Origin of the sequence: Rhizobium sp. RSm-3 (assembly GCF_001854685.1) — a bacterium.
Lineage (GTDB): Bacteria > Pseudomonadota > Alphaproteobacteria > Rhizobiales > Rhizobiaceae > Rhizobium > Rhizobium ecuadorense.
In genome coordinates this window covers 1-115343 of sequence record NZ_MAWZ01000001.1, presented here as the reverse complement: position 1 = coordinate 115343, position 115343 = coordinate 1, and the positions used below count along the sequence as shown (strand labels likewise).

The 115343-nt window shown below is 61.4% G+C and carries 98 protein-coding genes and 2 tRNA genes (1 of these 100 running past the window's edge); 54 read left to right on the top strand and 46 right to left on the bottom strand.

Annotation, left to right across the window (positions count from 1 at the left end; all coding sequences use genetic code 11):
* Positions 1-256 carry the start of an MOSC domain-containing protein gene (locus BBJ66_RS00500; RefSeq protein ID WP_190238044.1) on the bottom strand. Its footprint begins 362 nt before the window's first position, so the window shows 256 of its 618 coding nt (coding positions 1-256); the start codon lies at positions 254-256; its stop codon lies off the left edge, out of view.
* Between the two features lie 57 nt (positions 257-313).
* On the opposite strand from BBJ66_RS00500, the gene recR reads away from it, so the two are divergent.
* Both recR and BBJ66_RS00490 read left to right on the top strand, forming a co-directional pair.
* Positions 314-919 (top strand): recombination mediator RecR, encoded by a 606-nt coding sequence (recR, locus tag BBJ66_RS00495; RefSeq protein ID WP_012559493.1) that lies wholly within the window; start codon positions 314-316, stop codon positions 917-919.
* An 11-nt stretch (positions 920-930) separates the two neighbouring features.
* A complete protein-coding gene (locus tag BBJ66_RS00490) occupies positions 931-2169 on the top strand; it encodes a lytic murein transglycosylase (protein ID WP_071084139.1) in 1239 nt (412 codons plus the stop codon).
* Positions 2170-2173: 4 nt separating this feature from the next.
* Here BBJ66_RS00490 and BBJ66_RS00485 read toward each other — a convergent pair whose 3' ends face one another.
* The gene (locus BBJ66_RS00485; protein ID WP_071084137.1) at positions 2174-2629 is read right to left on the bottom strand and encodes a GNAT family N-acetyltransferase; all 456 of its coding nucleotides are present in this window, start codon (positions 2627-2629) and stop codon (positions 2174-2176) included.
* A gap of 8 nt (positions 2630-2637) precedes the next feature.
* Complete coding sequence (locus BBJ66_RS00480) at positions 2638-4269, bottom strand: MFS transporter (protein WP_049731267.1); 1632 nt, start codon at positions 4267-4269, stop codon at positions 2638-2640.
* A 243-nt stretch (positions 4270-4512) separates the two neighbouring features.
* Here BBJ66_RS00480 and rimP point away from each other — a divergent pair, with 243 nt between their 5' ends.
* The 10 genes from rimP (at position 4513) to BBJ66_RS00430 (ending at position 16890) form a co-directional block, all read left to right on the top strand.
* Positions 4513-5118 (top strand): ribosome maturation factor RimP, encoded by a 606-nt coding sequence (gene rimP, locus BBJ66_RS00475; protein WP_049731268.1) that lies wholly within the window; start codon positions 4513-4515, stop codon positions 5116-5118.
* A gap of 58 nt (positions 5119-5176) precedes the next feature.
* Entirely contained in the window at positions 5177-6784 is a 1608-nt protein-coding gene (nusA, locus tag BBJ66_RS00470) for a transcription termination factor NusA (RefSeq protein ID WP_049731269.1), read from the top strand.
* Positions 6781-7476, top strand: a complete 696-nt coding sequence (locus BBJ66_RS00465; protein ID WP_184342664.1) for an RNA-binding protein — start codon at positions 6781-6783, stop codon at positions 7474-7476. The genes nusA and BBJ66_RS00465 overlap by 4 nt, the downstream gene beginning before the upstream one ends.
* A 102-nt stretch (positions 7477-7578) precedes the next feature.
* The gene (gene infB / locus BBJ66_RS00460) at positions 7579-10341 is read left to right on the top strand and encodes a translation initiation factor IF-2 (RefSeq protein WP_071084135.1); all 2763 of its coding nucleotides are present in this window, start codon (positions 7579-7581) and stop codon (positions 10339-10341) included.
* Between the two features lie 164 nt (positions 10342-10505).
* Positions 10506-10910, top strand: a complete 405-nt coding sequence (rbfA, locus tag BBJ66_RS00455) for a 30S ribosome-binding factor RbfA (RefSeq protein WP_071084133.1) — start codon at positions 10506-10508, stop codon at positions 10908-10910.
* 13 nt (positions 10911-10923) lie between these two features.
* Positions 10924-11856, top strand: a complete 933-nt coding sequence (truB, locus tag BBJ66_RS00450) for a tRNA pseudouridine(55) synthase TruB (protein ID WP_049731272.1) — start codon at positions 10924-10926, stop codon at positions 11854-11856.
* A 118-nt stretch (positions 11857-11974) separates the two neighbouring features.
* Positions 11975-12823 (top strand): alpha/beta fold hydrolase, encoded by an 849-nt coding sequence (locus tag BBJ66_RS00445; RefSeq protein ID WP_071084131.1) that lies wholly within the window; start codon positions 11975-11977, stop codon positions 12821-12823.
* A gap of 153 nt (positions 12824-12976) precedes the next feature.
* The gene (gene rpsO, locus BBJ66_RS00440; protein WP_025417456.1) at positions 12977-13246 is read left to right on the top strand and encodes a 30S ribosomal protein S15; all 270 of its coding nucleotides are present in this window, start codon (positions 12977-12979) and stop codon (positions 13244-13246) included.
* A 358-nt stretch (positions 13247-13604) separates the two neighbouring features.
* On the top strand, positions 13605-15743 hold the full coding sequence (gene pnp / locus BBJ66_RS00435; protein WP_071084932.1) for a polyribonucleotide nucleotidyltransferase: 2139 nt from the start codon (positions 13605-13607) through the stop codon (positions 15741-15743).
* Positions 15744-15873: 130 nt separating this feature from the next.
* Positions 15874-16890, top strand: a complete 1017-nt coding sequence (locus tag BBJ66_RS00430) for a class I SAM-dependent methyltransferase (protein WP_071084129.1) — start codon at positions 15874-15876, stop codon at positions 16888-16890.
* A 91-nt stretch (positions 16891-16981) separates the two neighbouring features.
* Here BBJ66_RS00430 and fabI read toward each other — a convergent pair whose 3' ends face one another.
* From fabI to fabA, 3 genes are read right to left on the bottom strand one after another with little or no spacing between them, the layout of a single operon-like run.
* Positions 16982-17788, bottom strand: a complete 807-nt coding sequence (gene fabI / locus BBJ66_RS00425; protein ID WP_049731275.1) for an enoyl-ACP reductase FabI — start codon at positions 17786-17788, stop codon at positions 16982-16984.
* Between the two features lie 4 nt (positions 17789-17792).
* Positions 17793-19025 (bottom strand): beta-ketoacyl-ACP synthase I, encoded by a 1233-nt coding sequence (gene fabB / locus BBJ66_RS00420; RefSeq protein WP_071084127.1) that lies wholly within the window; start codon positions 19023-19025, stop codon positions 17793-17795.
* Positions 19026-19068: 43 nt separating this feature from the next.
* Positions 19069-19584: a 3-hydroxyacyl-[acyl-carrier-protein] dehydratase FabA gene (fabA, locus tag BBJ66_RS00415; RefSeq protein ID WP_003589358.1), complete on the bottom strand. Its 516-nt coding sequence runs from the start codon at positions 19582-19584 to the stop codon at positions 19069-19071.
* 300 nt (positions 19585-19884) lie between these two features.
* Here fabA and irrA point away from each other — a divergent pair, with 300 nt between their 5' ends.
* Positions 19885-20304, top strand: coding sequence for an iron response transcriptional regulator IrrA (gene irrA, locus BBJ66_RS00410; RefSeq protein WP_049731277.1), 420 nt, complete (start codon positions 19885-19887; stop codon positions 20302-20304).
* 10 nt (positions 20305-20314) lie between these two features.
* Here the strand turns inward: irrA and BBJ66_RS00405 are convergent, their stop codons facing one another.
* The gene (locus tag BBJ66_RS00405) at positions 20315-20950 is read right to left on the bottom strand and encodes a trimeric intracellular cation channel family protein (RefSeq protein WP_071084930.1); all 636 of its coding nucleotides are present in this window, start codon (positions 20948-20950) and stop codon (positions 20315-20317) included.
* Between the two features lie 111 nt (positions 20951-21061).
* Here BBJ66_RS00405 and BBJ66_RS00400 point away from each other — a divergent pair, with 111 nt between their 5' ends.
* Positions 21062-21535 carry a hypothetical protein gene (locus tag BBJ66_RS00400; protein WP_049731278.1) on the top strand — a complete coding sequence of 158 codons (474 nt, stop codon included), beginning with the start codon at positions 21062-21064 and terminating at the stop codon, positions 21533-21535.
* Position 21536: 1 nt separating this feature from the next.
* Here BBJ66_RS00400 and BBJ66_RS00395 read toward each other — a convergent pair whose 3' ends face one another.
* Both BBJ66_RS00395 and BBJ66_RS00390 read right to left on the bottom strand, forming a co-directional pair.
* Positions 21537-22325, bottom strand: a complete 789-nt coding sequence (locus BBJ66_RS00395) for a YdcF family protein (protein WP_049731279.1) — start codon at positions 22323-22325, stop codon at positions 21537-21539.
* A gap of 69 nt (positions 22326-22394) precedes the next feature.
* Complete coding sequence (locus tag BBJ66_RS00390; RefSeq protein ID WP_071084928.1) at positions 22395-23117, bottom strand: YoaK family protein; 723 nt, start codon at positions 23115-23117, stop codon at positions 22395-22397.
* A gap of 256 nt (positions 23118-23373) precedes the next feature.
* Here BBJ66_RS00390 and BBJ66_RS00385 point away from each other — a divergent pair, with 256 nt between their 5' ends.
* Together BBJ66_RS00385 and BBJ66_RS00380 are read left to right on the top strand one after the other, a co-directional pair.
* Positions 23374-24585, top strand: a complete 1212-nt coding sequence (locus BBJ66_RS00385; protein WP_049731280.1) for an alpha/beta hydrolase — start codon at positions 23374-23376, stop codon at positions 24583-24585.
* Between the two features lie 11 nt (positions 24586-24596).
* Positions 24597-26534 carry a mechanosensitive ion channel family protein gene (locus BBJ66_RS00380; RefSeq protein WP_071084125.1) on the top strand — a complete coding sequence of 646 codons (1938 nt, stop codon included), beginning with the start codon at positions 24597-24599 and terminating at the stop codon, positions 26532-26534.
* 27 nt (positions 26535-26561) lie between these two features.
* Here the strand turns inward: BBJ66_RS00380 and BBJ66_RS00375 are convergent, their stop codons facing one another.
* On the bottom strand, positions 26562-26921 hold the full coding sequence (locus BBJ66_RS00375; RefSeq protein ID WP_049731282.1) for a hypothetical protein: 360 nt from the start codon (positions 26919-26921) through the stop codon (positions 26562-26564).
* Between the two features lie 21 nt (positions 26922-26942).
* Positions 26943-27587 carry a helix-turn-helix domain-containing protein gene (locus BBJ66_RS00370; protein WP_071084123.1) on the bottom strand — a complete coding sequence of 215 codons (645 nt, stop codon included), beginning with the start codon at positions 27585-27587 and terminating at the stop codon, positions 26943-26945.
* Between the two features lie 159 nt (positions 27588-27746).
* Between BBJ66_RS00370 and BBJ66_RS00365 the strand changes: the two genes are divergently transcribed.
* The gene (locus BBJ66_RS00365; protein WP_071084121.1) at positions 27747-28730 is read left to right on the top strand and encodes a hypothetical protein; all 984 of its coding nucleotides are present in this window, start codon (positions 27747-27749) and stop codon (positions 28728-28730) included.
* Between the two features lie 57 nt (positions 28731-28787).
* Here the strand turns inward: BBJ66_RS00365 and BBJ66_RS00360 are convergent, their stop codons facing one another.
* The 3 genes from BBJ66_RS00360 to BBJ66_RS00350 form a co-directional block, all read right to left on the bottom strand.
* The gene (locus BBJ66_RS00360) at positions 28788-30563 is read right to left on the bottom strand and encodes a hypothetical protein (RefSeq protein WP_190238045.1); all 1776 of its coding nucleotides are present in this window, start codon (positions 30561-30563) and stop codon (positions 28788-28790) included.
* 93 nt (positions 30564-30656) lie between these two features.
* Positions 30657-31325 carry a response regulator transcription factor gene (locus BBJ66_RS00355; protein ID WP_071084116.1) on the bottom strand — a complete coding sequence of 223 codons (669 nt, stop codon included), beginning with the start codon at positions 31323-31325 and terminating at the stop codon, positions 30657-30659.
* Positions 31291-32532, bottom strand: coding sequence for a sensor histidine kinase (locus tag BBJ66_RS00350; protein ID WP_071084114.1), 1242 nt, complete (start codon positions 32530-32532; stop codon positions 31291-31293). Before BBJ66_RS00350 ends, BBJ66_RS00355 begins: the two co-directional genes overlap by 35 nt.
* Before the next feature lie 328 nt (positions 32533-32860).
* Between BBJ66_RS00350 and BBJ66_RS35730 the strand changes: the two genes are divergently transcribed.
* The 4 genes from BBJ66_RS35730 to arcC all read left to right on the top strand — a co-directional run bounded on the left by BBJ66_RS35730 (position 32861) and on the right by arcC (position 36581).
* Positions 32861-33223: a hypothetical protein gene (locus BBJ66_RS35730; protein WP_338012680.1), complete on the top strand. Its 363-nt coding sequence runs from the start codon at positions 32861-32863 to the stop codon at positions 33221-33223.
* Between the two features lie 145 nt (positions 33224-33368).
* Entirely contained in the window at positions 33369-34598 is a 1230-nt protein-coding gene (arcA, locus tag BBJ66_RS00340; protein ID WP_071084924.1) for an arginine deiminase, read from the top strand.
* A gap of 38 nt (positions 34599-34636) precedes the next feature.
* Positions 34637-35641, top strand: coding sequence for an ornithine carbamoyltransferase (locus BBJ66_RS00335; protein ID WP_049731288.1), 1005 nt, complete (start codon positions 34637-34639; stop codon positions 35639-35641).
* 1 nt (position 35642) lies between these two features.
* Positions 35643-36581: a carbamate kinase gene (arcC, locus tag BBJ66_RS00330; protein WP_071084112.1), complete on the top strand. Its 939-nt coding sequence runs from the start codon at positions 35643-35645 to the stop codon at positions 36579-36581.
* Positions 36582-36596: 15 nt separating this feature from the next.
* On the opposite strand, the gene BBJ66_RS00325 is transcribed toward arcC, so the two are convergent.
* Positions 36597-37958 carry an amino acid permease gene (locus BBJ66_RS00325; protein ID WP_071084922.1) on the bottom strand — a complete coding sequence of 454 codons (1362 nt, stop codon included), beginning with the start codon at positions 37956-37958 and terminating at the stop codon, positions 36597-36599.
* A gap of 272 nt (positions 37959-38230) precedes the next feature.
* Here BBJ66_RS00325 and BBJ66_RS00320 point away from each other — a divergent pair, with 272 nt between their 5' ends.
* The 9 genes from BBJ66_RS00320 to BBJ66_RS00280 all read left to right on the top strand — a co-directional run bounded on the left by BBJ66_RS00320 (position 38231) and on the right by BBJ66_RS00280 (position 48729).
* Positions 38231-38590 (top strand): hypothetical protein, encoded by a 360-nt coding sequence (locus BBJ66_RS00320; protein ID WP_184342753.1) that lies wholly within the window; start codon positions 38231-38233, stop codon positions 38588-38590.
* A gap of 177 nt (positions 38591-38767) precedes the next feature.
* Positions 38768-39694, top strand: a complete 927-nt coding sequence (locus tag BBJ66_RS00315; protein ID WP_071084920.1) for a cation diffusion facilitator family transporter — start codon at positions 38768-38770, stop codon at positions 39692-39694.
* Positions 39695-39849: 155 nt separating this feature from the next.
* Positions 39850-42111: an Orn/Lys/Arg decarboxylase N-terminal domain-containing protein gene (locus tag BBJ66_RS00310; RefSeq protein WP_071084110.1), complete on the top strand. Its 2262-nt coding sequence runs from the start codon at positions 39850-39852 to the stop codon at positions 42109-42111.
* Positions 42108-44471, top strand: coding sequence for an ornithine decarboxylase (gene speC / locus BBJ66_RS00305; RefSeq protein ID WP_071084108.1), 2364 nt, complete (start codon positions 42108-42110; stop codon positions 44469-44471). Before BBJ66_RS00310 ends, speC begins: the two co-directional genes overlap by 4 nt.
* Before the next feature lie 18 nt (positions 44472-44489).
* Entirely contained in the window at positions 44490-45848 is a 1359-nt protein-coding gene (gene potE / locus BBJ66_RS00300; RefSeq protein ID WP_049731292.1) for a putrescine-ornithine antiporter, read from the top strand.
* Between the two features lie 17 nt (positions 45849-45865).
* Entirely contained in the window at positions 45866-46789 is a 924-nt protein-coding gene (locus BBJ66_RS00295) for an amino acid ABC transporter substrate-binding protein (RefSeq protein WP_083335501.1), read from the top strand.
* A 112-nt stretch (positions 46790-46901) separates the two neighbouring features.
* Positions 46902-47996: a calcium/proton exchanger gene (cax, locus tag BBJ66_RS00290; protein ID WP_071084106.1), complete on the top strand. Its 1095-nt coding sequence runs from the start codon at positions 46902-46904 to the stop codon at positions 47994-47996.
* A gap of 53 nt (positions 47997-48049) precedes the next feature.
* Positions 48050-48361, top strand: a complete 312-nt coding sequence (locus tag BBJ66_RS00285) for a potassium channel family protein (protein WP_184342691.1) — start codon at positions 48050-48052, stop codon at positions 48359-48361.
* A gap of 131 nt (positions 48362-48492) precedes the next feature.
* Positions 48493-48729: a hypothetical protein gene (locus BBJ66_RS00280; RefSeq protein WP_049731295.1), complete on the top strand. Its 237-nt coding sequence runs from the start codon at positions 48493-48495 to the stop codon at positions 48727-48729.
* Between the two features lie 55 nt (positions 48730-48784).
* Here the strand turns inward: BBJ66_RS00280 and BBJ66_RS00275 are convergent, their stop codons facing one another.
* Genes BBJ66_RS00275 through BBJ66_RS00255 form a run of 5 tightly spaced genes read right to left on the bottom strand, consistent with a single transcriptional unit; the run spans position 48785 to position 54077 of the window.
* Positions 48785-49939: an AI-2E family transporter gene (locus BBJ66_RS00275; RefSeq protein WP_071084100.1), complete on the bottom strand. Its 1155-nt coding sequence runs from the start codon at positions 49937-49939 to the stop codon at positions 48785-48787.
* Positions 49940-49961: 22 nt separating this feature from the next.
* Positions 49962-50807: a polyphosphate kinase 2 gene (gene ppk2, locus BBJ66_RS00270; RefSeq protein WP_049731297.1), complete on the bottom strand. Its 846-nt coding sequence runs from the start codon at positions 50805-50807 to the stop codon at positions 49962-49964.
* A gap of 19 nt (positions 50808-50826) precedes the next feature.
* Positions 50827-52527 carry a SulP family inorganic anion transporter gene (locus BBJ66_RS00265; protein WP_244471186.1) on the bottom strand — a complete coding sequence of 567 codons (1701 nt, stop codon included), beginning with the start codon at positions 52525-52527 and terminating at the stop codon, positions 50827-50829.
* Positions 52528-52578: 51 nt separating this feature from the next.
* A complete protein-coding gene (locus tag BBJ66_RS00260; protein WP_049731299.1) occupies positions 52579-53736 on the bottom strand; it encodes an HlyD family secretion protein in 1158 nt (385 codons plus the stop codon).
* Entirely contained in the window at positions 53736-54077 is a 342-nt protein-coding gene (locus BBJ66_RS00255) for a DUF3302 domain-containing protein (protein ID WP_049731300.1), read from the bottom strand. The genes BBJ66_RS00260 and BBJ66_RS00255 overlap by 1 nt, the downstream gene beginning before the upstream one ends.
* Positions 54078-54348: 271 nt before the next feature.
* Between BBJ66_RS00255 and BBJ66_RS00250 the strand changes: the two genes are divergently transcribed.
* Genes BBJ66_RS00250 through BBJ66_RS00240 form a run of 3 tightly spaced genes read left to right on the top strand, consistent with a single transcriptional unit; the run spans position 54349 to position 57074 of the window.
* Positions 54349-54663, top strand: a complete 315-nt coding sequence (locus tag BBJ66_RS00250) for a hypothetical protein (RefSeq protein WP_049731301.1) — start codon at positions 54349-54351, stop codon at positions 54661-54663.
* A 54-nt stretch (positions 54664-54717) separates the two neighbouring features.
* Positions 54718-56106: a DUF3300 domain-containing protein gene (locus BBJ66_RS00245; RefSeq protein WP_049731302.1), complete on the top strand. Its 1389-nt coding sequence runs from the start codon at positions 54718-54720 to the stop codon at positions 56104-56106.
* Between the two features lie 29 nt (positions 56107-56135).
* Positions 56136-57074 (top strand): DUF2950 family protein, encoded by a 939-nt coding sequence (locus BBJ66_RS00240; RefSeq protein WP_071084098.1) that lies wholly within the window; start codon positions 56136-56138, stop codon positions 57072-57074.
* Between the two features lie 26 nt (positions 57075-57100).
* Here the strand turns inward: BBJ66_RS00240 and BBJ66_RS00235 are convergent, their stop codons facing one another.
* Together BBJ66_RS00235 and BBJ66_RS00230 are read right to left on the bottom strand one after the other, a co-directional pair.
* Positions 57101-57610 (bottom strand): CYTH domain-containing protein, encoded by a 510-nt coding sequence (locus tag BBJ66_RS00235; RefSeq protein ID WP_071084916.1) that lies wholly within the window; start codon positions 57608-57610, stop codon positions 57101-57103.
* Positions 57611-57739: 129 nt separating this feature from the next.
* Positions 57740-58207: a hypothetical protein gene (locus tag BBJ66_RS00230; protein WP_049731304.1), complete on the bottom strand. Its 468-nt coding sequence runs from the start codon at positions 58205-58207 to the stop codon at positions 57740-57742.
* Between the two features lie 245 nt (positions 58208-58452).
* On the opposite strand from BBJ66_RS00230, the gene BBJ66_RS00225 reads away from it, so the two are divergent.
* A complete protein-coding gene (locus tag BBJ66_RS00225) occupies positions 58453-60234 on the top strand; it encodes a hypothetical protein (protein WP_071084096.1) in 1782 nt (593 codons plus the stop codon).
* A gap of 99 nt (positions 60235-60333) precedes the next feature.
* Here BBJ66_RS00225 and BBJ66_RS00220 read toward each other — a convergent pair whose 3' ends face one another.
* The 3 genes from BBJ66_RS00220 to BBJ66_RS00210 all read right to left on the bottom strand — a co-directional run bounded on the left by BBJ66_RS00220 (position 60334) and on the right by BBJ66_RS00210 (position 61338).
* Complete coding sequence (locus BBJ66_RS00220) at positions 60334-60627, bottom strand: GIY-YIG nuclease family protein (RefSeq protein ID WP_049731306.1); 294 nt, start codon at positions 60625-60627, stop codon at positions 60334-60336.
* 101 nt (positions 60628-60728) lie between these two features.
* A tRNA-Ala gene (locus BBJ66_RS00215) sits at positions 60729-60804 on the bottom strand.
* A 150-nt stretch (positions 60805-60954) separates the two neighbouring features.
* Positions 60955-61338 (bottom strand): TIGR02300 family protein, encoded by a 384-nt coding sequence (locus BBJ66_RS00210; protein ID WP_003583384.1) that lies wholly within the window; start codon positions 61336-61338, stop codon positions 60955-60957.
* A gap of 326 nt (positions 61339-61664) precedes the next feature.
* On the opposite strand from BBJ66_RS00210, the gene cmk reads away from it, so the two are divergent.
* Both cmk and rpsA read left to right on the top strand, forming a co-directional pair.
* Positions 61665-62312, top strand: a complete 648-nt coding sequence (gene cmk, locus BBJ66_RS00205) for a (d)CMP kinase (protein ID WP_049731307.1) — start codon at positions 61665-61667, stop codon at positions 62310-62312.
* A gap of 177 nt (positions 62313-62489) precedes the next feature.
* Complete coding sequence (gene rpsA, locus BBJ66_RS00200; protein WP_003571265.1) at positions 62490-64193, top strand: 30S ribosomal protein S1; 1704 nt, start codon at positions 62490-62492, stop codon at positions 64191-64193.
* 75 nt (positions 64194-64268) lie between these two features.
* Here rpsA and BBJ66_RS00195 read toward each other — a convergent pair whose 3' ends face one another.
* From BBJ66_RS00195 to BBJ66_RS00185, 3 genes are all read right to left on the bottom strand, one after another.
* The gene (locus BBJ66_RS00195; RefSeq protein ID WP_071084094.1) at positions 64269-65837 is read right to left on the bottom strand and encodes a hypothetical protein; all 1569 of its coding nucleotides are present in this window, start codon (positions 65835-65837) and stop codon (positions 64269-64271) included.
* A 231-nt stretch (positions 65838-66068) separates the two neighbouring features.
* Positions 66069-66695 (bottom strand): ribonuclease D, encoded by a 627-nt coding sequence (locus BBJ66_RS00190; protein WP_071084092.1) that lies wholly within the window; start codon positions 66693-66695, stop codon positions 66069-66071.
* A gap of 104 nt (positions 66696-66799) precedes the next feature.
* Positions 66800-67609, bottom strand: a complete 810-nt coding sequence (locus tag BBJ66_RS00185; protein WP_049731310.1) for a MerR family transcriptional regulator — start codon at positions 67607-67609, stop codon at positions 66800-66802.
* 167 nt (positions 67610-67776) lie between these two features.
* Here BBJ66_RS00185 and BBJ66_RS00180 point away from each other — a divergent pair, with 167 nt between their 5' ends.
* Positions 67777-69057: a 4-aminobutyrate--2-oxoglutarate transaminase gene (locus BBJ66_RS00180; RefSeq protein ID WP_071084089.1), complete on the top strand. Its 1281-nt coding sequence runs from the start codon at positions 67777-67779 to the stop codon at positions 69055-69057.
* A gap of 63 nt (positions 69058-69120) precedes the next feature.
* On the top strand, positions 69121-70602 hold the full coding sequence (locus BBJ66_RS00175; protein WP_071084087.1) for an NAD-dependent succinate-semialdehyde dehydrogenase: 1482 nt from the start codon (positions 69121-69123) through the stop codon (positions 70600-70602).
* A 43-nt stretch (positions 70603-70645) separates the two neighbouring features.
* On the opposite strand, the gene BBJ66_RS00170 is transcribed toward BBJ66_RS00175, so the two are convergent.
* The gene (locus tag BBJ66_RS00170; RefSeq protein WP_071084084.1) at positions 70646-70855 is read right to left on the bottom strand and encodes a SlyX family protein; all 210 of its coding nucleotides are present in this window, start codon (positions 70853-70855) and stop codon (positions 70646-70648) included.
* A 534-nt stretch (positions 70856-71389) separates the two neighbouring features.
* Here BBJ66_RS00170 and uxaC point away from each other — a divergent pair.
* Both uxaC and BBJ66_RS00160 read left to right on the top strand, forming a co-directional pair.
* Positions 71390-72805 carry a glucuronate isomerase gene (gene uxaC / locus BBJ66_RS00165; protein WP_071084078.1) on the top strand — a complete coding sequence of 472 codons (1416 nt, stop codon included), beginning with the start codon at positions 71390-71392 and terminating at the stop codon, positions 72803-72805.
* Positions 72802-74259, top strand: coding sequence for a mannitol dehydrogenase family protein (locus tag BBJ66_RS00160; protein WP_071084076.1), 1458 nt, complete (start codon positions 72802-72804; stop codon positions 74257-74259). The genes uxaC and BBJ66_RS00160 overlap by 4 nt, the downstream gene beginning before the upstream one ends.
* A gap of 274 nt (positions 74260-74533) precedes the next feature.
* On the opposite strand, the gene BBJ66_RS00155 is transcribed toward BBJ66_RS00160, so the two are convergent.
* From BBJ66_RS00155 to BBJ66_RS00125, 7 genes are all read right to left on the bottom strand, one after another.
* Positions 74534-76984, bottom strand: a complete 2451-nt coding sequence (locus BBJ66_RS00155) for a GcvT family protein (RefSeq protein WP_071084074.1) — start codon at positions 76982-76984, stop codon at positions 74534-74536.
* Positions 76985-77860, bottom strand: a complete 876-nt coding sequence (locus tag BBJ66_RS00150; protein ID WP_071084914.1) for a phosphotransferase — start codon at positions 77858-77860, stop codon at positions 76985-76987.
* Positions 77861-78010: 150 nt separating this feature from the next.
* Positions 78011-79087, bottom strand: a complete 1077-nt coding sequence (locus BBJ66_RS00145) for an ABC transporter ATP-binding protein (protein ID WP_071084072.1) — start codon at positions 79085-79087, stop codon at positions 78011-78013.
* A 48-nt stretch (positions 79088-79135) separates the two neighbouring features.
* Positions 79136-80233: a Gfo/Idh/MocA family protein gene (locus BBJ66_RS00140; protein ID WP_184342718.1), complete on the bottom strand. Its 1098-nt coding sequence runs from the start codon at positions 80231-80233 to the stop codon at positions 79136-79138.
* Entirely contained in the window at positions 80233-81120 is an 888-nt protein-coding gene (locus BBJ66_RS00135; protein ID WP_116429599.1) for a carbohydrate ABC transporter permease, read from the bottom strand. Before BBJ66_RS00135 ends, BBJ66_RS00140 begins: the two co-directional genes overlap by 1 nt.
* Complete coding sequence (locus BBJ66_RS00130) at positions 81113-82072, bottom strand: carbohydrate ABC transporter permease (protein ID WP_049731319.1); 960 nt, start codon at positions 82070-82072, stop codon at positions 81113-81115. The genes BBJ66_RS00135 and BBJ66_RS00130 overlap by 8 nt, the downstream gene beginning before the upstream one ends.
* Before the next feature lie 6 nt (positions 82073-82078).
* Positions 82079-83365, bottom strand: coding sequence for an ABC transporter substrate-binding protein (locus tag BBJ66_RS00125; RefSeq protein ID WP_071084064.1), 1287 nt, complete (start codon positions 83363-83365; stop codon positions 82079-82081).
* A gap of 202 nt (positions 83366-83567) precedes the next feature.
* Here BBJ66_RS00125 and BBJ66_RS00120 point away from each other — a divergent pair, with 202 nt between their 5' ends.
* From BBJ66_RS00120 to BBJ66_RS00100, 5 genes are all read left to right on the top strand, one after another.
* Positions 83568-84245 (top strand): TetR/AcrR family transcriptional regulator, encoded by a 678-nt coding sequence (locus BBJ66_RS00120; RefSeq protein ID WP_049731321.1) that lies wholly within the window; start codon positions 83568-83570, stop codon positions 84243-84245.
* A gap of 122 nt (positions 84246-84367) precedes the next feature.
* Positions 84368-85516, top strand: a complete 1149-nt coding sequence (locus BBJ66_RS00115) for a Gfo/Idh/MocA family protein (RefSeq protein ID WP_049731322.1) — start codon at positions 84368-84370, stop codon at positions 85514-85516.
* Positions 85517-85519: 3 nt separating this feature from the next.
* Complete coding sequence (locus tag BBJ66_RS00110; RefSeq protein WP_071084062.1) at positions 85520-86683, top strand: dihydrodipicolinate synthase family protein; 1164 nt, start codon at positions 85520-85522, stop codon at positions 86681-86683.
* Between the two features lie 24 nt (positions 86684-86707).
* A complete protein-coding gene (locus BBJ66_RS00105; RefSeq protein ID WP_071084059.1) occupies positions 86708-87538 on the top strand; it encodes a sugar phosphate isomerase/epimerase family protein in 831 nt (276 codons plus the stop codon).
* 41 nt (positions 87539-87579) lie between these two features.
* Positions 87580-88857 (top strand): Gfo/Idh/MocA family protein, encoded by a 1278-nt coding sequence (locus tag BBJ66_RS00100; RefSeq protein WP_071084056.1) that lies wholly within the window; start codon positions 87580-87582, stop codon positions 88855-88857.
* A 21-nt stretch (positions 88858-88878) separates the two neighbouring features.
* On the opposite strand, the gene BBJ66_RS00095 is transcribed toward BBJ66_RS00100, so the two are convergent.
* Genes BBJ66_RS00095 through BBJ66_RS00085 form a run of 3 tightly spaced genes read right to left on the bottom strand, consistent with a single transcriptional unit; the run spans position 88879 to position 92796 of the window.
* Entirely contained in the window at positions 88879-89889 is a 1011-nt protein-coding gene (locus BBJ66_RS00095; RefSeq protein WP_071084053.1) for a hydroxyacid dehydrogenase, read from the bottom strand.
* A complete protein-coding gene (locus BBJ66_RS00090) occupies positions 89886-91742 on the bottom strand; it encodes a DUF2264 domain-containing protein (RefSeq protein ID WP_071084911.1) in 1857 nt (618 codons plus the stop codon). Before BBJ66_RS00090 ends, BBJ66_RS00095 begins: the two co-directional genes overlap by 4 nt.
* Positions 91743-91746: 4 nt before the next feature.
* Positions 91747-92796, bottom strand: coding sequence for a LacI family DNA-binding transcriptional regulator (locus BBJ66_RS00085; protein ID WP_071084051.1), 1050 nt, complete (start codon positions 92794-92796; stop codon positions 91747-91749).
* A 144-nt stretch (positions 92797-92940) separates the two neighbouring features.
* Here BBJ66_RS00085 and BBJ66_RS00080 point away from each other — a divergent pair, with 144 nt between their 5' ends.
* Positions 92941-94227: an ABC transporter substrate-binding protein gene (locus BBJ66_RS00080; protein ID WP_071084047.1), complete on the top strand. Its 1287-nt coding sequence runs from the start codon at positions 92941-92943 to the stop codon at positions 94225-94227.
* A 61-nt stretch (positions 94228-94288) separates the two neighbouring features.
* Here BBJ66_RS00080 and BBJ66_RS00075 read toward each other — a convergent pair whose 3' ends face one another.
* From BBJ66_RS00075 to BBJ66_RS00055, 5 genes are read right to left on the bottom strand one after another with little or no spacing between them, the layout of a single operon-like run.
* Positions 94289-95257 (bottom strand): glycoside hydrolase family 26 protein, encoded by a 969-nt coding sequence (locus BBJ66_RS00075; RefSeq protein ID WP_049731330.1) that lies wholly within the window; start codon positions 95255-95257, stop codon positions 94289-94291.
* A gap of 3 nt (positions 95258-95260) precedes the next feature.
* On the bottom strand, positions 95261-95785 hold the full coding sequence (locus tag BBJ66_RS00070) for a DUF995 domain-containing protein (protein WP_049731331.1): 525 nt from the start codon (positions 95783-95785) through the stop codon (positions 95261-95263).
* A 37-nt stretch (positions 95786-95822) separates the two neighbouring features.
* On the bottom strand, positions 95823-97691 hold the full coding sequence (locus BBJ66_RS00065; protein WP_049731332.1) for a glycosyltransferase family 2 protein: 1869 nt from the start codon (positions 97689-97691) through the stop codon (positions 95823-95825).
* Complete coding sequence (gene galE / locus BBJ66_RS00060; protein ID WP_049731333.1) at positions 97688-98671, bottom strand: UDP-glucose 4-epimerase GalE; 984 nt, start codon at positions 98669-98671, stop codon at positions 97688-97690. Before galE ends, BBJ66_RS00065 begins: the two co-directional genes overlap by 4 nt.
* 1 nt (position 98672) lies before the next feature.
* Positions 98673-99710 (bottom strand): UDP-glucuronic acid decarboxylase family protein, encoded by a 1038-nt coding sequence (locus tag BBJ66_RS00055; RefSeq protein WP_049731334.1) that lies wholly within the window; start codon positions 99708-99710, stop codon positions 98673-98675.
* Between the two features lie 388 nt (positions 99711-100098).
* On the opposite strand from BBJ66_RS00055, the gene BBJ66_RS00050 reads away from it, so the two are divergent.
* Positions 100099-100419, top strand: coding sequence for a hypothetical protein (locus tag BBJ66_RS00050; RefSeq protein WP_049731335.1), 321 nt, complete (start codon positions 100099-100101; stop codon positions 100417-100419).
* A gap of 49 nt (positions 100420-100468) precedes the next feature.
* On the opposite strand, the gene BBJ66_RS00045 is transcribed toward BBJ66_RS00050, so the two are convergent.
* On the bottom strand, positions 100469-101251 hold the full coding sequence (locus BBJ66_RS00045) for a helix-turn-helix transcriptional regulator (protein ID WP_071084044.1): 783 nt from the start codon (positions 101249-101251) through the stop codon (positions 100469-100471).
* 820 nt (positions 101252-102071) lie between these two features.
* Between BBJ66_RS00045 and BBJ66_RS00040 the strand changes: the two genes are divergently transcribed.
* The 7 genes from BBJ66_RS00040 to BBJ66_RS00010 all read left to right on the top strand — a co-directional run bounded on the left by BBJ66_RS00040 (position 102072) and on the right by BBJ66_RS00010 (position 115018).
* Positions 102072-103052 carry a hypothetical protein gene (locus tag BBJ66_RS00040; protein ID WP_049731337.1) on the top strand — a complete coding sequence of 327 codons (981 nt, stop codon included), beginning with the start codon at positions 102072-102074 and terminating at the stop codon, positions 103050-103052.
* Positions 103053-103195: 143 nt separating this feature from the next.
* Complete coding sequence (locus BBJ66_RS00035) at positions 103196-105253, top strand: hypothetical protein (protein ID WP_049731359.1); 2058 nt, start codon at positions 103196-103198, stop codon at positions 105251-105253.
* Between the two features lie 25 nt (positions 105254-105278).
* On the top strand, positions 105279-107618 hold the full coding sequence (locus BBJ66_RS00030; protein ID WP_049731338.1) for a type I secretion system permease/ATPase: 2340 nt from the start codon (positions 105279-105281) through the stop codon (positions 107616-107618).
* Positions 107619-107638: 20 nt separating this feature from the next.
* A complete protein-coding gene (locus tag BBJ66_RS00025) occupies positions 107639-108988 on the top strand; it encodes an HlyD family type I secretion periplasmic adaptor subunit (protein ID WP_049731339.1) in 1350 nt (449 codons plus the stop codon).
* A 124-nt stretch (positions 108989-109112) separates the two neighbouring features.
* Positions 109113-109604 carry a hypothetical protein gene (locus BBJ66_RS00020; protein ID WP_049731340.1) on the top strand — a complete coding sequence of 164 codons (492 nt, stop codon included), beginning with the start codon at positions 109113-109115 and terminating at the stop codon, positions 109602-109604.
* A gap of 259 nt (positions 109605-109863) precedes the next feature.
* A complete protein-coding gene (locus tag BBJ66_RS00015) occupies positions 109864-111507 on the top strand; it encodes a GNAT family N-acetyltransferase (RefSeq protein WP_049731341.1) in 1644 nt (547 codons plus the stop codon).
* 133 nt (positions 111508-111640) lie between these two features.
* On the top strand, positions 111641-115018 hold the full coding sequence (locus BBJ66_RS00010) for a DEAD/DEAH box helicase (RefSeq protein WP_071084040.1): 3378 nt from the start codon (positions 111641-111643) through the stop codon (positions 115016-115018).
* Between the two features lie 233 nt (positions 115019-115251).
* On the opposite strand, the gene BBJ66_RS00005 is transcribed toward BBJ66_RS00010, so the two are convergent.
* Positions 115252-115328, bottom strand: a tRNA-Met gene (locus tag BBJ66_RS00005).
* Positions 115329-115343: the final 15 nt, after the last annotated feature.

Below are 115343 nucleotides of genomic sequence, written 5' to 3'. Positions count from 1 at the left end.
CCATGTTTTCGCCGAAGGTGCCGGACTCGTACGGGCGGCCGAGTTGCTGCGCCCACCAGTCGAGCGTCAGCGATCCCTCGATATAGACGGCCTGGTCGACGCCGCCATGGTGTTTGCGGTTGCAGATGGCATCGCCGACCAGCCCTTCGGCATCGATCATCACCGCGCCGTTGACGGCATGTTTGAAGATGCCGGTCTTGTAGCTCTTGCCCGGCAGCCTTTCCGGATTGCCGGTGCACAGCGCCAGGATTTTCATGGGACGGCCGATCCTTCCGCGATTCCGTTTCCGCTCCATATCAGTTAAGAACGGCGCATGGCAAAACGAGTCACCGGCCCCGAAATCGAAAAACTCATCCAGCTTCTGGCGAAGGTGCCGGGCCTCGGGCCGCGCTCGGCGCGCCGGGCGGCACTGCACCTGATCAAGAAGAAGGACCAGTTGCTGGGGCCCCTGTCGAATGCGATGGGCGAGGCCTATGACAAGGTGAAGATCTGCTCGCGCTGCGGCAATGTCGATACTGTCGATCCCTGCACCGTCTGCACCGACACGCAGCGCGATCAATCCATCATCATCGTCGTCGAGGACGTATCCGACCTCTGGGCGCTGGAGCGGGCAGGCGCGATGAACGCCGCCTATCACGTGCTCGGCGGCACGCTGTCGCCACTCGACGGGATCGGCCCCGACGATCTTAATATTCGCGGACTGATCGACCGGATCGGCGAAGGCGGCATCCGGGAGCTGATCATCGCCGTCAACGCCACCGTCGAGGGGCAGACGACGGCGCATTACATCACCGACCAATTGCAGGGGCTTAACGTGAAGATCACCCGGCTGGCGCACGGCGTGCCGGTCGGCGGCGAACTCGATTATCTCGACGAGGGTACGCTGGCGGCGGCACTTAGGGCAAGGACGGTGATATGAGGGGGTTTTATATGCTGCGGACACTCGCACTCGCGATAACGGCCGCTCTCCTCCCCCTCCCCGCCCTCGCAGCCCCTTCGAAAGCCGATGTCGAGGCGCAGTTCGAGACCTGGGTGCAGAAGGATCTCTGGCCGGAGGCGAAGGCGAACGGTATTTCCGAGAAGAGCTTCAAGGCGGCCTTCTCCGGCATCACACTGAACTGGAACCTGCCGGATCTCGCGCCGCCCGGTTTCCCACCGCCGAAGGAGCAGAAGCAGACGCAGGCGGAGTTTTCCTCGCCCGGTCCCTATTTCAACGAGGACCATCTGAAGAGGCTTGCCGCAACGGGGCGCGGCTTTGCCGCGCAATATGGCTCAACGCTGAAGCGGATCGAGAAGACCTATGGCGTGCCGGGCTCGATCGTGCTGGCCATCTGGGGCCGGGAGACCGGCTTCGGCGCGGCGAAGATCCCGAATTCGGCGGTCGAGGTGCTGGCGACCAAAGCCTTCATGTCGACGCGCAAGGAGATGTTCCGCACCGAGCTGATGGCGGCGCTGCATATTCTCGACGGCGGCGACGTGACACCTGCCGAGTTCAAGGGGTCGTGGGCCGGCGCGCTCGGCCAGCCGCAATTCATGCCGACGAGCTATTTGAAATATGCGGTCGATTTCGACGGCGACGGTCACCGCAACATCTGGACCTCGGTGCCGGATACGCTTGCCTCGATCGCCAACTATCTGGTCAAGAAGGGCTGGCAGCGCGACCGCGACTGGGGCTTCGAGGTGTCGATCCCGGAGGCGGTCTCCTGCGCCCAGGAGGGACCGGATCTGGCGAAACCGCTGTCGCATTGGGCTTCGCTCGGCATCGAGCGCATCTCCGGCAAGGGCTTTCCCGCGGGCGAGATGAAAGCTCAGGGCATGATGCTGGTGCCGGCCGGCCGGGACGGACCCGAGTTCATTGTCACGCCGAATTTCTACATCATCAAGGAATATAATAATTCCGATCTCTACGCGCTCTATATCGGCAACCTCGCCGACCGGATCGCCTCTAATGGCGGCGCCTTTGCGGGTCGATGGGGCGATGTCGGCAAGATGCTGCGCTCGGATGTCGCCGCCATGCAGAAGGCGCTGGAACGGCAGGGCTACGATGTCGGCGGTTCCGACGGCCTGCCTGGTTACAAGACCCGGCGTTCGATCGGCCAGTGGCAGGCGAAGAACGGCATGACGCCGACCTGCTTTCCCGAAGCGACGATGAAGGGCAAGCTGAAGTAGCCGTTCAGAGACTGCGCTTCAGCCCTTCATGGCTCGCGACGAAACCAAGCTGCTCGTAGAAGCGGATCGAATCCGCCCGCGTCTTGTCCGATGTCAGCTGCACGAGGCCGCAGCCGCGCGCGGCGCATTGGCCGATCGCCCATTCGATGAAGGCGGAGCCGAGGCCCGAACCGCGAATATCGCTTGCGACACGCACGCTTTCGATCTGGCCGCGCCACATGCCCATCCTCGACAGGCCGGGAAGAAAACTCAGCTGCAGACAGCCGACGACCTTATCGGAAGCGTCGATGGCAACGGCCAGCAACTGATTGGCATCCGCCTCGATCGCGGCAAAGGCCGAGAGATAAGCCGCGTCGACGGGATCGGAGACGACCTCCCTGGTAGCGCCGAGATCGTCATCGGCGAGAAGCCGGACGATGGCGGTGAGATCGGACTGACGGGCGAGCCTGAATTGATACATGGCTGCTCTCAATGATGCAGATCGATCGGCGCCTTGTGGAAGACGTCGTCGCCGGGCGGAATGGCCTGACGTTCGATCATGCGGTGGACATGCGGCAGAGTTTCGCCGCGGTGGAGGGCGCGAAGCCTGTCGATGTTTTCGGCGTCGGCATGCGTGCGCCGCTGGTTGTGTCTTAGATATTCGACCCAGGTCGGCGTGTGGTAGGTTTCCGTCCAGAGGCCGGGATTTTCAAGATCGCGCATCAGCGCCCAGTGGCGGGCGCCGTCGCGGATGCGGATACGGCGGCGTTCGCCCATCAGCTGCATGAATTCGGCAAGGTCGTCATCTCCGATCTCGTAATCGATCTGGATGACGATCGGGCCGCTGCGCGGGGTGATGTCGAGACTGAGCGCCGGCTCGGTGAAGCGGTTCAGCGGATCGAGATTGAGCGAGGCGAAGGCCGGCATGGAAAACCGCAGGCCGGTCACGATGCCGAGCAGCATGACGACCGACGACATCAGCAGCGCATCGGCGACGCCGTAGCGATCGGCGGCCACACCCCAGAGCCAGCTGCCGCCGGCGATGCCGCCGAAGGTGACGGTCTGGTAGAGCGACAGCGCGCGACCGACCACCCAGCGCGGCGTCGACAGCTGGACGATGGTGTTGAAGAGCGAGAGCGCGGAGACCCAGCAGGCGCCGGAGACGAGCAGCCCGGCCGAGGTGAGAACGGCGCTCGGGCTGAAGGCGGCGATGACGGCGCTGAGCGCGAAGCCTGTAAAGGCCAGGCGGATGATCATCTCGCTCGACAGCATCTGGCGCAGCCGCGCATTCAGCACCGCGCCGCCTATCGCGCCGATGCCGAAGGCGCCGAGCATGAAACCATAGGTCAGCGGGCCCCCGCCGACGAGATCGAGGGCCACGACCGGCAGCAGCGCCAGGATCGAACTGGCGCCGATGCCGAAGAGCAGCCCCCGGAGAAGCACCTTTTCGAGATTGGGCGACATCGAGACATAACGCAGGCCGGCGAAGATGGCGCTGCCGAGCGCCTCGCGCGGCAGGGTCGAGACCGGCATGCTCGGGCGCCAGCGCAGCAGGGCGTAGATCAAAGCGAGGTAGCTCACGGTGTTCACCGCGAAGGCCGCGGCCGCGCCGGCTGCCGCGACGATGACGCCACCGATCGCCGGGCCGACGCTGCGGGTGATGTTGAAACCCATGCTGTTCAGCGTGACGGCGCCCGGCAGATCGGCGCGCGGCACCATGTCGCCGACCGAGGCCTGCCAGGAGGGATTGTTGAGCGCGGTGCCGCAGCCGATCAGGAAGGTGAAGAACAGCAGCAGCCAGGGCGTGATCCAGCCGAGAAGGGCGGAGATCGTCAGCAGGGCGGAGACCGTCAGCATCATGCACTGCGCCGTCAGCATCACCCGGCGGCGATCATAATTGTCGGCGAGCGCGCCCGAGATCAGCGAAAACAGCATGATCGGTAGCGCCGTCGAGGTCTGCACCAGCGCGACCATGTCCTCCGAGGCGGTGATCGTCGTCATCATCCAGGCGGCACCCACCGCCTGGATCAGGCCGCCGAAATTCGAGGACAGGCTGGCAAACCAGATGGTGCGGTAGGTATCGTGCCGCAACGGCGCCAATGTCGACGAAGTGTAGGCCACGATTTCTCCGCTTTTGTTGTTGCGCCCCACGGCAATATATGCGCAAGACCGGCGCTGGCCATAGGTCTCATCACCTCGCCGGAAGCGAAATGGACGAATCGGTCGCAGACCTTGCAATTTCGGAAAAACCGGACTATATGGCTCTCAAATTCTTGATCGCTTGATGAAGAGTGGGCCGCAAGGACCCGCTCTTTTTTATTAGCGCGATCCCTAAACAGCATGAAATTGCGAGGAGCGCACCGCTTGTCGGACATGACAAACGCAGACAACGAACTTGAGCCGCGGCTGATTACCGAAACCGGGCTTGACCAGCGTCTTGCCGATATCATCGAACCCGTCCTCGTCGGCCTGGGCTTTCGGCTGATCCGCGTCCGTATGCTGAACCAGAACGGCGCGACGATGCAGGTCATGGCCGAGCGCAACGACGGGACGATGACGGTTCAGGACTGCGAAGAAATCTCGATGGCGATTTCTCCGGTCCTCGATGTGGAAGATCCGATCGATAAAGAGTATCATCTCGAGGTGTCTTCGCCCGGCATCGACCGTCCGATGGTTCGGAAATCCGATTTCGTCCGCTGGCAGGGCCACCTTGTGAAATGCGAGACGTCGATCCTGATTGACAATCGCAAGCGCTTCCGCGGCAAGATCGTCGAAGCAGGCGTCGATGGTTTCACGCTGGAGCGTGACCAGGTCGCTTACGGGGAAGAGCAAAAGGTCACCATTCCCTTCACCGCGCTTAGCGATGCGAAGCTCATTCTGACCGACGACCTGATCCGCGAAGCGTTGCGCGCCGACAAGCTGGCAAAAGCCCAGGCCGCCAACCAGAACGAAGCGGACGACCAGGAATAACCGATCAACAGACCGCTCCAGGGACGGGAACCCGGGGTTAAGACGGAGAAACAAGACAATGGCAGTCAGTGCGAACCGGCTCGAACTTCTGCAGATCGCAGATGCAGTGGCGCGCGAAAAGGTCATCGACCGCGAGATCGTGCTGGCCGCAATGGCCGATGCCATCCAGAAGGCGGCACGCTCCCGTTACGGCACCGAGTCCAACATCCGGGCCGATATCAATCCGAAGACCGGCGAAATCCGTCTGCAGCGCCTACTCGAAGTCGTCGACAAGGCCGAGGATTATTCGACGCAGATCCCGCTGGAGCTTGCCCGCGACCGCAACCCGGACGCCGCACTCGGCGATTTCATCGCCGACCCGTTGCCGCCGATGGATTTCGGCCGCATCGCCGCACAGTCCGCCAAGCAGGTGATCGTGCAGAAGGTGCGTGAAGCGGAGCGCGACCGCCAGTTCGACGAATTCAAGGACCGCGTCGGCGAAATCGTCAACGGCACCGTCAAGCGCGTCGAATACGGCAATGTCATCGTCGATCTCGGCCGTGGCGAAGGCATCATCCGCCGCGACGAAATGATCCCGCGCGAAAACGTGCGCTATGGCGATCGCGTCCGTGCCTATGTCTATGATGTCCGTCGCGAACAGCGCGGCCCGCAGATCTTCCTGTCGCGCACGCATCCGCAGTTCATGGTGAAGCTGTTCACCATGGAAGTGCCCGAGATCTACGACGGCATCATCCAGGTCAAGTCGGTCGCCCGCGATCCCGGCTCGCGCGCCAAGATCGCCGTGATCTCGAACGACAGTTCGATCGATCCGGTCGGCGCCTGCGTCGGTATGCGCGGTTCGCGCGTTCAGGCCGTCGTCGGCGAACTCCAGGGCGAGAAGATCGACATCATTCCCTGGAGCCAGGACCCGGCGACCTTCGTCGTCAACGCCCTGCAGCCGGCCGAAGTCGCCAAGGTCGTGCTCGACGAGGACGCCGAGCGCATCGAAGTCGTCGTTCCCGACGAGCAGCTGTCGCTTGCGATCGGCCGCCGCGGCCAGAACGTCCGCCTCGCCTCGCAGCTGACCGGCTGGGACATCGACATCATGACGGAGGCCGAGGAATCGGAACGCCGCCAGAAGGAATTCAACGAGCGCACCAACCTGTTCATGGATTCGCTCGACGTCGACGAAATGGTCGGCCAGGTTCTGGCCTCCGAAGGCTTTGCCGCGGTCGAAGAACTGGCCTATGTCGATCTCGACGAAATCTCCTCGATCGACGGTTTCGACGAAGAGACGGCGCAGGAAATCCAGCAGCGCGCCCGCGAGTTCCTCGAGCGTCTCGAAGCCGAGATGGACGAGAAGCGCAAGGCGCTCGGCGTTCAGGACGAGCTGCGCGAAATCGACGGCATCACCGCCCAGATGATGGTGGCGCTCGGCGAAGACGGCATCAAGACCATCGAGGACTTTGCCGGTTGCGCCGCTGACGATCTCGTCGGCTGGACGGAACGCAAGAACGGCGAAACGAAGAAGTTCGAAGGCCTGTTCTCGAAGTTCGACGTCTCGCGCGTCGAAGCCGAGCAGATGATCGTCCAGGCCCGCCTGTCGGCTGGCTGGATCACCGAAGAGGATCTGGCGAAGGGGACCGAAGAAGAGGTCGCCGAAGCCGAAGCCGAACAAGAAGCATGATGACCGCGCATGAGCCGGACGCTCTCCCTGACGAGGACGACGATCTTGCAGGTTATGACGTGAACGGACGCATGTGCATCGTGACGCGCGAAAGCGGATCGCCGGAAGAGCTGATCCGCTTCGTTGCCGCTCCCGATGGAACCGTGGTCGCCGATCTGAAGCGGGAGCTTCCGGGACGCGGATGCTGGGTGAAGATAGACCGGTCGCTGGTCGACAGGGCAGTGGCGAAGAAACTCTTCGCCCGCGCTCTGAAAATGGATGTGAAGGCGGCAGACGATCTCGGCGCAAGCGTCGACCGCCTGCTCGCGGCGCAATTGATGCAGATGATGAACATGGCGCGGAAAGCCGGCCAGTTCGTCAGCGGCTCCTCGAAAGTGGATGCCGCGGTCAGAAGCGGGGCAGCCCTTGCGGTGTTCCACGCGACTGACGCAGCGGACGACGGCGTCCGGAAAATCGACCAGGCCCGCAAGGCCTGGCACCTCGGAATGGAGACCGAGGAGGAGATACCTTCCTTCCGTCTCTTCTCGGAGAGCGAAATGGAAGGCCTGATGGGCCAGAATGCTTTTATCCATGCCGCAGTGCTTGCAGGGCAGGCGGGTGAGGGTGTAGTGAAGCGCGCAAAGATGCTCGAACAGTACCGTATTGGCGGTCAGTCCCGGGCAGCGGGCGGCGCTGGCCGGCAAAAACAATGAGGCGGTCACCGGCATCGGCCGGTCGCATTCTCATTGATCGACAAGTATTGAACGACAGGGTCTGATCTAGTCATCGCTCCCTGTCCGAAGGAACGGGAACGAATGACCGATAGTAACGACGACAAGACAATCAGCGTGACGGGCAAAAAGACGCTTACCCTGAAACCATCGGGGATGAGCCAGGGCACCGTTCGCCAGGATATGGGTCGGGGCCGCACCAAGGCGGTCGTCGTCGAGACCCGTAAGCGGCGCCCGATGCGCCCGGAAGACGAAAAGCCGATCACACCTGTGGCTCCGGTGGCTCCCGTGCGTGCTGCTGAACCGGCGCCCGCACCCGTGCAGGCGCGTCCGCAGCAGGCCGCACCGGCACCGCGGATCCAGCAGGGCAACAACAACAGCCAGACGAACCAGCGTCCGCAGCAGTCCCACCAGGCGCCGCGCCAGAACGATCGCCCGCGTCCGGTGGTGCTGAACCATCTGTCGCCTGAGGAAATGGACGCCCGCCGCCGGGCGCTTGCCGACGCCCAGGCGCGTGATGCCCAGGATGCAATCCGCCGCGCCGAGGAAGAAAAGCGCCGTGCCGCCGAAGAGGTTATCCGCAAGGCAGCCGAAGCTGAAGAAGCTGCCCGCAGGGCCGCCGAAGAGGCCATCCGCCAGGCTGAGGCGCCCGCTCCAGTTGCTGAACCGGCAGTAGCAGCACCGGCTCCGGCCGAAGCACGCGCCGACACCCCGCGGCCGCAGCAGCCGGCATCGTCGGCACCTGCCGCGCGTCGGCCCGATGCGGCTGCAGCACCTGGTGCTGCCCGTCCGGCAGCAGGCGCTGCTGCCCCCGGCGCCGCTCGCGGCCGCCGCGACGAAAAGGAAGAGGACGATCGTGGCGGCGCAGCGCGCGGCGGCCCGGTCCGTGGCCGCGTCGTTCGCCCGGAACCGGCAAAGCCGGTCACGACACGCCCGAAGACGGATGAAGAGCGCCGTCGCGGCAAGCTGACGATCTCCACCGCCAACGTCGACGGCGAGGACAATGCCCGCGGCCGTTCGCTCTCGGCGATGCGCCGCCGGCAGGAGAAGTTCCGCCGCGGTCAGATGCAGGAAACCCGCGAGAAGATCTCCCGTGAGGTGATTCTGCCGGAGACCATCACCATTCAGGAACTGTCGCAGCGCATGTCCGAACGCGCCGTCGACGTCATCAAGTACCTGATGAAGGAAGGCCAGATGATGAAGCCGGGCGACGTCATCGACGCCGACCTCGCCGAACTCATTGCCGGCGAATTCGGCCATACGGTCAGGCGCGTGTCTGAATCCGACGTCGAACTCGGCATCTTCAACGTCGCCGACGAGGACGTCGAACTGGTTTCGCGCCCGCCTGTCGTCACCATCATGGGCCATGTCGACCACGGCAAGACCTCGCTGCTCGACGCCATCCGCCATGCCAACGTGGTCTCCGGCGAAGCCGGTGGCATTACGCAGCATATCGGCGCCTATCAGGTGGAGCAGAGCGGTCAGAAGATCACCTTCATCGACACCCCCGGCCACGCCGCCTTCACGGCGATGCGTGCCCGCGGTGCCCAGGCGACCGACATCGCGATCCTGGTCGTCGCGGCCGACGACAGCGTGATGCCGCAGACGATCGAATCGATCAACCACGCCAAGGCGGCCGGTGTTCCGATCATCGTTGCGATCAACAAGGTCGACAAGCACGAGGCCGATCCGCAGAAGGTCCGCAACCAGCTGCTGCAGCACGAAGTCTTCGTGGAATCCATGGGCGGTGAAGTGCTCGACGTCGAAGTTTCGGCCAAAACCGGCAAGAACCTCGACAAGCTGCTCGAGGCGATCCTGCTGCAGGCGGAAATTCTCGATCTCAAGGCCAACCCGAACCGGACTGCCGAAGGTACCGTCATCGAAGCCCAGCTCGATCGTGGCCGTGGTTCGGTCGCGACCGTGCTCGTCCAGAAGGGCACGCTGCGTCCGGGCCAGATCATCGTCGCCGGCGACGTCTGGGGCCGCGTGCGCGCCCTGGTCACCGACAAGGGCGACCATGTGAAGGAAGCCGGCCCCGCGACCCCGGTCGAGGTTCTCGGTCTTTCCGGCACGCCGCAGGCGGGCGACAAGTTCGCCGTCGTCGAAAGCGAAAGCCGCGCCCGCGAGATCTCCGAATATCGTCAGCGTCTGGCCCGCGACAAGGCGGCTGCCCGTCAGTCGGGACAGCGCGGTTCGCTGGAACAGATGATGATGCAGCGCCAGAGCGCCGGCATCAAGGAGTTCCCGCTTGTTATCAAGGGTGACGTGCAGGGCTCGATCGAAGCAATTGCCGGCGCACTTGAGAAGCTCGGCACCGACGAGGTCCGCGCCCGCATCGTTCATTCCGGCGCCGGCGGCATCACCGAGTCGGATATCTCGCTCGCCGAAGCTTCGAACGCGGCCATCATCGGCTTCAACGTTCGTGCAAATACGCAGGCACGCCAGTTCGCTGAGCGCGAAGGCATCGAAATCCGCTACTACAACATCATCTACGACCTGGTGGATGACGTGAAGGCGGCGATGTCGGGCCTGCTCTCTCCTGAACGGCGCGAAACCTTCATCGGCAATGCCGAAATCCTCGAGGTGTTCAACATCACCAAGGTCGGCAAGGTCGCAGGCTGCCGTGTCGTCGAAGGCAAGGTCGAACGTGGTGCGGGCGTCCGCCTCATCCGCAACGACGTCGTCGTTCACGAAGGCAAGCTCAAGACCCTCAAGCGCTTCAAGGACGAAGTCTCCGAAGTGCCGATGGGCCAGGAATGCGGCATGGCCTTCGAAAACTACGAGGATATGCGCGCCGGCGACGTCATCGAGTGCTTCCGCGTCGAGCATATCACGCGCACGCTCTAAGCCGCCGCGCGCCTTAAGCGCAGCATCAGCTTTCCGAAAGCCATTCGCCAGCCCGGCGGATGGCTTTCGGGTATCCGCCGACTTGACCTTTTCAGTCAAAAGAGTCATGGACGCTCTCCTTTGACGGGTTCGATTCCCAGCCGCATCGGCAAATAGAGATAACAATGACCAGAGCAACTTCTTCCGCGCCTTCGCAGCGCATGCTGCGCGTTGGCGAACAGGTCCGCGCCGCGATCACCCAGGTATTGCAGCGCGGCGAAGTGCGCGACGACGTCATCGAAGCGACCGTGATCTCGATCTCGGAAGTGCGCATGTCGCCCGACCTCAAGATCGCCACCGCCTATGTGACGCCACTCGGCGTTTCCGACCACAGCATCGTCATCGAGGCATTGAACCGTCATGCCAAGTATATCCGCGGCAGGCTGGGGCAGCAGCTTCGGCAGATGAAATACATGCCGGAGGTGCGCTTCCGCGACGATACCAGCTTCGACAACTACAAAAAAATCGACGAGCTGCTGCGCTCGCCCGAGGTGAGCCGCGATCTCGACGGCGATAATGACGAACAATAAACAGAAGAGACGCATGTCCAAACCACGCAAACCCAAGGGCCGGCCGATCTCCGGCTGGCTGATCCTCGACAAGCCGGTGGATTTCGGCTCGACCGAAGCCGTTTCCAAGATCAAGTGGCTCTACAAGGCGCAGAAGGCCGGACATGCCGGCACGCTCGATCCGCTCGCCTCCGGCATGCTGCCGATCGCGCTCGGCGATGCGACGAAGACCGTTCCCTATGTGATGGACGGCCGCAAGATCTATGAATTCACGGTCAGCTGGGGCGAAGAGCGGGCGACCGACGATCTCGAGGGCGAAGTGACCGCAAGCTCGGACAAACGCCCGAGCGAACAGCAGATCCGCGATATCCTGCCTGGCTATATCGGCACCATCAGCCAGGTGCCGCCGCAGTTTTCGGCGATCAAGATATCGGGTGAACGCGCCTATGATCTGGCGCGCGAAGGCGAAACCGTCGAAATCCCCTCGCGCGAAGTCGATATCTTCCGGCTGACATTGCTCGCCTGCCCGGACGCCAACAGCGCGCATTTCGAAGTCGAATGCGGCAAGGGCACCTATGTCAGGGCGCTCGCCCGCGATTTCGGCCGGGAACTCGGCTGCTACGGCCACGTATCCGGGCTGCGGCGCACCTTCGTCGCGCCCTTCCCGGAAGAGGCCATGGTGCCGCTTGCCACCCTCGTGGCGCTTGAGGCGATCGAAGATATGGACGAGCGGCTCGCCGCCCTCGATGCGCTGCTGATCGACACCTGCGAGGCGCTATCGGCCCTGCCCCATCTCGTCATCAACGACGACCAGGCGCACCGGCTGAAAATGGGCAACCCGATCCTCGTGCGCGGCCGCGATGCGCCGGTTGCCGAAAGCGAAGCCTATGCGACGGCCCGCGGCAGGCTGATCGCGATCGGCGAGATCGGCCAGGGCGAGTTTCGCCCCAAGCGGGTTTTTGGCTGACGCTGTACAGCTGACGATTGTCAGGCGTTAGCGATGCGATATCTTCCTTTCGGGCCATAACGGCCCGAGGGGCGCTGGCCGCCCGAGGGGCCATGGTGGCCCGACAAGGGGGATGATTATGCGCGCAACCGCTATCGGCATACTGACGTTCTTTTCGATGTTCCTGGCCGTTACCGGCGCTCAATCGGCCGAGCGATGGGCCGAGCTCCCGGCCTTTCCTGACATGCCTTTGCCGAAGACCAGCGGCATGGCCGATGTGAACGACATCAAGATGTATTATGCCGAATATGGCGAAGGCGAGCCGATGCTCTTCATCCATGGCGGGCTTGGCAATGCCGAGGTCTGGGGTCACCAGGTCGCCGAATTCGCCAAAGACCTGGTCATTGTTGCCGACAGCCGCGGGCATGGGCGCTCGACGCGCAGCCGACAGCCTTTCGGCTACGATCTGATGACATCGGATTATGCCGCGCTTCTCGACCATTTGAAGATCGGCAAGGTGACGCTGGTGGGATGGTCGGACGGCGGCATTATCGGCATCGACATGGCGATGAGATATCCGGAAAAGCTGACCCGCGTCATTGCCCAGGCCGCCAACGTCACGACCGATGGCGTCAAGCCTGACGTCCTGAGCAACAAGACCTTCAACGACTATATCAACGTCGCCGGCGAACAGTACCGGAAGCTGTCGCCGACGCCGAACGAGTACGACGCCTTCGTCACCCAGATCTCCGAGATGTGGGCGACGCAGCCGGCCTGGACGGCGGCGGATCTTGCAAAGATCACGGTGCCTGTCACGCTCGCCATCGGCGATCACGATGAAGCCGTGAAGCTCGACCATACTCAGATGATGGCGACAGAGATTCCGGGGGCAAAGCTCGTCATCCTGAAAGACGCCAGCCATTTCGCCATGCTGCAGGATCCGGAGGGCTACAATGCGATGATCCGGGAGGCCATGGCGAGCCGCTGAAAACCGCTGCGGCAGCTCCCCTCTTTCCATCGCTGCTTATTTGGTTTATAGGCAGCGCCAGCGTCAGGTTCGCCTGCTCGCATTCACGGCCAAAGCTGGACGGCATCCCGGCTTTTGGCGACCTTTATCTCCTCTCTTAGAAAGGATCACTCGATGTCGATCACTGCTGAGCGCAAGTCTGCGCTGATCAAGGAATACGCAACCGCCGAAGGCGACACCGGTTCTCCTGAGGTTCAGGTCGCGATCCTGACCGAACGCATCAACAACCTGACCGAACACTTCAAGGACCACAAGAAGGATAACCATTCCCGCCGTGGCCTGTTGACGATGGTTTCGAGCCGCCGCTCGCTTCTTGATTATCTCAAGAAGAAGGATGAAGGCCGCTATTCCAAGCTGATTTCCAGCCTGGGTATCCGCCGCTAAGATTGTCCGGCGGGCGCTTTCCCAGCGCCCGCCGGATCCTGTTTCGGGATATGGTTCCCGATGAAATGTTCCAGCCGCGCCCTATCTCCAAGCGGTGGAACGACCGGCGGACCCGGATGGGCCGGTTCTGCCAAACCAACCGTTGACCTGTCATGGGGCAGGATTGCCGGATGCTTTCGGCCAAGGCTTCTTCAAGGCTTTGGCCTGGTTTTCCCAGGAACCCTCGGATTTCCCGAGGAAACCGCGGATGAAAAGCCTCCCGTTGTCTTGCCCGTGATACGTCACATTGTTTGCGGTCGACTGTGCGCTGCGCCTTGATATCGGCGATGGCGCGTGCTCCCGCATTGAAGGACAAGTCATGTTTGATACACACACAGTCGAAATCGAGTGGGCCGGCCGCCCGCTGAAGCTCGAAACCGGCAAGATCGCCCGTCAGGCCGACGGCGCCGTTCTCGCCACCTATGGTGAAACCGTCGTTCTCGCCACCGTCGTTTCGGCCAAGGCACCGAAGCCCGGCCAGGACTTCTTTCCGCTCACCGTCAACTACCAGGAAAAGACCTATGCAGCCGGCAAGATCCCTGGCGGCTATTTCAAGCGCGAAGGCCGCCCGTCTGAAAAGGAAACACTGGTTTCCCGCCTGATCGACCGCCCGATCCGCCCGCTGTTCCCGGAAGGCTACAAGAACGACACGCAGGTCGTCGTCACCGTCGTTCAGCACGACCTTGAAAACGATCCCGACGTATTGTCGATGGTTGCTGCGTCGGCAGCGCTGACGCTCTCCGGCGTTCCCTTCATGGGCCCGGTCGGCGGTGCGCGCGTCGGCTACATCAACGGCGAATACGTTCTCAACCCGCATCTCGACGAGATGGACGAATCGAGCCTCGACCTCGTCGTCGCCGGCACCTACGACGCCGTGCTGATGGTTGAATCCGAAGCCAAGGAACTCAACGAAGAAGTCATGCTCGGCGCCGTCATGTTCGGCCACAAGGGCTTCCAGCCGGTTCTCGACGCGATCATCAAGCTCGCCGAAGTGGCCGCCAAGGAGCCGCGCGACTTCCAGCCGGAGGACTATTCCGCTCTCGAAACCGAGATGCTCGGCCTTGCCGAAGGCGAACTTCGCCAGGCCTACAAGATCACCCAGAAGGCTGATCGCTACGCTGCCGTCGACGCCGTCAAGGCGAAGGTGAAGGCACACTTCCTCCCCGAGGAAGGCGAAGCCCGCTACACGGCCGAGGAAGTCGGCGCGATCTTCAAGCACCTGCAGGCGAAAATCGTCCGCTGGAACATCCTCGACACCAAGAGCCGCATCGACGGCCGCGACCTCGAAACCGTTCGTCCGATCATTTCGGAAGTCGGCCTTCTGCCGCGCACCCATGGTTCGGCGCTGTTCACCCGCGGTGAAACGCAGGCGATCGTCGTTGCCACGCTCGGCACCGGCGAAGACGAACAGTATGTCGACAGCCTGACGGGCATGTACAAGGAGCGCTTCCTGCTCCACTACAACTTCCCTCCCTACTCGGTTGGCGAAACCGGCCGCATGGGCTCCCCGGGCCGTCGTGAAATCGGCCACGGCAAGCTCGCATGGCGCGCGATCCGTCCGATGCTGCCGACGCCTGAGCAGTTCCCCTACACGCTGCGCGTCGTCTCCGAGATCACCGAGTCGAACGGCTCCTCCTCGATGGCGACCGTCTGCGGCACCTCGCTCGCTCTGATGGATGCCGGCGTTCCGCTGGCCAAGCCGGTTGCCGGTATCGCCATGGGTCTGATCCTGGAAGGCGACCGCTTCGCCGTCCTCTCCGACATCCTCGGTGACGAAGACCACCTCGGCGACATGGATTTCAAGGTTGCAGGGACCGCCGACGGCATCACCTCGCTGCAGATGGACATCAAGATCGCCGGGATCACCGAAGAGATCATGAAGGTTGCCCTTGGCCAGGCCCAGGGCGGTCGCGCTCACATTCTCGGCGAAATGGCCAAGGCCATCACCGAAAGCCGCGGCCAGCTCGGCGAATTCGCTCCGCGCATCGAAGTCATGAACATCCCGGTCGACAAGATCCGTGAAGTCATCGGCTCGGGCGGCAAGGTCATCCGCGAAATCGTCGAAAAGACCGGCGCGAAGATCAACATCGAAGATGACGGCACCGTCAAGATCGCCTCCTCCTCCGGCAAGGAAATCGAAGCGGCCCGCAAGTGGATCCACTCGATCGTCGCTGAGCCCGAGATCGGCCAGATCTACGAAGGCACGGTCGTCAAGACCGCCGACTTCGGCGCCTTCGTCAACTTCTTCGGCGCCCGCGACGGCCTCGTCCACATCTCGCAGCTCGCCTCCGAGCGTGTTGCCAAGACCCAGGACGTCGTCAAGGAAGGCGACAAGGTCTGGGTCAAGCTGCTCGGCTTCGACGAACGCGGCAAGGTTCGCCTGTCGATGAAGGTCGTCGACCAGGCCACCGGCCAGGAGATCGCGAACGAGAAGAAGAAGGAAGAAGCGGCCGAATAAGCCGCGTCTCCCCGATTGAAATCCGGGCGCGGGAATCTTCCGCGCCCTTTTTGTATCCTGGTTTTGCGCATGTCGCGGCGGCAAAACCGCTCGACACTTTGCGCGACATGCTTTTAACGAGACGAGACCCATGAGCCGCGAGACGCTGAAGACCCTGTTCCATCCCTTTGCCAGCGGCACAGTCGAGGCGCCCGGCGAGGGCGAGCGCGTGCTCTTCCTCGGCGCTGAGGCAGGCTTTGCGCTGCCGGAAGGTTTTGCTGGCTCGCTCAGCGCCGTCCAGGGCTTCCGGCCGCTCTACCGGCAGCTGCTGGCCCAGAGGATCGACGCCAAACCCGAGATCGACGGCGAGGACTACGATGCCGCGCTGGTGCTCTGCACGAAGCACAAGGGCGAGAACGAGGCCAATCTCGCTGCGGCCATCGCCCGCACACGGATAGGCGGCCTGATCGTCGTTGCCGGCGCCAAGGAAGATGGCATCCAGCCGCTGCGCAAGCGCCTGGAAGGCTTCGGTCTCGCCATCGACCATATGCCGAAGTATCACGGTGTCGCCTTCTGGTTCGGCCGCCCTGCCGAGGCTAACGAGATCGTCTCCAAGCTGGCAAAGGCGCCGGTGCGCGTCGACGGCCGTTTCAATGCCACCGCCGGCATGTTCTCGCATGACCGGATCGATGCCGGGTCGGAACTGCTCGCCTCGCGGCTGCCGCAGGATTTTACCGGCGACGTGGCGGACTTCGGCGCCGGCTGGGGTTATCTCTCCGTCGAGCTGGCGCAGAGATCGCGTGGACTGACCCGTCTCGACCTCTACGAGGCCGACCACGCGGCGCTGGAGGCCGCCAGGGACAATCTGGCGGACAACTGCCCGAACGCGCCTGCGCGCTTCTTCTGGCACGATCTGGCGGGCGAGCCGGTCAAGGACAAATACGATCTCATCATCATGAACCCGCCCTTCCACGAAGGGCACGCCGCCGAGCCGGCGCTCGGCCAGGCGATGATCAAGACTGCCGCATCCGCGCTTCGCGGCGGCGGCCGCCTGATGCTGGTCGCCAATCGCGGCCTGCCCTACGAGCCGGTTCTGGCGGCAAATTTCAGGGAAAGCGGCGAAACCTGCCGCAACGCCCGCTTCAAGGTTCTCTGGGCAAAAAAATAGGGCGCACCTCGATACCGAGCATTCCCTCGATAGAAAAAGGCCGTGCGCATCATCTGCGCACGGCCTTTTGAGTTTCAAATCGAGATAACAGCTAGTCCACGTCCGCCCTGCGCAGCGTGTCCAGCGTCGGCATGGAGGTGACGTTGAAGCCGGCGTCGACGAAGTGGATTTCGCCGGTGACGCCGGCGGAAAGGTCCGAAAGCAGGTAGAGCGCCGAATTGCCGACCTGATCGATGGTCACGGTCTTGCGCAGCGGCGCATTGCGCTGGTTCCAGGAGAGGATCGCGCGCGCATCCGAGATGCCGGCGCCGGCGAGCGTGCGGATCGGGCCGGCCGATATGGCGTTGACGCGGATGCCGCGCGGGCCGTAATCGGCGGCGAGATAGCGCACCGAAGCCTCGAGCGCTGCCTTGGCGACGCCCATGACGTTGTAGTTCGGGATGACGCGCGTCGAGCCGTTATAGGTCAAGGTCAGCATCGCACCGCCGTCTTCCATCAACGGCGCGCAGCGCCTGGCGATCTCGGTGAAGGAGAAACAGGAAATGACCATGGTGCGGCTGAAATTCTCGCGCGTCGTATCGGCGTAGAGACCTTTCAGCTCGTTCTTGTCGGAAAAACCGATGGCGTGGACGATGAAATCGAGCTTGCCCCAGCGCCCTTCGATCGCGTCGACCAAGGCATCGACCGAGGCGATGTCCTCGACGTCGCAGGGCAGCACGAAATCCGACCCGACTTCGGCGGCAAGCGGCTTGACGCGCTTGCCGAGCGCATCGCCCTGATAGGTGAAGGCGAGGTCCGCACCCTGTGCGGCGAGAGCCTTCGAAATTCCCCAGGCGATCGAGTGGTTGTTGGCGACGCCCATGATGAGGCCGCGCTTACCCTGCATGATTCCAGTCATTTTATTATCCGTTATGGCGCTGGAAGACGAGCGTGGCGTTCGTCCCGCCGAAGCCGAAGGAGTTGGAGAGGGCGATATCGATCTTCGCATTGTCGATACGCTTGCGCACGATCGGCACGCCTTCGAATTCGGGATCGAGCTCGCTGATATGGGCGCTCTCGCCGATGAAGCCATTCTGCATCATCAGCAGGGAATAGATCGATTCCTGCACGCCGGCCGCGCCCAGCGAATGGCCTGTCAGCGACTTGGTCGACTGGATATGCGGAATCCTGGCGCCGAATACCTCGCGGATGGCGCCGATTTCCTTGCTGTCACCGACCGGCGTCGAAGTGCCGTGGGTGTTGACGTAGTCGACGTCGCCTTTGACGGTGGAAAGCGCCTGGCGCATGCAGCGGATGGCGCCCTCGCCCGACGGGGCGACCATGTCGTAACCGTCCGACGTTGCGCCGTAGCCGACGATTTCGGCGTAGATCTTGGCGCCGCGGGCCTTGGCGTGCTCCAGCTCCTCGAGCACCAGCACGCCGGCGCCGCCGGCGATGACGAAGCCGTCGCGATTGACGTCATAGGCGCGCGAGGCGCTGTCGGGCGTCTCGTTGTACTTGGACGACATGGCGCCCATGGCGTCGAAGAGGTTGGACATGGTCCAGTCGAGATCTTCGTGGCCGCCGGCAAACATCACGTCCTGCTTGCCCCACTGGATCATCTCGGCGGCGTTGCCGATGCAATGCGCCGAGGTCGAGCAGGCCGACGAGATCGAATAATTGACGCCGTGGATCTTGAACCAGGTAGCGAGTGTGGCCGATGCGGTCGAGGACATTGCCTTCGGCACGGCAAAGGGGCCAATGCGCTTCGGGCTGTTGTTCTTGACGGTGATGTCGGCCGCCTCGATCAGGGTGCGGGTGGACGGGCCGCCCGAGCCCATGATGATGCCGGTGCGCTCGTTCTGAGCGTAGTCCTTCTCTTCCAGCCCGGAATCGGCAAGCGCCTGCTTCATGGCGACATGGTTCCAGGCGCCGCCCTGCGACAGGAAGCGCATGGCGCGGCGATCGACCAGTTCGGCGAGCTCCGCGGCGCCGAGCTTGGGGCTGCCCCAAACCTGGCATTTGAAGCCGTGCTCTGCGAAATCGCTGGAGAAGGAGATACCCGACTTTGCCTGCCGCAAGGATTCGGTGACTTCGGCGGCGTCGTTTCCGATCGAGGACACGATACCCAGACCCGTGACAACTACCCGTCTCATCTGATCAAACCTTTTTTGTTTCGTGAGCCGCTTAAGATGCGGTTCAGGCCGTCTTGTCTTTCGAGAGACCAACACGAAGGTCGGCCGCCTGGTATATGGTCTCGCCGTCGGCCTTCAGCCAGCCGTCGGCCGTGCCGAGGACCAGACGGCCGCGCATGACACGCTTGAAGTCGATGCCATATTCGATCAGCTTCGTATGCGGGCGGACCATGCCCTTGAATTTCACCTCGCCTGTCGACAGCGCCATGCCGCGGCCTTCCTCGCCGAGCCAACCCAGGAAAAAACCGGTCAGCTGCCACATGCCGTCAAGGCCGAGGCAGCCCGGCATGATCGGGTTGCCTTCGAAATGGCACGGAAAATACCAATCGTCGGGGCGCACGTCGTATTCGGCCCTGAGGTAACCCTTGTCGAAGGTCCCGCCGGTTTCGGAAATATCGGTGATGCGGTGAACCATCAGCATGGGCGGCAGGGGAAGCTGCGCATTGCCGGGGCCGAACAGCTCGCCATGTGCGCAGGCGATGAGTTCGTCATACGAGAAGCTGGACTGTCTGGTCGTCATAAAGTTTCTTTTTCCCCCCGCGTGAGCCCGTGGATGTGAACATGTAGTCCAAGTTCTGCAGAAAATGAAGCATGAGCAAGGCAGCTTCATTCATGGTCCCGGACCAAGCTTGCGCTATTATTTGGTGGTCGCATACAGGAAGGCCAGGGCTGCGACCAGACCTATTTGCGTTAAAAGCCGGTTTTCGCCGCGTTTATCAGGCTCTTGTCCCCATTGAACTATTGAAAGGCTCCCGTGCAAAAGTTATACCGCTTGAAGAAACATGATTGCTTTATGCAGGAATAACCGGAGTTGGTTTTGATGACGGGTGCACTCCCGATCGCCATAGAGGTCAGGCTGCGCGGTGCGGGCCTGCGTCCCACCCGCCAGCGTGTCGCGCTCGGCGACCTCCTGTTTGCCAAGGGCGACCGGCATTTGACCGTCGAGGAACTGCATGAGGAGGCGGTTGCCGCCGGTGTGCCGGTGTCGCTGGCAACCGTCTACAACACGCTGCACCAGTTCACCGAAGCCGGTCTTATCCGCGTTCTCGCCGTCGAGAGCGCCAAGACCTATTTCGACACCAATGTTTCCGACCACCACCATTTCTTCGTCGAAGGCGAAAACGAGGTGCTCGACATTCCGGTCAGCAACCTGACGATCGCCAATCTGCCCGAGCCGCCCGAGGGCATGGAGATCGCCCATGTCGACGTGGTGATCCGGCTGCGGGCGAAGCAGAGCTGACGACGCGGCGTCACATGACATCGTCGGGGTGCCGGCCGGGCTTGTGCCTGTAAATCGGAAAAGTCCAGCCGAACCACAGGGCGCCGCCGCGCACCGCAAAGGCCGCGACGACGCCGCAGGTAGACGCCAGATAAAGCGGCATTCCCAGCGCATTGACGAGCGTGAACACACCGGCGCCGATAAGGGCCGCGGTCACGTAGATTTCCGGCCTGAGCAGCACCGAAGGCTCGTTTGCCATCAGATCGCGCAGAATGCCGCCGAAGGTCGCCGTCAGCGTGCCGGTGACGATCGCGATGGTCGGCGAGCCGGTGGCCGCCAGCCCCTTGGCAGCACCCAGCACGCAATAGGCGGCAAGGCCGATCGCATCCAGCCAGATCAGCAGGCGATAGCGCGATTCCAAGAGGTGGGCGGTGAAGAAAACCACGACGCCCATGACGCAGCAGATAAGGATATAGGCGGGGTTCAGCACCCAGAAGACCGGCACGCGGCCGAGCACGATATCACGCACCGTGCCGCCGCCCGTTCCCGTCACCATGGCGAAAAACAGAAAGCCGATCAGGTCCAGCTGCTTGCGCGAGGCGGCGAGCGCGCCTGTGGCGGCAAACAGCGCAATGCCGGCATAATCGAGATAGACGAGCAGAGACATGCGAGCCCCGGAACCGTAGAATATTTCACCAAAAACCACGGCGGCAAGGGCGGCGCAAGGCGGCGCGGCCATAAAGCCAGCCGATAGCGCTTTATCCAAAAGAGGAAAGCCGTGAAAACGCTGGTGCTCGCCGTTCTGAACATTCTCCTGCTGGTGATCATGCCGGCTGCGGCCTTCGGCCAGCAATCGCTGATCTCCGATCCGGAGATCTACGAGAAGAAACATTTCCAGGAGCAGTGCAAGGTGGCCGAATTCGCCGACGGCTTTATCACTCGGCAGGACATCAACAATGACGGGCTGATCGATGCGGTGGTCAACGAAGGCCAGCTCAGCTGCGACGGGCAGAAGGGGCCGCAATGCAACGACGACGGCTGCACCTATAATTTCTATCTGCAGGTGGCCGAAGGCGGTTATTTCATGATCGCGACGGCGCAGATCTACGGCTACGACTTCGTCCAGCGCTTCGGCAACATGGTGCTGGCAATGAAGATGCACCCGCGTTTCTGCGACCGCACCGAGGGTGATCCCTGCATCGTGACGGCCCGCGTGCGCGGCACGAAATTCGTCACCATTTCAAAAAAGTAACTCAGCGCGGATAGAGTTCCGACGTCCGGCCGGCGAGATAATAGCCGACCAGGCCGTACCATTCGCGAATCGCCGTCGCCATGTTCTGGGCATTGAGGTTCGGCTGGGTGAAATCCAGACCCGCCTTCACCTGACCGTCGGTGCGATAATCGGTCGGCCAGGGCACGATCTCGATGCCGAGCTTGCGGAAGATGCCGACGGAGCGCGGCATATGAAAGCCCGAGGTGATCAGCAGGCAATTGGAAAGCCCCTGGCTTGCCAGGAATTCCCTCGTGTTGATGGCGTTTTCGAAGGTGGTACGCGACTGCCTCTCCTCGATCAGGCGATCCCTGCCGACGCCGAAGAGCGGGAAGAAGCGCTCGGATGCCGCCGCATCGCCTTCGTAGATGCCCGAAAGCGAGCCGTCACCGCCCGACACCAGAATGCGCGACTGCGGAAATTTCTGCGCAAGCCGCAGGGCTTCGACGAAGCGGTCGGCGCCGCCATTGAATTCGATGCCGTGGCGGACCGTGTTCACCTCGTTTTCGAAGGCGCCGCCGAGCACGATCATGCATTGCAGGTTCTCCGGATCGGCGGCGGGCTTGGCGAAACGCTGCTCGAGCCCCTGCATCATGAGGTTGCCGGCCGTGGTGTAGAGCGTGACGAAAAGGATCAAGGCCGAAGCCGCTGCGCCGAGGATACTCAAGGCGCGCCAGCGCAGCAGGCCGGCAATGAGGGCAAGGAAGACAAGGAAGAATGCCAGCGACAGCGGCTGCGCGAAAATCCAGACAAGCTTCGAAATCAGGAACAAGACGCTACTCCTTGAGGACGGACGGCGATCCTTCCTATCCGATTCGGGGGTAACAGGAATGCGACGGTTCTATTTGCCGCGCGCAACGGCCGAGTGGTGCGGCGCAAGCTTCTGGTTGAAGCGCCGCTGAAGCGGCCGGGGAATGAACATGGCGGCAAGCGCCAGCGCCATGGCAAAGATGGCGACCAGCCACAAGGCATAAGCGCCGGTCAGCCGCGTCAGAATGGCGCCGGCGATCGCGCCGAGCACCATGCCGCCCCAGGGCACGATCTGGATCGTCCATTCGATCCGACGATCGCCGATGATCCAGCGGCCGATGCCGCGGCCGAAGCGCGACAGCGCGCCTGTGACGTAAGTCAGCCCGATCGGCAGGCCTTCGATGTGTTCGACGGCGGCATTCACCATGCCCATGGAAAAAACGATCATGTAAAAGCGCGCGAGCAGCAGCCCCTGCACCGTCGTCGCCGAGGCGAGCGCCAGGACGAGACCGACGCAGCCGAGCACGACGAATATCCGACGCTCGGAGACATGGGCGATGACGATGCCTGCCGCATTGCCGAGCACGAAAACGAGAATGGCGGAGATCAGCACCGCCGCGTGGTAAAGATTGCCATCGCTCAGGGCGAGGGCCGCCCGCGTCGTGTTGCCGGTCATGAACGAGACAAAATCGCCGGTCAGCAGCAGGCCGGTCGCATCGGTCAAGCCGGCCAGAAACGAGATCGCGCCGACAAGGACAACCCCCGTCAGGGTTCGTCGGGTACGGATAAGACGGCGGCGTCTTGCTCTGGTCATGGCGGGTCCTGAAGCCGAATCGCTGAGATTGCCACAGCAAAGATACATCCTCTTCATTGAGGAATTGGCAAAGAGGATCGGAAAGGATTTCACCGAGGCGGGAGCGGTTCGCTCGGGCGGGATCGGACCTTGATGACCGGCGATCCCGATCGCTTTGAAAGCCATAGATATTACGTGATGCTACAGGCGCCGCTATAGCGCGGCTGCTAGTATCCAGGCTCGGAAAGCTCCTCCTGAGCGATTGCTGGATGCGTGAATGGCAAGACGTAGCGTGGCTCTTTTTCTTCTTCTGGCAAGTTGCGGGCATCCGGGCGGCGTGATGACGCCGGTTTCGACTTCATCGCCGATACCGCCGTCATCCAGGGTCGACATGCTGGTTGCGACCACGCGCGAGCCTTCCGGGAGCCCGGCCACGCTCTTCAACGGCGAGCGCAGTTCCAAGCCGCATCTGACGCAGATCTCGATTTCGATCCCGGCAAAGCGCGAAGCCGGCACCGTGCAATGGCCGAAGCGTCTTCCGCCCGATCCGGCCACCGACTTTGCCGTGACCCATGTTCAGCAGATCGACACGGTGGCACAGGGCCGCGTCTGGTTCCGGCAGCATGTGAACGGCGGACATGCGCTCGTCTTCGTTCACGGCTTCAACAACACCTATGAGGATTCGGTCTTCCGGCTGGCGCAGATCGTCCACGACAGCAAGATGCAGGCGACGCCGGTCCTGTTCACCTGGCCGTCGCGAGCAGAGATCACCGCCTACGAATACGACAAGGAAAGCACGAACTATTCGCGTACGGCGCTGGAGCAAGCACTGCGCACGCTGGCAGCCGACCCCAACGTCAAGGACATCACCATCATGGCCCACTCGATGGGGACCTGGCTTGCAATGGAATCTCTGCGGCAGATGGGGATACGCGACGGCCACGTCAATTCGAAGATCCACAATGTCATCCTGGCCTCGCCCGACATCGACATCCAGGTCTTCGCCAAACAATATGTGGAGATGGGCGAGCCGCGTCCGAAATTCACGATCTTCGTCTCTCAGGATGACAAGGCTCTTGCGATCTCCAGCTTCATCACCGGGCGGGTCTCCCGTCTCGGTGCCATCAATCCGGCGGAAGAGCCCTATCGTTCCAAGCTGGAAAAAGCCGGCATCACCGCCATCGACCTGACGAAGGTGAAGAGCAACGACAGTCTCAACCACGGCAAGTTCGCCGAAAGCCCGGAGATCGTCCAACTGATCGGCCAGCGCCTGATGACCGGCCAGACGCTCACCGATTCCAATGTCACGCTGGGCCAGGGCATTACCGCGGTGGTCGGCGGAACGGTAACGAATATCGGCACCGTTGCCGCTACCGCCGTGGCGGCACCGGTTGCGATCATCGAGCAGCCCGTCACCCATAAGAGGCCGCCACGACCCGCCGACGGGACGCTCGAGGGCGACCTGAAGCAACAGACGCTGACGCAGTGAGGAGTTCCAGGTTGAAATGGCTTCTTTCCTTCACCGCCGCTTTTTTCTTCGCGTTGAGCGCTTTGGCGCAGGTGCCGCCGGCGGCTCCGCAGCAGAAGATCGACGAACTCGTGCGCCTGCTGCAGGATCCCGAGGTGAAAGCTTGGCTTGACAGCCGCAAGCAGGAGAGCGGGGCCGCGACACCCGCCTCGCCGGCGGGCAATTCGACCTTAGCCAGCTGGGAGGCGGGCGCGCGGGCGCGCGTGCACGCACTTCTGGCAGCGATCCCGGCAATCCCGACTGAGGTGACGGCAGCGGCGACAAGAGCCAGGAGCGAAGCCGCCAGCAGAGGCTACGCGCCTGTTTTCCTGATATTCGGCGGCCTCGTCGCTTTCGGTCTCGCCGCCGAGGCGGTGTATCGCCGGTTTGCCGCGCGCCGCGAGTCATTGCTCGGCCGGCTTATCCCAGTCGGTATTTTCGCAGGCGCGATGGGCATCGTCTTTTTCGCTGTGGAATGGCCGCCGCTCGCGCGCGTGACGCTGCTTGCCTATCTCTCGGCATTCATCCTGTTTCGATTGGCGGCAGCACTGCTGTCCGTGGCGGCGATGGGTTCATCCCTGCGGCGGAGGCTATTGATCCTGTTCGGCGTCGTTTGTTTTGCCGTCGCCACCTCGGCCGTGGGCGAGCCGCTCGGCGTTTCCCCTGATGTCCGCAAGGCCATCAGCTACTGCTTCTCCGTGGTCGGGCTGCTGCTTGCCATCGAGGCGGTGTGGTCGGCCTGGGAGGGAAGCCGCGCCAGGAAAGCTGTGATAACGGCCTTCCTCGTCGCCCTGTGGTTCATCTGGTGCCTCAATATGAGGGGCCTGTTCTGGATCGGCATCTATGCGCTGGTGCTGCCTGGGATCCTGAATGCCGTCGGCCGGGCCGCGCTGTCCTTCACCAGCGATGCCGGCAGCCTGCGCGGTATCCTCATCGCCCGAGGCGCACGCGCCGCGGTTATCGCGCTTGCGGTGGGATGGCTGGCGCTCGTCTGGCAGCTCAATCCCGATACTTTGGGTCAGCGCGACCCGATGATCGCCGCCTTGTTCTACGGCGGCCTGAAGAGCGTCCTGATCCTCGTGGTCGCCGACCTTCTCTGGCAGGTGGCGCGGGGCTGGATCGATAGAACCTTGCGGGTATCCACCAGCACGACATCGCTTGCGCCGGCCGACGCCGCCCGCCGCGCCCGGTTCCGCACGCTTCTGCCGATCTTCCGCAATGCGCTGGCCGTCGTTGTCGCGGTGATGGCAGGGCTGATCGTGCTGGCGCAGCTGGGCGTGCAGATCGGCCCGCTGATCGCGGGAGCGGGCATTTTCGGCGTGGCGATCGGTTTCGGCTCGCAGACCCTGGTCAAGGACGTTATCAACGGGGTGTTCTACATGCTCGACGATGCCTTCCGGGTGGGCGAATACATCCAGGCCAAGGACTATAAGGGAACGGTGGAGAGCTTCAGCCTGCGCTCCGTTCGCCTGCGCCATCATCGCGGCCCGGTGTTCACGGTGCCGTTCAGCGAGCTGGGCGCGGTCGAGAACATGAGCCGGGATTGGGTGATCGACAAATTCAGGATCACCGTCGGCTTCGATACCGACATAGACAAGGCGCGCAAGCTGACCAAGAAGATCGGGGCTGAGCTTATGGAAGATCCCGAACTCGGCCAGCACTTCCTCGAACCGCTGAAAATGAAAGGTGTCGAGCAGTTCGGCGACTATGGCATCGTGCTGAGCTTCGCCATGACCACGGTTCCGGGCATGCAGACCTATATCCGCCGCAAGGCCTATGCGAGGATTCGCGAGGTGTTCCTGGCCAACGGCATCGCATTCGCGCAGCCAACGGTGCAGGTCGGAGGCGACGACAAGGGCGGCGGCGGCGCGGCGGCGGCGGCTCAAGCGATCCGCGCGCAACAGGCAAACGAGGCGACAGCGGCAAAGTGACACCGCCGGCAAAGCAGATCAAAGTCGCTACGGTTTCAAATCATACGCCTGCTGCGATGCACGAAGCTCCACCAGCGTCTTGCCGACACAGCTGCCGCCGCCTGCACCGCCGATCGCCTTTGCCTGTCCATCGAGCGTGATCGTGCCGGCGATCCGATCGGATGCCACATAAGTCGCGACACCGTCTTGCGAGACGCGCGATATGTAAAAGGCATGATAGGTTTCGTTGTACTTGCAATGGATGACCAACGGAAACTGGGAGAAGGGATCGTCCTGCGCGTCGGCGGCAGCCAGTGGAAAAACTGCCAGCAGAGCCTGGGCGCCGACCAGGCCGGCAAAAACTCTTTTGGTCAATCCGATCGATCTTCGGCGGGACGCATGGGCCATGATTCAATCCCTCTAATGACATTAAACCGTCAGGGCGACGAGCGCGTCGCGATCCAGAAGCCGAACAATTCGCTGCGATTTTCCGGCAAGACGAAGGATGCGCTTTTCCCGAAGCTTCGTGAAAGAGCGGGCAACCGTTTCGACCGTCAGCCCAAGATAGTCGGCGATATCGCTGCGAGACATCATCATATCGAATTCCGGATCTTCGGGATGGCGGTCGGCCATCTCCTGAACGAAGGCCGCCAGGCGCTTCAAGGCGCTCTGCTCGCTGATGATGAGCTGTTTGCATTGCGCCTTTGCCAGGTTCGTCAGGGCAATGTGCAAAAGGTCTATCGAAACGACGGCGTCCTGATTGGCGCGAACCGGCCTTACGCGGGTTTCGCAGATGGCTTCTGCAAAATCGGTCCGCACATTGCCGTTTTCGAGCCCGAACCACTCGCCCTTGCCGCAGAAGGACAAGATGTGCCGCTGGCCGTTCGATGTCAGGCGGTAGATCCGCACGGCGCCATCTTCGACCTGGTAGATCGCAAAAGCGTGTTCGCCTTCGCTGTAGATCGTTTCGTCGGCGCTGAGTTTGATCGATTGATCCCTTGATGTCACCGAGGCCGTTCCATGGTGGCGGCCGGGAACCGTGGCGTATTTTCCGATCGCTTGATCCTGAAACATGTGCGTCGCCCCCCATCCACCTCCAGCATAAGCAATCGTCGCACGGCTCGGTATTCGAGAAACCCCTTACGTATTGCTACGGAAGCACGCGATTGCCGGCAGGTGGTATAAAAGCTATCACCCCTTGAGGGCGATATGGCGGTATCGCGGGAGGTCTAGATGGTACCGGAAGAGGGAGGGACCGACCCGACACGTCAAGAACCCGAAAACGTGCGGGCGCAGCTTGATCGTATCCTTGCAAGTCCGGAATTTCTTGCGCCTGAACGCGGGCGCCGCTTTCTGCAATATATTGTCGAAGAGGCGCTTGCAGGCCATGGCGACCAACTCAAGGCCTTTACGATTGCACAAGCTGTCTTCGGACGCGATGCCTCCTTCGATGCACAGAACGATCCGGTTGTCCGTATCGAAGCGGGGCGTATCCGCCGTGCCCTCGAACGATATTATCTCGTATGCGGAAGCAGCGATCCGATAGAGATCACCATTCCCAAAGGGGGCTATGCCCCGCATTTTTCGAGCGGAGAAGGCAGCTCGAACACCGAGGTCGCTGCTGCGCCAAATCGCGTGGCCAAGCCGGGTCAGCCCGGGCATGAGCTGCGTCGGCCCGGGCATGAGCGACCGATACGCTATCGCGATCTCCTGCTGCCGATCGGTATACCCGCCCTCTTCGGCACAATGGCGGTGCTCGCCCTCATCCGTCCGCTCGAATCCTACCTCTCGCCATCGAAACCGCCGCCGGCTCCTGCCGCCTCGACATCGAAGAGCAAGACCAGGATCGTCGTCGAACCCTTCGCTGCCCTCGGCGGCACCGCGCGAGGCTCGGATTTTGCCAAGGGACTGGCCGATCAGCTGATCGCCAAACTGATGAAAATGGACAGCATCGTCGTGCTTGCGCCCGGCCGATTCGACATGGAGACGATCGGCTCGCTGCTCAGCCTGCAGGGAAGCACCCTTGTCGAGGGCACGGTCCTGCACCTGCATGTCCGCCTGATCAACGGCGCCGACGGCACGGTCGTCTGGGCAAATCAATATGATCGCGATCTCAGCAATCAAACCATCCTCGATGTCGAGGACGAAATCGCCGCCAAGATCACCATGGAAATTTCAAACAGCCGCAAACTGAGCGGCGCAGGCCCTGCCCCATAGCCGCACGACCCGGGACCCGCGTTTCCGATCGCCCGCCCATCCGGCTCGTTGGTTCCATCATCCTCCCGGGGGCAGCTCAACGGCCACGCCTGCGGCGCGCAGGCCGTCGAAGAACCTTTCCTGATCCTCCGGGCGCTGCAGGCGCAGGGAAATCTCCTGGCGGATGTTCGTCATCAATGCCGGCGCGTAGGTATGGAGCCAATCCCGCTCCAGCCTGGCCTCGTCCATCTTGCCTGCGGCTCCGAGAATGGACAGCAAGGCAAGATGGCGCATAGGGTTACCATCGAGATCGGATATTCGCGACCATTGTTCCGCCGCTTCGATATCGCCCCTCATCAATGCGCACATCGCCATGCCGCCCTCGTAATAGCCTGTGGGACCGGCATTTTTGTCAAGCGCGATCGATATCAGCTCGCAACCCGATTGCCATTTTCCGGACATCGCCAGTCGCAGGCCATATTCGCCCGCGACCTCCACATCGCCGGGATTTGCGGCATAGGCTGCCGTCCCGGCCGCAAGTGCCTTGTCGATATCTCCCCGGAAGAAATTCACCAGCATAACGGCGCGAAGCACCCGGGGATCGTCCGGCGCCAGCGATGCGGCCCGCTGTGCCGAAGCGGCTGCCATTGCAAGCGCCTCGGTTGAAGATGGCGTGCCGAGCCTGTAGCGAAATCTCACTTCGTCGAGATAGACAAGAGACAAGAGCGCCCAGGACGGCGCGTTGTCGGGGATATGCCGGGTTGCCTGTTGCAGACACTCGCGCACAGCGCTGTGGCTTTGCGCGGTCATCGTCTGGAGATAGCCATAATAGGCAAGGGTACAGGCCTGGACATCCTGATCCGCCTTCTGCGCCGGCTGCGCAATCACAGCCGTTTCAGTTTGAAAGATGGCGCCATGGGGTTGCGCGATCGCGCCGGCGATTTGCCGGGCCACACTCGTTTGAAGCTCGAGCTTGTTCTGAGCGCGAAGGTCGGCATCGAAACTGTTGGCCCAGATGACGGCGCCGTCCGTCTGACGCACCAGCATGGCAACGGAGCGCCATCTGCTTCCGTCCGTCTGGATATTGCCCTGAAGCGCATAGTCGGCAGCAGCGCCGTGATCACCTGTCGAGGGATCGGCGACCACGACGATGTCATCGAACTGGGCAAGTTGACCGATAACGTCGTCCCTGAGGCCGCGGGCTATATCCGCGCTGGGATCGGCGGAGCTGTTCTGTGCAAACAGCTCGACAGCGACCGTGGGTGCGGAGACTGTTGACGGCGGCGTGCTCGGGGCGCCTCGCGCAACAAAAAGTGCAGAGGCAAGAGCGAGGAGAGGAAGAATGAGGACGGCCAGCAGGCCGGTTGAGCGGCCGCGGGCGCTCGGCAGCGCCGGGCGGTGCGTCTCCCCACGCGATTGGCCTTGATGCGCAAGTTCCGCGATCTCAGCGTTTTCGGGCTCGGTTTGAGGTGGCGCCGGCGCCTCCCTGATATATTCGAAATGCGGCACGTATCCGCCTTTCGGCACCGTAATAACGACCTCGTCCGCCTGGCCGGCGACGAGATAATAACGTTCCAGCGCCTTTCGTATGCGGCCGGCCTCGATCCGGACGACCGGATCATTCTGCGGATCGAATGACGCTTCCCGACCAAAAACCACATTTGCGATGGTAAAGGCCTTCAGGAAACCTGATCGGCCGGCAAGCGTCTCGTTGACAACAAATTCCAAAAAATTCCGGCCGCGCTGCGGCGCGTGAAATTCTTCGCTTGCGAGAATTCGCTCGACTTGCTGGCAGATTTCCTCAGCCGTCGGTCCAAGACTGCTGAATATATTGAACTGTGTTGCGTTTCTCATGATCGCCCCTACGACTAGATCACGCAATTATGTAAGCATATTCTAAATCATCATATCGCACGAGCTTAAAGTTGCAAGCATCGCTTCTCCAAATTATCGGGCGCAGGCTGGCCAGGCGTCGGCCGATGAGATCCACCCGGGTTCGGTTGACTGCCCAACTGCGTCGATGGCGATGGCCATACGCATGAGCTCTGCAAGATTGCGCGCTCCCATCTTGACCATCACATTGGCGCGATGGACCTCGACTGTACGCGAGCTGATGCCGAGATGATAAGCGATCATCTTGTTCTGCAAACCATCGAGAACGCCGATCAGAACCTGATGTTCGCGGTCTGTAAGCTGACGAACGCGCGCCGCGACGCTTTCGGAGTCGGCAATTGCCCGGCCTGCCCGCCTTTGCCCCATGGCCAGATTGATCGCCGCAATCAATGTTTCCTCCCCGAGGGGCTTTTCCAGGAAATCCGACGCTCCCGCCTTCATCGCCTGAACGGCCGCGGCGACATCGCCCTGGCCGGTGATGACGATCGCCGGAACGTCCATATTGAATCGTCGCAGACGGTGGAGCAATTCGATGCCGTCGACGTCAGGCATGCGCAGATCCGTCACCAGGCAGCTTCGGCCCGAAAGGGGAAGAAGATCCAGAAATGCTTTGGCGCAGCTATGCGCCCGCACGGCAAAACCGGCCGACACCAGCAGGAATGTCAAAGATCGTCTCAACGCCTCCTCGTCATCGACGAGATGGATGGTCAGGTCGTTCGTCATTGATTTCGGTCTCCACCAGCGGAAGCGAGAACGAGAAGACTGAGCCGCTGTCAGTTCTGTTACGCGCGCTTATGCGGCCTCCATGCGCCTCGACAATGCGCTTGGACAATGCCAAGCCCATCCCAAGGCCGTGCGGCTTGCCGGTTACGAAGGGACGAAACAACGACTCTTCGATCTCGGCTGCAATCCCACTGCCGTTGTCGGACACCTCGACAACGAGATACGAGGAACTGTCTACCATTGTGCGGATCGCAATCGACGGCTGTTCGACACACTCGGTCGCCTCCAAGGCGTTGCGAACGAGGTTCGTCAGCACCTGCACGATCTGAACGCGATTTCCAAGAACGGTGTCCTGCACCGCTTCGAGCCGAAAGTCGGTGTGAAGGTCTTTTCGCCGCGACGCGATGAGCGTGAGCCTTGTCGCCCGATGGATCAACTCGTGCATCGCCTCCGGTCTCCTCTCGGAAGCGCCACGCTCTGCGAATTCTCTGACGTTCTGGACGATACTTCCTGCCCAGAGCGCGTGCTGCGTAATTTCCAACAGCGCTTCGCGAAGCTCTTGCCCGCGCTGCGGGCGGTTGCTCGTGACAAGACGCCCGCACCCTTCGGAATAGGCTGCGATAGACGACAGCGGCTGAGAGAGTTCATGGGCAAGAACGGATGCCATTTCTCCCAGTTCAGTCATTCTTGCAAGGCGGGCGATCTCGTGCTGCAGCTCCTGAACTTGCTGCAAAATCTCGCGCTCGGCACGAAAGTCCTCGAAAACCGCCGCAGTGAAAACGCCTTCTTCGTCATGCTTGCGGATAATGGTGAGGGCTGTCGGAAATTGAACTCCGCTCTTGGTGATCGCCAGGCCGGCTCGCACCGCCCCTTGGTCTGCCCAGCGTCCATTCAATCGAACATTCGGTGTCGGACGCCAGACAAAGCCGATTTTTCGGCCAATCAATTCGCGCTCCTCATAACCGAACAAGGCGACCGCGGCCTTGTTGCAGGCTGAGATTCTATGGCTGTCGCTGATAAAAAACACCGCGTCCGGCATGTGTTCGTGGAGTTGCCGGATCCAATCCATCCGCGGCCCGCCGCATCCTTTGCGCAAGGCGCGCGCAGTCTCGCGGTGCGGTGTTTGCGATGTCATAGGGGGGGCTTGTCCTGCCATGCCGGGGCCGGCTTCGGCGACGGCATCCGGCGCCTCCATCTTGATGGACATGATGGTCTCCTCCGCCCCTTGAGAAGTCTTGGCCCAGGGACCGTCTTTCCTCCATAACGGCGCCACAATATCACCTCTGGGCGGGTAATCCGTGTAGTATCGCGTAGCCTCTATTGTTCTTGTCTCCCGAACTTTCGGCGTAAACCCCGTCGCCGGCGTCCCACTTCGTCGCCATTGATCCGGCTCAATGCCGCCGCCTCGCCCTTCCGCTATCGTGAGAGGCAGAGAGCAGGTGGCCATTTGAGGGAGTTAGAAGATAGGGACGCCATCGCAACCGCCGCGGCAATGATGACACCCGTCGGCGGCGAACCGCAAGGAATATCGGCGAATGAGCGACCCGTCGGATCTATTTCCGCAGACAAGACCCGCAACGCAATTGCGGCTCGTCACCGTCGGGCCAGAACATGCCGGTTGGGTGATTGGCGTGCCGGAACAACAACCCCGTGTCCGGTTGGCGCTGATGGATCGTCGGGAGGGTTCGGTGATGTGGCGATTGCCCGTCGAAGCTCCGTTCAAACAGGATATAGAACTCGCCGTCATCGACGACGAAGGCGTCCATGCCCTGGTTTTCCCCTGTCAGCGTCTGGTTAACGGCTGGATCAATGCGGTGACCGGCGAGATGCTCGACATTCACCCTACCCATTGGCGCCCGTGGCAAATCGATCGATGCGACGTTTCGGGTCTCCAATGACCTCCCGGCCTCGGGCCGGCGAAGAGGACCGCACATACCGCGCGGCGGATTGTCTGCGATCAATGACACGACCGAGCAGGCCGAAATAATCTGGTTTTTGAAGAAGGGGCGGCGCGGCCGCGATCCGAATGCGAAGGAGGACCACATGCGTGGTTTCGGGGTTCACTCGGAGGTGGGGAAATTAAGAACCGTGATGGTTTGCAGACCGTCTCTGGCGCATCAGCGCCTGACGCCTGCGAATTGCCATGACCTGCTTTTTGACGATGTCTTATGGGTTCACGAGGCCCAGAAGGATCATTTTGATTTTGTGCTGAAGATGCAGGAACGGGGTGCTGAAGTTCTCGAGCTTCACGACTTGCTCGCTCAGACCCTTGCCAACAAGCAGGCGCGTGATTTCATCTTGGACCGGCGCATTACCCCGAATGTGCTTGGCTCGCAAATCGCCGAGGCGATGCGGCCATGGCTTGATGAAATGCCCGCCGCCCAGCTCGCCGCATTCATGATCGGCGGCATCGCAATCTCCGACCTGCCCGAAGTCAAGGCGAAGTCGCTGATGCTCAGCGCCTTGCCGGAGACGGATTTCGTCATCCCGCCGATCCCGAACACCTTGTTTCAGCGCGACCCCTCCTGCTGGATCTACGGCGGCGTGACCTGCAACCCGATGTTCTGGCCGGCAAGACGCGCCGAGACGCTGATTCAGCGCGCGATCTACAAGTTTCATCCAATTTTTCTTGGCAGCGATTTCCAGATCTGGTGGGGCGATTCGGACCAGCCGTTCGCCAACGCCTCGATGGAGGGAGGCGACGTCATGCCGATCGGCAACGGCACCGTTCTGATCGGCATGGGCGAGCGCACGACCTATCAGGCCGTCGGCCAGGTGGCGCAGGCCCTGTTCAGGAGCAAGGCCGCAAAGCGGGTGATCGGCTGCCTGATGCCGAAGAGCCGTGCGGCAATGCACCTCGACACCGTTTTCAGCTTTTGCGATCGCGATGTCGTCACCCTGTTTGCCGAGGTCGTCGATCAGGTCCGCTGCTACAGCATGCACCCCAGAGACGACGACGGCACATTCGAGATTCATCCCGAAAACCGGCCAATGCTCGATGTCGTCGCCGAGGCGCTCGACCTGCCGCGATTGCGCACCGTCGAAACCGGCGGCAATTCCTACCAGGCCGAGCGGGAACAATGGGACGACGGCAACAATGTCGTCGCGCTCGAGCCCGGCGTCGTCGTCGCCTACGACCGCAACACCTATACGAACACGCTTCTGCGTAAGGCGGGGATCGAGGTCATCACCATTCGCGGTTCCGAACTCGGCCGTGGCCGTGGCGGCGGGCATTGCATGACATGCCCCATCTGGCGCGACCCTGCTTACTGACGTTTCACACCCACGAACCAGACCGACGGAGCAAGATCATGAGCTTCAATCTGCGCAATCGCTCGCTACTGACCGTGCAGGATTATACCCCGCGGGAATTCCGCTATCTCCTCGACCTCGCCCGCGATCTGAAGCGGGCCAAATACGCCCGCACCGAGCAGGAGCATCTGAAAGGCAAGGAGATCTGCCTGATTTTCGAGAAGACCTCGACGCGAACGCGGTGCGCCTTCGAAGTCGCATGCTCGGACCAGGGCGCCAATGTGACCTATCTCGATCCGTCAGGTTCGCAGATCGGCCACAAGGAATCCTTCAAGGACACGGCGCGGGTGTTGGGGCGCATGTATGATGCGATCGAATATCGCGGCTCTGCGCAGAAAGGCGTGGAAACGCTGGCAAAATACGCCGGTGTGCCGGTCTATAACGGACTGACGGACGAGTATCATCCGACGCAGATGATCGCCGACGTCATGACGATGCGCGAACATAGCGACAAGCCGATCGCCCAGATCAAATATGCCTATGTCGGCGACACGCGCTCGAATATGGGACATTCGCTGCTGATCGTCGGCTGCCTGCTCGGCATGGATGTACGCATCTGCGGCCCGAGATCGCTGTGGCCCTCCGAAGAATATATGACGATCGCCAAGGAGCTTCAGCAAAACTCCGGCGCGCGCCTGCTGGTCACCGACGATCCCAAGGAGGCCGTCAAGGATGTCGATTTCATCCACACCGATGTCTGGGTCTCGATGGGCGAACCGAAGGATGTCTGGCGCGAGCGCATCAAGTTGCTCACCCCCTATCAGGTCAACAAGAGCCTGATGAAGGCCACCGGCAATCCGCAGGCCAAGTTCATGCATTGCTTGCCGGCATTCCACGACACCGAAACAACGCTCGGCAAACAGATCGCCGAAGATTACGGCATGGAGAACGGCCTTGAAGTGACCAATGAGGTCTTCGAGTCCGAGGCCAATGTCGCCTTCGAGCAGGCGGAAAACCGCCTGCATACGATCAAGGCCCTGCTCGTCGCGACCCTGGGAGATTGACATGCGTGTGGTCATTGCGCTTGGCGGCAATGCGCTTCTCCGGCGCGGGGAAGCGATGACGGCCGATACCCAGAGACGGAATGCGCGCGTCGCGGCTCAGGCGATCGCGCCCTTGGCAGCCGAACATGAAATCGTGGTGACGCACGGAAATGGGCCGCAGGTCGGCCTGCTTGCCCTTCAGGGGGCAGCCTACAAACCCGAGGAAGCCTATCCGCTCGACGTTCTCGGCGCCGAGACCGAGGGCATGATCGGCTATATGCTGGAACAGGAACTCGGCAATCTCCTGCCGTTCGAACAGCCTTTGGCCACACTGCTGACCATGGTCGAAGTCGATGCCGCCGATCCCGGTTTCCAGAACCCCACCAAGTTCGTCGGTCCGGTCTACGAACAGGCGGAGGCGGAGCGGATCCGCGCGGAAAAAGGCTGGGTGTTCAAGCAGGACGGCGAAAAGTGGCGGCGTGTCGTCGCCTCGCCGGCGCCCAAGCGCATCTTCGAGATCCGTCCGGTCCGCTGGCTGCTGGAGCAGCGCACGATCGTCATCTGTGCGGGCGGCGGCGGCATTCCGACGATGTACGAAAAGGGCAGCGACCGTAAGCTGATCGGGGTCGAAGCCGTGATCGACAAGGACCTCTGCTCGGAGCTTCTGGCACGCGAGCTTTACGCCGATCTGCTGATCATGGCGACGGATGCCGAGGCCGTCTGCACCGACTGGGGCAAGCCGTCGCAGAAGGCGATCCATCAGGCCCGTCCCGACGATTTCAAGCAGTTTTCCTTTCCAGCCGGGTCGATGGGCCCCAAGGTCGACGCCGCCTGCCATTTTGCCCGCACGGGCGGCAGGACCGCAGCGATCGGATCGCTCGCCGACATTGCGGGAATGGTGCGCGGCGAACGCGGAACCATCATCAGTGAAAACTTTGCCGGCCTGAGTTGGCACGCCTGAACACTCGTCCGCCCCCTATCCCGACACGGCCGGGTGCCGCGTCGCAGCACCGCCCGCCGTCTCCTGGCGTTCGATCGCCGGCGCGGCGTTACGTCTTTGCCAGACATAGACGGGGATCCCGAGCATCAGCAGCACCAGCCCATAGAGCACCGGCTCCGCGCCCGAGCCATAGAGGGTGAAGATCGCAAAAACGAAGGCGATCAGTTCGATCGCGCTGACGCGCGGCATTCGCCCGAGCGTCGCGCCCGCGACGAGCGTTCCGGCCAGCGAACAGAAGGCATAGGGGACGACGGCGGCCATCGTGCTCAGCCCGACCATCAGCCGATAGACTGCGGCGAATCCTTCGGCCCCGAAGGCCTGAACGAGAACCAGCAGGGTTGCGAACAACGCCGAGACGATCATGCCCAGAGCCGGTACGCCGCGGGACGAGAGCCGCGCGAAAAGCGGAGGAAACAGCCCATCCCGGGCGGCGGCCATCGGCACTTGTCCCATCAGCAGGGTCCAGCCGTTCAAGGCGCCGATAGAGGAGAGCAGGACGGCGATCGAGATCGCCAGCTCGCCGCCGCGCCCCCACATGATGCCCGCGGCTTGCGAGAACGGCGCCACCGAGTGAACGAGCTGCTCGCGCGGCACGAGGCCCATCACCACGATGGTGCCGAGCACATAAAGCGCTGCAGCGATCGAGATCCCCAGGACGGTGGAGCGCGGGATGGTCCGCTCCGCATCCTCAACATCGCCTGCGGGCACGGTCGCCGATTCCAACCCGAGATAGGCAAACATCGTCAGCGGTGCCAGCGTCGCGACCGATTGCAGCAGCGGCTGGCCGCTTGGATTGAATTCGGAGAAATGCGACGTGTCGATGAAGAGAAGACCGATGATGGCGACTGCGCCGAAGGGGAGCAGCTTGGCGTAGGTGGTGACCTGCGCAAAGAGGCCGGCCGCGTGAACGCCGCGAAGATTGACGAGCACGATCGCCCAGATCACGCCAAGCGTCAGCACCGTCGCGGTGAAGCGGTTGCCGAGGGCAGGGAAGAGATCGACCATCACGCCGGCAAAGGCAATGGCGATGACCGGCAGCGATGTCCAGATGGAAATCCAGTAACCCCAGGCGATCAGGAAACCGGCGAAGTCGCCATAGGCAAGCCTTGTATAGGCGTAGGGACCGCCGACGGCAGGCACCAGGCGCGCCAGCCGCGCGAAGGTCAGGCCGAGGCAGATTGCTCCCGCACCCATGACGATCCAGACGACGATCGCGAGATTGCCATAGGGTGCTACTGCGGCCGGGGAAAGATAAAAGCCCGACCCCACCATGTTTCCGACGACGATAGCGGTGCAGGCGGCAAGTCCCAGACTCTTGCCATTTGGCGACGTTGTCATGGTGCCCTCCCCAGAGACGTCCTTTCCGATACCGATATCGCCGCGGACATCTGCTGCCGGATGCAATCTTCCTCCCAAAGAATAGACGCTGCAATCCGGTTCAATGCGTAGTGGGCGGGGCGTAGTGGATGGGACCGTCTCCAGCATCATACAATCCAGTGGTTATCGGCCATCTGCTTGTTTGAACGCCATTGATCCTACGCAATGCCTGGCGCCGGCGCATGAGCTATCTTGCGCAACCGAACATCATTCGGTTCTCGGGAGCTAGAGCGATGAAGATGGCCGTGATCATTGGACTTGCCGTATTGACTGCCGCCGCCGGAATTGCCCCGGTCGAGGCCCAGCAGACTAGACGCGAATATCGGAGAATGAACTGGAGCGAGAATCTGCCCGAGGCGGTGCGAACCTATCACGACAGACGGTTTACCATCGTCAGCTACAGGATGGCCGATTTTTCCGAGACCGGCTCACACCCTCAACAGGGAAGCGATGAGCACGTCAAAGCCATCCGGGATGCAATTCGCGCCAACAAGTGGCTTACGGCTCAACTCAAAACCAAGAAGCTTACCGCCAATGACATCGAATGGGTGTCGCGGGCGCGCAACGGCAATATGACCTTCTACACAAAATGACCGGCAACTGCGCCGGGCAGATTTCAGGCTGAGCCGCATGCGGCGTCTTCCCTGGATCATCGCCCGGCTGCCGCAGGACGGCTGCGACCGGCAGGAGAAAAAAGCAAACCCACCTCGTCTCGCCTTCACGATCAGCATAAAACGATTGGAATGAAGGGTGTCGGAGGTGGGGCAATGATGCTGGGCGAGCAGGGATTTCTCAGGATCTCGATCGCGGCGACGGTCGTGGTCGCGACGCTCGGTGTGGTTTTCGGCATTCTTTCCGGATCGTTCTCCATCGCTTTCGACGGCGTTTATTCGCTGGCCGATGCGGCGATGACCGGGCTGGCGCTCTGGGTTTCCAGCCTGATCATAAAATCCACGCAGAGCGACGCGCAGTCGGGCAGGATCCGAAACCGCTTTACCATGGGCTTCTGGCATCTGGAGCCCATCGTGCTGATGCTCAATGGCTGCCTGCTGATAACCGTCGCCATCTATGCGCTGATCAGCGCGATCATCAGCATCCTGAACGGCGGCCACGAATTGCAGTTCGGCATGGCGGTCGCTTATTCCGCGGCGACCCTGCTTGTCTGCGCCGCCATGACTTTCCTCGGCATCCGGCTGAACGCCCGGATCAAATCCGATTTCGTCTCGCTCGACATCAAGGCCTGGATCATGTCCGGCGGCATCGCTTTCGCCCTGCTGATTGCATTTCTGATCGGCATGGCCGTGCAGGCGACGTCGGCCGCATGGGTTGCCAGCTATATGGACCCCGCGGTTCTGGCACTGGTCTGCCTCGTCATGATTCCGCTTCCGATCGGCACCGTCTGGAAGGCCCTGAGCGAAATCCTGCTGATTGCGCCCGTCGACCTCCAGGAGCATGTCGACCGCATTGCCTCTGAGACGGTTCACCGCCTCGGTTTCCTCTCGCATCGCGCCTATGTTGCCCGGGTCGGCCGGGCAATGCAGATCGAACTCTATTTCATCGTGCCTGAAGGCCTTCCTCCAAAGACCGTGGAGGAATGGGACGCACTCAGGGACGAGATAGGCGATGCGATCGGAGACGAAAGCGCCAATCGCTGGCTGACGATTGCCTTCACGGCCGATGCGGAATGGGCCGAGTAGGCCGCCGTCGACATTCCCACTGATACCGAAATGCTTGACCTCGCGTTGATTGCAATCAACGACGGTGCGCCACCCGTCCTGTACGATCCCTCCAGCTGAGACGCGCGTCGCTGCAGAGCGCCACGGCCTTTGACTCTCGGTTTCTGGAGGAACGCATGGAATTCCAGATGGCATTTCCGATAGCCGTTATCGACGAGGATTTTGATGGCAAAAGCGCTGCCGGCCGCGGCATGCGCGATCTGGCTGATGCAATCGAAAAGGAAGGCTTCCGGATCGTCTCCGGCGTTTCCTACGAGGATGCGCGGCGCCTCGTGCATATCTTCAACACCGAATCCTGTTGGTTGGTGTCCGTCGATGGAGCCGAGGACAAGACCACGCGCTGGCAGGTGCTCGGAGAGGTTCTGGCAGCGAAGCGGCAGAGGAACGACCGCCTGCCGATTTTCCTGTTCGGCGACGACACGACTGCCGAAGACGTCCCGGCCACGGTGCTGCGCCACGCCAATGCCTTCTTCCGGCTGTTCGAAGATACGGCGGAATTCATGGCGCGCGCCATAGCGCAGGCCGCACGCAACTATCTCGACCGGCTGCCGCCGCCGATGTTCAAGGCGCTGATGGACTACACGCTCGAGGGCGCCTATTCCTGGCACACGCCCGGCCACGGGGGCGGTGTCGCGTTCCGCAAGAGCCCGGTCGGTCAGCTCTTTTATACTTTCTTCGGCGAAAACACGCTGCGATCCGACATTTCCGTGTCGGTCGGCAGCGTCGGTTCGCTGCTGGATCATGTCGGGCCGATCGCCGAGGGCGAGCGCAATGCCGCGCGCATCTTCGGCACGGACGAGACGCTGTTTGTCGTCGGCGGCACGTCGACGGCAAACAAGATCGTATGGCACGGCATGGTGGGGCGCGGCGATCTCGTACTCTGCGACCGCAACTGCCACAAATCGATCCTGCACTCGCTGATCATGACGGGCGCAACACCGATCTATCTGACGCCGTCGCGCAATGGGCTCGGCATCATCGGTCCGATCTCGAAGGACCAGTTCACGCCGGAGGCAATCGCACGCAAAATTGCCGCAAGCCCCTTTGCCGGGCAGACGAGCGGCAAGGTCCGGCTGATGGTCATCACCAACTCGACCTATGACGGGCTCTGCTACAATGTCGACGCCATCAAGCAGTCGCTGGGTGAGGCGGTCGAGGTGCTGCACTTCGACGAGGCCTGGTACGCCTATGCCAATTTCCATGAATTCTACGATGGGTTCCACGGAATCTCCTCGACGAAACCGGCGCGTTCGAAAAACGCCATCACCTTTGCCACGCATTCGACCCACAAGCTTCTGGCCGCGCTCTCGCAGGCATCGATGATCCATATCCAGCACGCCGAGAACAAGCGTCTCGACGTCACGCGATTCAACGAAGCCTTCATGATGCACACCTCGACCTCGCCGCAATACGGCATCATCGCCTCCTGCGATGTCGCCGCCGCGATGATGGAGCAGCCGGCGGGACGCGCGCTCGTGCAGGAGACGATCGATGAGGCTATCAGCTTCCGCCGGGCGATGAAAGCGGTGAGAAAACAGACGGAAGCAAGCTGGTGGTTCGACGTCTGGGAACCGGCGGTTGCCGAACAGACGCCGAGCGACACCCATGCCGACTGGGTGCTGAAGCCGGATGATGCCTGGCATGGTTTTGCAGGCCTTGCCGAAAATCATGTCATGGTCGATCCGATAAAGGTCACCATCCTTTCGCCGGGCCTGTCGGCGGGTGGCATCATGCAGGAACAGGGGATTCCGGCGGCGGTCATCACGAAATTCCTCTCCTCCCGGCGGATCGAGATCGAAAAGACCGGGCTCTATTCCTTCCTGGTTCTCTTCTCGATGGGCATTACCCGCGGCAAGTGGAGCACGCTCGTCACCGAGCTCATCAATTTCAAGGATCTCTATGACGCCAATGCGCCACTAACCCGGGCGCTGCCGGCGCTGGCGGCCGCGCACCCGGAAGCCTATGCCGGCATGGGACTGAAAGATCTCTGCGAAAAGATCCATGCGATCTATCGCAAGGACGAGGTGCCGAAGGCGCAGCGCGAGATGTACACGCTCCTGCCCGAGATGGCGCTGCGTCCCGCCGATGCCTATGACCGGTTGGTCAAGGGCAAGATCGAGAGCATCGAGATCGACAAGCTGATGAACCGCATCCTCGCCGTGATGATCGTTCCCTATCCGCCGGGGATCCCACTGATCATGCCGGGAGAACGGATCACCCAGTCGACGAAGTCCGTTCAGGACTACCTGCTTTACGCCAGGGATTTCGACCGCAAATTTCCCGGTTTCGAGACCGATATTCACGGCCTTCGTTTTGCCCCAGGCAATAGCGGTCGCCGCTACCTCGTCGACTGCATTGCAGAGGAGACGCAAAAATGATCCCGCGTGATGTGAAGTCTCCGACGGTCGCCATACCCTTCCACAAGATGCTGAAGATCGTGGCGATCATCGACCGCGACAATTCTCAGGCTCAGGAACTGGTGTCACAGATCATCGACCAAGGTTTCGAGGTGGAACTGCGTGGCGACTATTCCGCCGATGTCTCAGAGGATGCCGATGTCGGCGCCTATATCGGCTCGGTCGAGGGCGGCCAGTTGTCGGCGGCTCGCAGCTTCCTTCGCTCGGTCAGGGATATCGGCTTCCGCACGCCGATCTGGGCGATGGCGGACACGCTGAGCATTGCGGATATGGAGGTCGTCGAAATGGCCGGCGAGGTCGACGGCTTCGTTTACCTCGGTCAGCAGACGCCGACCTTCTATGCCAAGCAGATCGTCTCCAGCGCGGTCAATTACGGCAAGTCGCTGCTGCCGCCGTTCTTCGGCGGCATGATGGCCTATGACGGCGAGGCGAATATCGCCTTCGATTGCCCCGGACATCAGGGCGGCCAGTTCTATCGGAAATCGCCGGCCGGCCAGCTGTTCTTCAAATATTTCGGCGAGAGCATCTTCCGCAACGACCTCTGCAACGCGGATGTCGATCTCGGCGACCTGCTGATCCACGAAGGTCCAGCCGTCGAGGCGCAGAAACAGGCGGCGCGCATCTTCGGTGCGGACCGCACCTATTTCATTCTCAATGGAACAAGCACCTCCAACAAGGTGGTTGCCAATGCAGTGCTGCACAGCGGCGATCTCGTGCTCTTCGACCGCAACAATCATAAATCCCTGCATCAGGGCGCTCTTGTTCAGGCGGGCGCCATCCCGATCTATCTGCCGACGGCCCGCAATTCTTTCGGCATGATCGGGGCGGTGGACTGGGCGGCGTGGGATGAAAGCTGGCTGCGGCGAAAGATCGAGGAACATCCGCTCGTCGCCGACAAGAGCCGTGCGAAGGCAGACCGGCCCTTCCGTCTCGCCTGCATTCAGCTCGCGACCTATGACGGCACGATCTACAATGTGCGCCAGGTGATGGAGAAGATCGGGCATCTCTGCGACTACGTGCTCTGGGACGAGGCCTGGATCGGCTACAATGCCTTCCATCCGCTCTTCGAGGGCCACAGCCCGATGCGCCTGAAAGACCTGCGGGCTGATATGCCGGGATTGTTCTCCACCCAGTCGGTGCACAAGCAGGGCGCCGGTTTCTCGCAGGCCTCGCAAATCCACAAGCGGGACGAACATATCCGCGGCCAGCGCCGGTTCGTCGAACACAAGCGGTTCAATGAATCGCTGCTGATGCATGTTTCAACCTCTCCCTTCTATCCGCTCTTCGCCTCGCTTGACGTCAACGCCAAGGTGCATGAAGGCAAGGCGGGCGAAATGCTCTGGGATCGCTGCATCGAGCTGGGGATCGAAGTTCGCAAGAAGCTGCGTGGCTTCGTCCGGCACTACGAGTCCAAAGCCGCAAGCGTCGAAGAGCAATGGTTCTTCGATCCCTTCGTGCCGGACACCGTCACCGTTTCAGGGTCCAAACATACCGACGACCTCGAGGGCATGCGGTGGGAGGATATTCCGACGGATGTGCTCAAGCGCGAGCAGCAATGCTGGCGGTTCGATCCGCAGGCAAAGTGGCACGGCTATGCCGGGTATGCGCCGGGTTACACCATGGTCGATCCGAACAAGCTTGCGCTGCTGACACCCGGCATCGACCGCAAAACCGGCGGCTATCGCGAGTTCGGCATTCCGGCGACGGTTGTCGCCAACTATCTGCGGGAGCAGCGGGTCGTGCCGGAAAAATGCGACCTGAACAGCCTGCTCTTTCTGCTGACGCCGGCGGAAGATGAGAGCAAGCTGAATACGCTCGTCGCCAAGCTGGTCAAGTTCAAGAACCTCTGGGACCGCGACGCGCCGCTGCAGGAGGTGCTGCCGACCGTGTTTGCCGCCCATCGCGAGCGTTATGCCGGCTATACGGTGCGCCAGGTCTGCAACGAAATGCATTCGTTTTATCGCGATGCCGGCGTCAAGGAACTCCAGCGCCTCTGCTTCCGCTCCGAGAGCTTCCCGGAACCGGCCATTGCTCCCAAGCAGGCCTATGAAGCGCTGGTCGCCAACAATGTCGACTATATACAGCTGACGCAGGTTGCCGGCCGCATTTCGGCAACGCTGGCGCTGATCTATCCGCCGGGTATCGGCGTGATCGTTCCCGGCGAACGCTGGGACGAGAGGGCGCGCCCGATGCGGGATTATTTCCTGGCCTTCGAAGAGTCTTTCAACCGGTTCCCGGGCTTCAACTACGAGGTCCAGGGTGTGTTCCAGGAAAGGATCGAGGGGCGGATTAAATTCCACACATATGTCGTGCGCGAGTAGACGCAGGGAGGGTTCGTCATGACCGATAACACGATGCATCTCGCGGCCGAGGCCACGGCCAAGAAAAAGATGAACCTGGTGCAGCTCACCTTCATCGTCGCCGTCAACATGATGGGGTCTGGTATCATCATGTTGCCCGCCAATATGGCCCAGGTCGGGGCGATCTCGCTGCTGTCATGGCTTGTGACGGCCATCGGTTCGATGGCGATCGCCTATGGCTTCGCCCAGGCCGGGCTGTTCAATCAGCGCCCCGGCGGCATGTCCGCCTATGCGGAGGATGCCTACGGCAAGGACGGCTACTTCATGGTATTCTTCCTGTATTTCCTGTCGCTTGCCGTCGGCAATGTCGCCATCGGCATCTCCGCCGTCGGCTACCTCGCCGGATTTTTCCCGGTGCTGACATCCACGCCCATCATGACCTGCATAGCGCTGATCATTCTGCTCTGGCTGACCACGGCCGCCAATTTCGGCGGTCCGCGCATTACCGGGCGCATCGGTTCGGTTACGGTCTGGGGCGTCATCCTTCCTGTCGGCCTGCTGTCGATCATCGGCTGGCTCTGGTTCAGCTCAAGCACTTTCGGCGATGCCTGGAATCCGAAAGGACTAACGCTCGCGCAGGGCATGGGATCGAGCATTTCGCTGACGCTTTGGGCTTTCCTCGGCATGGAGTCAGCGGCACAGAATTCGGATGCCGTCGAAAACCCCAAGCGTGACGTGCCGCTTGCCTGCATGTTCGGCACGCTCGGAGCGGCCGTCATCTACATCCTGTCGACGACGGTCATTCAGGGCATCGTGCCGAATGCCGATCTCGCCACCTCCACAGGGCCTTTCGCCTTGGCCTATGCCACGATGTTCAATCCGGCGATCGGTTCGATCGTCATGGCGCTGGCGGTGCTGGCCTGCCTCGGGTCGTTGCTGGGCTGGCAGTTCACCATCGCCCAGACGGCGAAGACTGCAGCTGAGGAGAAGATGTTTCCGTCGATATTTTCCCGGGTCAACGAGATGGGAGCACCGGTCAGCGGCATGATCATCCTCGGCATCGTGCAGACTGGGCTTGCCCTGATGACCATATCGCCGACCTTGAGCGAGCAGTTTTCCGCTCTCGTCAATCTCGCCGTGGTGACGAACGTGTTGCCCTATATCATCGCGCTCTCTTCCCTGTTCGTCATGATGAAGGCTGCCCGCGTGCCCCAGGCGAAATACCGGCTGAACGCCACTATCGCCTTGGTCGGCATGGCCTACAGCGTTTTCGCCATCTACGCCTCCGGCAAGGATGCGGTGCTCGGCGGCATGATCGTCACAGGGATCGGTTTCATCATTTACGGGCTCATCGCCCCACGTTTCGCCAACGGCGTGAACCGGGCGCCGGCCGAGTAATACAGGGAGGACCAGATATGTCAGAGAGAAATGGTCGCTGGGCGGCAATCGCTGCCTCTGTCCTTGCCGCAGCGGCCGTCTGCGCCGCCGCGCTGCCCGCGCAGGCGCAGACGCTCGACCGCGTCCGGACGAGCAGCGCGCTAAAATTCGGCTACGATCCGGACGCAAGGCCGTTTTCGTTCGATGCCCAAGGCAAGCCCGACGGCTATGCGGTGGCGCTCTGCAACAGGATCGCCGATAGCCTGAGAGCCCAGCTGAACCTGCCGAAGCTCGATGTGGAGTGGGTTCCCCTTTCGGGTGACGCCAAACTGCGTGCCATACAGGATGGCACGGCGGACCTTGTCTGCGCAGCGGAGCCGGTCACGCTCGAGCGCCGGCAGCAGGTCTCGTTCTCGCTGCCGATCTTCCCGAGCGGCACGGGGGCGCTGCTCAGTGCGAGCGCCCCCTTGGCATTGCGTGAGGTTCTGCAATATGGCGAACCATCGAGCCGGCCCGTCTGGCGCGGCGCGCCGGCCCGCACGATCCTCGAACACAAAACGTTCTCGTCGATCTCGGGCACGACCAGCGAAGGCTGGCTGTCCGACAAGATCAAGAGCTTCCAGCTCGCGGCGACGGCGACGCCCGTGACGAACTATCAACAGGGAATCGAGCGTGTTCTGGACGGCAGCTCGGCGGTGCTCTTCGGCGATATGCCGGTTCTGATGGATGCCGCCGCCCGCAGCGACAGCTCCGGCAATCTCATCGTCCTCGAGCGTCATTTCACCTACGAACCGCTCGGTCTTGAACTGGTGCGCGGGGACGAGGATTTTCGTCTGGCCGTCGATCGCGCATTGAGCCAAGCCTACGCTGCGCAGGATTTCCGGGCCTTCTTCACAACGTGGTTTGGCCCGCCTGACGATGCAGTCGTGACCTTCTTCCGGCAGACGGCGCTTCCGGAGTGAGGCGACGCGCTTTCGGGAAAATGGGCAAGGCAGGGATCATCGGCGCCGGCCAGCAGCAGATCAAGCCCGCTGACATTGCGGCAACGGGCGAGGATAATCACAGGAGCGAAGCTTGAGCCTCCTTTTCAAAGAGATTCGCGACAGCCCGATATTATGGCTGCTGGCCGCCGTGCCGGTGGTGTTTTCAGCTGCGGTGCTTTTTCCCGAAGCCCATACGGCGCTTTTCGTCCTGTCGGTCCTGGCCATTGTGCCGTTGGCCGGGCTGCTCAGCCATGCGACCGAATCCGTTGCCGCCAAGACCGGTGATGCCGCAGGCGGGCTGCTGAACGCAACCCTTGGAAATCTGACCGAACTGGTGATCGCGCTGGCTGCACTGCAAGCCGGCGAATATACGCTGGTCAAGGCATCCATCGCCGGCGCGATCGTCACCAACACGCTGTTCATGCTCGGCGCTTCCTTTCTACTGGGCGGCCTCAAATACCACACACAGGAATTCAACCGGGCGAGCGCCCGTATCCAAGCCGGCCTGCTTTTCCTGGCCACAATCGCACTTCTGATGCCGTCGACGCTTGGCGGATTGGATGCGACATCGGTCGCACCGGTCACCCAAAAGCTCAGCCTCAGCTTGGCCGTTCTGCTGATCATCGGATATGGGCTGGGGCTGTTGTTCACGCTTGGGACACATCGGGAATTTTTCTCTTCAGCCGAACATGCCGAGGCCGGTGAGGCGCCGTGGCCGCTTAGCCTCGCCCTCGGCACGCTTGCCGGCGTCACCATCCTCGTGGCCTTGGTGAGCGAGATTTTCGTCGAATCCGTGCAGGAAGCGGCCGTCGCCTTTGGAATGACCCCGGCCTTTGTCGGCTTCATCGTCGTCGCACTGGTCGGCGCCGCCGCCGAAATGGCCTCGGCATTTTCCGGGGCGCGCAAGAACCGGCTCGATCTCAGCGTCGGCATCGCACTCGGGAGCGCGTCGCAGATCGCCTTGTTCGTCGCGCCCGTTCTCGTCTTGATGAGTTATGTCATCGGCCCGTCGCCGATGGATCTGCAATTCTGGCCGGGTGCTGTGACGATGATGTTTCTTGCGACGGTGACTGCGATGTTCGTCACCAACAGCGGGCGATCGGCATGGTTCGTCGGCGTCCTGGTGCTGATGGTCTATATGATCTTCGCCATAACGCTGTACGTCTTGCCTCCGGCAGTGCGATGACATCCCGCGTTGGAAAACAGGAGCCATCCGGCGGCGAGCCGCAAACTCAAAAAATGCGACGGCTGTTCTTCATCGCACTCGCAAAGCAGCTCCGTGTCATCTGGCCGATCCTTTCGGGCATCGTGTCGATCATGGTGGCATCCGGCCTGGCAATCTGGCGCATCGAAGATTGGCGGATCGATGAAGCGCTTTATTTCACCTTCGTGACGGGCCTTACCATCGGCTACGGCGACTTCACGCCCAAACATGTTTCGGCACGAATACTGGCTTTGCTCATCGGTTTTGCAGGGATCGTGCTGACCGGCGTCATTGCGGCCATCACGGTAAAAGCGCTGAACGCAACGGACCGAGACGGCGGCGGCTAGGCCCGTTACGTTGCGGACTTCGTGTGCCTTCAGTCTCCAATCCAAAAATTTATTCGTGATCTCCGGGAACGATCCGGTAGCCTGGCGACTTCGTATCCATTGCAGGAGTGCCTTGAATGCGGAGCTGACCCATGAGCCAAGAACGCGGCCGCAGAAAACTGATGTTGCGACTTCCCGATATCCGGCATCTGCTGGCGAGTATGACCAGTGAGGCACTCGCGGAGATGTTCGAATCCTATGATCTTGCTGTCGATGCGCTGGAGCGGTTCCGAAACAAGAGCCCGAGGGAGGATGGGCTGATCAGTGAATATGAACAGCTCTGCCGTGAAATCGAGCAGGAGGTTGTCGTCTACTGCAGGAACCGGTGAGCCCTCCCGGCGGCGACCTCTCCCAGGAAGGATCTCGCCCGCCTCGACAGAACCGTCATTGCGTCTGTTCGATACGTTCCGGCTGAGCATCGAAACTCGCGGGGCGGTTATTTTCCGCTGCGTTCGAGACCGAAGGCCACGCCCAGGCTCTCAGCAACTCGTAGAAGACGCTGAGAACGACCGGTCCCAGAAACAGGCCCAGCAGGCCTTGCGATAGCGTGCCGCCGATCACGCCGATCAGGATCACCAGCATCGGCGTGGAGAGGCCGCGCGCCATCAAGATCGGTTTCAGTATGTTGTCGATGATCATGATGGGGATCGCGACGACGGTGAAAACCAATGCAATCGACGTGGGCCAGGAGAACCACGCCCAGAGAATGACAGGCAAGAGGACAAGTGCCGGCCCGAGCTGCATCAGGCAGAGGACAAACACAATAAAAGTCAAAGGCCCGCCGGCCGGAATGTCAAAAAGGGCAAAACACAATCCGCATAACAGCGCCTGCAGAAAGGCGACGCCTATGACGCCGCGCGATACGTTTCGCACCGTGGTGCCCGCCAGCCGGGCGAAGCCGACACCTTTTTCACCGGCGATCCGGCTTGCCAGTATCTGTACGGCTGCAGCCAGGGGTGCCGACCGGGTGAGAAATATGCCCGAAAGCACGATCGAAACGACAAAACTCAAGACACCGACGCCGATCGAGGCAAGTTTCGCGACAATAACGGCCGCAACCTCACGAATGGGCGCCTGAAACTTGATGATGGTGGCGGCCAGATCGCTTGCGATCTGATTCCAGGCGCCGTGGATCCGCTCACCGACGACAGGCCACTCCCGGATGGCGGCCGGCGCGGCGGGCAGGGTAAAATTCCCCTCCCGCAACGTGCCGATCAGCGCCTGCGCGGCGTCGGCAAAATTGACCGCGACAAGGGCGAGCGGCGCAATGATCAGGACGAGAGAAAAGACGACGATGACGACGGCTGCGATGACGGGCCTGTTGCCGATCAATCTGGAAAGCGCCTCGAATATCGGGAAAAGCGCGACCGCCAGAATGGCGGACCAGATGACGATCAGCGCAAAGGGAGCAACGAGGACCAGGGTCCAATAGGCGAAAAGCCCGATAATGCCCAAGCGGACGAGATCGCTTATTCTCGCCTCTATCGAAATCTGCCCTGGCCCGGCTCCCTGTGCCGCCGTATCGCCTGCATTCTCCATCGTTGCATCCCGTCCGCCGCGTTTATGACGCCGTGTCCGGCACGACATGGCGGATGCTGCGGTCCTCCACGAAATCCGACGGCCGTTTCTGGCGTTTTCCGAGATCGGGCGCATCGAACTTCACCCGCTCATAGGGGATGGATTGCAGGATGTGCGAGATGCAGTTGACCCGGCCGCGTTTCTTGTCATCCGAGGGCACGACCCACCACGGCGCATGGTTGCTGTCGGTCATGCGCAGCATCTCGTCATAGACCCGCGTGTAGTCCCACCAGCGCTGATAGGATTCGACATCCATGGGGCTGAGCTTCCACTGTCGCACCGGGTCGTCGATCCGGCGTCTGAAACGACGTTCCTGTTCTTCCTCGCTGACCGTCAGGAAATATTTGAGCAGAATGACGCCGCTTTCGACGATCGCGGCCTCGAAGCGGGGCGCCAGCTCAAGAAAGCGCTGCGCTTTCTTTTCGCTGCAGAATCCCATGACGCGATCGACGCCGGCGCGGTTGTACCAGCTGCGGTCGAAGATGACGATTTCGCCGGCCGCCGGCAGATGAGCGATATAGCGCTGCATGTAGATCTGGGATTTTTCGCGGTCGGTCGGCGCCGGCAGCGCCACGACACGGAAGACCCGCGGGCTGACCTTTTCCGTTATGCGCTTGATCATGCCGCCTTTGCCGGCGGCGTCCCGTCCCTCGAAGATGATGACCACCCTCGCGCCGGCCTTCTTGATCCAGGCTTGCAAATGGGCCAATTCCACCTGCAGCCGCCCGATTTCCTTGTCGTAATCCCATGATTTCTTTTTTTTCTTATTGCCCTTTGCGACACGGTCTGCCGCTCCATCCGTCTGTGCGGGCTCGTAGTTCTCGTCCATTTCTCTCCCTCCCTTTCGGTTAAGATGGTTTGCCTGCCGGCATAGCAGCGCCGGTCTCGCCGACACTTCCGATCAGCGCTCTGAGCGCTTCCTCTCGACCATTGAAAAGATTTTCGACGCCGATCGCTTTGATGACGCCGGCGCGGTCGAGGATGCCGCGGCTTTCTTCACTAAGGTCGGCCATGGCAAAGACGATATTGCGCTTTGCCAGCAGTTCGGCCACGGCGTCGAGCGCGGCTGCGCCGGTGCTGTCGATATGCGTGACGGCACTGGCATCGAGCACCAGGCATCGGGTTTCGGCCGGAAGTCCCTTGGCGACCGAGGCCAGCCGCATCCTGATATAATCGGCATTGTAAAACAGAATGCTGCCCTGGATGGCGAAGACGGCGGCGCCCGCGACGGGGCGAGCTTCCGGAAAACGGGCGAGATCGAAAAAGCCGTGCCGTCCTTCGATACGGCCAAGCAGGCCATCGCGGGGAAACATCGTCTGACGCAGGAGATAGACGAGCGTTGCCGCAACGGCGACGATGACGCCGTTGAGAACACCGAAGCTGATTGCGCCCCACATGGCGATCAGCGCAAAAATGAATTCCATGCGGCTGATGCGCCAGATCTTTTTCAATTCGTGAATATCGATGAGGCTGATCGCCGCCGTTGCAAGAATTGCGGCGAGCGCGGGAATGGGAAGGATCCGCAACGCGCTATGAAGGAAGACAAGCGCGGCAATCAGGGTCGCGGCCGATACCAGTCCCGCCACCTGGGAGACACCGCCCGTCGACAGGTTTATCGCGGTTCGCGAATCCGAGACGCTGACCGGAAACGAGCCGAACAGACCGGGCGCGATATTGGCGGCGCCAAGTCCGATCAATTCCTGATTGGCGTCGACCTCCTCGCCGGTTCGTGACCCAAAGCTTCTTGCCGCGACGATGCCGGCGCCGAAGCTGACCAGAAAGATCGCCGCCGAACCGAGCACGATCTTGTCGAGAGGCATCTGATGTAATGCAGGCAGGGACAGGCTCGGCAGTCCGCCAGGGATATCGCCGACAACTGCGATGCCGCGGCCCTGGAAATCGAAGATCGCCGAAAGCACGACCGAGAGGACGACCACCAGAACGGGACCCGGAACTCTGAACCGGAAGGCCCGCACGATCCATAACAAGGCGAACATGACGAGGCCGAGGACGAGGGAAGGCCAGTGGATCAGACTGCTCTTGGCGAGCATTTCGACAAGCGGCGGGATCAGTCCATCCGACTGGATCTTCACTCCTGTGAAGCGGCCGATCTGTCCGACAAGGATCGAGAGCGAAACGCCCGCGAAGAAGCCCACCAGAATGGGGCGGGAGAGAAAACTTGCGAGAACGCCGAGCCTCAGCAATTTCGCCGCGATGCAGAAGACGCCGACGCCAAGCGCAAGGGCCGAGGCGATGGCGACCCGGTCGACAGCTGCCGTCGTCGGTTCGGCGGCGATAATGGCGCCCATGGCGGCCGCCAGCACGGTCATGGTCGCAGCATCCGGCCCGACGACCAAAAGCCGGGAAGGACCGAAGATCGCATAGGCGATCGGCGCGACGATGCTGGCATAGATGCCGGTCTCCGGCGGCAGGCCGGCGATGGCGGGATAGGCGATGGCGCTCGGCAGGCCGACTGCGGCGATCGACAGCCCGGCCGGAATGTCACTGCGGAGCCAGTCTCTGTTGAAGCCGGCCAAGCCCCGCAACATCGGAAGACTTCCTATCACCGCGGGCTCCTTATTCTTTGCCGCTGATATGCATCAGTGTTCAAGAAACACGTAATTCATCCAGCTGCTCATGCGCAGCAGCACCTTGCGCAGAACGGCGACGTGGTGCCAATGATGGGTGTAGACCGCGACGTCCGCGACCACGCCGCCCGGCAGTTGATAGTCCTTGGTGCTTTCGAGCAGCTCGATCCGAGCCAGCGTTTGTCCAGGCGAGAGGCGCTCGGGTGATTGCGGGTCGATCAGCGCGCCGCTCGGCTGCAGCTGGCCCTGGGCCATCACATCGATGACCTCTCCCACCCGCGCCTTGAATATCTTGCCGGGCACGGCTTTGAAGGAAACCTCCGCCTCATCGCCGACGCGGACGCGCTGCAGCGAGTTCTGGATGAAGGCCGCCGCCAGCATGCGGTCCTGGCTGTCGATGAAGACCATGACCGGCCGTAGCGGCAGAGGATTGGCCATCATTCCGGGGCGGAGGAAGACCTGGGTCACGTAGCCGTCGGTCGGCGCCCGCACGACCGTCTGGTCGAGTTCGTACTCGGCATTGTGCAATTCCGCCTGCAGCCTTGCAACCGTCGGGTTGGTTCCGTTGATCTCAGACTCAAAGGCAAGCTTTGCCTGCAGCGCCTGGGCGCGGGCCGTGTCGACCGTAGCCTCTGACGTCAGGTAGATGCCGCGCCGGTTTTCGACCTCGAGTTCGGAAAAGACAGCACCCTTGCCGCTCGACTTTGCATTCTCGTTCGACTGCTGGAATTTCTCAAAGGCCTGCTGCGACCTGTCCCGCGAGGCCTCGGCGCCCGTGACAGCTGAATTGGCGGCATCCATGGCCGCTTTCAATTGCAGGACGGACTGCTCGGCTTCTGCGAGCGCGGCTTTTTTCTGATCGACGGTAAACTGGTAAGGCCGCGGATCAATGCGAAAGAGGATATCGCCCTTCTTCAAAGGCGCATTCGCTGTCACCGGGACCTCGACGACCTGGCCTCCGACGACCGGGATGACCGGTGCCGAGGTGAAATAGATGCGACCGTCGCTCGAATAGGGATGGTTATAGCTCATCAGGAGCAGCAGGGTTGAAATGAGGAAGATCCCTCCAAGGACAGCGGTTGCGAGCGTCCACTGGTTCACCGGGATCCTGAATATTTTAAAGACTGCCCAGCAGATCGCGGCGTAGGTGAGTATAAGGAGCAGATCCATCAGGCGTTCTCCTTCTCCGGCGTCCTTGTCTCGAGCTCGGCGATTCGTGCATGGAGGCGAGCGATTTCCGCGTTCGCCTCAGCTTCCGCCGATAACTTCCCGTCTTGCCGGATGCCCCAGCCCCTGTCTTCGCGGTAAAGCGTTGCCCAAATGAACAGAAACGGCCAGATCACGTGGAGCGTGAAGAGGCTGACCCATCCGGCAACATGTATAGCGTCCTGATGGGGGTGGTTTCGTGCCTTGGCCATCAGGTGGGGAATGTCGTGAATGGCAATCACGGCATAGAAAAGCGTGACCACGACGAAGACCAAGACGCCCAACGCAAAATAGTCGAGAAACACGGATCCCCCTTCCGGCTTGGGTCTAGCCCGAGCCGCTGATCGCAAGCGAAGCTGGAATAGTAGGCCCGTTTCGGCGCAAAGGCCCGTAGCATCGCGTAATCTCTATCGAGGCGTCCGCAGATCATTCAACGGATCAGATCGGCTGTGCGGCAGGCAGTCATGCAAGAGCAGCGAGTCGCATTGTAAGATCGCGTATTTTACGTCTCCAACTCGTTCGCCTGATATATAATTTCTCCCATCTGCTGAGCGCAGTTCGGCGGCGGGGGCGGCGATGGCGTCGGGAGAAAGTGGTTCGACATACCGGTCCGCCCTTGAAACGGCAGAGACTTATTTTCCCGACCAGGCGAGGCTGGTGCAGCGGCTTTTCTACGTCAATGAAGCCTTTCACAGCATGTGCGAGGATCTGGCTGCCGCGGCGGAGGCTTTGGCGCGTGCCGAACAGCTGCCTGAGGCGATCAAGGAGCTGCGGCGGCTGGAATATGCAGGTCTGGTCGATGCCCTGTTGAAAGAGATGCGAGAGGCGATATCGCAATCGAAAATTGTAGTGCTCAGGCGTTCAACCGTCACCGGTCCGAAATCTCCGTAAACGCGTCCGTCCGTCAACCGATTCAAGGCAACCGATTCAAGGGAGGTGCATGCGATGAAAGCAATTTCCCGCAAACTGCTTGGTGGATTGTCGGCTCTGGCGATCATTGTGCTGCAGCCGGCCCTCCCCGTGCGAGCACAGGCTCCCGCGCCCGCTGCCGCGCCTGCTCCGGCGGGCGCCGAACAGCCGGCCGCTGCCCTCCTCTCCGAAGACGAGCTTGAAGTGCTGGTCGCGCGGATCGCGCTCTATCCGGACGAACTGGTCGCGGCGATTTCGGCCGCCTCGCTCTTTCCGCTGCAGATCATCGAAGCACAGCGTTTTCTGGAAGCGAAAAAGAAGAATACCGACCTCAAGCCCAAAAGCGACTGGGACGGCAGCGTCGTTTCGCTGCTCAACTACCCTGACATCGTCAAGATGATGAGCGAGGATCTCGACTGGACCCAATCGCTCGCCGATGCGCTCGCCAATCAGCAGAAGGACGTGCTGATCGCCATTCAGCAGCTTCGCGACGAGGCGGTGGCAAAGAACATCATCAAGACGGACGACAAGGTGACGGTTGTCACCGAAAACGACAACATCATCATCCGGCCGACCGATCCCGAGAAGATCTATATCCCGCAATATCCGCCGGAAATGCTCTATGAGCCGGGCTATGCGACGGAACCGATCTCCTATTATCCCGACTACTACGACAGCTATTATTATCCCGGCGCCGCCTTCTTCGCCGGCGCCGTCACCGGGCTTGCCTGGGCCGCCATCGTCAACTGGGACGACTGGGGGGTATGGGGCGGCCGCTGGGACGGCGATATCGACATCGATTGCAACAATTGCCTGAACAATCGCAACTTCAACGGCAAAATGAAGTTGAATGACGTCGACTGGGCGAATGTCGACCGCAGCAAGCTGAGCATCGGCAAGGATCAGCTTGGCAAGCTGGACCGGTCGGCGATCCAGTCGGGGCTACAGGCCGACAATCGCAATCAACTGCGCAACAAGGCCGCGGACAGGCAGGCAAGCCAGGGGCCGGGCAATCGCGGCACGGCGGCGCGCGCGGACGATATCCGGAAAAGCACGGCGCAAGGGCTGAAGGCCAAACCGCAGGCAAACAGGCCGGCGGCCGGTGATCGTCAGACTGCGTCCCGGCCGGAGAACCGTCCCAAACAATCGGCCAATCGCCCTTCGGCGAAACCCGCGCAGAAATCCGTCAAGAAACCCAGCAAACCGCAGATGGCTGCGAGGCCCGACAATCGCGGACGCCAGTCGAGCGCACTCGGCAATGTCCAGTCCGGCCGCCAGCAGGCCGTCGCCTCGAAACGAGGTGCACAAAGCATGGGCGCTCACCGCCCGGCAGCCCGTCCCGTTCAGCACTCGCGCCCGATGCCGTCGCGCGGCGGCGGCGGCCGCGGTGGCGGTGGTGGCGGCAGAGGAGGAGGACGGCGATGAGACCCCTTCCAAGCCCATGGAGCTACATCATGAGACGTCAAGCGATCGTAATCCCGCTCATGCTTGCGACAGCGCTTTGCGCGATACCGGCGACACCGGCGATTTCGCAGGGCCAGACGGATCTCACCGAATACAAGGCGGCAAAGGCTTCACCGAAATTCGACAGCCCGGATCTTGCCCTCGATCGGCTGAAATCGGTGCTCGGCTCCAATAATATCGGCGATCTTGCCGATCTGCTCGGCCTGAACGCGGACAGACTGCGCGCCAGCAACGAGGCGATGATCGCTTATGGATTGATCCGGGAGGGCGCCGAGCGACAGATGATCCTGAAAGACGCCGATGGTGCGAAGATCGTTGCGATCGGCGATCGGCTCTGGCCTCTGCCGTTCCCGCTCACCGAGGACAAGGATGGGAAATGGTCCTTCGACACACAACGCGGCTTTGAGGAGATCGTCAACCGGCGCATCGGCGAGAACGAACTGGCGACGATCGACACGATGCACGAATATGTGGCGGCGCAGTATCAATATGCATCCGACGATCGCGACGGTGACGGTATTTACGAATTCGCCAAGAAACTGATCAGCAGTCCAGGCAAGCTGGACGGTCTCTACTGGGACCCGAAGGTCTATCCGGAAGAAAGCCCGGCAAGCGCGCTTGTGGAGACGGCCGCCTTCGGCGCCGCCAAACGCGGCGAAGGTTATTTCGGATACCGCTATCGCATCCTGACCGCCCAGGGCGACAATGTGCTCGGCGGCAAACAAAGCTACGTCATCAATGGATATATGACCGGCGGCTTCGCACTCATCGCCTGGCCGGTCAACTATCGCGTGACCGGCGTGCAGACATTTATCGTCAACGGGAGGAGCGCCATCTACCAACGCGATCTCGGACCGCAGACGGAACAGCGCGCCGCCGCAATCAAGGAATTCAATCCGGATACCAACTGGACCATTGTAAGCGATTAGGTTCGGGCAGCGTCCCGCGCCCCGTTTCAGAGGTGCGACGCCGCTGCCCCTGTCCGCCCCGACGCAATCAGGGGGGGCTTGTACGAGGCAGCGGCCATGGCGCGATTGGAATAGCGTTTGTTGCCCGTGACTTCCCGCCCGAGCCATTGCGGCAGCGCCGGCAGATCTTCTTCGCTCGCTATTTCGATCTCGGCGAGCGTCAATCCCTCATAGGCTCCGGCAAAGACGTCCACCTCCCAGTTTCGGCCCTCGTGAACGACCCGGTAGCGGGTCTTTTCAATAACGTGGCCAGTCGCATGGAGAAGCAGGTCTCGCGCCTCTTCGACGGGAATCTCATACTCATATTCGTCTTTCGCAAGCCCCATCGTATGGAATTTGATTGTCAGGCAGGCGGAACGACCGTCAATCAGACGGACACGCACCGGGTTCTCGCCGCGAGACAGATACCCCTGCTGCAGGACATGTGAAATGCTGGCCCGCGCGCGCCAGCTATCGTTACGCACGAGGAATTTGCGCTCGATCTCGGTCGCTTTCACGTTGATTTCTCCCGAAGGATTTCCGGTTTTCTCCGAATCCCGGAAATGCTCCACTCCTTGTTCTCACATAATTCCCGAAGCAAAAGGGCTAGGCGCTTTTGCTGGAACTGCTCTCGCTTTTCCTGCCGGTCACTCGACAGGCGGCTCCCAGGTGAGGAAGAAGCCGACGTCTCCGGGCATGCCGTCCGGGAAGTTGATGATCATGGCCTTCAGCCCGTATCCCTGCGGCTTGGCAACCTCTTCGAAAAGTTCGAGAAGTTCCTTTGCCTTTCCCTGCAGCGTCTTCTGCCATCCCGACAGGTTATTGTTGATGGCCCGGCCGCTGTCGGAGCAGAAGGTCGATGGAAAGCTGTAGATCAGCGCCTCGTATTTGCCGTCTGCGGCCGCTTTCATGACCAGCCGCTTGATGGTGGCGCGCTCGGCCTCGCCGAGCTGTTTGCGGAAAAAATCTTCGACGAATTCCGCGTGTTTCTTTGCTTCACGCGCCTTGATCTTTTCGCTGCGCTCCATCTCGACAAGCTGAAGCTCCAGAGCACGTTTGCGCAGTTCCTCTGCACTCGTCATCGGATGGGATGTAGAGGTCTCAGGTGATGTCATCGCAGCCTCCTCCAGAATACCCGGCGATGATAGGGCGAGCTTGGAGACTAAGGCAGTAAAATACATGACCGGGCCGGTAGAATACGGTATCCTACGCCGGCCTTTCGCAAATCGTGACTACGTCCATTATTTGGCCAGTCATCGGATTCTTTTGGCGTTGGGTGGGGTATTCAGCTGGGCAGCATTGCCGTTACGGCTGGCGGGGCGTGCTGCAGATTGTTCGCAATCGCAGTCTGGGGGAACCGATGACGAGTGCAGGCATAAACAGGGTCGCCGCCTCGCAGGAGGAGGTGCAGCAGCAACTCGAGCGAATTCTTTCCAGCCGGGAGTTCCGCCTTCCCGAACGGACGAGGAAGTTCCTTGAATTCGTCGTCACGGAAACGCTTGCGGGCCGTCGCGACTATCTGAAGGCCTTTACCATCGCGCAGGCCGTTTTTGGCCGGGACGCGAACTTCGATGCCCAGCAGGACCCCTGCGTTCGTATCGAAGCCGGCCGGCTGAGACGGGAACTCGAACATTATTACCTGACCGCCGGCGGCGCCGACCGGATCATCATCACCATCCCGAAGGGCGGCTACGCGCCGGTCTTCGATGTCATCGAGAGCGCTGGACCCGCGAACTTGGTGTCACCCGAGCACCCCCATCGGCCTGGCCGGTCGGGCGATGATAGCGGGCAGATCGATACGGCTGCGGATACGATCAGCCGGGAGCAACCGGACCGGGGTCTATCGCGGCCCCTATATTGGCTGCTTGCAGCGGGCGCCGTGCTCATCCTGGCCGCGGCAGCAGCGCTCCTTCAGCAGTTGGGATCGTCGAATGCGGAGCGCGAGACGGTAGCGGGAACCGACAATCGCCCCACCATTATCGTCGAGCGTTTTGAAAGCGCGCCCGACGGGAGCCTTGCCTCCGATATCTCCCGCGGCATGACCGACGATATCATCGAGAAGCTGGTCCGCTTCAACGACATCGTCGTCGTCACCGCCATGCCGCGGAAAACCGGCGAAGCTTCGCCAGGGCCGCTCTATGCCCTGCAGGGAAGTGTGCGGCTTGAGGGCAGCAACTTGCGCTCGACAGCCAGACTCGTGCGACGGGCCGATGCTGCTGTCATCTGGGCAAGCGACTACGATGCCGACTTGAAGATGCAAGGCATCCCGAAAACGCAAACGATCCTTGCCGGGGATATCGCCGCGGCGGTCGCGCGGCCGTTCGGCGTCATGTTCCAAACCGATACTGCGGCCATTGCCGGCAATCCGGACGCTTTTTCCTGCGTTCTCTCCTATTACAGCTACCGCAACGAAATGACGGTGCAAGCTCACGAAGCGGCGAAATCCTGCCTGCAACAGGCCGTGGAAAAAACCCCGGCCGATTCCAATGTCGCGGCCCTTCTTTCGTTGATATATCTCGACGAGTTCCGCTTTTCATACAAGCTTCACACGCAATCGACGGCCGCCACGCTCGGCATCGCCAAAGAACTTGCCGAGCATGCGGTGCAGCTCGACTCGAAGAATGCCCGCGCCCTTCAGGCACTGATGCTGGCCAACTTTTTCGGTCATGATCCGGCTGCCGCTCTCAGCGCCGGCGCCGCCGCCTATGCCAGCAATCCGAACGATACCGAAGTGGCGGGTGAATACGGCCTGCGCCTGTCGATGTCGGGGGAATGGGATAGAGGCTGCACGCTGATTTCGGAGGCCGTCGGCAAAAATGCCGGCCCACGCGGATATTACGAAGTCGGAATGGCCCTCTGCGCCTTCATGCGCGGCGATACGCAGGCTGCCGAACTCTGGTCGCGCATGTCTGATCTCAATTACAACCCGATGCATCGCCTCGTATTGCTCTCCATTCTCGGCGCGCTTGGAAAAAAGCAGGAGGCCGACGAACAGCTCGACTGGATCAGGCGCGAATCACCTGCACTGATCCCGAACATCCGACGCGAAGTCGTCAGCCGGCTGGCGCGAACCGAGGATCAGCAGCGGTTCTTTGCGGGAATAGAGGCTGCGGGGCTGTCGGTGCAATCGCCGAGAGATTGAGGTCGTGGGAGCGGAATGCCAGCGCCAAATCGATGGTCTCTAATTTATGCCCGTTATTGACGCCTCTGCGAGAGGCACGGCTTTCGCCTGCACCCGCGTTTATTCGGAATCGGTCTTCCGGTCGGCGAGTCGATTTGACGCCAGATTAGGCTGGACCAGTCTCTTGCTGGCAAAAGCCCTGCCGGAATGCGATTTCAGGTATGTTTCGAATTCAAGCGCCTTGTGCTTGTCAGGAAAGGCGCAATACCAGAGCAAATTCCATGGTGCGAATTTGGCGGTATGGGTGGATTTTCCGGCATTGTGCGCCGACAGACGCTGTTTCAGATCTGCGGTAGAGCCGGTATATTCCTGATCGGGAAAATCGACGCTGCGGAGAATATAAACGTACCACATCAGCGTTTCAGCCCGTCGTCGCCCTTCCGGCTATGCCGGGCACTGCTTCGGCCTAACGGTTTCCCGCGGCTGCGCCACGCGAAGCCCGTAAGGGCGAAGCGTGGTGGAGCTAAGCGGGATCGAACCGCTGACCTCTTGCATGCCATGCAAGCGCTCTCCCAGCTGAGCTATAGCCCCATCAAGGTGGTCCGGCTGAGGGCCGGTCCTGGGATGCTTCGCAGGGCGTGCCCTGCGGAGTGGCGGCTTATTACTTCCGGTTTTCGGAGATAGCAAGCCTAAAAAATCCGGCCCGGAGAATTTTTTCCTCGCCGGGCCGAAATGCAGCCGTCAGACTTCGTCTTCGTCGCCGGTCACGCCGATGATGTCGCTCATGTCGTCGTCGTCATCGTCTTCGTCGGGTGTGAGGAAGGTGTCGTCGTCGTCATCGCCTTCGATTTCGACATCGTCGTCGCCCATATCCGGGATGTCGTCGCCGGAGGCGGCGTCATCGGCATCCTCAAGCGATACCAGTTCGACTTCGGTGTTTTCGGTATCGACTTCCGCAACCTCGTCTTCTTCGGCAACGTCAGCTATCGCCGAGGTTTCTTCGAAGAAGGACAGGGGGTAGGACTTGCCGGTATAAGGAGAAACGATCGGATCCCGGTTCAGATCATAAAACTTCTTGCCGGTTTCCGGATCGGTACGCTTGGTTCCAAGTTCCGCTTTCGCCACTATAAGCCTCGTGAGAATGGCCGAATCCGAGATTCGGCAAATGCCGTTCAAGCCGGCGTTCCATCGGAATTTATAAGCCGGTCCCCTTAATCGCTGTGGCTTCCCATGTCAAAGCCAAACTTTATGATCGGAGCGCAAGGTATTTCCGGCGCCGACGGATGACCGGCCGGCGGGTTTATGGTAGCGAGCCGCGGCAGCTGCGGAGCTGAGCGAAGATCGTCGCCGGAAGGGGCGGCCTTGCGAAGAAAATGCTGCGCCTTTACAAAGGATTACGCGTGCATGGCGCCGCGCCGCGGCCTTTGAGCCGGTTGCCCAGGATTGACAAGATGAGCACCAGGACTTTCACCATCGCCATCGATGGCCCGGCGGCGGCCGGCAAGGGCACTCTCTCGCGCCGCATCGCCGAGCAATACGGCTTCCATCATCTCGATACCGGCCTGACCTATCGCGCCACGGCCAAGGCGCTGCTCGACGCCGGCCTGCCGCTCGATGACGAGGCGGTGGCCGAAAAGATCGCGCGGGAGGTTGAACTTGCCGGATTGGATCGCGATATACTTTCCAAACATGAGATCGGCGAAGCCGCGTCGAAAATAGCCGTCATGCCGGCGGTGCGCCGGGCGCTGGTCGAGGCGCAGCGGCGATTTGCGACGAAGGCGCCGGGAACCGTGCTCGACGGGCGCGATATCGGCACGGTCGTCTGCCCGGATGCGCCGGTGAAGCTCTATGTGACGGCGACGCCGGAGGTGCGGGCAAGACGCCGTTACGACGAGATCCTCGGCAAGGGGGCGACGGCCGATTTCGATGCGATTTTCGAGGACGTCAAGCGGCGCGACGAACGCGACATGGGACGGGCCGACAGCCCTTTGAAACCAGCTGATGATGCGCACTTGCTTGATACGTCGGAAATGAGTATAGAGGCCGCGTTTCAAGCCGCTCAATCGATCATCGATGCGGTCTTGAGCCGAGATGCCTAAATTCAAGCGATTTTGCATGCTCAGACGCATGGATCGCTTTTAATACAGCAGCCTGAAATTCCGTCCAAGCGCCGGATTGCCTTCGTGAAAGAGGGCGGACTGGGTTCAGGCCCGTTCAACGCAAACCAACCGGCGCATACGTGTCCGCTTCCCTATCCAGGACACGCAGGAGATTTTATGTCAGTAGCAACTCCCTCTCGCGAGGATTTCGCGGCCCTTCTCGAAGAGTCCTTTGCCAAGAACGATCTGGCCGAAGGCTATGTAACCAAGGGTATCGTCACGGGCATCGAAAAGGATGTCGCCGTTGTTGACGTCGGCCTGAAGGTCGAAGGCCGCATCGCGCTCAAGGAATTCGGCGCCCGTGCCAAGGACGGCCAGCTCAAGGTTGGCGATGAAGTCGAAGTCTACGTCGAGCGTATCGAAAACGCGCTTGGCGAAGCTGTTCTGTCGCGCGAGAAGGCTCGCCGCGAAGAAAGCTGGGTCAAGCTCGAAGCCAAGTTCGAAGCTGGCGAGCGCGTCGAAGGTGTCATCTTCAACCAGGTCAAGGGTGGCTTCACGGTCGACCTCGACGGTGCGATCGCCTTCCTGCCGCGTTCTCAGGTCGACATCCGCCCGATCCGCGACGTTACCCCGCTGATGCACAACCCGCAGCCCTTCGAAATCCTCAAGATGGACAAGCGCCGCGGCAACATCGTGGTTTCGCGCCGTACGGTCCTGGAAGAATCCCGCGCCGAGCAGCGTTCTGAAATCGTTCAGAACCTCGAAGAAGGCCAGGTTGTCGACGGCGTCGTCAAGAACATCACCGATTACGGTGCGTTCGTCGACCTCGGCGGCATCGACGGCCTGCTGCACGTCACCGACATGGCATGGCGCCGTGTGAACCATCCGTCGGAAATCCTGAACATCGGCCAGCAGGTCAAGGTTCAGATCATCCGCATCAACCAGGAAACCCACCGCATCTCGCTCGGCATGAAGCAGCTCGAGAGCGATCCGTGGGATGGCATCCAGGCCAAGTATCCGGAAGGCAAGAAGATTTCCGGTACCGTCACGAATATCACCGACTACGGTGCATTCGTCGAGCTGGAGCCGGGCATCGAAGGCCTGATCCATATCTCGGAAATGTCCTGGACCAAGAAGAACGTTCACCCCGGCAAGATCCTGTCCACGAGCCAGGAAGTCGAAGTCGTCGTTCTCGAAGTCGACCCGTCCAAGCGCCGTATTTCGCTCGGCCTCAAGCAGACGCTGGAAAATCCGTGGGCAGCATTCGCCCGCAGCCATCCGGCCGGCACTGAAGTCGAAGGCGAAGTCAAGAACAAGACCGAATTCGGCCTGTTCATCGGCCTCGACGGCGACGTTGACGGCATGGTGCACCTCTCCGACCTCGACTGGAACCGTCCGGGCGAACAGGTCATCGAGGAGTTCAACAAGGGTGACGTCGTCAAGGCCGTCGTTCTCGACGTCGATGTCGAGAAGGAACGCATCTCGCTCGGCATCAAGCAGCTCGGCAAGGATGCGGTCGGCGACGCCGCTGCATCGGGCGACCTGCGCAAGAATGCAGTCGTTTCCTGCGAAGTCATCGCGGTCAACGACGGCGGTGTCGAAGTGAAGCTCGTCAACCACGAGGACATCACTTCCTTCATCCGTCGCGCCGACCTCGCCCGCGACCGCGACGAACAGCGCCCTGAGCGCTTCTCGGTCGGCCAGGTCTTCGACGCCCGCGTCACCAACTTCTCCAAGAAGGACCGCAAGATCATGCTGTCCATCAAGGCTCTGGAGATTGCGGAAGAGAAGGAAGCCGTTGCCCAGTTCGGTTCGTCCGACAGCGGCGCTTCGCTCGGCGACATTCTGGGCGCAGCCCTGAAGAACCGCGGCGGCGAATAAGCCTCGCATCCGCCTTTGAATTGAAGAACCCGCCGGAGCGATCCGGCGGGTTCTTCATTTTCAAGTTATGAACATTTACTCCCAGCCGACCATGCGCTGATAGAGCGCGTAAACAGGGTCGGCGGCCGCGCCTGACTGATAAGGCGTCGGCTCGGCATCGATCATCCTCGGCGTCCTGCGCTGAGGCGCCGCATTGGCCGCTTCGGCATCGGCCGCGGCATCCCCGCCGCCCGACTGCGCCTGCTGCTGATCTTCCTGCTGCGGATCCCCTGGCTGCTGATCCGGCGGCGCGCCATCGTGGTGATGCTGGTGGCTGGTTTCACCCGCCTTCTCGTTCGACGGGACATCCTTGGCGAACTGATAAGGCAGCTGCGTATAGGCAAGTCCCTCCGGCATCCTTGCCGCCAGCGGGATATAGGCAGCCTCGGCCGTCTCGGCTATCGGCATCATCGGCGGTGGCGCAGCGGTGTCTTTCGGCTGGCGGACAGTTGCGGCTACGATCTCCGTTTCCACCGGCGAAGGGCGCGGCGCTGCGGACGGGCGCGCATCGGGTGCTGCGAGTTCCGCCGGCTGCCTGGTCAGGGTTTCGGTCGCATCGCTGATGACGGCATCGTCGAGGATCGCATCGATCTCCACGGCCGCTTCGACGCGGCCATCCTCCAACACGGCTTCGACGTCCTGCTCGCGGATGATGGTGACGATCATCTCGGAGACCTCTTCGGTCATCGAAGCGACAATTCCCGTCCAATTTCTCGGAATGACGGGATCGCCTTTTCCCGACATGGCGCGAGGCTGGATCGCAGGCGCCTCCGGCATTTCCCGCGCGTCCTCGGCCGCTGTGGCCTCGGCCGGCAAGGTTGGCGCGGCGTCGATCTCCTGCGGCTCGGGTTCCTCCGGGGCGACCGCGCTTGCCGCTGCCGACGCGGATTGAGCCCGGTTTTCGGGCCGCGGCGCTTCCGGATCGGCAGCGTCCACGGCCTCAGTGATGACCGCCTCCTCGGCGGTTGCCAAAGCCGCGGTCTCGACCAGCGAACTGGCCGGTGCGGACGGCTTGTCTGCCGGCTGGCGCATGGCGGCAGACGCATGATCCTCGTGCAGCTGGATTTCCGGCCGGGCTTCGGCGCGCATCGGCGAAGCGTCGTTCTGGCCATAGGAGCGCACGACGGCACGGGCGGCGAGATCGCGATCCTTGTAGCGGACAATTTCCAGATAGGCGACGATGCGGGCTGCTTCCGGACCTGCGGGATTCTTCAGGGCTGCGGCGATCATCCGAAGCGGCAGGCTGTGGCCTTGCTCCGTAAGTTGGCGCTCCACCTCGTCGATCCTGGCAGCCGGCAGCCGCTGGATGGCATCGGCAAGCCGGGAGGCGAAGGCGAGATTGCTTTCGTCCTCGCCGCGATCCAGCGAGATCGCGCGGCCGGCCGCATCGATGGCGTCGAGGAGGGCTTCGATCATGCGCTCGCGTGCGGCAAGGAGCAGGATACTGAGTTTGCCGGCAATGGCGGAATTCAGATCGGCGGCTTCGACGGGGTTGACCGGCGCTGGCGCAATCACAGAACGGCCGAGGCCGCCGGCGACGATCGCCGCAGTCTGGCCTTGGGACGAAAAGCTTGCATTGGACGCTGCACGAACGGGAGTCAACATGGCATGCTCCTTTCGCAAAGTGACGATGAAAGCAGGCTCCATAAAAGGGCCGCGCTCATCCGGCCCCCTTGCATCCCAGCAGATCCTCCTGTCCGCATGACGCAATACCGGCGTCATCGAAATGCATAAATATTAATGGGAATTTTAGGAAAGAGGCGTTAACGAATCGCTAACAGCCGCAGACAGGCCCGTCGACGGTCTTTGTTTTCAATTGTGCCGCAGGCAATTTACTCAGCTATGGGCGAAAATATCGGCCTCTTCCCAGCCGAGCAGGTCGAGCTTGGCGCGGGTCGGCAGGAATGCGAAGCAGGCCGTCGCATGGTCGAAGCGGCCGTCGCGGATCAAGCGTGCCGTGAGCTTGTCGCGCAACGCGTGGAGATAAAGCACATCGGAAGCGGCATATTCGAGCTGGGCCGGAGACAGCGTCTCGGCCGCCCAATCGGAAGATTGCTGCGCCTTGGAGATATCGACGTCGAGCATCTCCTTGAGATTGTCCTTGAGGCCATGCCGATCCGTATAGGTGCGGATCAGGCGCGAGGCGATCTTGGTGCAGAACACCGGGGTCGTCGTGACGCCGAATGTGTGGAAGAGCACGGCAATATCGAAGCGGCCGTAATGAAAAATCTTCTGATGGGTCGGATCTTCGAGCAGGGCGACGAGATTGGGAGCCTCTTTCTGGCCGGCGGCGATGCGGATGACGTCGGCGGTGCCGTCACCCGGCGAAAGCTGGACGACGCAGAGCCGGTCCCGGCGCGGCACCAGGCCGAGCGTTTCGGTATCGATGGCGACCGCGCCGGTGTAACGGGCGGCATCGACCGCTGATATATCGCCTTCGTGATAACGTATGGTGGCGGCCATGAGACTGTCTTCCCCTAGGATGTCAGGCTGAAGCGGCCTGAGATCGTGTTTTAGCGCTATAGCGCAAAGCCGCAAAATGCGAAACCGCTTCCTCTGGCGGTGGATCAGAATGTCGGCGGCGTGTTGATCCAGAGAAGAACGGTTTCGCCATCGTGGCGATTGCGCCAGGAATGGTAGCGGCGGCTTTCGAAGTAAAGTGAATCGCCGGGTCCGAGATCGAAGAACTGATCGCTGTCGAGCACCAGTTCGAGCCGGCCGGACAGAACGTGCATGAACTCCTCGCCCTCGTGACGATAGGCGCCTTCGCTGGCAGCACCCGGCGCCAGCACGAAACGATGGCAATCCATCATCCTGCGGCCTTCGGCAAGCAACTGCACCGCGACTCCAGGGGTCGTTTCCGGCCAGGTGCGCCATTCCCCGGCACGCACCATGACCGGCACCTCGCCGCTTTCCTCCCCGGAGAGGCGGGAAACGGTGGTGCCGTAATACTCGGCGAGGTCATGCAGCGTCTTGAAACCGACGCCCTGCGAGGTGCGCTCCAGGGTCGAGAGGGTCGAAGCGGTGATGCCGATGTCGCCGGCCACCTGCTCCAGCGTCTTGCCGCTCGCGTGGCGCAGGCTGCGCAGCTTGCGGCCGAGGCCGGTTCCCTGGCTTGTCTCGGCGCCATCGGCGGACGGCTCCTCGGCCTCCAGCGCCTCGCGGATGGCCGCGGGATTGAGGCCGCGCTCGACACGATACCAGGAGATGCGCTTCAAGCGCGCCAGATCGTCGGCGCTGTATTGCCGATGGCCGGTTTGCGAACGGCCGGGAACGAGCAGACCCTGACTTTCCCAGAGCCGCAGCGTCGAAGCCGAAACGCCCGCCAACCGCGCGGCCTCGGCCACCTTGTAGCGTACAGGCCCGCTATCATTCATCCGAAATATCCCTGATTCCAATCGCGTGCGAGCATTCATCAAAACACGTGATGTTTGAAGCAAAAAATGGCTCTTGTTTTCTTACAGGAAAAATGTAGGAATTTCGATAGTGATTGCAGAATTTCTGCAAGATAATTCCAGATCCCCTTTCAGCCAGGAGCGCATTGATGACCGCGACAAGCCTTACCGACCGGAAGAACGCCGCCATTTCCCGCGGCGTCGGCATGACGACCCAGATCTATGCCGATCGTGCGGAGAATGCCGAGATCTGGGACAAGGAGGGCCGCCGCTATATCGATTTCGCGGCCGGCATCGCCGTTCTCAATACCGGACACCGTCACCCCAAAGTCATCGCGGCGGTCAAGGATCAGCTCGACCATTTCACCCATACCTGCCACCAGGTTGTTCCCTACGAAAACTATGTCAGCCTTGCCGAACGGTTGAACGCGCTGCTGCCGGGTGACTTCGAGAAGAAGACGATCTTCGTCACGACGGGCGCAGAAGCGGTCGAAAATGCCGTCAAGATCGCGCGTGCGGCCACCGGCCGCTCGGCCGTCATCGCCTTTGGCGGCGGCTTCCATGGCCGCACCTTCATGGGCATGGCGCTGACCGGCAAGGTCGTGCCCTACAAGGTCGGCTTCGGCGCCATGCCGGGCGATGTGTTCCACGTTCCTTTCCCGGTCGAGCTGCACGGCGTCACCGCCGATCAGTCGCTGGCGGCGCTGAAGAAGCTCTTTGCCGCCGATGTCGATCCGCAGCGGGTCGCGGCCATCATCATCGAGCCGGTGCAGGGCGAAGGCGGTTTCTACGCCGCACCCGCCGCCTTCATGAAGGCGCTGCGCGAACTCTGCGACCAGCACGGCATGCTGCTGATCGCCGACGAAGTGCAGACCGGTTTTGCCCGCACCGGCCGGATGTTCGCGATGGATCATCACGAGGTGGCGGCCGACCTGACGACGATGGCGAAGAGCCTTGCCGGCGGCTTTCCGCTCGCCGCCGTCACCGGCCGCGCCGAAATCATGGATGCGCCGGGACCGGGCGGGCTCGGCGGCACCTATGGCGGCAACCCGATCGGCATCGCTGCCGCCCACGCCGTGCTTGACGTCATCAAGGACGAAGATCTCTGCAACCGCGCCAACCAGCTTGGCGGACGGCTGAAGCAGCGGCTGGAATCGCTGCGCGACACGGTGCCCGAGATCGCCGATATCCGTGGCCCGGGTTTCATGAACGCCGTCGAATTCAACGACCGGACGACGGGATTGCCGAGCGCCGATTTCGCCAACCGGGTGCGGCTGATCGCACTCGACAAGGGGCTGATCCTGCTCACCTGCGGTGTCCACGGCAACGTCATCCGCTTCCTCGCGCCGATTACCATCCAGGACGAGGTCCTTGGCGAGGCGCTCGACATTCTCGAGGCCTCGATGCTGGAAGCAAGCGCGGCCAAGTGATGCGACAGGTACCGGATTTCAACGGCTGCCGGCAACAGGCAGCCGCTCCCAAGGAGATATGACATGGCTTTCACCACCGCCCTGACAAAGCACGTTCCCTTCTCTTCGCCGTTCCTGCGCGCCGCCGGCTATATCAACGGCGTCTGGACATCGGGCGATGCCACCAAGACCTTCGAGGTGTTCAACCCGGCAACCGGCGAGCTGCTCGCTTCGCTGCCCGATATGGGGGCTGCCGAGACGCGGGCGGCGATCGATGCGGCCTATGCCGCCCAGCCGGCCTGGGCTGCGCGGCCCGCCAAGGAGCGCAGCCTCATCCTGCGCAAATGGTTCGACCTGATGGTTGCCAATGCAGATGCGCTCGCTGCAATCCTCACCGCCGAAATGGGCAAGCCCATCGCGGAAGCGCGCGGCGAGATCCTCTATGCCGCGTCCTATGTCGAATGGTATGCGGAAGAAGCCAAGCGGATCTACGGCGAGACGATCCCCGCGCCTTCCGATGACAAGCGCATGATCGTCATCAAGCAGCCGGTCGGCGTCGTCGGCACGATCACGCCGTGGAATTTCCCGGCGGCGATGATTGCCCGCAAGATTGCGCCGGCACTGGCCGTCGGCTGCACTGTGGTGTCGAAGCCGGCCGAACAGACGCCGCTGACGGCGATCGCCCTTGCCGTGCTCGCCGAACAGGCCGGCATTCCCTCAGGTGTCTTCAACCTGATCGTCGGCGTCGACGGCCCGGCGATCGGCCGCGAGCTTTGCGGCAACGACAAGGTGCGCAAGATCAGCTTCACCGGCTCGACCGAGGTCGGCCGCATCCTGATGCGGCAATGCGCCGACCAGATCAAGAAGGTGAGCCTGGAGCTCGGCGGCAACGCGCCGTTCATCGTCTTTGACGATGCCGATCTCGATGCCGCCGTCGAGGGCGCGATCGCCTCCAAATACCGCAATGCCGGCCAGACCTGCGTTTGCGCCAATCGCCTCTACATCCAGTCGAGCGTCTATGACGCCTTCGCGGCCAAGCTTGCCGCCAGGGTCGCCGCAATGTCGGTCGGCGACGGCTTCCAGGCGGGTGTCGAGATCGGGCCGCTGATCGACGAGCAGGGCCTTGCCAAGGTGGAAGACCATGTCGGCGACGCGCTTGCCAAGGGCGCCAAGGTGCTGACCGGCGGCAAGCGCATCGACGGCGCCGGCACCTTCTTTGCCCCGACGGTGCTGACCGGTGTTGCCCGCGGCATGAAGGTGGCGCGTGAGGAAACCTTCGGGCCGGTGGCGCCGCTCTTCCGCTTCGAGACGGCCGAGGATGTCATCACTCAAGCCAATGATACGGAATTCGGCCTTGCCGCCTATTTCTATGCCGGCGACCTGAAGAAGGTCTGGCGGGTGGCGGAAGCGCTGGAATATGGCATGATCGGCATCAATACCGGCATCATGTCTTCCGAGACCGCGCCTTTCGGCGGCATCAAGCAATCCGGCCTCGGCCGCGAGGGCTCACGCCACGGCGCCGACGACTATCTGGAAATGAAATATCTCTGCATCGGCGGCGTCTGAAACCATTCCGTCAAAAGTGCACGCGGCAGACTGCCGCGTGCCGTCAATAATGTGGCGGGCGGGTGATACCAGGCGCCTCCAGCGACTGTTCCTCAAGCGACAGGAAACGTTCGGTCAGCCGGTCGAGCTTGGTGCGCATCTGCTCCACGACCTTCCATTGCTCGGTCAGCTGATCGGAAAGCTCCTCGATCGTCTTTGCCTGATGGGCCAGCATTTCCTCCAGCCTGGTGATGCGGTTCGTCTCGTCGGACATTAGAGCCTTTCCGGGTTAGATTGCAGCATTCTGCCGGAGCAGGTTTCCGCCAGGGCAAAGGCGATTGGCGACGGGCATACCCCTTGGTACGTTCGAGCCGATCGCCTTTGCCCTGGCGGAAAGATGCCCGGCCCACCGGCCGCACCGCTTCGCCGTGGCGAAGCGGTAAGTGCGTCCGGCGATTCCTGAGTCTTGCAGATTTGCTAGGCAAATCTGCGGGAGGGTTGGCTGAAACGGGCCGCCTGCTCGACCGGCCGGCTTGGCCGTAGAGCTGGGCTACAACGCGCGCCAGCCGGTCGACCATCCGACTCCGTTTGAGCCAACAGAATGCTACAATCTAACCCGGAAAGGCTCTAGATCCTCCTTTGCCGAAACCGGCAGAACAGATGGTTCTCCCAAAGCGGAAATAGGCCACCGCGTCAATGCTTTCGAGGGCGGTCGCGCCCACACGCAAAACCGAACCGTTTGGTTACTGAAAGACCTTGCCGTGCCTGATGTTGTGGGGTAGGCCCTATCCATCAGGGAGGAATACTGATGGATGCAGGCAACGGCTTTCTTCATCCGGACCGGCTCTTTCCGGCCGATCCGGCAACACGGACGATCGCGCGAGACCTCTACGAGACGGTGCGCAATCTTCCGATCGTCAGCCCGCACGGCCATACCGAACCGTCCTGGTTTGCCGACGACAAGCCCTTCGAAGACGCGGCCTCGCTGCTGGTCATTCCCGATCACTACCTTTTCCGGATGCTGCACAGCGTCGGCGTGACGCTGGACGAACTCGGCGTTCCCCGGCTGGACGGCAAGCCGGTGGCAACGGGGCGCGCGATCTGGCGGAGCTTTGCCGCGCATTACCATCTCTTCCGCGGCACGCCTTCGAGCCTCTGGGTCGACCATGCGATGTCGGCCGTGCTCGGCTGCACCGAACCGCTGACATCTGACAATGCCGATGCGCTCTACGACCATATCAATGCCCAGCTCGCCCGTCCTGAATTCCGGCCGCGGGCACTGCATCAGCGATTCGGAATCGAAACGATCGCGACCACCGAAGGCGCGCTCGACCCGCTTGTTCATCATCAGAAGATGGTGGCCGACGGCTGGATCGGCAAGGTACGCACCACCTACCGGCCGGACAGCGTCACCGATCCGGACGCCGTCGGCTTCCGCGACAATCTCGTCAAATTCGGAGAGATCACCGGCGCCGATGTGACGCGCTGGGACGGGCTGATCGAGGCGCATCGGCGCCGACGCGCCTATTTCCGCCAGTTCGGCGCCACCGCGACCGATCACGGCGTACCGAGCGCCTTCACCGCCGATCTGCCGCTTGCGGAAAAACAGGCGCTGCTCGACAGGGCGCTGAAGGGGCCGCTCTCGGCTGCCGACGCAGAACTTTTCCGCGGCCAGATGATGACCGAGATGGCCGGACTTTCGGCCGAGGACGGCATGGTGATGCAGATCCATGCCGGCTCGCGGCGCAACACCGACAGCGGGCTGTTTGCGACGCGCGGGCCGAATATGGGCGCCGATATTCCGACGCCCACCGACTGGGTCGGCGGCCTGAACGCGCTGCTTTCAAAATACGGACATGCGCCGGGGCTGCGGGTGCTGCTGTTCACGCTCGACGAGACGACCTATGCCCGGGAACTGGCGCCGATGGCCGGCCATTGGCCCTGCCTGATGATCGGCCCGCCCTGGTGGTTCCACGACAGCCCGCTCGGCATTCGCCGCTATCTCGACCAGGTGGTGGAAACGGCTGGCTTCGCCAATATGGCGGGCTTCAACGACGATACGCGGGCGCTGCTTTCGATCCCGGCGCGGCATGACGTCTGGCGCCGCGAAGTCTGCCGTTTCCTCGCCGGGCTTACCGCCGAGCACCGGATTTCCAAAGGGGAAGCCGAGATCGTGGCGGGCGAACTTTCCTATGGCAATGCGAAGAAGGCCTACAAGCTGTGAGCGAACGACTGCAGACCCTTTCCGGCCTCGCCCCGACGGCGAAGCTTCCCGCCTATGACCGCAGCCGGCTGAAAAGCGGCATCCTGCATCTGGGCCCCGGCGCCTTTTTTCGCGCGCATTTTGCGCCGTTTACCGATGGCGCGCTGGCCGCTGCAGGCGGCGACTGGGGCATCGAGGTGGCAAGCCTGCGCACGCCCGATGTCGCCGACAATCTGAGCGCCCAGAACGGGCTTTATACGACGCTGATCCGCGATACGTCGGGCACGACGGCTGAGGTGATCGGTTCGATTCTTAAGGCGCATGTGGCGCCGCGCGATCCGGCCGGCCTGCTGGCGCGGCTCGAAGATCCGGAAATCCGCATCGTCAGCATGACGGTGACGGAAAAGGCCTACGGTTTCGATCCGGCAACGGGCGGCCTCGACCTCAAACATCCCGACATCGTCGCCGACCTCGCCGACCGGCATGCGCCGCGCGGCGTCATCGGCTATCTCGTCGAAGGCCTAGCACGCCGCCGGCAGAAGGGGATCGCTCCCTTCACGCCGCTCAGCTGCGACAACCTGCCGAGCAACGGCGCCGTCCTGAGACGCCTCGTGCTCGAATTCACCTCTCGCATCGATGCCGATCTGCATGACTGGATCGAAGCGAATGTACCCTTCCCGTCGACGATGGTCGACCGCATCACCCCGGCCAGTACCGACGCGACCTATGCCGATGCCGAGCGGCTGACAGGCCGCACGGATATGGCGGCGATCGAGACGGAGCCCTTTACGCAATGGGTTATCGAAGATCATTTCGCCGATGGCCGTCCGGCCTGGGAAAATGTGCGTGGCGCGCTGATGGTCGAAGACGTCTCGGCCTATGAGAAGATGAAGCTCCGGATGCTGAACGGCGCCCATTCGCTGCTCGCCTATCTCGGTTATATCGGCGGCTATGAATTTATCCGCGACGTGATGGACGATGCTGCCCTGGCAGCCCTGGCCTATCGCCACATGCATGCGGCGGCGCGAACGCTCGATCCGGTCCCCGGCATCGATCTCGACGACTATGCCAACGAATTGATAGCACGCTTTGCAAACAAGGCGATCGCACATCGCACCTATCAGATCGCCATGGACGGCACACAGAAACTGCCGCAGCGGCTGCTGGAACCGACCTGCGAGGCGCTGGCGCATGGCGACCGGGCAGAGACCTATGCGATCGCCGTTGCGGCATGGATGCGCTATGCGCTCGGCGAACACGGCAATGGCGATCGTTACGAGCTGCGCGATCCCCGGGCTGCCGAAATCGCGGCGTTGATTGCCGATGTCCCGCGCACCGGCCCGGCGATCTCGGCGGCGCTTTTCACCCTTCCCGGCCTTTTCCCGGCGGCGTTGACGGAACATCGGGCGTGGACGCAGGATGTGTCGGACAAGCTGGAGATTTTGATCCAGGACGATCGGTTGCCGTTGTTTTGAGGTTTTCTGACATGGGAGAGGGTGTGCCGTGGCCGCCCCCCTCTGCCTGCCGGGCATCTCCCCCACAGGTGGGGAGATCACAAGTGGCCAAACCTTCGCGCCCGTCTATCGTTGCGCCCGGCTGTGACGCCAGTTGTTTGAGGAAGCCGGTGAGCCCAGCCAATCTCCCCACCTGTGAAGGAGATGCCCGGCAGGGCAGAGGGGGCTGCCACGGAGTGCCCTCTCCTTATGACTTAAACTCTCGGAGCGCTCGAGCGCACAGGAATTCCATCCCTCAAGCCTTCACCCGCGCCATATCCGGATCATAAAGCGGCGCCAGCGACACCTTGCAGGGGATGCGTTCCCTGGCGACATCGAGTTCGTAACTGCCGGAGAGGACGAAATCCTCGGTGACGCCATCGGCATCGCGGACATAACCGTAGCCGATCGGTTTGCCCACCGTATAACCGAAGCCGCCGCTCGACAGCCAGCCGACGCGTTTGCCGTCGCGATAGATGGTTTCGCGGCCGAGCAGCACCACATCGGGATCGTCGGGAACGAAGCCGGCGAGGCGTTTCTTCACGCCGCCCGACAGCTGCCGCTCGATCGCCGCACGGCCGCGAAAGGGAATGTTCTTCCTGATCTTCACCGCCCAGCCGAGGCCGGCTTCAACAGGCGTGTGATCAGGACCGATATCGGAACCCCAGGCGCGATAGCCCTTTTCCAGGCGGCAGCTTTCGATAGCGCGGTAGCCGGCATTGACGAGGCCAAGCTCGCCGCCTGATGCCATCAATACGTCATAGACCGTGGTCGCGTATTCGATGGGAACATGCAGCTCGTAGCCGAGCTCGCCGACATAGGTGATGCGCAAGGCCCGCACCGGGCAGCCCGATATGCCGACGGTTCTGACCTGGCCGAAGGGGAAGGCGGCATTCGAGACGTCGCTGCCGGTCACCTTTTCCAGCACGGCGCGTGCATTCGGGCCCATCAGCGACAGCACTGAATAGGCCGAGGTGACGTCGACCAGTTCGGCATGCATCTCCGCCGGAATATTACGGGCGATCCAGTTGAAGTCATGGGTGGCGAAACCGGTGCCGGTGACGATGTAATATTCGTCCTCGGCGATGCGGGCAACCGTCACGTCGCATTCGATGCCGCCCTTATCGTTCAGCATCTGCGTATAGATAAGCGATCCCACCGGCCTTGCGACATCGTTGGAAGCGATCCAGGAGAGCGCCGCCTCGGCATCCCTGCCCTTCAGCACGAATTTGGCGAAGGAGGTCTGGTCGAAGATAACGGCCGCCTCGCGCACCGCCTTATGCTCGCGGCCGACGGCATCAAACCAGTTCTGCCTGGAATAGCTGTAGACATCTTTCGGCTCCTCATTGGCGAAGAGATCGGCAAACCAGTTCGGCCGCTCCCAGCCGAGCTTTTCGCCGAAACAGGCGCCCTGCGCCTTCAGCCGGTCATAGAGCGGCGACTTGCGGCAGGGGCGGCCGCTCGCATGCTCCTCGAACGGCCAGGCCATGGTGTAGTGCTTGCCATAGGCTTCGAGCGTGCGGGTGCGCACCCAGTCGGTATCGAAATGCGGGCGGCCGAAACGGCGGATATCGACCGGCCAAAGATCATAGGGCGGCTCGCCCTTCGTCACCCATTCGGCAAGTGCCATGCCGGCGCCGCCGGCAGAGGCGATGCCGAAGGCGTTGAAGCCGGCGCCGACGAAGAAGTTCTTCAGCTCCGGCGCCTCGCCGAGAATGAAATTACCGTCAGGCGTAAAACTTTCCGGGCCGTTCAGCAGTTGCTTGACGCCGACATTCTCAAGCGCCGGAACCCGGCCGAGCGCCTGCTCCATGATCTGCTCGAAATGGTCGAAATTGCTGTCGAGCAGCGTGTAGTGGAAACCGTCGGGGATGCCTTTCTCCGCCCAGGCGATGGGGTTCGGCTCATAGCCGCCCATGACGATGCCGCCGACCTCCTCCTTGTAATAGGTCAGGCGATCGGGATCGCGCAGCGTCGGCAGGTTGGAGGGAACGCCGAAGGATTCGGTGATGATATATTGGTGCTCGACCGAGACCAGCGGCACGTTGACGCCGAAGCGGGCCGCGAAGGCGCGCGTCCACTGGCCGGCGCAGACGACGACGCGCTCGCATTCGATACGGCCCTCAGCAGTAACGACGGCGCGGATTCTTCCCTTGTCGATTTCGAGATCGAGGACCTCGGTATCCTCGAAGATCGAAACGCCCGACAGGCGGGCGCCCTTTGCCAGCGCCTGGGTGATGTCGGACGGGTTGGCCTGGCCGTCTGTGGGAAGGAAGGCGGCGCCAACGAGATCATCTGTTGTCATCAGCGGCCAGAGATCGAAGGCTTCCTGCGGCGTCAGCAGCTGCATTTCGAGTCCGAAGGACTGGGCGGTGGTCGCCTGGCGCTTGACCTCCGTCCAGCGCTCCTCGTTGCAGGCAAGGCGCAGGCCGCCATTCATCCTCCAGCCGGTGCCGAGGCCGGTTTCTTCTTCCAGGCGCTTGTAGAGATCGACGGAATAACCGAGCAGCTGGGTGATATTGGCGCTGCTGCGCAGCTGGCCGACAAGGCCGGCGGCATGGAAGGTGGTGCCCGAGGTGAGCTTCTTGCGTTCGAGCAGCACGGTATCGGTCCAGCCGAGCTTGCCGAGATGATAGGCTGTTGAGCAGCCGATGATGCCGCCGCCGATGACCACGGCTTTCGCTGTCTTCGGTAATTGTCTCGTCATTTATCGATCCTGTTCAAAGGCTTGATAGGCGCGCTCGAAACGCGCGAGATTTTCGGCCGTGTATGCGGCATAGTCGAATTGGATGGTGGAATGGATTTCCGAAATCATGCTCCAGAGCGTTTCGCGCAGCAGCGAGGCGCATTTCATCGCGCCGTAGCGGCGGCTGAGATCTGATGTCAGCGGCCGGTCGAAATAGGCCTCCAGCATCATCCGCTCGGCCGCTTCAGAGAACTCGTTGTTGGAGGCCAAGCCGCCAAGGTCGAACAGCGGCGTGTTGAAACCGGCATAGTCCCAGTCGATCAGCCAGAGCCGCTTGCCGTCATCGAGAAAATTGGCGGCCAACAGATCGTTGTGGCCGAAGGCGATCTCGAACGGCGCTGCTACCGCTTCCAGCCTCTCGGCCCTGCCGAGCAGCGCCGGCAGCAATGGAAGATAGGGGCTGCCCGACTCCTTCAGGCTGGCGGCGTAGTCGCGGATGACGTGGAAGACCCAGAAGATCATCGCCTGGCCGCGGAAATGCCGGGCGATGTCGTGATGGCAGGCGCGGATGAGCGGAACGATCCGGGCGAGCATATCAGGTGTCCTGACATCCTCCGGCGAAAGCGCCCGCGCCTCGATATAATCGAGCACCAGCACGCCGGGCGAATGGTGGATGACGGCAGGCGATATGCCGGCAGCATGCGCCGCGCGGCTTGCGGCAAGCTCGTTCTGGCGGCTGATGTGATGGATGGGAATATCGGTGCCGAGTCTGACCACGCAGCGCGCGACCGCATCGCTGACCAGATAATTCCGGTTGGTGATGCCGCCTGAGATCGGCGAGATTTCGATCGGACCCTGCCAAATGCCGAGCGCATGAATCCTATCTTCAGGCGTCATGCTCATCCCCCGGAGGATGATGCCGAAAAGTGTGAGCGGTTTTCGGACGCATCATGCTCTAACTATTTAAGCTGGAACAGGATTCTTCCTGTTCCAGCGGCCCCTTCTCGAAATGATGGGGCAGAGCGGGATCGACTGTCAAGCAGGCGGTTAGATCGTCTTTCCGGCGGCATCGAAGACGTGGCAGCGGGTCGGGTCGAAGAAGGTCGTGACGTTGGTGCCGCGCTCCACCTTCTGCTGGCCGTCGAGCGCGACGGTCATGAGCTGGCCATCCGGCGTCGTGGTGTAAAGCATGGTGGCGCCGCCGAGATTTTCGACGAGATCGACGTTGACGGTCGAGAGCGTAATGGCGCCTTCCGTGAGGGAAAGATGCTCGGGGCGGATGCCGAAGGTGACGTCCTCACCGGCTTTGCCGTTCAGCCGGCGCGGCAGGCGGACGGAATTGCCGCAGACATGAATGCTGGTTTCCGTCTCACCGACCTGCTCGATGCGGGCCTTGAGAAAATTCATCTTCGGGCTGCCGATGAAGCCGGCGACGAAGCGGTTGGCCGGGTTATTGTAAAGATCGAGGGGCGCGCCGACCTGCTCGATGCGGCCGGAATTGAGCACCACGATCTTGTCGGCCATCGTCATGGCTTCGACCTGGTCATGGGTGACATAGATCATCGTGTTGCCGAGCTGCCGGTGCAGGCGGGAAATCTCGACGCGCATCTGCACGCGCAATTCGGCATCGAGGTTCGACAGCGGCTCGTCGAACAGAAAGATGCGCGGCTCGCGCACGATGGCCCGGCCGATCGCCACGCGCTGGCGCTGGCCGCCGGAGAGCGCCTTCGGCTTGCGCTCCAGGAGTTTTTCGATCTGCAGGATCTCGGCGGCGCGTTTGACCTTCGGCTGGATATCGGCCTTCTTGTAACCCGCTGTCTCCAGGCCGAAGGCGAGGTTCTTGTAGACCGACATATGCGGATAGAGCGCATAGGACTGGAAAACCATGGCGATGCCGCGCTTGGCCGGCGCCACCTCGTTCATGCGCTCGTTGTCGAGCAGCAGCCCGCCGCCGGTAATCTCCTCGAGACCGGCGATCATGCGCAGAAGGGTCGATTTTCCGCAGCCCGAGGGGCCGACGAAAACAACGAATTCGCCGGGATCGATCGTCAGGTCGATGCCATGGATCACATCGAAGGCGCCATAGCGCTTCTCGACCTTCTGAAGAACGACACTGGTTGCCATCGTCTCAAAACCCTCTCTTGCCGGTTACTTGGCCGGTTGCTTGGCTGGTTACCTGGTTCTTGCGCGCCAATCGGCGTATTTCGGACTGTCGGGGCCGACCGGCAGCGGCACTTCGGCGCCGCTGTCGGAAGACTGGTAGATGGCGGTGACGAGTTCCAGCGCGCGGCGCGCATCCACTGTCGTCACCGGCAGCGGCCCATGGCCGCTGAGGAACGCATGGAACTGGCCCATCTGGGTGGTAAATCTGGGGGCGACCGGCTGCCAATCGCTGACCACCCGGTCGATCCGTTGCTGGACGTCGTCATTGGCGGCGATGATCTTCCAGGGATCCTTGCCCGGCGTATAGGGCTCATGGCTGCTTTCGAAAGTAACGTTCTCGAAGTGCAGCCTCAGCCGGCTCAACTGTTCCTGCGATCCCAGCGTGCAGGACAGCGAGACGAAGGCGCCGCTTTCCATCAGCAGGCTGGCGGAGGCGCAATCCTCGACCTCGATATCGTTGACGCGGGTGGCGACACGGCCGAAGACCCTTGCCGCCGGACCCATCAGATGCATCATCATGTCGTGCAGATGCAGCGCATGGGTGACGAGCACGCCGCCGAGTTCCGTCGCCCATTTGCCGCGCCAGGGCACGGCATAATATTCCGGTTTGCGCAGCCAGAAGGTTTCGACCGACGCCGTATAGGCTTTGCCGGCAATACCGGCGTCGATGATCCGTTTGGCCTTCTGGATTCCGTCGCCGTAGCGATACTGGAAGATCGGCATCAGCACGCCTTTGGCGTTCTTTTCCGCCGCCATGATCGTATCGACGGCGGCGAGCGATCCGGTCAGCGGCTTTTCGCAAACGACATGTTTGCCGGCGGCGAGCGCCGCGACCACCTGCTCCAGATGCACCCCGGGCGGGGTGCAGATATCGATGATGTCGATCGTGTCGTTGGCGAGCAGCTCGGCAAAAGAGGTGGTGCGCCGCTCGATGCCGAACTCGTCGCCGACTGACGCCAGGCGCTGCTCATCCAGGTCGCAGATCGCCACGACCTTGAATTTGTCTGAATGCGGCAGGTAGCCTTCGACGATGTGGGAGCGGCCAATACCGCAGCCGACGATCGCCACCGTCTTGATGCTCATGTCATTCTTTTCCACTATCGCCATCAGCGCTTCATGCCCGTCGTGGCGATGCCCTCGATCAGCAGGCGCTGGAAGAACAGGAAGAAGAAGAATACCGGCACGAGCGTCAGCGTCGACATGGCGAACAAGCCGCCCCAATCCGATGCGCTGGTGGAATCCACGAAGGTGCGCAGGCCGAGCTGGATCGTATAGGTGTTCATGTCGTTCAGGTAGATCAGCGGACCGAAGAAATCGTCCCAGGTCCAGATGAACGAGAAGATCGCGGCCGTCGCCAAGACCGGCAGCGACAGCGGCAGCATGATCTTCCAATAGATGCGCCAGGCGCTGCAGCCGTCCATCATGGCGGCTTCGTCGAGTTCGCGCGGGATGCCGCGGAAGAATTGCACCATCAGGAAGATGAAGAAGGCGTCGCTTGCCAGGAACTTCGGTACGACGAGCGGCAGGATGGTGTTGACCCAGCCGAGGTTGAGGAAGAGCACATATTGCGGGATCAGCGTCACGTGATAGGGGATCATCAGCGTGCCGAGCATGATTGCGAACCAGAAATTACGGCCGGCAAAACGCAGCCGGGCAAAGGCGAAGGCCGTCAGCGAACAGGCGATGACATTGCCCGTTACCACCAGCAGCGAAATGACGAGCGAATTCCAGAAGAACCGGCCGAAGCTGACATCGAGGCCGACCCAGCCGCGGGCATAGGAGGAGAAATCGATCGACGACGGGATGAGCGAGGTCGACGAGAAGATCTCGGTTTCCGGCCTGACCGATGCCGAAACCATCCACAACAGCGGATAGACCATCAGAAGCGATGCGGCGATAAGCAGGGCGTGGATGATGAACGACGCCGGCAGGCTGCGTTTGGTGATATCCGATGGCGGCCTGGCCGCAGTGACGGAAGCGGTCATCTCAGTCATCGTAATGCACCCAATAACGCGAGGTCAGGAAGGAGAAAGCGGTGAAAACGGCGATGATCAGCACCAGGATCCAGGCGAGCGCCGAGGCATAGCCCATGCGGAAATTGCCGAAGGCTTCCTGATAGAGGTAGAGCGTGTAGAACAGCGTCGAGTTGATCGGACCGCCCGTGCCGCCGGAGATGATGAAGGCGGGTGTGAAGGCCTTGAAGGCATCAATGGTCTGGACGACGGCGTTGAAGAAGATCACCGGCGTCAGAAGCGGCAGGGTGATCTTGTAGAATTGGCGGAATTTCGAGGCGCCGTCGAGGCTTGCTGCCTCATACATATCCTGGGGAATCTGGCGCAGGCCGGCCAGGAAAATAATCATCGGCGAGCCGAACTGCCAAACGGACAGAGCCACCAGCGTGTAGATCGAATAGTTCGGATGCGAGATCCAGCTCGGACCTTCGATGCCAAATTGCGAGAGCGCGGCATTGACGAGACCATCGCTGGCGAAAAGCTGGCGCCAGAGCACGGCGATCGCCACGCTGCCGCCCAGCAACGAAGGGAGGTAGAAGATGGCGCGATAGAAGGTCAGTCCGCGCAGGCCGCGATTCAAAGCCATGGCGACCAGCAAGGCGAAGGTCAGTTTGAACGGCACCGAGAAGACAACATAGGTCAGGGTGACGTGCATGGCGGCCGAGAATTTCGGATCCGCCGTGGCGATGCGCACGTAATTCGCCATTCCCACCCACCGCGGCGACTGCAGCATGTCGAAGTCGGTGAAGGAGAGGTAGAGCGAAATCAGGGCCGGTCCGAGCGTCAGCCCGAAAAAGCCGATAAGCCATGGCAGAAGGAAGAGATAGCCGGGAGCATTGGCGTTCCAGAGACGCCGGAAGCGTCCTTCGGCCACGGCCCCCTGATATCTTTCCACATTTATGGCCCCTGCGGGCGTGCGCATCGCATTGCTCATACGGGATCAGCCTCGTGCGAGAATCTGCGTAATTTCGGTGACCAACTGTTTGCCACCGTCGGCGGGAGACAGCTGTCCGAAACCGACCTGTTCGGCGATGTTTCGCAGCATCAGCTCGCCTTCACCGGCGCCGGCGGGCGGCGGCGGCGGCAATTTGCCGGCGAGATCGCCGAGCCCGCTGACATAGGCCAATGCCACCTTGCCGTTCTCATCGAGCTTCGCCGCGACGACCTCGCGCATGGCAGCCGATTCCGGAATGCCGCGTTCGACATCCAAGAGCAGCACTGCCTCGGGATTCTTGACGAAGAAGTTGATGTAGTCCACGGCCAGGTCGATCGCTTTCGACTGGGCCGAAACAGAGAAGAACATCGAAGGCTTGCGATAGTGGCCGCCCTTCGAATCCGCCTTGATGCGCATATAGTTGGTCAGCGCCAGCTTGTCCTTGTTCATGGCCTGATAGGCAACGAACTGGTTGGAATGGGCAAAACCGGCCGCAGATTTGCCGAGCGACACCGTGTTGGTTTCGATGTCGTTCTTGTCGAGCGCCTGGATATCGGCGGGAACGCAGGCGCCGGCCTCACGGAACTTGGCCCACATATCGTACCATTCCGATGCGTCGTCGACGCCGAAGCCGATCTTGCCGTCGGCGGTATAGAGCGCCTTGCCGCGCTGACGCAGCCAGTTTTCGAACAGAGGTTCGCCGCCGCTGCCGTCGGCGAGGCCGAACATGCCTTTGCGCTTGCCGGCCTTGGTGATCTCGGCGCCCATGCGGGCGAACTCATCCCAGGTGGTCGCCTGCGTCGGCAGATCGACGCCTGCCTCTTTGAAGGCGGTGGTGTTCAGAACCGTCGCGGCCGAGTTCGCACCTAGGCTGACGCCATAGAGATGACCGTCGACGCTGCCGCCATCGATCTGCGCCTTGTCGAAATCGTCGAGGTTGAGCTTGGCCGGCATGTAGGATTCCAGCGGCGCCAGCGCGCCGCGACGCGCGTACTGAACGATATAGCGGTAGTCCATCTGGATGACGTCAGGCGCATTGCGGCCGGCAACCTGGGTCGCAAGGCGCGGCCAGTAATCGCCCCAGCCAAGGAATTCGCCGGTGATCGAGGTACCGGCATTCTTCGTCTGATAGAGCTGTGACACCTTGTTGGTGCGGTCGGCGCGCGGCTGCGAGCCCCACCACAGGAGGCGCAAGCGCTGTTCCTGTGCCAAAGCGCTGGTTCCGAGCGCCGAGAGCGAAAGAAGCGTGGCCCCTCCCGCAATGAAATTACGTCTGCTTACACGTAGGCTCATTTTTTCCTCCTCCAAAGGGAAGCGCCTCCACACGCTTCCGACCAGTTACCCTTGCATAAATAACTAATTGGTTACAAGCTACGAGCAAAGCGGCAAGCGTGTCAAGCGGGGTGTCGGTTCTTGGCGGCCGCCCTTTTAAATTCGGTTTTTACAATTTCGCACCGAAGGCTTATGAGCGCAACATGCGAGAGGGAGGGGAACGATGAACGACAGCGGGGAAAACGGGGAGAAGAAAAAATCCCGGCGCCCATCTCAGGAACGCACGGCCCAGCGCGATCCGGAGCGGACACGCGCCGCGATCCTGGAAGCGGCCACGCGGGAATTCGCCGAAAACGGCATGGGCGGGGCCCGCGTCGATGCCATCGCCGAACGGGCCGGCACCAACAAGCGCATGCTCTATCATTATTTCGGCGACAAGGAACAGCTCTATCTCAGAGTGCTCGAAGAGGCTTATGTCGGCATCCGCACCGCCGAGCGCGCGCTTCATATCGGCGACCGCAGTCCGGAAGAAGGCATTGGGGAACTGGCGCTCTTCACCTGGCGTTATTTTCTCCAGCACCCGGAATTCCTCAGCCTGCTCGGCACGGAAAACCTGCATCGCGCCCGGTGGCTTCGCCAGTCCGTCCGGCTCAAGGAACTGCATTCGCATCTGATCGGCGAACTATCCCAAGTGCTGGAGCAGGGAAAGAAGCAGGGCGTCTTCGTCGAGACGGCCGATCCCCTGCACGTTTATCTGACGATTGCCTCGCTCGGTTATTTCTATCTGTCCAACCAGTACACGCTTTCGACGATCTTCGGCCGCGACCTGATCGAGCCGACCCATCTCAATGCCTGGGAAAGCCATATCGTCCACGTGACGCTCGCCTCGATCAAGCGCTGAATCCCGATTTGACTATTGACAGCATCGCCGCTCTTCTGCCATCAAGTAACTGTTTAGTTACCGGCTTGGGAGGGCCGGGCCGGATGCCCGCTCCCGCCGCACAAGATTCCAGGGAGGAAAAAATGGCACGCTTGGGGATCATCTTGCACGGCGTTACCGGCCGCATGGGGTACAATCAGCACCTGGTGCGTTCGATCCTCGCCTTCCGCGACCAGGGCGGCATTACCCTGAAATCGGGCGAGAAACTCGAAATCGACCCGATCATCGTCGGCCGCAACGGCGCCAAGATGGAAGAGTTGGCGAAGAAGCATAATATCAAGCGCTGGTCGACCGATCTCGACGCCGCGCTCGCCAATCCCGACGACACGATCTTCTTCGACGCCGGCACGACGCTGATGCGCGCCGAACTGCTGTCCAGGGCGCTCGATGCCGGCAAGCATGTCTATTGCGAAAAGCCGATCTCCGACGACCTGCAGGTGGCGATCGATCTCGCCCGCAAGGCGCGCCGCTCCGGGCTCAAGCATGGCGTCGTGCAGGACAAGCTCTTCCTGCCGGGCCTGCGCAAGCTGGCGCTGCTCAGGGATTCCGGCTTTTTCGGCAAGATCCTCTCGGTGCGCGGCGAATTCGGCTACTGGGTGTTCGAAGGCGATTGGGGCGTGCCGGCGCAGCGCCCCTCCTGGAACTACCGCAAGGGCGACGGCGGCGGCATCATCCTCGACATGCTCTGCCACTGGCGCTACGTGCTCGACAATCTGTTCGGCGAGGTCAAGGCTGTCTCCTGCCTCGGCGCCACGCATATTCCACGGCGCATCGACGAGCAAGGCAAGCCCTATGACTGCGACACCGACGATGCGGCCTACGCGACCTTCGAACTCGAAGGCGGCGTGATCGCGCAGGTCAATTCCTCCTGGGCGGTGCGCGTACGCCGCGACGATCTGGTCACCTTCCAGGTCGACGGCACGCATGGTTCGGCCGTCGCCGGCCTGACGAAGTGCTGGAGCCAGCACCGCGTCAACACGCCGAAGCCGGTCTGGAACCCCGACCAGCCGCAGACGATCGATTTCTACAAGACCTGGGACGAGGTTCCCGATACCCAGGCCTTCGACAACGGCTTCAAGGCGCAGTGGGAAATGTTCATCCGCCATGTCGTCGAAGATGCGCCGTGGCCCTACGGCCTCGAAGCCGGCGCCAAGGGCGTGCAATTGGCCGAACTCGGGCTGAAATCCTGGGCCGAGCGCCGCTGGCTCGACGTTCCCGCGCTGGAGTTCTGAGCCGTGACGACGATCAATCTCCCCCTCGACGGCAAGATCGTCCCCTATAGGCTGACCGGCACGCCGATCGAACTGAAGAAGCGGGACGCCAAGAGCTTCCCGCGCATCACCTTCGCCGCCGCCCACGTCGTCGCCGATCCGCTCGCCGACAACGATCCCTGGCTGACGCCGGCGATCGACTGGGACCGCACGCTCGCCTTCCGCCATCGGCTGTGGGATCTCGGCCTCGGTGTGGCCGAAGCCATGGATACGGCGCAGCGCGGCATGGGCCTCGGCTGGCCGGAGGCGCGCGACCTCCTCCGCCGGGCACTTGGTGAGGCCGCCGGCCGCAAGGATGCGCTGATTGCCTGCGGCGCCGGCACCGACCATCTGGTGCCTGGACCCGACGTAACCATCGACACCATCCTCAAGGCCTATGAGGAGCAGATCGAAACGGTGGAGGCGGCCGGCGGCCGCATCATCCTGATGGCGAGCCGGGCGCTTGCCGTCACGGCCAAAGGACCGGACGATTATGTCAGGGTCTACGACCGCATCCTTCGCCAGGTCAAAGAACCGGTCATCATCCACTGGCTGGGCGAAATGTTCGACCCGGCGCTCGAGGGATATTGGGGCAATGGCGACCACCTGAAGGCGATGGAAACCTGCCTTGAGGTGATCGAAGCCAACGCTGCCAAGGTCGACGGCATCAAGATCTCGCTGCTTTCCAAGGAGAAGGAAGTGACCATGCGCCGGCAACTGCCGAACGGCGTGCGCATGTATACCGGCGACGATTTCAACTATGCCGAACTGATTGCCGGCGACGAAGAGGGCCATTCCGACGCACTGCTCGGCATTTTCGATGCGATCGCGCCGGCAGCGTCGGCTGCGCTCGACGCGCTCGGCCGCAAGAGCAACCGTGAATTCTTCGACCTGCTCGAGCCGACCGTGCCGCTGTCGCGCCACATCTTCAAGGCGCCGACCCGCTTCTACAAGACCGGCGTCGTCTTCCTCGCCTATCTCAACGGCCTGCAGGACCATTTCACCATGGTCGGCGGCCAGCAGAGCACCCGCTCGCTCACGCATCTGGCCGAACTCTTCCGCCTGGCCGACAAGGCGCGGGTTCTGGCCGATCCGGAACTCGCCACAGCGCGCATGAAACAGGTGCTTGCCGTCCACGGCGTCAACTGAAGCTGCGATACGAGAGGGAATGACATGCAGGTCGAAGGACTTTCGATCAATCTGGCGACGATCCGCGAGCAATGCAGTTTTGCCGACGCCGTCGATATTTGCCTGAAACACGGCATCACCTCGATCGCGCCCTGGCGCGACCAGGTCGCCAAGGCCGGCCTCGACGAAGCGGTCAGGATCGTCAAATCGAACGGCATCAAGCTGACCGGGCTTTGCCGCGGCGGCTTCTTTCCGGCGGCAAACGACGGCGACTGGCAGAAGAACCTCGACGACAACAGGCGCGCCATCGACGAGGCGGCGGCCTTCGCCGCCGATTGCCTGGTGCTCGTCGTCGGCGGCCTGCCGGGCGATTCCAAGGATATCGTCGCCGCCCGCCAGATGGTGTTCGACGGCATTGCCGCCGTGCTGCCGCATGCCCAGGCCGCCGGCGTGAAGCTCGCCATCGAGCCGCTGCATCCGATGTATGCCGCCGACCGCTCCTGCGTGAACACACTCGGCCAGGCGCTCGACATGTGCGAGCCGCTCGGCGAGGACGTCGGCGTCGCGATCGACGTCTACCACGTCTGGTGGGACCCCGATCTTGCCAATCAGATCGCCCGCGCCGGCCGAATGAAGCGCATCTTTGCCCATCACATCTGCGACTGGCTGGTGCCGACCAAGGACATGCTGCTCGACCGCGGCATGATGGGCGATGGCGTCATCGATCTCAAAGGCATAAGACGGATGATCGAGGCGGCCGGTTTCTTCGGCGCGCAGGAGGTGGAGATTTTTTCGGCCGAGACCTGGTGGAAACACCCGGCCGACGAGGTGATCGCCACCTGCGTCGAGCGCTTCCGGAGCTGCTGCCAGATCTAAGTTTCAATATTCGTTTCATCATGCATGCAGGAGGATCATCGATGGAGAAACGCCGTTTTGCCCTGATCGGCACCGGGAACCGCGGCACCACCATGTGGGGCAAGGATCTGCTGGCCGGCTGGCGCGAACATGTCGACCTCACGGCCATCGTCGAGAAGAATTCGCTGCGCGGCGAGCGCGCCCGCAACATGATCGGCAGCAATGCGCCGCTCTATGAAAACATCGATTCCATGCTCGCCGAACAGAAACCGGATCTGGTCATCGTCTGCACGCCCGACCATACGCATGACGATATCGTCGTGCGGGCGCTGGAGGCCGGCATCGACGTGATCACCGAAAAGCCGATGACCACCTCAGTCGAGAAAATTCGCCGGATTCTCGATGCCGAAAAGCGCACCGGCCGCCGCGTCGACGTCTCCTTCAACTATCGCTACGCGCCGACGGCCGCGAAAATCAAGGAACTGCTGAATGCCGGCGAGATCGGCCGGGTGACCTCCGTCGATTTTCACTGGTATCTCAACACCAAACACGGCGCCGATTATTTCCGCCGTTGGCATGCCTATACCGAAAATTCCGGCAGCCTTTTCGTCCACAAGGCGACACACCACTTCGATCTGTTGAACTGGTATCTCGACAGCGATCCCGACGCTGTCACCTCATTTGCCGACCTACAGAACTACGGCCGCAAGGGTCCCTTCCGCGGACCGCGCTGCAAGCTCTGTCCACACGCGCATGAATGCGACTATTATCTCGATCTCGAAAAGGATCCCTTCCTCGATCAGCTCTATGAAGATCCCTCGAAGATTGACGGCTATTTCCGCGACGGCTGCGTTTTCCGCGAGGACATCGATATTCCCGATACGATGATGGTCAGCCTGCGCTACCGCAACAATGTCCATGTCTCCTATTCGCTGAACACCTTCCAGCCGATCGAAGGCCACCACCTCGCCTTCAACGGCACCAAGGGACGCATTGAGATTCGCCAATATGAGGCCCAGCCCTGGGAAGAGCCGAAGCAGGACACGATCCTGCTCATCCGCAATTTCCCGAACGGCAAGGAGGCCGTCGAGCGCATCGTCGTTCCGCATTTCACCGGCGGCCATTACGGCGGCGACGACCGGATGCGCAACATGATCTTCAAGCCCGACACGGAAGATCGGCTCGCCCAGCGCGCCGGCACGCGGGCAGGCGCCATGTCCGTGCTCTGCGGCATTGCGGCTTTGACGAGTTCGCGCACCGGCAAGGTGGTCGAGATTGCCGACCTGATGCCCGAGCTTGCCAATGACGGTTCGCCCAATTCCTTGAAAACGCCGCGCTGACCGCAGGGCCGGCGCGGCGCGTCAGGCGATGTTTTCGAGATTTTCACGGCTGATCCCGTAGAGCAGTGGCCGGCCGGTCGCAAAACGCTCGACCTCATCCGCCGCCATCGCGCCGAGACGCGCCCGTTCGAGGCCGATGGCGCCGGCAATGTGTGGTGTCAGGAAAACATTCGGCAGATCGTAGAAGACAGAACCCGCGTCAGGAATCTCCGGATCGGTCACATCGATAACAGCGTCGATGCGGCCGGTCTTCAGCTCTGAAAGCAAGGCGGCTTCATCGATGAGAATGCCGCGCGCGGTGTTGATGAGCGTCGCCCCGTCCTTCAGCAGCGACAGTCTTCGCGCATCGATCATATGCTGCGTCGAGGCCAGTGACGGCGCATGCAGGGAAACGATATCGGCTCGCCGCATCAATTCGTCGAGGTCGACCTTCTCCGCCCCCAATCGGGCGGCCTCGGCGGCATCGAGCATGGGATCGAACAGCAGCAACCTGTAATCAAAGGGTTTCAAGAGTTCGATCACCCGCCGGCCGATGCGTGAGGCGCCGATAATGCCGAGGGTTCGGCCGTAGTTTCCGATCGCTTCGCGCTGCATCGGATAGGTCCGATCGCGGTTGCGGTCGGCGACGTAGAGATCGCGGAAACGGAAGGCGCGTTTGCCGGCGAAGAGGATCGCAGCCAGCGTGAATTCGGCAACTGGCACGGCATTGGCTTCGGCCGCGTGGCTGATCGCTATGCCGGCTTCGAAGATGGAGTCATCAATGATGCCCTTGACCGTGCCCGCGGCATGGACGACGAGGCGCAGCCGCGGCGCGGCAGCGGGAATCTCAGGCCCGACATAGGGCGCACCCCAGCCGGTGATCAGGATCTCCGCTTCTGAAAGCAGGCGTCTTGCGCGCGCGTCGTCCAACCGCTGCAGCGGCTCCGGATCGAGCAGGCGACCGATAGCATCGAGCCGGCGCAGGATCTCATCGGGCAGGACATGTTCCGTGCGCGACGGCTCCATGGCAAGGACGATCGCCGGACGGCTCATGGCATCTGCCCTGGCGCTTCGATGGCGCTGACGGTCACGCCCTTTTCCCGCACCAGGGCCTCCAGCGCCGCAAGGTCCGGTGCCTGCGGCGGCCGCTTCCAGGCCGACGAAACGGCAGCGGGATCGTCGAGTGCCAGCACCGCCGTCACCAGAATGGTTTCGCCGGCCGGAATCTGACCACACAGCTGCGGCACGATGGTTTTGGCGACGATCACATTGGTGTTGGGCTGCGCCTTCTGCGCCAGCCCCGCGCGTTCGACCGACGATCCCAAGTCGAGAATGCCGCTGAAATCACCTTCGCCGATCGCATAGGCAGATCCATCGGAAGCCGACAGCCTGTCCAGCTCGAAATCCCGGCGGGCGATGGCAAAGCCGCCTTCGGCGACGCTCAGCGGCCGGGCCGCCCTGATCCGGTGGAGGCGGATATGCCAGGGGGCTTGCGGCACGAGCCAGGTTTCGACGCCGACATCGGGGAAAGGTGACCATTTCGCATAAAGCACGTCGCCCGCGAGCCTGGCTTCCTCATTCGTCTCGCGGACGCGGTAGTGCAGGCCGTCTTCGCTGAAAGCCAACATCGAATCGAAGGCGGCGAGCGCAAAGCCGCGTTCATCGGATTCGATGCTGAAGCCATAACGGGTGGAATAAGCGAATTTCGCGTATTTTTCCGTGCCGAAACGCATCTGCAGGTTTTCCTGGCCGGAGGACAGCGCCACGACATCGCCGCCCGCCCGCATCATCACCATGCCGGGATGACGCTGGGGGACGACCGCGGACGCCTGCTCCGGCGCCTTTTCCTCCGACGTCCAGAACGGATGATCCTCGGCGATCGCAAGGGGCAGAAAGGCCTTCAATGCCCAATAGGGCGAGCCGGCGGAATTGTAACTTTCCGACATCAGCAGGTTCGGATAGCCGAAACCGATCGACAGCACGCCGTCGCGATCGGCGATCGGCTTATCCCTCCACCAGCGCAGATGCTGCAGGCAGAGATGTTTGACCTCGCCCCAAGGCAGCGCCTCGACATCGGCAAAGGCGAGCGCCGACCAGAAGCCGGCGCAGGCGAAACGATAGGTCAGGCTGCGGCCGAAGGGGATCGTCGCGCCGTCTGCGGCAAACCAGTGGCGGAAATCCCGGGCGAACAGGATGGCGCGCTCGCGGTAGCGTTTGGCGTAATCGTCGTCGACGAGCTTCGAATAGATCAGCCCATAGAAATGCATGGCGAAGGGAATGTAGTGATCGATGCGGCGCACATTACCGTCGCGATACCAGCCGTCGCCGATATAGAAGCCTTCCAGTTCTTCCAGATATTGCCGCGTCAGGCTGCGGTCGAAATCGGCGCCGAGGCGATCGAGGGCGATGTCGACGAAAATCCGGAAGAATTTCCAGTTGTTGTCGGCATAGTCGAATTGTCTGGCATGTTTGAGATAGGCGATGACATTGCTGCGGGCGCGCTGATCGAGCGGCTCCCAGATCTTTTCCGGCACCAGCGCCAGGGCAAAACCGAGAGCGGCAAGCTCGACCATCCGCTGATCGCGGCCATTGACCGTTCCCCAATATTCGGGATGGGCGGGATCGGTGCCGTTCGCGAGGCCTTCGGCGAATCGATGCCAGTGGGCGAAGTCTCCCTTGCCGGCGCCAAGCGGCGCCAATCCCCAGAGCGGGCGGGCAAAACCTTCGAGATCGGCCGCCGCCCGGTCGAAGTGGGCGGCAGCGCCGCTTAGCCTGACGCGGGCATTGCTTTTCGAAAAGCAGGCAAGCAGCGGATCGAAGAGATCAAGCAGGGCCCGGCCCATATCGGCGCGGGTTTCGAGCGGGTTGCCTGCAAGCGGATTGGCGCTGGCGGGATCATAGGTCATCGGATCACTCACGGGGTTCAGCATTCGGAACAGTCCCTCCCGGAACGGGAACGACAGCCTGGCAGATGTGGCGCGCCGGCGCCGTCCTGTCGCGGAAACGCGACAGCATCAGCGAGATGGCCTCGCGCCCGAGGGCGGCGCGGTCGACGCGCATGGTGGAAAGCTGCGGATTGGTCATCAGCGCGCAGGGCAGATCATCGAAGCCGACGATCGCGAAATCCTCCGGAACCCGCAGACCGGCTTCGGTGACGGCCTCCAGCACGCCGACGGCGATGAAATCATTCATGCAGAAGGCGGCGGTGAAACCGGCATTTTCGGCGAGGATGGCAGCCGTGCGTTCATGAGCCTCGCCGCTGGCGCTGCCCTGCAGTACGAGCGGCACGAAACGGCCCTCGGCACCGGGAACGGCGGCGATGGCCGCCTCGAAACCGCGGATGCGCTCCCTGATCGTATGGCGGTGGGAACCGCTCAGATGCAGGATACGGCGATGGCCGGCCTTCATCAATCGGCTGGTCGCCTGATAGGCGCCGAAGAAATTAGCCGGCGATACGCCGTCGAACTGCATTCCGGGATCGGTGCCGTTGACGAGCACGGCCGGCGTCATAGTCTCCCGCAGCCAGCCGCGTAACATCTCGTTCGGATCGATGCCGACAAGAAAGAGCCCTTCGGCGCCCGCTGCCTGCATATAGTCGCGCACGGCGTCGGGCGTGGTGCGATCCTCGCGGACCATCCGGATGTTGAAGGGCATGCCCGCTTCGGCGGCTCCGGCCCGCAAGCCGTCGACGATCGCCTCGTAAAAGACGCTGAGGCCGCCGGTGACGCCGTCGCTGGCGATCAGCGCCAGCCCGCCGGCAACGGCTTCGGTCGCAGATTTGACCGGATAACCATGCTCGGCCGCCACCTTCAAGATCTGGCGGCGCACGCTTTCACTGATACCGGGTTCGTTGGCAAGCACCCGCGACACCGTGGAGACGGAGACGCCGGCCAATGTGGCGATATCGGCCTGGCGCGGCCGTCTGATTTTCTCTTCGTTCCCGATTTTTTCGTTATTCATGGGCAAAGCTTATGCAATTTATGCAAATTTGCAAGGTAATCGTTATTTCTTGCAATAATTATTTTTTTGCGTACTCTTGGCGCGGAAATGTCTGTAAACGCCGTTGGAGGATGGCAGCGGGCATATTGGGGCAAGGAGGATATCATGCAGGTCAACCGCCGTTCATTTCTGATGGGTTCAGCCGGAGCAGCCGCCGGCCTCGCCCTCGGCGCGGGAAGCGCCATTCCGGCTTTTGCCGAAGACGTATCGCTGCGCGCCATGTGGTGGGGTTCGAACGACCGCGCCAAGCGCACGCTCGACGTCGCCAAGCTCTATCAATCGAAGACACCCGGCGTCACGATCGTCGGTGAATCGCTTTCGGGCGACGGCTACTGGACCAAGCTCGCCACCCAGATGGCCGGCCGCGCCATCGCCGACGTCTTCCAGCTCGAGCCGGGAACGATCTCCGATTATTCCAAGCGCGGCGCCTGCATGCCGCTCGACGAATTCGTCCCCTCGACGCTGAAGGTCCAGTCCTTCGGCGCCGACATGCTGAAACTGACCACCATCGACGGCAAACTCTACGGTGTCGGCCTCGGCCTGAACTCCTTCTCGATGTTCTTCGACACCGTCGAATTCGAAAAGGCGGGCATCCCGCTACCGACACCCGACCTTACCTGGGATGAGTATGCCAAGCTCGCCGTGGAACTCACAAAGTCTTCCGGCAAGAGCGGGGGACCCTATGCGGCCCGCTACGCCTATGTATTCGACGCCTGGCTGCGCCAGCGCGGCAAGAGCCTCTTTGCCAAGGAAACCGTCGGGCTCGGCTTCACCGCCGACGATGCCACGGAATGGTTCGACTATTGGGAGAAGCTGCGCAAGGCGGGCGGCACCGTTGCCGCCGACGTCCAGACGCTCGATCAGAACACTATCGACACCAATTGCCTTGGTCTCGGCAAATCGGTGATCGGCATGGCCTATTCCAACCAGATGGTCGGCTATCAGCTGATCATCAAGAACAAGCTCGGCATCACCATGCTGCCGCGGGAAAAGAAGGGCGGGCCGTCGGGCCACTACTACCGTCCTGCGCTGATCTGGAGTCTCGGCGCCACGACGAAGAATGGCGAAGCGGCCGCGAAATTCATAGATTTCTTCGTCAACGATATCGAGGCCGGCAAGATCCTCGGCGTCGAGCGCGGTGTGCCGATGTCGCCGGCCGTGCGTGAAGCCATTCTGCCGCAGCTCAACCCGACGGAGCAGGAAACGGTCAAATACGTCAATCTTCTCAAAGATCAGGTCGGCGAATATCCGCCGCCGGTGCCGATGGGTGCAACCCAGTTCGACCAGCGCGTCCTGCGCCCGATCTGCGACGAACTCGCCTTCGAACGGGTTTCGCCGGCCGATGCGGCGACCCGGCTCATCGAAGAGGGTAAGGCGACGCTCAAAGGATGATCGATCGCCTGAGGTAAGAGGAGGCCCGCAAACCCCGGCGGGCCTCTCTCTTTCCGGGCCGTCAGTTGGCCAGGCTTTCGACGACGCGCCAGTCCGGCCGGCCGAGATCGAACGGCCAGGCATGCACATCCCGATCGTTGAAATAGACCACTTCCCGCAAATTCGGAAAGGCGCTCTGCTTCAGCGTCGCGGTTTCGATCCAGGGCCTGACATAGGCGTCGCCGCCTTCATAACCGAGCTCCGCCACCCAGATCGGCTTGCCATAGCCGGCGACGAGATCGTAACCCTGCTTCAGCGCTTCGGAGAATGTCCGGTGCTTGTTGTAGGCAAGCTCGTCGTAGCGTTCCAGGCCGAAGACCGACAGGCCGACGAGATCGACATAATCGTCGCCGGGATAATAGTCCTGCAAGCCCGGCTCGCCCTTCGGCGACCACATGATTTCAGTGCCCGGCGCCTCCTGGCGGACGATATCCATCATCCGCTTGTAGGCGGTGATATAATCGCGCGGATTCCACCCGGACCATGAGAACCGCCCCGACTTGTCCTCCATCTCCTGGCCCCAGCGGACGATTACCGGGCTTTTCAGCTGGGATATCATTTGCGCGATCGCCCGCATGTTGACATCGTAATCGCCGCGCAGGACCTTCCGGCGAAGCTCGGCGGAGGTCAGCCGCCAGTCGACGTCCCAGGACCACGGTTCCACTGTAATCAGCAGATTGCGGCCCCTGGCCTGCGCGTAGGCATCGGCGACGCGCAGCGTCTCCAGATCGACGTCCTCCCAGGGCAGGAACAGGGCTTCGGTTGCCACATTGGCTTGTGCACCAAAATCGCCATGCGGATCGTAGGCACCGAACTTGATGCCGTCGGCATGAAGGACGGGACGTTTGTCGATGATCGTCTGGACGCCTGCCGCCGGGTTCGGGGCAATGCCGGCATATTGCATCTCGCTTCGGCCAGGCATGTCCGCGGCACACAGAAGGAGCAGCGCCATCGCTGCGGTCGAGAGGTTTTTTTTCATCAGCTTCTTCACGACTCACCCTCCTTTTCGGGCTACTTCCTGGCTCAGCAGGACCTGCTTCAGGTCGCGCGCCTTGTCGCTGACCGAATCCATGGAAACGAGCTTGAGAAACTCGTCATCCCCGCGCACCGACGCATGACGGAAAACGTACCAATTGCCGTCCGGCTGGCGCCGCTGATAGATCGTGTTGCCGATCTTGCGGTGACCGAAACAGGTGCTGGCGCGGGCCGCACCCTCGGCATTCGTCCAGGTGGCGCGCATGCAGAGCTGGCCGAGATCATCGACTACCCATTTGCCCTCAGCGAAGGACTGCTTGCCCTTGTCGTTCACCCAGGCGACGAACCGCCGGCCGTCATCCGAGAAACGGCCGCCGCCGGTGTTCCAGACCCAGGTCTTGTCGCCGTAGATGCGGTAGAGCTCATAGGCGCTGAGCGGCGTCGGCGTCGCCGCCTTCTTGCCGGCTGTCTCGCCATGTGCCGCCAACGGCAGGCATAGGCTGAGAGCAAGCGCTGCTCCATAAAGTTTCGATCCGATACGCATTACATCCTCCTGTTCGGCACTTGCCGGTTCCGCCGGCTCAGACACCCTGTTGGTCCCGTCCCATGTTGCCGAACCCATTCCATTTGAGACGGAATTTCGTGATCTTGGTCTTGCCGCCGCCGAGGCCGGCGCCGGCCACGGCAAATTGCGTTTCGGTGAAGCTGACGAATGGCTGGCCGTGGGAAAGGGCTTCGAGGCTGCGGAGACCATGGCCGCCGAGCTGCATGCCGCCGGTAAGCCAGATCGCAAGCCCCATGGCGGTCGCGAGCCGCAGCCCGTGCGATTGCGGTAGAAGCGGCAGACCGTTCTCGATCGCATGGCGAAGGACGATCAGCACCGTCACCGACAGATAGATCGAAAGATTTATCGCGGCAAAGATATAAAAGCCCTGGGCGGCAGCCGCCTCGCTGGCGAGCGTCATGGCGACGGCACATAGCCCGGCGAGCGCGATGTAGGGCGCGACGACGCGCAGCGGCAGAGAATGTTGCTGCTGCTTTCCTTTCGGCGTGATGCGGAAATCGACAAAGGAGCCGGAGATATAATCGCGCACGGCCGCCAGGCTGCCGGCGAGCGACCATGGCCAGCGCAGGAAGATGAAGGCCAGCCCCTCCCAGCCGAACAGTTTCGCATCATGCGGCCTGAAGCTTCCCGTCGCCCGCCAGAAGACGGAAAACAGCGTCAGCACGCCCGATATCGGTGCGAAATGCAGCAGAAAATCCGGATAGGTGACGTTGACGAAGACATGGCCCGTCAGCAAGGCGGCAACCGGCAGCAGGAACATCACCGCCATGAATGCGGAAAAAAGCGGATACCACAGCTGCGAGAACACGAACTGAAATTTTAGCCGCCACGGCAGATGCCCGATATGACGGCTGGAATGTTGCAGCAGAATGGTAACCAGGCTGCGCGACCACTGGAACTCCTGGACAACGAGATCGGCAAAATTCGCCGGGCCGTCGCCATGGGCGATCGCATCGACGGCATGCACGCCGCGCCAGCCGCCGGCATTCATCATCAGCGTCGTCGAATGGTCTTCGGCAAGCTCGGGGCCGAGGCCGCCGATCTGACGAAGCGCTGACGTGCGAACCGCATAATGTGAACCGATGCAAAGCGGCGCCCAGCCATTGTTGTAACCGGTCTGCAGCGAACCATGCAGGCTGGCCTCGGCATAGAGCCTGCCGCGCGCCGCCCAGCTCGTAGCGGCATTCGCATCGCAGATGCTGGGCGCGGAGACATAGCCGATCGCGGGATCGGCGAAGGGACGCAGGACCTCGCGGAGATAGGTCGGCGTCGGCACGTGATCGGCATCGAACTGGGCGACGAAATCGTAACGCGCATAGCCGAAATGGTCGTAGAAATAGGCGAGATTGCCTTCCTTACAGCGCGTCCGGCGCGGCCAGGCTGCGCGATGATAGTCCGCCACCCCCTTTCGAGTGGAGATCAGCACGCCGTGCTCGGCGCACCAGCGCCGGGTCTCTTCCGAAGGATCCTCGTCGGCCAGCCAGACATCGAAATCGACGCCGACCTGATCGAGCATCGCCTGCAGCGTGGCGCGGACGACGGCAAAAGGCTCGGACGGTGCCTTGGTGACCACCATCGCCACCCGCCCCTCCGGCAGCCGCGCGCGCGGGCTGACCGTCCGCGCGTCGAGGAAGATCAGGATGAAATAGGCCGGAACGAGCGTGATCCAGCCCAGCACGAGGGTGATGAGCACGAAAGCGGTCCAGGAAATGATGTGGGCCGACTGGCACCACCAGATCCAAAAATAGCCGAGGGCCGCCAGCCAGCAGAGGATGCCGAGGCCGTAAGCGGCACGGTTCCAGCCGGTAAAAACTGGATCGAAAGTATCCGCGGCGGCGGCTTTCGCCGTCCTGGCACGGTGGCCGATTTCCGAACCAATGCTCATGCCGTCACCTTCAGGCCGAAAGTCGGACCGGCGGTGCGGATGATCGTATCGATATCCGAAAGAGCGGGCGTGAAGCCGAGTTCCGCCTTCGCTCTTGCCGTTTCGGCAAAGAGGATCGGCGGATCGCCGGCCCGGCGGGGGCGATACCGGACGGGAACTTCACGGCCGGTCGCCCGGTGGATGGCTTCGAGGATCTCGCGCACCGAAGTGCCCCGGCCGGAACCGAGATTGACGCTGAGCGAGCCGCCATCGGCCATCAGATGATTGACGGCGGCAAGATGCGCCTGTGCGAGATCGCTGACATGAATATAGTCGCGCACACAGGTTCCGTCTTCGGTGGGATAATCGGTGCCGAAGATATCGAGCCGCTCCAGCCTGCCGGCGGCAGCGAGAAGGGCGCGAGGGATGAGATGGGTCTCGGGCTGGTGACGCTCGGCAAGCTCACCCTCCGGATCGGCGCCGGCCGCATTGAAATAACGCAGCGCGGCAAAACGGATCCCGTAGGCGGCGGCAAAATCTTCGAGCGCCATCTCGAAGATCAGTTTGGTGCGGCCGTAGGGATTGACCGGTTGCTGTGGCGTTTCTTCGCCTATCGGCAGGGAGGCGGGGACGCCATAGGTGGCGCAGCTGCTCGAAAAGACGATCCGTTCGATATCCTGGTCGAGGCAGGCCTCCAGCAGCGTCAGGCTGCCGACGACGTTGTTGCGGTAATATTTCCTGGGCATCTCGACGGATTCGCCGACATAGGCATTGGCGCCGCAATGGATGACGCAATCGGGCGAAAACTCTGCGAGCGTTCGGCGCAGTGTGGCTGCATCGGCGAGGTCCGCCCGGATCAGCGGTCCCCAGCGGACACTGTCGGCATGCCCTGTCGACAGATTGTCATAGGTGACCGGGATCATGCCGGCCCGCGCCAGCGTTTTGCAGATATGACTGCCTATGAAACCGGCGCCGCCGGTAACCAGAATGTAGCGGGGCATGTCATACGACCTCCGCCTTCTCGGCGCCGGCCTTCTTTGCGCCAGTAAGCAAGCCGTCGAAATAATCGACGGTGCGCGCCAGGCCGGTTTCGAGGCCGATGCAGGGCTGCCAGCCCAGATCGGCGATCGCCCGGGAAATATCCGGTCGGCGCTGGCGGGGGTCGTCGGTGACCGCAGGCAGATGAACGATGCGGGAGCGCGAATTGGTCCGGTCGCGGATGATTTCCGCCAGGCGCCGAACCGTGATCTCGGTCGGGTTGCCGAGGTTGATCGGACCGTGGCAGGCGCTGCCGGCGGCCGAGAAACGCAGAAAGCCCTCGACGAGATCGTCAACATAGCAGAAAGAGCGGGTCTGCTGACCATCGCCATAGATCGTCAGGTCCGCATTGCGCAGCGCCTGCACGATGAAGTTGGAGACCACCCGGCCGTCATCCAGACGCATGCGCGGCCCATAGGTGTTGAAGATACGGCCCACCTTGATGTCGACGCCGTAAGTCCTGTGATAATCGAAAAACAGGGTCTCGGCGCTGCGTTTGCCTTCGTCGTAACAGGCCCGCGGTCCGATCGGGTTGACATTGCCGCAATAGGATTCGTGCTGCGGGCTCTGGTTCGGGTCGCCATAGACCTCCGACGTCGACGACTGAACGACGGTCGCACCGGTCTTGCGGGCGCAATCCAAGGTGTTGACCGCGCCAAGCACATTGGTGAGCAATGTGCCCACCGGATCCCGCTGATAGTCGGGCGGAGAGGCCGGCGAGGCGAAGTTGAAGATGAGCGACGCTTCAATATCGAAGGGCTGGCGAACATCGTGCTCGACGACGTGAAAACGGGCGTTCGAGGCGAGATGATCGACATTCACGCGGCGGCCGGTCGAAAAATTATCGAGACAGATAACTCGGTGGCCGCGCTGCAGAAGCCTTTCGCAGAGATGCGAGCCGAGGAAACCCGCCCCGCCATTTACCAGAGCGGTGCCCGGCTCCCTGAGCACCGGCACGCCTGCTACTTCGGAAGAACCTTCGTTGGGAACGAAACTACGCATTACAAACCCCTTCCCATGTATTTAGTCTTTTGTTTTAGTTATGCGCTGCACGTCTTGCCTATCCGATTGGACATTCTTGATAGCGACTATCCAAACATGAATAACTTTTGAATTATTCTTCAGGCAATTGAATTACTATTAAAATGATAAGGCGATAACAGCTAAGGTCAACTTCAAAAAGCCTCAGTATCCAAAATAATTACGTAACTATTCTTAAAATTAACAAATGATTAATCATTTTATATCTATTATTCCCTCAGAACGAGTGTCCTGGCCTCACTCAAGCTTCACTCCATGAAGTTGATCTATAAGTAATGGTAGGGTTGGCCGCGCGGAACTGCACGACCGGTCTTGCATCCGGAAGCGCCATATGCGAGGGATTTTGGCCATGTTGAAAAAACAAGCTGCAGCGCAGCCGAGAGGCTGGCGTCTTTTTCATTTTGCGATGTTTGCCGGGGGAACGACGCTTCTTGCGATCGGAACGACGGCCTGTACGGTCGTCAACGACGACATCGCCGCCGTCGCCAAAAAGAACGTCGTCGTCGTCGAGGCGCCGCGCGTCGCGAAAGCCTATGCCTATCCGGCAAATCGGCGCGAACGCCCGGCTGCATCTACGGTTCGCGTCGCCTATCACGGCTCGGCGCCTTATATCTGCTCTCCAAGCGGCTTCGGACAGAAGTCGCGCTGCTTCGCACGACCGTCGATCTGAAACGTGCTACGCCTCCTTGCGTGCCTGAACAGACGCGCGGCGGGGTAGATCAGTTGCGCCACCGGCCGGACATGTCGTCCTCGCCGGCGGGATGCTCGTTGAAGAAACGGGATGCAGCTTCCGTGCGGTTTCGGACGTTCATCTTCTTGTAGATGTTGCGGACGTGAACCTTCACGGTGTTTTCGGAAAGATGCAGCTTGTCGGCGATGATCTTGTTTTGCGTGCCCTTGCAGATGAGATCCAGGATCTGAACCTCGCGCGTGGTCAAAGAGGAGATGCTGTCGCGTCTCAGCTTCAGCGCATTGGTACGCGCCGCATCAACCGATTTTGTCTGATAGAGCGAAGGCTCCAGCTGGGTGTTCTTGTTGGTGAGGCGATTGAGCAGGGCTGACGGAAAATGTTCGCCGCCCTTCATCAGCAGATCCACCGCGGCCATGAAGACATCGAGCCGCAGGTTGAGCGGCAGGACGCCATCGATGATCCTTGCCTCCACCAGGCGACTGACATAGGGTTCGAGCATGTCGATGGCTTCGACGACAAGTCCGACAGAGGTTTCCGGGTGGTTTTCGCGGGCAGCCTGCAGCGCCTCATGAAGCTCCGGCGCAGGTATATGATAGAATAAAACGAGCTTCAAATCGCCGGCATCTTTTTCCAGCATCGGCTTCGTGCTTGTTATGCTCGCCACATCACAGTTCGGAAATTTCTTGGCTAGCGCCTCTACCATGCATTCCGAAAACAGATCGGCTTTGGCGACGACTAATATAGTATTTCCGGATGAACCTAATTTCTTGCTCTGGTCTGTATTCTCCATTCCTGAGCTTGTCATGAACATATACGCCTCCCCTAGCGTTACACTTTACTCAAACGTGGAGCGATGGCGGGTATTCGATAGTAAGAAATGCCTGCCCCTGATCTCACCGCTTTATTTTTTAGACATTTCTTAATTATGTTAATACGGATTGAGAGGGAAGGAAATGGCCCAAAGTGATTAGTTTTAGTGGGCAAAAAACGATAATATACTAAGCTTTGGTTGCATTTTTACTGATATGGGTACTTCAAGGTTATATTTGCTCTCACTATAGATGAGAGCTGAATGTAATAGTTCAGTACAGATTGTTATATTTTCGGCCTGCATGAGGTGTCGGAACCGCCGCAAAGTGGACCTCAACCCAGCCGCGAATGCGGGGCTTCCGGATTCCAGAGACACGGGCACCGCCACCCACAAAGACGTCCCGACGTTGCACCGGAAGAGGCTAGCCGGACGTGGCAAATCCGCCTTAGCCCGAATTGATATCTATCGGCTCCGCATTTTTTCCAGCAATCTGTGATCGTCGCCCAAGAGGCGGCATGGACGATCCAGGTATCGGCGTGTGTTTTTGATACATGGCATCCATTTAGGGCAACTCAACGACAATAACGCCTGGATACTCCTTATCCTCTTTAGGATGTGGAGCTGGATATGTGCGGCCTTGTACTGAGTACGTACAATCCCAATACCAACGGTTTGATCAACAAATCGCGAAAAGCCGCAGATGACTGGTACCGAATACATCTGCCGATGTTAACCACATCGGAGCGAGCGCGAGCAAAATCCCATTTGAGATGAGAGGGATTTCGAAAGGCTGCTCCGGTTTTTTTCTGGAGAACGTTTGATGTCCGACGCCTATAAACACGACCCGAAATCATCGGGCGACGAAACCGAAATCACCAAGGTCGGGGCGCTTGCCGACGGCTATGCCAACAGCGCCATCAATTCAACGGAAGTCGACGACGGCTCGACCGGTTATGTCGGGGGCGTCGCCAATGGCGACAACCGCGACAATACCGACAACAGCGTCGACGTCGAGGTAAAGGCCGACATCGATGTGTCTGCCAATAACGGCGACAACCGCGACAACGAATACGACTGGAGCTACAAATCCGACGACGATACGAGCACCAAGACCACGACGATTACCGACTCCAATAACGACTACGACTGGAGTTATGACAGCAAGTCGTACAGCGACAACGACACCGACACCAAGACGATCACGGACACCGATACGAAGACCGTGACCGACACCGATATCAAGACCATTACGGATACGGACACCAAGACGATCTCCGACAGCAACAATACCGCTGACAGCTTCAACAAGACCGACACCGACTTCGCCGTCATCGAGGACGTCAAGGACTTCGACAACCTCGGCGTTGCCGGCCACGACCTCGCCTTCAATCTCGGCGACGACTTCTCCTTCACGCTCGACGTCGACAACATTCTCAACGATTCGCTGACGGGTGCCGGCAACGACAGCGGCTTCAGCGCCGTCCAGGCGAACCATCTGGCTGACCAGGACAGTGCCTGGAACATCAAGATGGACAACGACGGCGCCCAGAACCATCTGAACGCCAATGCCGGCACCGCCGATAGCGCGGAAGGCATGGAGATGGACGGCAAGGGCTGGGATCTCAAGGCCGGCGACGACGCCAGCGGGTCGAGCGCAGCCGATGCCTCCGCGATCCTTGCCAATTCCGGCTTCCACCTCGAGCTCGTTCAGGGCGCGAACCTACTCAGCAACACAGTCGACTCCAGCGTCATCGGCGGCAATTCTCATGCCTCCGACGTCGGCGAGGATACCAGCACCTGACACTGACCTCCAAGGACGAAGACGAACTGCACCGGCGCCGCCGGTGCAGTTCGACTGTTTGAAAACGGTTTGACGACCACACCATGGCTCCCGGCGGGGCCGCTTCCAAGGCCGATCGTCATTTCGAATGGGAGGGCCGAACCATGCATATCGAGAAGATTTCGGAAATCATTGCGCACTTCATCGGTCTCTTCGAGATGACCACCGAAGAGATGAGGGCGCGCACCAAATATGCCGAAGGCGCAGGTCCTGGCGAAGATGGACCGGCTCTGCCCGATCAGGACGCTTTTACCTCAGCCTTCTCGTCCAATCTGCAGCTCAAGGACTACGATCCCGGTATCATCTACAACAGCGGCAGTTACGAGATCGAATTCGGTCCGGCGCGCCATTTGGGCCGCGTCTTCGAAGAAAGCCTCGAGAAACTGGCGGCGATTGCCGCAAAGGACATCCCGTTACCGCATTTCGGCTCGCCCACGGATATCGTGCTATCGGATGAGCCGGAGCTGAATGTCTTTGCCGGGCCTGGGTCGTCGATCAGCCATGTGCTCCAGGTCAACGTGCTTTACGACGACGACTATCTCGACATGACGGACGGCATCCATGCTGCCCGGGACACGAGTTTCGTGATCGAGCGGCTGGCGGAGTTCAGCACCGCGGCCGAACTCTACACGCCTTTTTCGGACCTCCACCGAACCGATACCTATGATGGCGCGCTGAAAATCGCCCAGGATATCGAAAACTATATCCAGAACGCCAAGAATACCGAGGACGGCAAAGACAGTGAAGATAGCGGCGACAGCGAGGCAACCCCGCTTAGCGCCGACGCCACGCATGATTTCATTCGCATCGACCCCGAGGTCAACGGCGCCGTCTACATCAACGGCAAGGTCGAGGCCGATATACCTGTGCTCGATGATTTCCTGCCCGACCGCGGCCTTGCGAAACTCCCGGAAGAGCCCGACGACAGCAATTCATCCGTCGAGCAGACCGACCCGGGCGGCAACAGCCTTGACGTGACCGCCGGTGCGAACGTCGTCGTCAACGTCGCCTCGGTGATCAATACCGGCGTCATCGCCTCGGTCACCGCTGTGATGGGCAACTACCACCAGGTCGACGCGGTTTCCCAATCCTTTGTCTACAGCGATCATGACGAGATCGCCTCGGCGCTGTGCTCATCCGGCTATTCGGCCGAGGAGGCCGGAACCGTCGCCAAGAATATCGCCGTGTTCCAACAAAGCACTTTCGAAGCATCGAGCCACGCCGAAACCGACGCGGCCGATCCGACGTTCCCGACCAGCTGGCGCGTCAGCGTCATCGACGGCGACGTTTCCTTCGTACAATGGGTCGAGCAGTATCACTTCATCAGCGACAACGACACGATGACGGTTACCACCTCGGGATCCGAAACCACGGTTCTGACAGGCGGCAATACCTCCATCAACTTCTCCTCCTTTTTCGGCATGGGCATGCAATATGATCTGGTGATCATCGGCGGGAATGTGCTCGACATCAACAGCATCACGCAGATCTCGCTGCTCTACGACAATGACTGGGTACGGGCGGAAAACGACGCCGATCCCGGCGCCGACATTGAAACCGGCAACAACCTGATCTGGAATTTCGCCTCGATCCACAATGTCGGGACGGGCAGCTTCGAGGCGATGCCGGACTATATGGTCGAAGCGCAGAAAGCGATCGAAGATCACGATCCCAATATGCCGGAAGGGCTGTCGTTCGATGCGAATTTCCAGGGATATGCCGGGCTCAACGTGCTCTACATCACCGGCAATCTCTACGACATGACGATTATCAAGCAGGTGAGCATCCTCGGTGATTCCGATGATGTGACCCTGGCGGCATCGACGCTCATCGAGAACAATCCCGATGCCACTGTTACGATCGACACCGGCAGCAATGCGGTCATCAACATCGCCGAGATCGTCGACTACGACAGTTTCGGCGACACCACCTATCTGGCAGGCCAGCTCTATTCGGACGCCATCCTCATTCAGGGCGGGCTGGTGGAGCATGATACGACACAGCCGCAACCGGCCGACGACAGACTTGCCAACGAAGTCATCGCCTTCCTCGATGACGACGATCCCGCGGGCGGCGATTCCGCTGATGGCGTCATCAATGCCGGGCATGATCTTTCGTGGTCGTCGGGGCATCCCGACGTCATGCAAGCCATGGTCGCGTGACCTTAAGGATCGCGGAGGAATCACGATGAACCAGATTTCCAAACAGATGTTTGCAGCAGGCAGCGCCCTCGATCTCAGATCGGGCAATATTCCCTCCGCTGCTCCTTCGGAAGCGAAGACGACCAATCTGTGCCTCTCTGCGATCGATGAGGCGGTCGAGAACCTTCGCCGGCTCAGCGGTAGCGCCTCTCCATCTCCATCGCCATCTCCCGATCGAAGCAAAGAGGTGGCCGAAGTTGCAGCAAGCGAAGCTGCCGATATGGCGCGCTCAGGCATCGTGCAAGCGCCTCTGCCGCAAAAGATGGTGACAACGGAAGCCTCGCCGGACGCCGCAACGAAGGCAGAAACGGCACCTCCTGCAGCGATGCTGCAGGGCTCGATGCCAGCAAAACCGGTGGAAGTAAAACCGATCGAAGCGGCCCAGCCGCCGGTCGAAGCGCGGGCGGCGCCGGAAAGGCCGAAGGAGGAGACCGAGCTCAAATCGAACCCGACGATGCCCTTCGGCAAAACCATCGATGGCGAGAGGGGTCCGATCAGCGAGAACGACAGGCGGCTGCGCAGCGGCGGCGGCGGCAACGGCAAAAATTCCGATCCCGGGGGCGGCGGGGGCGGGGGCGGAGGAAGTGGCGGCGGATTTCACAAGCGCAGCGAGCCTGTGAATTTCGCCGCCAGCCTCTCGCGCGGCATGGCGGCGGTCCGACGCAACATGGTTGTCGTGATGATGTTCACGATCGCCATCAATGTGCTTCTGCTGGCTATCCCGCTCTATCTGTTCCAGATATCCGACCGGGTGCTGACCAGCCGCTCGATCGACACGCTCGTCATGCTCTCGATCGCCGTGCTCGGCGCCGTGCTGCTGCAGGCCTTCATGGATTCGGTGCGTCGCTTCATCCTGATGCGCACCGCAGTGGAGCTCGAAGTGCAGCTCGGCGCACCGATCCTCAGCGCCGCGGCGCGGGCATCGCTGCATGGCAGCGGCAAGGACTATCAGACGCTGCAGGACCTGCAGCTGCTGCGCGGCTTCCTGACGTCAGGCACGCTGATCGCGTTTCTCGATGCGCCGCTAATGCCGCTCTTCGTCGTGGTCGTCTATTTCGTGCATCCGCATCTCGGCATCATCATCCTCACCTGCTGCGCGGTGCTTTTCCTGATCGCCTATCTGAACCAGAAATTCACCGCCCGCCAGTTTGCCGAATCCAACGGCTATCTCAGCCGGGCCAATTTCCACCTCGATTCCATGTCGCGCAATTCGCAGATCATCAACGCAATGGCGATGATCCCCGAGGCCGTGAAGATGTGGGGCCGGGAAACCGCGGGCTCGCTGAAATCGCAGGTCGAGGCGCAGGACCGCAACATCATCTTCTCCGGCATATCGAAGGCCTGCCGCATGATCACCCAGGTTACCCTGCTCGGCTGGGGTGCGCATCTGTCGCTCGCCGGCGAGCTGACCGGCGGCATGGTGATTGCGTCCTCGATCATCTCGGGACGGGCGCTGGCGCCGATCGAAGGCGCCATCGAAGGCTGGCACCAGTTCAACCGCTCGGCCGCCGCCTATTCCAGGATCAAGAGCCTGCTCTTGAACTCCCCGTTGAACTTCCCGCGTCTGCGCCTTCCCAACCCCGAAGGCCGGCTCGATGTCGAACGCATTCTCTTCGTGCCGCCGCCGCAGAAGAAGGTCATTCTCAACGGCATCTCCTTCTCGCTCAAGAAGGGGGAATCGCTGGCGATCATCGGCAATTCCGGATCCGGCAAGACGACGCTCGGCAAGATGCTCGTCGGCTCGATCGTGCCCACATCGGGCAGTGTGCGCCTCGACCTGATGGATCTGCGCAATTGGGACCAGCGCCAGTTCGGCGAAAGCATCGGTTATCTGCCGCAGGACGTGCAGCTCTTTCCCGGCACGATCAAGGCCAATATCTGCCGCATGCGCGACGACGTCGAGGATCGCCAGATCTACGAGGCCGCGGTGCTGGCCGACGTGCACGAGCTCATCGCGGGCTTCCCGCAGGGCTATGAAACCATCGTGGCAGCCGACGGCGCTCCGCTTTCCGGTGGCCAGAAGCAGCGCATCGCGCTTGCCCGCGCCTTCTTCGGCAATCCCAAATTCGTGGTCCTCGACGAGCCGAATTCGAACCTCGATACCCAAGGTGAGGCAGCCCTTGCCAAGGCGCTAATCCACGCCAAGAAGCAGGGCATCACCACCGTAACCATCACCCAGCGCCCGGCTCTGCTCCAATGCGTCGACAAGATCCTCGTGCTCAAGGAGGGCACTGTCGCCATGTTCGGCGAAAGGATCGAGGTGCTGCAGGCGCTTTCCAAGAACAACGGCAATAACGGTCAACAAGCACCGCGCATCGAAGGGTGAACGACATAGGGGTGAACGACATGGGACGGAAAAATCAGGAGACGGCCGGTCCGGCGCAGCTCGAATGGTATAGCGACGTGCCGCGCTCGATCCGGATGCACAGCATCGTCGGCCTGACGGTTCTTTTCTCCTCGTTCGGAGGCTTCGGCTACTGGGCAGCGACCGCACCGCTCGCCTCTGCTGTCATCGCGCAGGGGAGCTTCGTTGCAACGGGCAACAACAAGATCATCCAGCATCTGGAAGGCGGCATCATCAGGGAAATGCGCGTCAGTGAAGGCGACACGGTGAAGGAAGGCGATGTCCTCTTGACCCTCGACACCACCGCATCCCGTTCGAACGAACGGATGCTGCAGCTACGCCGCCTGCGCCTGGAAGCCGTCGTCGCAAGGCTCCGCGCCGAGGCACAGGGCCTGCGCAAATTCCAGTTTCCCGATATCGTGACGAAAGAGGCGAGCGACCCCGACATCGGCGCGATCATCCAGAGCCAGAACGTCGTCTTCCACAGCAAGCAGATCAAACTCGAAGAGCAGCTCAACCTGATCGAGAAGAACATCAAGTCGCTGGAATACCGTTTCGCCGGCTATAAAGGCCAACGAGAATCCTTTGAAAGGCAACTGGCGCTGCTGACCGAGGAACGCGATTCCAAGGCCAGGCTGGTCAAGGTCGGCTATATGCGCAAAACCGATCTGCTGGCGATCGAGCGGGCGATCGCCGACGCGATGGGCGACATTTCTCGCCTGAACGGCGAGCTCAACGAGAGCGAGGCAGAGGTTGCCAAGTTCCGCCAGGAAGCCATCATTGCCGTCAATTCCAACAAGCAGGCGGCGCTCGATGCGCTCGAGACCGCCGAATCCGATCTGGACAGCGTGCGCCAGCAGATGCGTGAGGCTGCCGGCGTGCTGGAGCGCACCACCATCCGCTCACCGGTGACGGGTACGGTGGTGCGCTCTTATTTCCACACCGCCGGCGGCGTCATCACGACGGGCAAGCCGATCATGGAAATCCTGCCGGCGCACGTGCCGCTGATCCTGGAAGCGCAGGTGCTGCGCACCTCCATCGACCAGCTGCGCGAGGGAGAAACGGCCTCGATCCGTCTGACGGCGCTCAATCGGCGAACGACGCCAGTGCTGGAGGGCAGGGTCTTTTACGTCTCGGCCGACTCGATCGAGGAAAATTCGGGGGTTTCGGTCAAGGACGTCTATATCGTGCGCGTCCAAATTCCGGATTCCGAGATTGCGCGGGTGCATAATTTCCATCCCGTTCCCGGCATGCCGGCCGAAGTGCTGATCCAGACGTCGGAACGCACCTTCTTCGAATATATCAGCAAACCAATCACCGACAGCATGTCCCGGGCTTTCAAGGAACGCTGACCGCGGCGATCGCAAACGACGGCGATCCGCTGGATATAAAGGATGTGTCTGTTGTTCTGATATGGTATCGGCATGTATCATCCCTCCGGGATGGATCATCCCCTTTGGGGAAGAAAGGGCGAGCATGGCGGCAATGTCCGATGTCCTCCTGCGGGTCGGGCGCCTGAACTATGTCTGGACGAATACCGAAAGCCTGCTGATCTACATCATCGCCCATCTGCTGCGGGTCGAAAAGGATGCGGCAATCGTCGTCTTCCTGACCCTTAACACGACACGGGCACGGATCGATCTCGTCGAACGGCTTGCCAAACTCGCCTCGACCTCACCCTCGGACCGCAAGGCAATCCTTTCAGCCATGTCGCGGCTGAAGAAAGAATCCAAGACCCGCAACAAGTACAACCACTGCATCTATTCCTTCGACGAGAAGGGGGAGATTTCGAGCACGCAGCTGATGCGGCTGGTCGAGGACGACAAGGAGATCCGCTACGGCAAAGTCGAGCAGATGGATGCACGCGAGATCGACCTTCTGGAGAAGTCGATCGCCGAAATCGTCGCCATCAGCCGGGCGCTCTGGGCCTTCATCCATGCGAGCCCACAGATCTCCGGCGAGCTCTGATCTAATCCTTATGTATGGGGCGTCGCCAAGCGTGGAACACGTTCGGGCGACATGAAGCGAAGCGGGCCATGCAATGCGGCACGACGAGCACTATGGCTTTGAATTTTCAACAGAAACAAAGTCGTATTTTAGATTATTTGCCGGCTCAAGACTAATCCTATTTAAGCCCTTCAATTCATCCGGACGGTTTATTTGAAGATCGATGTTTCGCATTAGAATGAAAGCTCCCGAGTAACGTATGGGGTATTGGGGGGCGGACATGCGCATAGATATCATCGACACCATTGCCGGGTTCGAGGCGGTACGCGACAACTGGGATCAGGTCTTCACGGATGATCCCGATGCGCAGCATTTCCTCTCCTGGATCTGGCTGAAGAATTATCTTTCCCGCCGGCGCCGCTGGTTCGTACTCGCCCTTCGCGAACGCGATCCGGAAGCATCCTATGTGGCTTTTTTTCCCTTGCGCCTGATCACGCATCTGAACGAAAAGACCGGGCAATTCTACGACGAGATCATGATGGCTGGCAATTTTGCGGCCGATTATACCGGCTTCATCGTCAGGCCGGATTACGAGCATCATGCCATTGCCGGCTTCGCCTCGTTTCTCAAACATCAGAATTGGACGGACCTGAAGCTCGAATATTTCTGTGGCCCAGCCGGGCGGCGCGAGAAGATGATCGAGGCGCTGAAGGGGCCGGAGGTGATGTTTCGCGACAGCTCGCCGAAAAACAGCGAAAATATCGATAATACGATCTGCCCCATCGTTCCCCTGCCAGCAAGCTTCGACGATTATCTCGACCAGCGCATGAGCAGCCAGACGCGCCAGAAGCTGCGGCGGTTTCTGCGCAAGGTCGAAGGAGACGATATTTACCGGATCACGATGGCGAGCCCCGCGACCATCGAGCGCGACCTGGACATCCTCTTCAATCTCTGGCGGACCAAGTGGAGCGCCCGCAAAGGCACCGAGCGGACCGAGCGACTGATCATCACCACGCGCGAAATGCTGATGGACTGCTTCAACAGCGGCAACCTCGACGTGCCAGTCTTCTGGCATGGCGACCAGCCGCTCGGCGCGCTGGCGAATATCGTCGACCGGCAGAAGAAGGCAGTCCTGTTCTATATCACCGGCCGCGACGAGACCTGGAAGACGCCGTCTCCCGGTCTCATCCTGCATGGCTATTGCATCCGGCGGGCGATCGAGCACGGCTTCAAGACCTACGACTTCCTGCGCGGAAACGAGCCCTATAAATATATGTTCGGGGTCGAGGAACGACGGATCAGCTGCACCCTGTTCCGCACCCGCAACGGCCAGAATCTGCATGGCACGCTCAACCCGCGCAGTGTTCGTTTCGTCTACGAACAGGCGCTCGACATGTACCGCAACGGCGCCCGCGGGAAAGCCGAGATCGCCTTCAATCAGGTCCTGCAATCGGTTCCCGGCCATACCGGTGCGGAATTCGGGATCGCCAATCTGCTGTTTGACCGGGGCAAGCTGACGGAGGCGCTGGCTGCCTATAAGGCCCTCGCCGAGCAAGCGCCCGATCCGACGCCGATCCGGATGCGGCTTGGCGACACGCAGCTTGCCCTGCATCAATACGACCAGGCCGCGGAGACGTTCCGCCGGGTCGGCGAGGTCGGGCCGCATCTGATCCAGGCGCACTACAAGCGTGGCATCGCTCTTGCGGCCAGCAAACGGCTGGCCGAGGCGGAGGCCGTTTTCGCCGCGATCCGGGACGTGCATTCGGACGATCCAGCCGCACTCGACTATATCGCCAAGGCAAATGCCGCCCTCGAACGGATCCAGGCGAGCGCCGAGCCCGCGCCTCACAAGACCGATGTCGTGCCCGAGACCCTCGCCCGCTGGAACCGACTCGGCGAACGACGCCGGCCGCGGCTGCACTGACGAGATACCTGCCGGCGGCGTAAATGTGCTCGGGCGGTTTCTGGACGCCCAGCCGCCATGGTCTTTGATTTTGAGCTGCGATCGTTGCTAAAAGAGGCGCAAGCCTATTTTGCAACTCCTCAGTTGGAAACTCATGCAGACCAATGCAGATGGCGCCGAAAGGGAACGGCTTCTGGCCATTCTCGACTTCTGGCACAAGATCGAGTTCTTCATTCCCTACGATCTCTCCAGCCGTATCGTCGCAGGTGAAGGGCGAAGTGTCTTCTGGTTGCATGCCAAGACACTCGACGATGACAGTGCCGGGCTCAGCCGTCCAGCAATCCCCGAGGAGAAGCAGATCACGGGTTTTACCCTGTTCCTCGGCGTTTTCGGCAAATCCGAAATTACGTCTGTCCGCCAGCACTTCGACCGCGTTGCGGCCGATATCGCCGAATATGAGGATGCTGAACGCGGCGATCTCGATGGCGATACCTGCTTTGCCAGCCTGCAGCTGACGCCGCTGGGGCAGCCGATTTTCGAAACATTTTCCGTTTCGACGCTTCCATGGGCTCTGGGACGCGTGCGTAAATCGGGGCTCGCCTCGCTCAGCCACGAGGCGTTTGCCGACAGCAAGCGGCAGCTGACGGAATTGCTTCAGAATTTTCGGGCGCAGCGGCAGCTGAGATCTTCATCCCTCGATGACGATGCCGATCAGCCGCTCGATGCCAGCGAAATCCTGACGCTGCATGAATTGCTCTGCGATTGGGCGGGCTTTGCCGCGCGTCAGGAGAAGCCCGTCGCCGCCGTTGAAATACGCTACAAAGACAGGGCGGAACGGCCTGACGTTCTTTCGTTGCCGCCGCAGCAGGAGGGCCATGCCCCCGATGCCGACGACGAGGAGGATGAGCGCGCAAGTGTCGAGGAAGAGATCGGCATCCTGAACAGCTTCTTCATCGAGGACATCGAGCGGGCGATGATGCGCGTCAAACACGGCGATATTCCCGAGCCGCTCAGGCGATATCTCACCCCGCTTGCCCCGGAGAGGCGGATCGACCTCTATTCGGAGGATGGGCGGAAGGCGATCGTTCGGGCTCTACACCCCGGAAATCTCAACCGCGGACGCTGGCTCAGCGAACCTCATCACGCGATGAGCCTCATGCAGCAGTTCGCGATCAATTCGGCCATCGGCGAGCTTTCGGAAACCGGGCTTTTCTCGGTCAACGGGCCACCGGGGACGGGAAAGACCACCCTGCTTCGCGACATGTTCGCGGAGAATCTCGTTCGGCGCGCCCGCGTGCTCTCCTCCTTGAAGGCGGCGCGCGATGCCTTTGACGGATCGCCGCGCCGCGCCACCTTCGCAGACCGCAGCACCGCCTCGATATCGGCGCTGATCCCGGCCCTTACCGGTTTCGAAATGGTCGTCGCCTCCTCCAACAATGCAGCGGTGGAGAATATTTCGCGCGACCTTCCCAAGCGGAGTTCGATTGCCAGGGCGTCTTCACTCGAATATCTGCAGACGATCGCACACAAGATCGCTTGCCAAAAAGACAATGGCGCCGCTGTCAAACTTTCCGACGGCGACCGTCCATGGGGGCTGGTCGCCTGTGCGCTCGGCAACGCCAGGAACCGCCGAGCCTTCAAAGAACGTTTCGCCTTCATGGAAATCGCCGAAAGGCCAAACCCCGGCTGGTCAGGTGCGGCAAAGCCGCAAACCATCTGGGAATGGCGAGAGGGTTACGAGGGGCCGAGCTTCGCCGAAGCATCGTCGGCCTTTCGTGCCGCCGACGACCGGGTTCGCGACAAGATCGGTCAATATGCACGCTATGCCGATCTCCGTGACGACATCAGCCTGGCTTCGCAGGATGCATTCTGCGGCGACGCGCTTCAACGGGTCGGGACAGCCGCCGCCGAACTTCGGCGCGCGCAGGAGCGCTGCGATATGGTGGCGGCCGAAATGCTTCGGATCAGGCAAGGATTGTCGGATCTGAAGGAGGAGGAACAGCTGCTCGACCGCAGCGCGCCTGCGTGGTGGGAGCGAGTGCTGCCCAACACTCCCGCCCGGCAGCATCGGCAGGATGTCGGCGCCAATGCGCGCCGGCAGCTGGACTTGCGCAAGGCGCTGGCGGACTGCGAGCATCGTCTTACGAAAACCCATGAACCTCAGCTGGAACAGGCTTTGCGGGAACATGAGCGGGCCGAACAGGCACTGCGGTCACGGCAGAATATCTGGGTGAGGAAAAGAGAGGAACTCGACGGTCTGGGCGAGGTTCTCGGTCATCCCGCCATACCCGGGTCTCTCGCCGATCTCGAGACCGACCGGTTCCAGATCGGCGGCCTCTGGCATCAGGACGAGCTGGCAGGTCTGCGGTCGGCATTGCTGGAAGCAGCGTTGACGCTGCATCAAGCATGGCTGGCGGAGGTTGGCAGGAAAGGCCGCGGTTTTGGCGGAAACATCGTCGCCATCAGCAAACTCCTGTCCAACAACAGTCCCGTCGATGACGCGCACATTGCATTGATCTGGCAGAGCCTTTTCATGATCGTTCCCATCGTCTCGACGACCTTCGCCTCCTTCGCCCGGCAGTTCCGCGGGCTTGAAGCCGGTTCGATCGGCTGGGTCTTCATCGACGAGGCCGGTCAGGCGGTGCCGCAAGCGGCGGTCGGGGCTTTGCTGCGGGGGCGCCGCGTCATGGCGATCGGCGATCCCCATCAGATCGAACCGGTCTTTATCCTTCCGAGCACCCTGATCACCGCCGCTTCGGCTCTTTCACCCCACACGGCGGCAGGACAATATTCGCCGAACCGGGCGTCGGTGCAGATGCTCGCCGATGCCGCCAACCGCTATGGAACGACGGTTCAAAGCGAGGAAGCGGACGGGCTCTGGATCGGCTGCCCTCTCAGGGTGCACCGGCGCTGCATCGATCCGATGTTCGGCCTTGCCAACCGGATCGCCTATCAGAACAAGATGGTATTCGGGCTGGATAGTCGCCGCCCGGCCGGCGACGCACCGCCGTTTTATGGCGACAGCGCCTGGATCGACGTCAGGGGCAGGGTATCGGGCAAACAGACCGTTGCCGAACAGACGGACTTCATCGTCGGCGTCCTCACTGCCACCTATCGCCGCGATGGCACATTGCCGGATCTCTATATCATTTCGCCCTTCAAGGAGATCAAAAACAGCCTGAGGCAGTCTCTGGTCCATGCGTCATGGGTCGATCGCCACGGGAATATGCGTTCACCATCGAAACTGTCACGGTGGCTGCGGGAGCGGATAGGAACGGTGCATACCTTTCAGGGCAAGGAGGAAGACATCGTCTTCATGGTGCTCGGCGCCGATGCCGAGCATAGCGGGGCCGCTGCCTGGGCGGCATCGAAGCCGAACCTTCTGAATGTGGCGCTGACACGCGCCAAACGCCGCTGCTATATCGTCGGCGACCGCACTCTCTGGCAAAGCTTGCCTTACTTCAGGGAGACTGCGAATGCCTTGGAGACGATGCAGGCAGCAGAATTCCTGGCCCGGAACGGGCTGGACTGAAGCTGCGCGCGCTGAGTTCTATCCCGACCACGGTGCAGAAACGCAAAAACCCGCCGAGAGGCGGGTTTTTTGCGGAAGTAAAGATTGGTTGCGGGGGCAGGATTTGAACCGTCCTTCGGACCCTTCAGGTTATGGTGAGCTCTTGCGAACGAGGAGCTACCATCGCAAGCGAAGATGAAGTCTTCGCGCCAGCGCTAGCTGATCTGAGTAGCTTGGCATAGAATAAAGGAATTTGGTTGCGGGGGCAGGATTTGAACCTGCGGCCTTCAGGTTATGAGCCTGACGAGCTACCGGGCTGCTCCACCCCGCGCCATGGCAAGTCGTT

What these genes read in the sequence shown, in the direction of transcription:
- potE (WP_049731292.1), top strand. Translation starts at nt 44,490, where the DNA reads ATGACCGATAACACGATGCATCTCGCGGCCGAGGCCACGGCCAAGAAA.
- BBJ66_RS00155 (WP_071084074.1), bottom strand. Translation starts at nt 76,984, where the DNA reads ATGACGAGACAATTACCGAAGACAGCGAAAGCCGTGGTCATCGGCGGC.
- BBJ66_RS00250 (WP_049731301.1), top strand. Translation starts at nt 54,349, where the DNA reads ATGGCGTCGGGAGAAAGTGGTTCGACATACCGGTCCGCCCTTGAAACG.
- BBJ66_RS00175 (WP_071084087.1), top strand. Translation starts at nt 69,121, where the DNA reads ATGGCTTTCACCACCGCCCTGACAAAGCACGTTCCCTTCTCTTCGCCG.
- BBJ66_RS00170 (WP_071084084.1), bottom strand. Translation starts at nt 70,855, where the DNA reads ATGTCCGACGAGACGAACCGCATCACCAGGCTGGAGGAAATGCTGGCC.
- BBJ66_RS00100 (WP_071084056.1), top strand. Translation starts at nt 87,580, where the DNA reads ATGGAGAAACGCCGTTTTGCCCTGATCGGCACCGGGAACCGCGGCACC.
- BBJ66_RS00230 (WP_049731304.1), bottom strand. Translation starts at nt 58,207, where the DNA reads ATGACATCACCTGAGACCTCTACATCCCATCCGATGACGAGTGCAGAG.
- fabI (WP_049731275.1), bottom strand. Translation starts at nt 17,788, where the DNA reads ATGACTGGAATCATGCAGGGTAAGCGCGGCCTCATCATGGGCGTCGCC.
- BBJ66_RS00445 (WP_071084131.1), top strand. Translation starts at nt 11,975, where the DNA reads ATGCGCGCAACCGCTATCGGCATACTGACGTTCTTTTCGATGTTCCTG.
- BBJ66_RS00350 (WP_071084114.1), bottom strand. Translation starts at nt 32,532, where the DNA reads ATGTCCATCAAGATGGAGGCGCCGGATGCCGTCGCCGAAGCCGGCCCC.
- irrA (WP_049731277.1), top strand. Translation starts at nt 19,885, where the DNA reads ATGACGGGTGCACTCCCGATCGCCATAGAGGTCAGGCTGCGCGGTGCG.
- BBJ66_RS00385 (WP_049731280.1), top strand. Translation starts at nt 23,374, where the DNA reads ATGGCAAGACGTAGCGTGGCTCTTTTTCTTCTTCTGGCAAGTTGCGGG.
- BBJ66_RS00320 (WP_184342753.1), top strand. Translation starts at nt 38,231, where the DNA reads ATGAAGATGGCCGTGATCATTGGACTTGCCGTATTGACTGCCGCCGCC.
- BBJ66_RS00225 (WP_071084096.1), top strand. Translation starts at nt 58,453, where the DNA reads ATGACGAGTGCAGGCATAAACAGGGTCGCCGCCTCGCAGGAGGAGGTG.
- fabB (WP_071084127.1), bottom strand. Translation starts at nt 19,025, where the DNA reads ATGAGACGGGTAGTTGTCACGGGTCTGGGTATCGTGTCCTCGATCGGA.
- rbfA (WP_071084133.1), top strand. Translation starts at nt 10,506, where the DNA reads ATGACCAGAGCAACTTCTTCCGCGCCTTCGCAGCGCATGCTGCGCGTT.
- BBJ66_RS00090 (WP_071084911.1), bottom strand. Translation starts at nt 91,742, where the DNA reads ATGACCTATGATCCCGCCAGCGCCAATCCGCTTGCAGGCAACCCGCTC.
- BBJ66_RS00430 (WP_071084129.1), top strand. Translation starts at nt 15,874, where the DNA reads ATGAGCCGCGAGACGCTGAAGACCCTGTTCCATCCCTTTGCCAGCGGC.
- fabA (WP_003589358.1), bottom strand. Translation starts at nt 19,584, where the DNA reads ATGACGACCAGACAGTCCAGCTTCTCGTATGACGAACTCATCGCCTGC.
- BBJ66_RS00240 (WP_071084098.1), top strand. Translation starts at nt 56,136, where the DNA reads ATGAGACGTCAAGCGATCGTAATCCCGCTCATGCTTGCGACAGCGCTT.
- arcA (WP_071084924.1), top strand. Translation starts at nt 33,369, where the DNA reads ATGCGTGGTTTCGGGGTTCACTCGGAGGTGGGGAAATTAAGAACCGTG.
- BBJ66_RS00280 (WP_049731295.1), top strand. Translation starts at nt 48,493, where the DNA reads ATGAGCCAAGAACGCGGCCGCAGAAAACTGATGTTGCGACTTCCCGAT.
- ppk2 (WP_049731297.1), bottom strand. Translation starts at nt 50,807, where the DNA reads ATGGACGAGAACTACGAGCCCGCACAGACGGATGGAGCGGCAGACCGT.
- BBJ66_RS00490 (WP_071084139.1), top strand. Translation starts at nt 931, where the DNA reads ATGCTGCGGACACTCGCACTCGCGATAACGGCCGCTCTCCTCCCCCTC.
- BBJ66_RS00315 (WP_071084920.1), top strand. Translation starts at nt 38,768, where the DNA reads ATGCTGGGCGAGCAGGGATTTCTCAGGATCTCGATCGCGGCGACGGTC.
- pnp (WP_071084932.1), top strand. Translation starts at nt 13,605, where the DNA reads ATGTTTGATACACACACAGTCGAAATCGAGTGGGCCGGCCGCCCGCTG.
- BBJ66_RS00370 (WP_071084123.1), bottom strand. Translation starts at nt 27,587, where the DNA reads ATGTTTCAGGATCAAGCGATCGGAAAATACGCCACGGTTCCCGGCCGC.
- BBJ66_RS00040 (WP_049731337.1), top strand. Translation starts at nt 102,072, where the DNA reads ATGTCCGACGCCTATAAACACGACCCGAAATCATCGGGCGACGAAACC.
- BBJ66_RS00275 (WP_071084100.1), bottom strand. Translation starts at nt 49,939, where the DNA reads ATGGAGAATGCAGGCGATACGGCGGCACAGGGAGCCGGGCCAGGGCAG.
- BBJ66_RS00185 (WP_049731310.1), bottom strand. Translation starts at nt 67,609, where the DNA reads ATGAATGATAGCGGGCCTGTACGCTACAAGGTGGCCGAGGCCGCGCGG.
- BBJ66_RS00125 (WP_071084064.1), bottom strand. Translation starts at nt 83,365, where the DNA reads ATGAGCCTACGTGTAAGCAGACGTAATTTCATTGCGGGAGGGGCCACG.
- BBJ66_RS00030 (WP_049731338.1), top strand. Translation starts at nt 105,279, where the DNA reads ATGAACCAGATTTCCAAACAGATGTTTGCAGCAGGCAGCGCCCTCGAT.
- nusA (WP_049731269.1), top strand. Translation starts at nt 5,177, where the DNA reads ATGGCAGTCAGTGCGAACCGGCTCGAACTTCTGCAGATCGCAGATGCA.
- BBJ66_RS00355 (WP_071084116.1), bottom strand. Translation starts at nt 31,325, where the DNA reads ATGACGAACGACCTGACCATCCATCTCGTCGATGACGAGGAGGCGTTG.
- BBJ66_RS00375 (WP_049731282.1), bottom strand. Translation starts at nt 26,921, where the DNA reads ATGGCCCATGCGTCCCGCCGAAGATCGATCGGATTGACCAAAAGAGTT.
- BBJ66_RS00310 (WP_071084110.1), top strand. Translation starts at nt 39,850, where the DNA reads ATGGAATTCCAGATGGCATTTCCGATAGCCGTTATCGACGAGGATTTT.
- BBJ66_RS00195 (WP_071084094.1), bottom strand. Translation starts at nt 65,837, where the DNA reads ATGTTGACTCCCGTTCGTGCAGCGTCCAATGCAAGCTTTTCGTCCCAA.
- BBJ66_RS00065 (WP_049731332.1), bottom strand. Translation starts at nt 97,691, where the DNA reads ATGAGCATTGGTTCGGAAATCGGCCACCGTGCCAGGACGGCGAAAGCC.
- BBJ66_RS00335 (WP_049731288.1), top strand. Translation starts at nt 34,637, where the DNA reads ATGAGCTTCAATCTGCGCAATCGCTCGCTACTGACCGTGCAGGATTAT.
- BBJ66_RS00295 (WP_083335501.1), top strand. Translation starts at nt 45,866, where the DNA reads ATGTCAGAGAGAAATGGTCGCTGGGCGGCAATCGCTGCCTCTGTCCTT.
- BBJ66_RS00105 (WP_071084059.1), top strand. Translation starts at nt 86,708, where the DNA reads ATGCAGGTCGAAGGACTTTCGATCAATCTGGCGACGATCCGCGAGCAA.
- BBJ66_RS00130 (WP_049731319.1), bottom strand. Translation starts at nt 82,072, where the DNA reads ATGAGCAATGCGATGCGCACGCCCGCAGGGGCCATAAATGTGGAAAGA.
- BBJ66_RS00095 (WP_071084053.1), bottom strand. Translation starts at nt 89,889, where the DNA reads ATGAGCCGTCCGGCGATCGTCCTTGCCATGGAGCCGTCGCGCACGGAA.
- BBJ66_RS00010 (WP_071084040.1), top strand. Translation starts at nt 111,641, where the DNA reads ATGCAGACCAATGCAGATGGCGCCGAAAGGGAACGGCTTCTGGCCATT.
- BBJ66_RS00120 (WP_049731321.1), top strand. Translation starts at nt 83,568, where the DNA reads ATGAACGACAGCGGGGAAAACGGGGAGAAGAAAAAATCCCGGCGCCCA.
- BBJ66_RS00285 (WP_184342691.1), top strand. Translation starts at nt 48,050, where the DNA reads ATGCGACGGCTGTTCTTCATCGCACTCGCAAAGCAGCTCCGTGTCATC.
- BBJ66_RS00020 (WP_049731340.1), top strand. Translation starts at nt 109,113, where the DNA reads ATGGCGGCAATGTCCGATGTCCTCCTGCGGGTCGGGCGCCTGAACTAT.
- BBJ66_RS00260 (WP_049731299.1), bottom strand. Translation starts at nt 53,736, where the DNA reads ATGGATCTGCTCCTTATACTCACCTACGCCGCGATCTGCTGGGCAGTC.
- speC (WP_071084108.1), top strand. Translation starts at nt 42,108, where the DNA reads ATGATCCCGCGTGATGTGAAGTCTCCGACGGTCGCCATACCCTTCCAC.
- BBJ66_RS00015 (WP_049731341.1), top strand. Translation starts at nt 109,864, where the DNA reads ATGCGCATAGATATCATCGACACCATTGCCGGGTTCGAGGCGGTACGC.
- cmk (WP_049731307.1), top strand. Translation starts at nt 61,665, where the DNA reads ATGAGCACCAGGACTTTCACCATCGCCATCGATGGCCCGGCGGCGGCC.
- galE (WP_049731333.1), bottom strand. Translation starts at nt 98,671, where the DNA reads ATGCCCCGCTACATTCTGGTTACCGGCGGCGCCGGTTTCATAGGCAGT.
- rpsA (WP_003571265.1), top strand. Translation starts at nt 62,490, where the DNA reads ATGTCAGTAGCAACTCCCTCTCGCGAGGATTTCGCGGCCCTTCTCGAA.
- BBJ66_RS00025 (WP_049731339.1), top strand. Translation starts at nt 107,639, where the DNA reads ATGGGACGGAAAAATCAGGAGACGGCCGGTCCGGCGCAGCTCGAATGG.
- BBJ66_RS00140 (WP_184342718.1), bottom strand. Translation starts at nt 80,233, where the DNA reads ATGGCGATAGTGGAAAAGAATGACATGAGCATCAAGACGGTGGCGATC.
- uxaC (WP_071084078.1), top strand. Translation starts at nt 71,390, where the DNA reads ATGGATGCAGGCAACGGCTTTCTTCATCCGGACCGGCTCTTTCCGGCC.
- BBJ66_RS00365 (WP_071084121.1), top strand. Translation starts at nt 27,747, where the DNA reads ATGGTACCGGAAGAGGGAGGGACCGACCCGACACGTCAAGAACCCGAA.
- BBJ66_RS00405 (WP_071084930.1), bottom strand. Translation starts at nt 20,950, where the DNA reads ATGTCTCTGCTCGTCTATCTCGATTATGCCGGCATTGCGCTGTTTGCC.
- BBJ66_RS00115 (WP_049731322.1), top strand. Translation starts at nt 84,368, where the DNA reads ATGGCACGCTTGGGGATCATCTTGCACGGCGTTACCGGCCGCATGGGG.
- recR (WP_012559493.1), top strand. Translation starts at nt 314, where the DNA reads ATGGCAAAACGAGTCACCGGCCCCGAAATCGAAAAACTCATCCAGCTT.
- BBJ66_RS00080 (WP_071084047.1), top strand. Translation starts at nt 92,941, where the DNA reads ATGCAGGTCAACCGCCGTTCATTTCTGATGGGTTCAGCCGGAGCAGCC.
- BBJ66_RS00465 (WP_184342664.1), top strand. Translation starts at nt 6,781, where the DNA reads ATGATGACCGCGCATGAGCCGGACGCTCTCCCTGACGAGGACGACGAT.
- BBJ66_RS00485 (WP_071084137.1), bottom strand. Translation starts at nt 2,629, where the DNA reads ATGTATCAATTCAGGCTCGCCCGTCAGTCCGATCTCACCGCCATCGTC.
- BBJ66_RS00085 (WP_071084051.1), bottom strand. Translation starts at nt 92,796, where the DNA reads ATGAATAACGAAAAAATCGGGAACGAAGAGAAAATCAGACGGCCGCGC.
- BBJ66_RS00220 (WP_049731306.1), bottom strand. Translation starts at nt 60,627, where the DNA reads ATGTGGTACGTTTATATTCTCCGCAGCGTCGATTTTCCCGATCAGGAA.
- truB (WP_049731272.1), top strand. Translation starts at nt 10,924, where the DNA reads ATGTCCAAACCACGCAAACCCAAGGGCCGGCCGATCTCCGGCTGGCTG.
- BBJ66_RS00390 (WP_071084928.1), bottom strand. Translation starts at nt 23,117, where the DNA reads ATGACCAGAGCAAGACGCCGCCGTCTTATCCGTACCCGACGAACCCTG.
- BBJ66_RS00180 (WP_071084089.1), top strand. Translation starts at nt 67,777, where the DNA reads ATGACCGCGACAAGCCTTACCGACCGGAAGAACGCCGCCATTTCCCGC.
- BBJ66_RS00135 (WP_116429599.1), bottom strand. Translation starts at nt 81,120, where the DNA reads ATGACTGAGATGACCGCTTCCGTCACTGCGGCCAGGCCGCCATCGGAT.
- BBJ66_RS00145 (WP_071084072.1), bottom strand. Translation starts at nt 79,087, where the DNA reads ATGGCAACCAGTGTCGTTCTTCAGAAGGTCGAGAAGCGCTATGGCGCC.
- BBJ66_RS00360 (WP_190238045.1), bottom strand. Translation starts at nt 30,563, where the DNA reads ATGAGAAACGCAACACAGTTCAATATATTCAGCAGTCTTGGACCGACG.
- BBJ66_RS00035 (WP_049731359.1), top strand. Translation starts at nt 103,196, where the DNA reads ATGCATATCGAGAAGATTTCGGAAATCATTGCGCACTTCATCGGTCTC.
- BBJ66_RS00245 (WP_049731302.1), top strand. Translation starts at nt 54,718, where the DNA reads ATGAAAGCAATTTCCCGCAAACTGCTTGGTGGATTGTCGGCTCTGGCG.
- BBJ66_RS00265 (WP_244471186.1), bottom strand. Translation starts at nt 52,527, where the DNA reads ATGTTGCGGGGCTTGGCCGGCTTCAACAGAGACTGGCTCCGCAGTGAC.
- BBJ66_RS00190 (WP_071084092.1), bottom strand. Translation starts at nt 66,695, where the DNA reads ATGGCCGCCACCATACGTTATCACGAAGGCGATATATCAGCGGTCGAT.
- rpsO (WP_025417456.1), top strand. Translation starts at nt 12,977, where the DNA reads ATGTCGATCACTGCTGAGCGCAAGTCTGCGCTGATCAAGGAATACGCA.
- arcC (WP_071084112.1), top strand. Translation starts at nt 35,643, where the DNA reads ATGCGTGTGGTCATTGCGCTTGGCGGCAATGCGCTTCTCCGGCGCGGG.
- BBJ66_RS00325 (WP_071084922.1), bottom strand. Translation starts at nt 37,958, where the DNA reads ATGACAACGTCGCCAAATGGCAAGAGTCTGGGACTTGCCGCCTGCACC.
- BBJ66_RS00070 (WP_049731331.1), bottom strand. Translation starts at nt 95,785, where the DNA reads ATGCGTATCGGATCGAAACTTTATGGAGCAGCGCTTGCTCTCAGCCTA.
- BBJ66_RS00055 (WP_049731334.1), bottom strand. Translation starts at nt 99,710, where the DNA reads ATGCGTAGTTTCGTTCCCAACGAAGGTTCTTCCGAAGTAGCAGGCGTG.
- BBJ66_RS00150 (WP_071084914.1), bottom strand. Translation starts at nt 77,860, where the DNA reads ATGACGCCTGAAGATAGGATTCATGCGCTCGGCATTTGGCAGGGTCCG.
- BBJ66_RS00050 (WP_049731335.1), top strand. Translation starts at nt 100,099, where the DNA reads ATGTTGAAAAAACAAGCTGCAGCGCAGCCGAGAGGCTGGCGTCTTTTT.
- BBJ66_RS00045 (WP_071084044.1), bottom strand. Translation starts at nt 101,251, where the DNA reads ATGTTCATGACAAGCTCAGGAATGGAGAATACAGACCAGAGCAAGAAA.
- BBJ66_RS35730 (WP_338012680.1), top strand. Translation starts at nt 32,861, where the DNA reads ATGAGCGACCCGTCGGATCTATTTCCGCAGACAAGACCCGCAACGCAA.
- infB (WP_071084135.1), top strand. Translation starts at nt 7,579, where the DNA reads ATGACCGATAGTAACGACGACAAGACAATCAGCGTGACGGGCAAAAAG.